110 protein-coding genes, 2 pseudogenes and 1 riboswitch (2 of these 113 running past the window's edge) are annotated in these 115,343 nt (G+C 60.5%); of the genes and pseudogenes, 21 read left to right on the forward strand and 91 right to left on the reverse strand.

What is annotated here, in order from left to right; translation table 11 throughout:
- The 4 genes from OIL88_08540 to OIL88_08555 form a co-directional block, all read right to left on the reverse strand.
- Positions 1-449, reverse strand: the 5' portion of a protein-coding gene (locus OIL88_08540; GenBank protein HJI72405.1) for an ABC transporter ATP-binding protein. Its footprint begins 292 nt before the window's first position; the window shows 449 of its 741 coding nt (coding positions 1-449); it begins with the start codon at positions 447-449; the stop codon falls past the left edge of the window.
- A gap of 5 nt (positions 450-454) precedes the next feature.
- A complete protein-coding gene (locus tag OIL88_08545; GenBank protein HJI72406.1) occupies positions 455-2,224 on the reverse strand; it encodes a hypothetical protein in 1,770 nt (589 codons plus the stop codon).
- A gap of 292 nt (positions 2,225-2,516) precedes the next feature.
- Positions 2,517-3,809: an IS30 family transposase gene (locus tag OIL88_08550; protein HJI72407.1), complete on the reverse strand. Its 1,293-nt coding sequence runs from the start codon at positions 3,807-3,809 to the stop codon at positions 2,517-2,519.
- A 38-nt stretch (positions 3,810-3,847) separates the two neighbouring features.
- Positions 3,848-4,327 carry a hypothetical protein gene (locus tag OIL88_08555; GenBank protein HJI72408.1) on the reverse strand — a complete coding sequence of 160 codons (480 nt, stop codon included), beginning with the start codon at positions 4,325-4,327 and terminating at the stop codon, positions 3,848-3,850.
- Positions 4,328-4,462: 135 nt separating this feature from the next.
- On the opposite strand from OIL88_08555, the gene OIL88_08560 reads away from it, so the two are divergent.
- The 6 genes from OIL88_08560 (at position 4,463) to OIL88_08585 (ending at position 9,073) form a co-directional block, all read left to right on the forward strand.
- Positions 4,463-4,975 carry a DUF2975 domain-containing protein gene (locus OIL88_08560; GenBank protein HJI72409.1) on the forward strand — a complete coding sequence of 171 codons (513 nt, stop codon included), beginning with the start codon at positions 4,463-4,465 and terminating at the stop codon, positions 4,973-4,975.
- Positions 4,976-4,984: 9 nt separating this feature from the next.
- Complete coding sequence (locus OIL88_08565; GenBank protein HJI72410.1) at positions 4,985-5,236, forward strand: helix-turn-helix transcriptional regulator; 252 nt, start codon at positions 4,985-4,987, stop codon at positions 5,234-5,236.
- An 18-nt stretch (positions 5,237-5,254) separates the two neighbouring features.
- Positions 5,255-5,962 (forward strand): site-specific integrase, encoded by a 708-nt coding sequence (locus tag OIL88_08570; GenBank protein ID HJI72411.1) that lies wholly within the window; start codon positions 5,255-5,257, stop codon positions 5,960-5,962.
- A gap of 397 nt (positions 5,963-6,359) precedes the next feature.
- On the forward strand, positions 6,360-6,647 hold the full coding sequence (locus tag OIL88_08575) for an ACT domain-containing protein (protein HJI72412.1): 288 nt from the start codon (positions 6,360-6,362) through the stop codon (positions 6,645-6,647).
- Between the two features lie 77 nt (positions 6,648-6,724).
- Positions 6,725-8,143 (forward strand): citrate synthase, encoded by a 1,419-nt coding sequence (locus OIL88_08580; GenBank protein ID HJI72413.1) that lies wholly within the window; start codon positions 6,725-6,727, stop codon positions 8,141-8,143.
- Positions 8,144-8,230: 87 nt separating this feature from the next.
- Entirely contained in the window at positions 8,231-9,073 is an 843-nt protein-coding gene (locus OIL88_08585) for a Cof-type HAD-IIB family hydrolase (GenBank protein HJI72414.1), read from the forward strand.
- Between the two features lie 107 nt (positions 9,074-9,180).
- Here the strand turns inward: OIL88_08585 and OIL88_08590 are convergent, their stop codons facing one another.
- The 4 genes from OIL88_08590 to OIL88_08605 form a co-directional block, all read right to left on the reverse strand.
- The gene (locus tag OIL88_08590; GenBank protein ID HJI72415.1) at positions 9,181-9,975 is read right to left on the reverse strand and encodes a Cof-type HAD-IIB family hydrolase; all 795 of its coding nucleotides are present in this window, start codon (positions 9,973-9,975) and stop codon (positions 9,181-9,183) included.
- Between the two features lie 206 nt (positions 9,976-10,181).
- On the reverse strand, positions 10,182-12,002 hold the full coding sequence (locus OIL88_08595; GenBank protein HJI72416.1) for an amidohydrolase family protein: 1,821 nt from the start codon (positions 12,000-12,002) through the stop codon (positions 10,182-10,184).
- A 355-nt stretch (positions 12,003-12,357) separates the two neighbouring features.
- On the reverse strand, positions 12,358-13,569 hold the full coding sequence (gene tyrS, locus OIL88_08600) for a tyrosine--tRNA ligase (protein ID HJI72417.1): 1,212 nt from the start codon (positions 13,567-13,569) through the stop codon (positions 12,358-12,360).
- Positions 13,570-13,665: 96 nt separating this feature from the next.
- The gene (locus tag OIL88_08605) at positions 13,666-15,624 is read right to left on the reverse strand and encodes a U32 family peptidase (protein HJI72418.1); all 1,959 of its coding nucleotides are present in this window, start codon (positions 15,622-15,624) and stop codon (positions 13,666-13,668) included.
- A gap of 162 nt (positions 15,625-15,786) precedes the next feature.
- Here OIL88_08605 and OIL88_08610 point away from each other — a divergent pair, with 162 nt between their 5' ends.
- Positions 15,787-17,979, forward strand: a complete 2,193-nt coding sequence (locus OIL88_08610; GenBank protein ID HJI72419.1) for a PBP1A family penicillin-binding protein — start codon at positions 15,787-15,789, stop codon at positions 17,977-17,979.
- A gap of 188 nt (positions 17,980-18,167) precedes the next feature.
- Here OIL88_08610 and OIL88_08615 read toward each other — a convergent pair whose 3' ends face one another.
- The 23 genes from OIL88_08615 to yqeB form a co-directional block, all read right to left on the reverse strand.
- Positions 18,168-18,605: an ArgR family transcriptional regulator gene (locus OIL88_08615; GenBank protein ID HJI72420.1), complete on the reverse strand. Its 438-nt coding sequence runs from the start codon at positions 18,603-18,605 to the stop codon at positions 18,168-18,170.
- 132 nt (positions 18,606-18,737) lie between these two features.
- Entirely contained in the window at positions 18,738-19,736 is a 999-nt protein-coding gene (locus OIL88_08620; GenBank protein HJI72421.1) for a glycosyltransferase, read from the reverse strand.
- A gap of 203 nt (positions 19,737-19,939) precedes the next feature.
- On the reverse strand, positions 19,940-20,764 hold the full coding sequence (gene truA / locus OIL88_08625) for a tRNA pseudouridine(38-40) synthase TruA (GenBank protein HJI72422.1): 825 nt from the start codon (positions 20,762-20,764) through the stop codon (positions 19,940-19,942).
- A gap of 92 nt (positions 20,765-20,856) precedes the next feature.
- The gene (rplQ, locus tag OIL88_08630; protein ID HJI72423.1) at positions 20,857-21,324 is read right to left on the reverse strand and encodes a 50S ribosomal protein L17; all 468 of its coding nucleotides are present in this window, start codon (positions 21,322-21,324) and stop codon (positions 20,857-20,859) included.
- A gap of 30 nt (positions 21,325-21,354) precedes the next feature.
- Positions 21,355-22,296, reverse strand: coding sequence for a DNA-directed RNA polymerase subunit alpha (locus tag OIL88_08635; protein ID HJI72424.1), 942 nt, complete (start codon positions 22,294-22,296; stop codon positions 21,355-21,357).
- Positions 22,297-22,328: 32 nt separating this feature from the next.
- Positions 22,329-22,925: a 30S ribosomal protein S4 gene (gene rpsD, locus OIL88_08640; GenBank protein HJI72425.1), complete on the reverse strand. Its 597-nt coding sequence runs from the start codon at positions 22,923-22,925 to the stop codon at positions 22,329-22,331.
- Between the two features lie 19 nt (positions 22,926-22,944).
- On the reverse strand, positions 22,945-23,349 hold the full coding sequence (rpsK, locus tag OIL88_08645; GenBank protein ID HJI72426.1) for a 30S ribosomal protein S11: 405 nt from the start codon (positions 23,347-23,349) through the stop codon (positions 22,945-22,947).
- A gap of 14 nt (positions 23,350-23,363) precedes the next feature.
- A complete protein-coding gene (gene rpsM, locus OIL88_08650) occupies positions 23,364-23,738 on the reverse strand; it encodes a 30S ribosomal protein S13 (protein ID HJI72427.1) in 375 nt (124 codons plus the stop codon).
- Positions 23,739-23,752: 14 nt separating this feature from the next.
- Positions 23,753-23,866 carry a 50S ribosomal protein L36 gene (gene rpmJ, locus OIL88_08655; GenBank protein ID HJI72428.1) on the reverse strand — a complete coding sequence of 38 codons (114 nt, stop codon included), beginning with the start codon at positions 23,864-23,866 and terminating at the stop codon, positions 23,753-23,755.
- Positions 23,867-24,016: 150 nt separating this feature from the next.
- Positions 24,017-24,235, reverse strand: coding sequence for a translation initiation factor IF-1 (gene infA / locus OIL88_08660; protein ID HJI72429.1), 219 nt, complete (start codon positions 24,233-24,235; stop codon positions 24,017-24,019).
- Positions 24,236-24,339: 104 nt separating this feature from the next.
- On the reverse strand, positions 24,340-25,128 hold the full coding sequence (gene map, locus OIL88_08665) for a type I methionyl aminopeptidase (GenBank protein ID HJI72430.1): 789 nt from the start codon (positions 25,126-25,128) through the stop codon (positions 24,340-24,342).
- The gene (locus OIL88_08670) at positions 25,125-25,751 is read right to left on the reverse strand and encodes an adenylate kinase (GenBank protein ID HJI72431.1); all 627 of its coding nucleotides are present in this window, start codon (positions 25,749-25,751) and stop codon (positions 25,125-25,127) included. Before OIL88_08670 ends, map begins: the two co-directional genes overlap by 4 nt.
- 18 nt (positions 25,752-25,769) lie before the next feature.
- Complete coding sequence (gene secY, locus OIL88_08675; protein ID HJI72432.1) at positions 25,770-27,056, reverse strand: preprotein translocase subunit SecY; 1,287 nt, start codon at positions 27,054-27,056, stop codon at positions 25,770-25,772.
- A complete protein-coding gene (gene rplO / locus OIL88_08680; protein HJI72433.1) occupies positions 27,050-27,499 on the reverse strand; it encodes a 50S ribosomal protein L15 in 450 nt (149 codons plus the stop codon). The genes secY and rplO overlap by 7 nt, the downstream gene beginning before the upstream one ends.
- 3 nt (positions 27,500-27,502) lie before the next feature.
- Positions 27,503-27,685, reverse strand: a complete 183-nt coding sequence (rpmD, locus tag OIL88_08685; GenBank protein HJI72434.1) for a 50S ribosomal protein L30 — start codon at positions 27,683-27,685, stop codon at positions 27,503-27,505.
- A gap of 2 nt (positions 27,686-27,687) precedes the next feature.
- The gene (gene rpsE / locus OIL88_08690; protein HJI72435.1) at positions 27,688-28,212 is read right to left on the reverse strand and encodes a 30S ribosomal protein S5; all 525 of its coding nucleotides are present in this window, start codon (positions 28,210-28,212) and stop codon (positions 27,688-27,690) included.
- Positions 28,213-28,226: 14 nt separating this feature from the next.
- Positions 28,227-28,595, reverse strand: a complete 369-nt coding sequence (gene rplR / locus OIL88_08695; GenBank protein HJI72436.1) for a 50S ribosomal protein L18 — start codon at positions 28,593-28,595, stop codon at positions 28,227-28,229.
- A gap of 75 nt (positions 28,596-28,670) precedes the next feature.
- Positions 28,671-29,207, reverse strand: a complete 537-nt coding sequence (rplF, locus tag OIL88_08700; GenBank protein ID HJI72437.1) for a 50S ribosomal protein L6 — start codon at positions 29,205-29,207, stop codon at positions 28,671-28,673.
- Positions 29,208-29,240: 33 nt separating this feature from the next.
- On the reverse strand, positions 29,241-29,639 hold the full coding sequence (gene rpsH, locus OIL88_08705) for a 30S ribosomal protein S8 (GenBank protein HJI72438.1): 399 nt from the start codon (positions 29,637-29,639) through the stop codon (positions 29,241-29,243).
- Positions 29,640-29,758: 119 nt separating this feature from the next.
- Entirely contained in the window at positions 29,759-29,944 is a 186-nt protein-coding gene (locus OIL88_08710) for a type Z 30S ribosomal protein S14 (GenBank protein ID HJI72439.1), read from the reverse strand.
- A gap of 79 nt (positions 29,945-30,023) precedes the next feature.
- A complete protein-coding gene (gene rplE, locus OIL88_08715) occupies positions 30,024-30,581 on the reverse strand; it encodes a 50S ribosomal protein L5 (protein ID HJI72440.1) in 558 nt (185 codons plus the stop codon).
- Positions 30,582-30,893: 312 nt separating this feature from the next.
- Positions 30,894-31,937, reverse strand: a complete 1,044-nt coding sequence (locus tag OIL88_08720) for an XdhC family protein (GenBank protein ID HJI72441.1) — start codon at positions 31,935-31,937, stop codon at positions 30,894-30,896.
- Positions 31,938-31,946: 9 nt separating this feature from the next.
- Positions 31,947-32,741: a selenium-dependent molybdenum cofactor biosynthesis protein YqeB gene (gene yqeB, locus OIL88_08725; protein HJI72442.1), complete on the reverse strand. Its 795-nt coding sequence runs from the start codon at positions 32,739-32,741 to the stop codon at positions 31,947-31,949.
- 102 nt (positions 32,742-32,843) lie between these two features.
- Between yqeB and yqeC the strand changes: the two genes are divergently transcribed.
- The gene (yqeC, locus tag OIL88_08730) at positions 32,844-33,578 is read left to right on the forward strand and encodes a selenium cofactor biosynthesis protein YqeC (GenBank protein HJI72443.1); all 735 of its coding nucleotides are present in this window, start codon (positions 32,844-32,846) and stop codon (positions 33,576-33,578) included.
- Between the two features lie 111 nt (positions 33,579-33,689).
- Here the strand turns inward: yqeC and hydA are convergent, their stop codons facing one another.
- From hydA to dpaL, 6 genes are all read right to left on the reverse strand, one after another.
- On the reverse strand, positions 33,690-35,057 hold the full coding sequence (gene hydA, locus OIL88_08735) for a dihydropyrimidinase (protein HJI72444.1): 1,368 nt from the start codon (positions 35,055-35,057) through the stop codon (positions 33,690-33,692).
- A gap of 8 nt (positions 35,058-35,065) precedes the next feature.
- Positions 35,066-35,680, reverse strand: a complete 615-nt coding sequence (locus OIL88_08740; GenBank protein HJI72445.1) for a nucleotidyltransferase family protein — start codon at positions 35,678-35,680, stop codon at positions 35,066-35,068.
- A gap of 177 nt (positions 35,681-35,857) precedes the next feature.
- Positions 35,858-36,808, reverse strand: coding sequence for a carbamate kinase (arcC, locus tag OIL88_08745; protein HJI72446.1), 951 nt, complete (start codon positions 36,806-36,808; stop codon positions 35,858-35,860).
- Positions 36,809-36,822: 14 nt separating this feature from the next.
- Entirely contained in the window at positions 36,823-38,025 is a 1,203-nt protein-coding gene (ygeW, locus tag OIL88_08750; protein ID HJI72447.1) for a knotted carbamoyltransferase YgeW, read from the reverse strand.
- A 202-nt stretch (positions 38,026-38,227) separates the two neighbouring features.
- Positions 38,228-39,613 (reverse strand): YgeY family selenium metabolism-linked hydrolase, encoded by a 1,386-nt coding sequence (locus OIL88_08755; GenBank protein HJI72448.1) that lies wholly within the window; start codon positions 39,611-39,613, stop codon positions 38,228-38,230.
- Positions 39,614-39,685: 72 nt separating this feature from the next.
- On the reverse strand, positions 39,686-40,900 hold the full coding sequence (dpaL, locus tag OIL88_08760; GenBank protein ID HJI72449.1) for a diaminopropionate ammonia-lyase: 1,215 nt from the start codon (positions 40,898-40,900) through the stop codon (positions 39,686-39,688).
- A 277-nt stretch (positions 40,901-41,177) separates the two neighbouring features.
- On the opposite strand from dpaL, the gene OIL88_08765 reads away from it, so the two are divergent.
- From OIL88_08765 to OIL88_08775, 3 genes are all read left to right on the forward strand, one after another.
- On the forward strand, positions 41,178-41,831 hold the full coding sequence (locus tag OIL88_08765) for a helix-turn-helix transcriptional regulator (GenBank protein ID HJI72450.1): 654 nt from the start codon (positions 41,178-41,180) through the stop codon (positions 41,829-41,831).
- 123 nt (positions 41,832-41,954) lie between these two features.
- On the forward strand, positions 41,955-42,941 hold the full coding sequence (locus OIL88_08770; protein ID HJI72451.1) for a hypothetical protein: 987 nt from the start codon (positions 41,955-41,957) through the stop codon (positions 42,939-42,941).
- A 117-nt stretch (positions 42,942-43,058) separates the two neighbouring features.
- Positions 43,059-43,149: riboswitch (SAM riboswitch) on the forward strand.
- Between the two features lie 8 nt (positions 43,150-43,157).
- Positions 43,158-43,580 carry a hypothetical protein gene (locus tag OIL88_08775; protein ID HJI72452.1) on the forward strand — a complete coding sequence of 141 codons (423 nt, stop codon included), beginning with the start codon at positions 43,158-43,160 and terminating at the stop codon, positions 43,578-43,580.
- Positions 43,581-43,602: 22 nt separating this feature from the next.
- Here the strand turns inward: OIL88_08775 and OIL88_08780 are convergent, their stop codons facing one another.
- The 3 genes from OIL88_08780 to OIL88_08790 are packed head-to-tail and all read right to left on the reverse strand — an operon-like array spanning position 43,603 to position 44,959.
- Entirely contained in the window at positions 43,603-44,043 is a 441-nt protein-coding gene (locus OIL88_08780; protein HJI72453.1) for a nucleotidyl transferase AbiEii/AbiGii toxin family protein, read from the reverse strand.
- Entirely contained in the window at positions 44,040-44,435 is a 396-nt protein-coding gene (locus OIL88_08785) for a nucleotidyl transferase AbiEii/AbiGii toxin family protein (GenBank protein ID HJI72454.1), read from the reverse strand. Before OIL88_08785 ends, OIL88_08780 begins: the two co-directional genes overlap by 4 nt.
- Positions 44,432-44,959, reverse strand: coding sequence for a type IV toxin-antitoxin system AbiEi family antitoxin domain-containing protein (locus OIL88_08790; GenBank protein HJI72455.1), 528 nt, complete (start codon positions 44,957-44,959; stop codon positions 44,432-44,434). Before OIL88_08790 ends, OIL88_08785 begins: the two co-directional genes overlap by 4 nt.
- A 638-nt stretch (positions 44,960-45,597) precedes the next feature.
- Here OIL88_08790 and OIL88_08795 point away from each other — a divergent pair.
- The 4 genes from OIL88_08795 to OIL88_08810 are packed head-to-tail and all read left to right on the forward strand — an operon-like array spanning position 45,598 to position 50,421.
- The gene (locus OIL88_08795; GenBank protein ID HJI72456.1) at positions 45,598-45,810 is read left to right on the forward strand and encodes a hypothetical protein; all 213 of its coding nucleotides are present in this window, start codon (positions 45,598-45,600) and stop codon (positions 45,808-45,810) included.
- A gap of 2 nt (positions 45,811-45,812) precedes the next feature.
- Positions 45,813-46,646, forward strand: a complete 834-nt coding sequence (locus OIL88_08800) for a GIY-YIG nuclease family protein (protein ID HJI72457.1) — start codon at positions 45,813-45,815, stop codon at positions 46,644-46,646.
- Positions 46,647-49,208: a type I restriction-modification system subunit M gene (locus OIL88_08805; GenBank protein ID HJI72458.1), complete on the forward strand. Its 2,562-nt coding sequence runs from the start codon at positions 46,647-46,649 to the stop codon at positions 49,206-49,208.
- A 1-nt stretch (position 49,209) separates the two neighbouring features.
- A complete protein-coding gene (locus tag OIL88_08810; GenBank protein HJI72459.1) occupies positions 49,210-50,421 on the forward strand; it encodes a restriction endonuclease subunit S in 1,212 nt (403 codons plus the stop codon).
- Positions 50,422-50,538: 117 nt separating this feature from the next.
- On the opposite strand, the gene OIL88_08815 is transcribed toward OIL88_08810, so the two are convergent.
- Entirely contained in the window at positions 50,539-51,051 is a 513-nt protein-coding gene (locus OIL88_08815; GenBank protein ID HJI72460.1) for a restriction endonuclease subunit S, read from the reverse strand.
- A gap of 33 nt (positions 51,052-51,084) precedes the next feature.
- Here OIL88_08815 and OIL88_08820 point away from each other — a divergent pair.
- Positions 51,085-52,134: pseudogene (locus tag OIL88_08820) on the forward strand (hypothetical protein).
- Here OIL88_08820 and OIL88_08825 read toward each other — a convergent pair.
- The 11 genes from OIL88_08825 to OIL88_08875 form a co-directional block, all read right to left on the reverse strand.
- On the reverse strand, positions 52,131-53,057 hold the full coding sequence (locus OIL88_08825; protein ID HJI72461.1) for a site-specific integrase: 927 nt from the start codon (positions 53,055-53,057) through the stop codon (positions 52,131-52,133). The pseudogene OIL88_08820 and the gene OIL88_08825 overlap by 4 nt on opposite strands.
- Positions 53,038-53,625, reverse strand: coding sequence for a restriction endonuclease subunit S (locus OIL88_08830; protein ID HJI72462.1), 588 nt, complete (start codon positions 53,623-53,625; stop codon positions 53,038-53,040). The genes OIL88_08825 and OIL88_08830 overlap by 20 nt, the downstream gene beginning before the upstream one ends.
- Before the next feature lie 59 nt (positions 53,626-53,684).
- Positions 53,685-56,885, reverse strand: coding sequence for an HsdR family type I site-specific deoxyribonuclease (locus OIL88_08835; protein HJI72463.1), 3,201 nt, complete (start codon positions 56,883-56,885; stop codon positions 53,685-53,687).
- Positions 56,886-57,096: 211 nt separating this feature from the next.
- Positions 57,097-57,831, reverse strand: coding sequence for an exonuclease domain-containing protein (locus OIL88_08840; protein ID HJI72464.1), 735 nt, complete (start codon positions 57,829-57,831; stop codon positions 57,097-57,099).
- 455 nt (positions 57,832-58,286) lie between these two features.
- Positions 58,287-59,492: a DUF4143 domain-containing protein gene (locus OIL88_08845; GenBank protein HJI72465.1), complete on the reverse strand. Its 1,206-nt coding sequence runs from the start codon at positions 59,490-59,492 to the stop codon at positions 58,287-58,289.
- Positions 59,493-59,767: 275 nt separating this feature from the next.
- A complete protein-coding gene (locus OIL88_08850) occupies positions 59,768-61,159 on the reverse strand; it encodes an ATP-binding protein (protein HJI72466.1) in 1,392 nt (463 codons plus the stop codon).
- A gap of 344 nt (positions 61,160-61,503) precedes the next feature.
- A complete protein-coding gene (gene xdh, locus OIL88_08855) occupies positions 61,504-64,281 on the reverse strand; it encodes a selenium-dependent xanthine dehydrogenase (protein ID HJI72467.1) in 2,778 nt (925 codons plus the stop codon).
- A gap of 12 nt (positions 64,282-64,293) precedes the next feature.
- Positions 64,294-64,773: a 4Fe-4S binding protein gene (locus tag OIL88_08860; GenBank protein ID HJI72468.1), complete on the reverse strand. Its 480-nt coding sequence runs from the start codon at positions 64,771-64,773 to the stop codon at positions 64,294-64,296.
- An 11-nt stretch (positions 64,774-64,784) separates the two neighbouring features.
- The gene (gene ygfK / locus OIL88_08865) at positions 64,785-67,784 is read right to left on the reverse strand and encodes a putative selenate reductase subunit YgfK (GenBank protein HJI72469.1); all 3,000 of its coding nucleotides are present in this window, start codon (positions 67,782-67,784) and stop codon (positions 64,785-64,787) included.
- Between the two features lie 149 nt (positions 67,785-67,933).
- The gene (gene ssnA, locus OIL88_08870; protein HJI72470.1) at positions 67,934-69,289 is read right to left on the reverse strand and encodes a putative aminohydrolase SsnA; all 1,356 of its coding nucleotides are present in this window, start codon (positions 69,287-69,289) and stop codon (positions 67,934-67,936) included.
- Between the two features lie 196 nt (positions 69,290-69,485).
- Positions 69,486-70,880, reverse strand: a complete 1,395-nt coding sequence (locus OIL88_08875) for a purine/pyrimidine permease (GenBank protein HJI72471.1) — start codon at positions 70,878-70,880, stop codon at positions 69,486-69,488.
- Positions 70,881-71,232: 352 nt separating this feature from the next.
- Between OIL88_08875 and OIL88_08880 the strand changes: the two genes are divergently transcribed.
- A complete protein-coding gene (locus OIL88_08880) occupies positions 71,233-71,889 on the forward strand; it encodes a PAS domain-containing protein (GenBank protein ID HJI72472.1) in 657 nt (218 codons plus the stop codon).
- A gap of 120 nt (positions 71,890-72,009) precedes the next feature.
- On the opposite strand, the gene OIL88_08885 is transcribed toward OIL88_08880, so the two are convergent.
- Positions 72,010-72,387: a RidA family protein gene (locus tag OIL88_08885; protein HJI72473.1), complete on the reverse strand. Its 378-nt coding sequence runs from the start codon at positions 72,385-72,387 to the stop codon at positions 72,010-72,012.
- 379 nt (positions 72,388-72,766) lie between these two features.
- Between OIL88_08885 and OIL88_08890 the strand changes: the two genes are divergently transcribed.
- Together OIL88_08890 and OIL88_08895 are read left to right on the forward strand one after the other, a co-directional pair.
- The gene (locus OIL88_08890) at positions 72,767-75,259 is read left to right on the forward strand and encodes a U32 family peptidase (GenBank protein ID HJI72474.1); all 2,493 of its coding nucleotides are present in this window, start codon (positions 72,767-72,769) and stop codon (positions 75,257-75,259) included.
- Between the two features lie 15 nt (positions 75,260-75,274).
- Complete coding sequence (locus OIL88_08895; GenBank protein HJI72475.1) at positions 75,275-75,934, forward strand: RluA family pseudouridine synthase; 660 nt, start codon at positions 75,275-75,277, stop codon at positions 75,932-75,934.
- A gap of 60 nt (positions 75,935-75,994) precedes the next feature.
- On the opposite strand, the gene OIL88_08900 is transcribed toward OIL88_08895, so the two are convergent.
- The 26 genes and pseudogenes from OIL88_08900 to OIL88_09025 form a co-directional block, all read right to left on the reverse strand.
- On the reverse strand, positions 75,995-76,741 hold the full coding sequence (locus OIL88_08900; GenBank protein ID HJI72476.1) for a DeoR/GlpR family DNA-binding transcription regulator: 747 nt from the start codon (positions 76,739-76,741) through the stop codon (positions 75,995-75,997).
- Between the two features lie 3 nt (positions 76,742-76,744).
- On the reverse strand, positions 76,745-77,824 hold the full coding sequence (locus OIL88_08905; protein ID HJI72477.1) for a Gfo/Idh/MocA family oxidoreductase: 1,080 nt from the start codon (positions 77,822-77,824) through the stop codon (positions 76,745-76,747).
- Between the two features lie 498 nt (positions 77,825-78,322).
- The gene (gene rplX / locus OIL88_08910; protein HJI72478.1) at positions 78,323-78,628 is read right to left on the reverse strand and encodes a 50S ribosomal protein L24; all 306 of its coding nucleotides are present in this window, start codon (positions 78,626-78,628) and stop codon (positions 78,323-78,325) included.
- Between the two features lie 13 nt (positions 78,629-78,641).
- Complete coding sequence (gene rplN, locus OIL88_08915; GenBank protein ID HJI72479.1) at positions 78,642-79,010, reverse strand: 50S ribosomal protein L14; 369 nt, start codon at positions 79,008-79,010, stop codon at positions 78,642-78,644.
- Between the two features lie 118 nt (positions 79,011-79,128).
- Positions 79,129-79,389 (reverse strand): 30S ribosomal protein S17, encoded by a 261-nt coding sequence (gene rpsQ, locus OIL88_08920; GenBank protein ID HJI72480.1) that lies wholly within the window; start codon positions 79,387-79,389, stop codon positions 79,129-79,131.
- Positions 79,390-79,405: 16 nt separating this feature from the next.
- On the reverse strand, positions 79,406-79,621 hold the full coding sequence (gene rpmC / locus OIL88_08925; protein ID HJI72481.1) for a 50S ribosomal protein L29: 216 nt from the start codon (positions 79,619-79,621) through the stop codon (positions 79,406-79,408).
- A gap of 89 nt (positions 79,622-79,710) precedes the next feature.
- Positions 79,711-80,124, reverse strand: a pseudogene (rplP, locus tag OIL88_08930) (50S ribosomal protein L16).
- Positions 80,124-80,834: a 30S ribosomal protein S3 gene (gene rpsC / locus OIL88_08935; protein ID HJI72482.1), complete on the reverse strand. Its 711-nt coding sequence runs from the start codon at positions 80,832-80,834 to the stop codon at positions 80,124-80,126. The pseudogene rplP and the gene rpsC overlap by 1 nt, the downstream one beginning before the upstream one ends.
- A 6-nt stretch (positions 80,835-80,840) precedes the next feature.
- Positions 80,841-81,212: a 50S ribosomal protein L22 gene (gene rplV / locus OIL88_08940; protein HJI72483.1), complete on the reverse strand. Its 372-nt coding sequence runs from the start codon at positions 81,210-81,212 to the stop codon at positions 80,841-80,843.
- 14 nt (positions 81,213-81,226) lie between these two features.
- On the reverse strand, positions 81,227-81,487 hold the full coding sequence (rpsS, locus tag OIL88_08945) for a 30S ribosomal protein S19 (protein HJI72484.1): 261 nt from the start codon (positions 81,485-81,487) through the stop codon (positions 81,227-81,229).
- 32 nt (positions 81,488-81,519) lie between these two features.
- On the reverse strand, positions 81,520-82,350 hold the full coding sequence (gene rplB / locus OIL88_08950) for a 50S ribosomal protein L2 (protein ID HJI72485.1): 831 nt from the start codon (positions 82,348-82,350) through the stop codon (positions 81,520-81,522).
- Between the two features lie 179 nt (positions 82,351-82,529).
- Positions 82,530-82,817, reverse strand: a complete 288-nt coding sequence (rplW, locus tag OIL88_08955) for a 50S ribosomal protein L23 (protein HJI72486.1) — start codon at positions 82,815-82,817, stop codon at positions 82,530-82,532.
- Positions 82,818-83,444, reverse strand: a complete 627-nt coding sequence (gene rplD / locus OIL88_08960; protein ID HJI72487.1) for a 50S ribosomal protein L4 — start codon at positions 83,442-83,444, stop codon at positions 82,818-82,820. It lies immediately after the preceding gene.
- A gap of 46 nt (positions 83,445-83,490) precedes the next feature.
- The gene (gene rplC, locus OIL88_08965) at positions 83,491-84,111 is read right to left on the reverse strand and encodes a 50S ribosomal protein L3 (protein HJI72488.1); all 621 of its coding nucleotides are present in this window, start codon (positions 84,109-84,111) and stop codon (positions 83,491-83,493) included.
- A 450-nt stretch (positions 84,112-84,561) separates the two neighbouring features.
- The gene (locus OIL88_08970) at positions 84,562-85,188 is read right to left on the reverse strand and encodes a histidine phosphatase family protein (GenBank protein ID HJI72489.1); all 627 of its coding nucleotides are present in this window, start codon (positions 85,186-85,188) and stop codon (positions 84,562-84,564) included.
- 39 nt (positions 85,189-85,227) lie between these two features.
- The gene (locus tag OIL88_08975; GenBank protein ID HJI72490.1) at positions 85,228-86,382 is read right to left on the reverse strand and encodes a cation diffusion facilitator family transporter; all 1,155 of its coding nucleotides are present in this window, start codon (positions 86,380-86,382) and stop codon (positions 85,228-85,230) included.
- A 140-nt stretch (positions 86,383-86,522) separates the two neighbouring features.
- The gene (gene accD / locus OIL88_08980) at positions 86,523-88,241 is read right to left on the reverse strand and encodes an acetyl-CoA carboxylase, carboxyltransferase subunit beta (protein HJI72491.1); all 1,719 of its coding nucleotides are present in this window, start codon (positions 88,239-88,241) and stop codon (positions 86,523-86,525) included.
- Entirely contained in the window at positions 88,234-89,577 is a 1,344-nt protein-coding gene (locus OIL88_08985; protein ID HJI72492.1) for an acetyl-CoA carboxylase biotin carboxylase subunit, read from the reverse strand. Before OIL88_08985 ends, accD begins: the two co-directional genes overlap by 8 nt.
- Before the next feature lie 10 nt (positions 89,578-89,587).
- Complete coding sequence (gene fabZ / locus OIL88_08990; GenBank protein ID HJI72493.1) at positions 89,588-90,010, reverse strand: 3-hydroxyacyl-ACP dehydratase FabZ; 423 nt, start codon at positions 90,008-90,010, stop codon at positions 89,588-89,590.
- 9 nt (positions 90,011-90,019) lie between these two features.
- Entirely contained in the window at positions 90,020-90,493 is a 474-nt protein-coding gene (gene accB, locus OIL88_08995) for an acetyl-CoA carboxylase biotin carboxyl carrier protein (GenBank protein HJI72494.1), read from the reverse strand.
- Positions 90,494-90,496: 3 nt separating this feature from the next.
- Positions 90,497-91,744: a beta-ketoacyl-ACP synthase II gene (fabF, locus tag OIL88_09000; GenBank protein ID HJI72495.1), complete on the reverse strand. Its 1,248-nt coding sequence runs from the start codon at positions 91,742-91,744 to the stop codon at positions 90,497-90,499.
- Between the two features lie 39 nt (positions 91,745-91,783).
- Entirely contained in the window at positions 91,784-92,557 is a 774-nt protein-coding gene (gene fabG, locus OIL88_09005; protein HJI72496.1) for a 3-oxoacyl-[acyl-carrier-protein] reductase, read from the reverse strand.
- Between the two features lie 30 nt (positions 92,558-92,587).
- Positions 92,588-93,514: an ACP S-malonyltransferase gene (locus OIL88_09010; GenBank protein HJI72497.1), complete on the reverse strand. Its 927-nt coding sequence runs from the start codon at positions 93,512-93,514 to the stop codon at positions 92,588-92,590.
- Positions 93,502-94,446 carry an enoyl-[acyl-carrier-protein] reductase FabK gene (gene fabK / locus OIL88_09015; protein HJI72498.1) on the reverse strand — a complete coding sequence of 315 codons (945 nt, stop codon included), beginning with the start codon at positions 94,444-94,446 and terminating at the stop codon, positions 93,502-93,504. The genes OIL88_09010 and fabK overlap by 13 nt, the downstream gene beginning before the upstream one ends.
- Before the next feature lie 2 nt (positions 94,447-94,448).
- Entirely contained in the window at positions 94,449-94,685 is a 237-nt protein-coding gene (locus OIL88_09020) for an acyl carrier protein (GenBank protein ID HJI72499.1), read from the reverse strand.
- A gap of 51 nt (positions 94,686-94,736) precedes the next feature.
- Positions 94,737-95,696, reverse strand: a complete 960-nt coding sequence (locus tag OIL88_09025) for a ketoacyl-ACP synthase III (protein HJI72500.1) — start codon at positions 95,694-95,696, stop codon at positions 94,737-94,739.
- 176 nt (positions 95,697-95,872) lie between these two features.
- Here OIL88_09025 and OIL88_09030 point away from each other — a divergent pair, with 176 nt between their 5' ends.
- Entirely contained in the window at positions 95,873-96,649 is a 777-nt protein-coding gene (locus OIL88_09030) for a biotin--[acetyl-CoA-carboxylase] ligase (GenBank protein ID HJI72501.1), read from the forward strand.
- Between the two features lie 115 nt (positions 96,650-96,764).
- Here OIL88_09030 and rpsJ read toward each other — a convergent pair whose 3' ends face one another.
- From rpsJ to OIL88_09090, 12 genes are all read right to left on the reverse strand, one after another.
- Positions 96,765-97,073: a 30S ribosomal protein S10 gene (rpsJ, locus tag OIL88_09035; protein HJI72502.1), complete on the reverse strand. Its 309-nt coding sequence runs from the start codon at positions 97,071-97,073 to the stop codon at positions 96,765-96,767.
- A gap of 60 nt (positions 97,074-97,133) precedes the next feature.
- Positions 97,134-99,233 (reverse strand): elongation factor G, encoded by a 2,100-nt coding sequence (gene fusA / locus OIL88_09040; protein HJI72503.1) that lies wholly within the window; start codon positions 99,231-99,233, stop codon positions 97,134-97,136.
- Between the two features lie 19 nt (positions 99,234-99,252).
- Entirely contained in the window at positions 99,253-99,726 is a 474-nt protein-coding gene (rpsG, locus tag OIL88_09045; protein HJI72504.1) for a 30S ribosomal protein S7, read from the reverse strand.
- Between the two features lie 73 nt (positions 99,727-99,799).
- Positions 99,800-100,177 carry a 30S ribosomal protein S12 gene (rpsL, locus tag OIL88_09050; GenBank protein ID HJI72505.1) on the reverse strand — a complete coding sequence of 126 codons (378 nt, stop codon included), beginning with the start codon at positions 100,175-100,177 and terminating at the stop codon, positions 99,800-99,802.
- Between the two features lie 524 nt (positions 100,178-100,701).
- Positions 100,702-101,778: a DUF4179 domain-containing protein gene (locus tag OIL88_09055; GenBank protein ID HJI72506.1), complete on the reverse strand. Its 1,077-nt coding sequence runs from the start codon at positions 101,776-101,778 to the stop codon at positions 100,702-100,704.
- A complete protein-coding gene (locus OIL88_09060) occupies positions 101,729-102,247 on the reverse strand; it encodes an RNA polymerase sigma factor (GenBank protein ID HJI72507.1) in 519 nt (172 codons plus the stop codon). The genes OIL88_09055 and OIL88_09060 overlap by 50 nt, the downstream gene beginning before the upstream one ends.
- A gap of 311 nt (positions 102,248-102,558) precedes the next feature.
- Positions 102,559-107,037, reverse strand: coding sequence for a DNA-directed RNA polymerase subunit beta' (locus tag OIL88_09065; protein ID HJI72508.1), 4,479 nt, complete (start codon positions 107,035-107,037; stop codon positions 102,559-102,561).
- A gap of 6 nt (positions 107,038-107,043) precedes the next feature.
- Complete coding sequence (locus OIL88_09070; GenBank protein ID HJI72509.1) at positions 107,044-110,535, reverse strand: DNA-directed RNA polymerase subunit beta; 3,492 nt, start codon at positions 110,533-110,535, stop codon at positions 107,044-107,046.
- Positions 110,536-111,043: 508 nt separating this feature from the next.
- Positions 111,044-111,952 carry a UTP--glucose-1-phosphate uridylyltransferase gene (locus tag OIL88_09075; GenBank protein ID HJI72510.1) on the reverse strand — a complete coding sequence of 303 codons (909 nt, stop codon included), beginning with the start codon at positions 111,950-111,952 and terminating at the stop codon, positions 111,044-111,046.
- A gap of 313 nt (positions 111,953-112,265) precedes the next feature.
- On the reverse strand, positions 112,266-112,643 hold the full coding sequence (gene rplL, locus OIL88_09080; GenBank protein ID HJI72511.1) for a 50S ribosomal protein L7/L12: 378 nt from the start codon (positions 112,641-112,643) through the stop codon (positions 112,266-112,268).
- A 102-nt stretch (positions 112,644-112,745) separates the two neighbouring features.
- On the reverse strand, positions 112,746-113,267 hold the full coding sequence (gene rplJ / locus OIL88_09085; protein ID HJI72512.1) for a 50S ribosomal protein L10: 522 nt from the start codon (positions 113,265-113,267) through the stop codon (positions 112,746-112,748).
- A 506-nt stretch (positions 113,268-113,773) separates the two neighbouring features.
- Positions 113,774-114,910, reverse strand: coding sequence for an aminotransferase class I/II-fold pyridoxal phosphate-dependent enzyme (locus OIL88_09090; GenBank protein HJI72513.1), 1,137 nt, complete (start codon positions 114,908-114,910; stop codon positions 113,774-113,776).
- Positions 114,911-115,003: 93 nt separating this feature from the next.
- On the opposite strand from OIL88_09090, the gene OIL88_09095 reads away from it, so the two are divergent.
- Positions 115,004-115,343, forward strand: partial view of a hypothetical protein gene (locus OIL88_09095; GenBank protein ID HJI72514.1) — the 5' portion only. 320 nt of this gene lie beyond the right edge of the window; the window shows 340 of its 660 coding nt (coding positions 1-340); the start codon lies at positions 115,004-115,006; its stop codon lies beyond the right edge, outside the window.

Consider the following 115,343-nt stretch of genomic DNA (forward strand, 5'->3'; position numbering starts at 1 on the left):
AGGTACCGCGCGCCCGTCGCATACGCAATCGCCAGGGTAAGCTGCTGCTTCATGCCCTGGCTCAGAGTGCGGATCCTCATCTTCGCGAACTCGCCTATCTGCGTTTGTTCCACTATCTCTTCGATATCGCGAGCATGCGGCCACATATCGCAAACCATCTTGAGGTGATCTTCCGCACGCAATCCGGGATACAGCAGCGTCCCCTCACCAGGTGCATAGAAGATCATAGAACGGACCTCTCTCGCACCCGTACCCTGCACCTCATCCAGAACGATGCTCCCGTCCACACGAGGACCCGGCAAACCTGCCATCGCACGCAGCAACGTCGTCTTTCCATGCCCGTTCGGAGCGACGAGACCGTAGACCGTACCCGGGGCAAACTCAGCGTTCACCGAATCTACGAGCACCTTCTTTCCATAAGAGATCGTCAGCGTTTGAAGGTCAATCATCGAGATCATCCCCTTTCGATCTTTGGAACACTCAGGCGCACCATCAACGGAGATACGGCGCCCAAGACCACCAGCAGAGCGCCCGATGCGCCGACGACCTCTCCAAAAGGCATCGCGTTCGTCCCTCGCCCAAGGAACCCAATCGTCCCCACCTGGGAAGCGGGATCAAACGAGGCGAATGGAGCCAGCAGCGCGACGCCCATGCCCACGCTTTCAACATGAGCGCTCAACGAACCCAACACCAAGAGAACCGCGCAAACCATTCCGGTGACAACGGGGTTGCGGCTAATCGCTGCTGTCAACGCAGCGACGACGGAAATCACGCCGTATGCCATGACCAGCAACGGAATACTGCACAACACCGCCTCCCCCACCATGGACGTTGTCGAAGCTCCCGCCCGAATGAGAGCGACGGGATACTCCGATCCACCCGCACCGTTCTTAATCACGGACACAACGACAGCGGGAACCATCGACACCAAAAGCAGCACCAAGCCAAGCAGGAGAGCCAGCGCAACAGCCGTCAGAAAACGCACATGCGCTGTTGCGGGGATCTGGAGAACCAGAAGGGAACGACACTGCAGGTGGGTGCACGCGAGCGATGTGACAACCACGGGCAACAGCAAAAATAAGGAGGGAAGCGCTGCCTGGAGATACGAAAGGAGGATTAATGGGGGCATCTTCGTACTTAACTCGTAAACCTTGGGGTCCGGCAAGCTCGCGATCGACTCAAGCAGAAGGGCGCGCGCCTCCGCACGAGAAGGAGTCTCCGGCTCGATTCCGATCGATTGCAGGAGAGTCGCATCTGCCGCGCCCAGCTCACCTCGAGCGCGCTCGTACGTCGCAAGGCTTCGAAACCCCTCCGCAGGCATAGGCGCGTACACGAAACCCGAAAGAGCATCCCGCATGTCTTCCAGGGCCGCTTTGCCCTCGACGTCCATATTCGCAGCGTTCTGCTCTAGATACCGATCTATTGAACGGAGCTCCCCATCCCTATACCGAACAGCGGAAACGTTATCAGCGTCAGGAAACATCTCGACCAGAGCCGGGGCCAGCATCGTCGTCGACATTGCAATCGCGCATACGGCGAGGGTAGGAGAACGCAGGAGCAGTTTCCCCATCGTTCTTACGTATGCAACGGCGGAGGCACAAGCGCTCGAACGAGTTGCCGTTCTCGATGCAGTGAAGGAACCTCTCTCAAGACAAATCGGGGATATCGGGCACGCGCAGCCGCTCTTTCCAGCAACGCAAAGCAGGCTAATTGCCAGCACCTCGATCCCGATTGCGCATACGAGGGCAATCGCGCCACGCTCGAAGCAAAGTCCAGGCAGATTCACTATCTGCGTTGTCGGGTACGGGCTATAGGCGCCGACGGTCAACTCAGTGTTCGCATACGTAAGGGGATTCAACAGGGCGAACTCACGTAAAGCGATGGATCTTCCGTAATACCCGGGAACCATCGTCACCCCCATCAGGGCACATACGAACACGATTCCAAGCGTAGGGTTATTGGCAATCTTCACGGCAAGGTGAACGACAAGCGAGATGAACGCTGCCACCAAGAATTGCAAGATGGCCGTCTGCGCGAACACCAGCCAAGCCGGTTTGATAACCGGAGTCGCATATTGAATGTAGCCTATCGGATAGAACGGCGAGCCCGGGCCATTCTTCACAAGCGCGGCGATTATCCCTGGAAGATTGATGGCGAGGACGGCAAGCATTGCAAAAACACTCGCCCATACGCTCGATGCAACAAGTCTACCCAGCTCGCCCATCGGTGCCTGGATGATGAGCTTTTCACGTTTGTTAAGACGCGCGGCAAGGAACGAGACGGCAACGGCGGTTGATTTCCGATCTCAGCCGAACACATTGAGCGGATAGGCCGTTCCCGCAGCTAGCCGAACGCCCCCGAGGCCCCTCACGGGCCCCGGGGGCGCCGTTTTCCCAGTTGAAGGAACGGTGGAGATGTGTTTCGATGGGTCCGGTGGCCATGCTCCGCCCTCCGCCCGGCACCTCTTCCCAGACTCAGCCGGACGGTCGGTCCGTCTATTCCGTTTTGCCTTCAGACTAGGCCAGCGGGGCATCGCCCCTCTCGGCGCGCGCCCTCTCGATGAGGCCCGGCGTCAGGTCGAGTTCGCCGATGGGCACCTCCTCCACGCCGTAGGCGTCCAGCAGCGCCGCCGCGTCGCCGCCGAGCATCGCCCTGAAGGCGCGGGCGGGCGTCGAGAAGCCGAGCGCGCCGCGGGGCTCGGAGTTCACGTGCGACATGGCCAGCGCCAGGTCCGCCGGGGCGAGCCGGTCGAACCTGAGGCACGCGCCCTTGGGAAGCAGCTTCCTTATCTCGACGTGGTTTCGCTCGCAGGCGCCCTTCTGGTCGCTGCGCCTGGGGTCGCAGTAGAACAGCCTCGTCTCGCCCGGCCCCTCGCCGAGGAGCGCCGCGATCGCGCCCTCGTCGGAGAACTCCGCGCCGTTGTCGGTGAGCACGGCGCGGAAGACCCTCCCCATGCCGTCGGCGCCCAGCACCGAGCGCACGCCCTCCAGCGCCGCCTCCACGCTCGCCGAGTCCTTCGCCTCGAGCAGGAGCGCCAGCTGGAGCCTGCTGGGGCGGTGGAGCAGCGTGAGCAGGCAGGCCGAGTCCTCCCTGGCGCCCTCGACGGTGTCCATCTCCCAGGCCGCGGCGCACGCGTCCTCCCCGAGGGCGAGGAACGCGGCGTGCGACCTGCGGGCGGAGTGGCGCGTGGCCGCCCGGCCGGCGGCGCGCTTGCGCGGCCTGTAGCCGACCTTGCGCCTGAGCTCCATGTTGGTCATGCCGTCGTAGCCCGCCGCGACCCAGCGGTAGATGGTCGACGGCGACAGGTCCACCGGCCCGCCGTTGCACGCCGCCATCTGCTCGGGGGACAGCCCCCGGCGCAGGCAGCCCCTTATGGCCTCCAGCCTGGCCGCCGCGGCCGGCTCGTCGGCATCGATCCCGCGCCTGGACGAGACGAGCACCGAGTCGGCGCACAGCTGCGCGGCGCGGGCCTCGTAGAAGACGTGCGGGCGGCGCTTGCAGCCCACCGCGCGGTAGCGGCCGCAGCCGTTGCAGCAGCGCGGCCACGCGGCCAGGCGCGGGCAGGCCGCCGACAGGTCGGCCGAGCCGTCCACGCGCTCGCCGCGCCTGGCCTTCGGCGCCGTCACGAACCTGTGCGACGCCACCTCGGCGCTCACCGTCGAGGGCGACCTGCCCAGCTCCCTCGCGATCTCCCTGCACGAGGCCCCGCGTTCCAGCATCCTCTGGACCGTGTCCCGCTCGTGCCTGGTGAGCCTGCCGTAGGCCCTCGGGGCCGCCTTCTCGGGACCCTTCTTCCTCTTTCCGGACATGCCGTCCTCCGATCTCCCGGGGCCGGCCGGTCCGGCCCTCAGGGTATCGGGTTCCCACATTCATCCGCACATGTACGGATGAATGTGGGAGGTGTTCGGATGAAGTTGATAATCAAGGAGACGGCAACGGCCGTTGCGACCCATAGCAAGTACTCCTTCGATCCGTCATAATAGGTGTACTCTCCATCCGATATCTGCAGAAACGGAAGTAGGGGAGAGAGCGGTGCCAAGATAAGACGTCCCGCGGCAAGAGGGTACAGAAGCGCGGGCATGCTTGATGAAGAGGTATAGACACCGTCCTCCCCCGCATTCACAAGCGCATCCGCATAGGATGCTGACAATTCCTGCTCAACACGGGTTATTCCCGACTCGAGGTATTCGACCCGTCCGTCGATGCCAGCCGCGCTCCTGAAGACGGGCAGAGCACAAAGAACCATCAACGCAACAACGACAACACAGAGCGACCTGGAGGAGAGAAGCGACCTAAAGATCGCCTTCGAGATTTTGAGCATATTCATCGCCAACCTTAACCTCATCCAGTCGGAACAGAGGGGCCGAACAAAATGCTCGGCCCTTATTACTTGCCGGCAAAGTCAATTTAACATAAACTGTTAAAAAGTAACCTGAGTTTTTTAAATTCTTCGGAGGTTATTATGAGTTCCGACAATCGCACTCCCCGGCTTCATTCCTTCCGCATCGCATGTGCGATAGCCTCTGCGACCCTTTGCGCCACCGCCATCGCACAAGTGGCGTTCTCCTTAAAGCCAGCAATCGAAGTGCTCGACAACCCTGTAATTGCAGACTCCCCCGCGTATCCAGCCCTTGCGATCTCGACATTGGTCCCTGCCGTCATCGGTATCGCTACGACCATCCTCAGCGCCGTTCTCGTGTGGACGATCAAGAGCGGAGACCCCTTCAAGAAAGGGTCTGCGACATGCTTGAAGGTGCTCGGCATTCTCTTCGTTGTTCAAGCTGCCACCAGCCTCTACGCCGGCTCACTCAAAACCTCCGTTTCGATGTTTGGCGGCGAGGGGGCCGTCGGCGCCCAAGAGATCGCTTCATCATTCGATTGGACCTCTCTGGTTCTCGGCATCGTCCTGTTCATGCTTTCCCAGCTCTTCTTGTACGCCCGAGAGCTGTACCTCGACTCCGACGAGATTGCGTAAGGAAACGCCATGCCCGTAATTGTTCGCCTCGACAAGATCATGGCCGAGCGAAAGATTTCCTCGAACGAACTTGCCGAAAGGATTGGAACCACGCCCGTGAACCTGTCCCGTATTAAAAAAGGGCATATTCGCGGCATTCGCTTCAACACACTCGAGCAGCTATGCCTCGCCCTTCGTTGCCAACCCGGAGACCTTCTCGAAGTCATGAGCGAAGAGGATGCCCGAAAGGAGTTCGGACTCGATTGGTCCGCCGAGGATTAGAGGGCGGTCGTACTCGCCCTGCACACGGGGATGCGAATCGGCGAGGTCTGCGGCCTTCGGTGGTGCGATGTGGATTTCGAGACGGGCCTGATCTCGATCAGACACTCGGTGGCGTACGCGAAGGGAATGGGTTCGTTCATCAAGGACACCAAGACCCATGACGCCAGGGGTATCCCCATCGACCCGGTCGGCCTACTCCCCTTCCTGAAGGAGACCCACGAGATCGACTGCGGAAAGCTGCGCTTGCGCGGCCTTACCGGGGCGGTCGAGATCGGGGACTGCTACATCCTGTCGGAGCCGGGCGCGACCTTCGCGACGACAAGCTATATCCGCAGGGCGTTCAAGACGTTCTCGGAGACCAACGGCCTCATGGGCACCAACGACGAGCTGATCACGTTCCACGGCCTTCGCCACACGTTCGCAACGCAGTGGATCCGCCAAGGCGGCGATATCAAGGCGCTCCAATCGATCCTCGGCCACAAGGACGCCATGGCGACGCTCAACGTCTACGCCGACATCGAGCCCATCTCCAAAATCCATAACATGCTGCGCGCCACGCCGTGCCTTTGGCGCGGGCACCTCGGGCCGAGAGTCGATCCGGGTCCCATGTTCCAGCAGAGGATCCAGGAGTCCATCGAGACGCTCCAGGCGTTCGGCTACGGCATCACCGAGCCGGACGACCGAAATATCGCCATACGCGACGTGAAGACGAACAGTTGGCTCTAGCTCACCGAGTACGCGGCAGTGCTGGGCCCATCCCAACTGAGGTCACGGTGGTCCGATAGGGGCGCCGCCCGCGGCATGCGCCGCGGAGCGGTATCCCCTACCGAAGGGCGGGGATGCCCTCCGCTTCCAGTTCGGAATCAGCCGTCGGAGGCGTTCGGCTGACTGCGGGAACGGCCTGTCCGCTCAATGTGTTCGGCTGAGATCGGAAATCAACCCAACACGAGCCGGACACGCGCCAGACGGCTCTTCCCCGTGCGGCCTTCCCCCTTACGCTCATGTTGCAGGCATGTAACGCCGCAGCGAGCGCGCCTTTTTTTGCGCCAGACAGGTACAATGATGAACACTGTACCGTAGCGGAGCGCCCCGCGCGCGCCGCAATCACGCGAAAGGGTTTCCCATGGCCGAGATCTCGTCCTCCCGTATCGTCATCACCGTCCTTGGCAAGAACCGCCCCGGCATCGTCGCCGGCGTCACCCGTGTCCTAGGCGAGGCCAACGTCGACATCCGCGACATCACGCAGTCCATTATCGAGGACATCTTCACCATGACCATGCTGGCCGATACCGCCGAGTCCAAGCTCGACTTCGCCGAGCTGCAGAAGGCCCTGGCCGAGGCCGGCGAGCTTTCGGGCGTCAACGTGTCCATCCAGCGCGAGGACGTCTTTAACTTTATGTACCGCCTGTAGCGAGCAAGCCGCTGGGGATAGCCTGACGCGCGCATGCCCATGCAAGTCACCCCGATGCGGCCCGGAGAGGAGCGCGCATGGCCTACGACGCCAAGAAAATCTATTACCGCTTCGATGACCACTTGAGCCGACTAGTCCTGGATTACGAAGCAAGCCGCCAGATTTCGTCTGAGAGCGAAAGCCTCTACCACGGCCTGCCGACCGACCCTTATGACGAGGGCCTGTTTGTCGAGCACAATGTCAAGCGCGGCCTGCGCAATGCCGACGGCTCGGGCGTGGTCGCGGGTCTCACTCGTATCTCGGATGTGCACGGCTACAACAAGGTCGACGGAAAGGTCGTGCCCGATCAGGGCAAGCTCACGCTTCGCGGCTACAGCATTGAGGATCTGGTCAACAATGCCCAGGCCGAGAATCGCTACGGCTACGAGGAAGTCGCCTATCTGCTTATCACGGGCTCGCTGCCCAACAAGGAAGAGCTCGACGGCTTTTGCGAGCGCCTGGGCGCCTTTAGACATCTGAGCGACGAGTACGTTAAAGAGTTCCCTATGACCACGGTGTCGTCGAGCATCATGAACGTGCTCCAGCGCGCCGTACTGCTGCTCTACGCCTTCGATGCCGAACCAGACGTGATCACGCCTGAGCACGAAATCGACGTCGCCATTTCCATGCTCGCACGTCTCCCGCGCATCGCCGCCTTCGCACACATGGCCTCGGTCGCCAAGCTTCGCGGCTCCGAGGTTCACGTGCCGCACCCCACGCCCGGCCTCTCCACCGCCGAGACCATCCTACAGGTCCTGCGCGGCGGCATGGCGTTCACCCGCGATGAGGCGATGCTGCTCGACGTTATGCTCATGCTGCATGCCGAGCACGGCGGCGGCAACAACTCCACCTTCGCTTGCCGCGTGCTGTCGTCTTCGGCCACCGACCCGTATTCCGCCTACGCCGCGGCTATCGGCTCGCTCAAGGGCCCGCGCCACGGCGGCGCCAATGCCAAGGTCGTGTCTATGCACGAGGACATCCGCGCGCATGTCTCCAACTGGGAGGACGAGGACGAGGTCGCGGCCTACCTGGGCAAGATCCTCGACAAGCAGGCCTTCGACGGCACGGGCCTCATCTACGGCATGGGCCACGCCGTCTATACGCTCAGCGACCCGCGCGCCGAGGTCTGCCGCCGTTACGCGCGCTCACTGGCAGCCAAGAAGGACTTGGGCGAAGAGTTCGCACTCATCGAGCGCATCGAGCGCCTGGCACCGCAGGTGATGCGCGACCACGGCATGACCAAGCCTATCTGCGCCAACATCGACCTGTACACGGGCTTTATCTACAAGATGCTCGGCGTGCCCGAGACGCTTTTTACGCCGCTTTTCGCCGTCGCCCGCATGGCCGGCTGGTCGGCACACCGCATGGAAGAGCTCTTCTGCGCGCATCGCATCATCCGCCCGGCATACCGTCCGGTGATCGAGCCGCTGGAATACAAGCCGCTCGCCGACCGCTAGGACGCGGACCGTTATAGAACCCGAGCGTGGCCAGGGCATCACCGCCCTCGGCCACGCTTTTTATGCCAGCAGAAAGGGCTGCATCAAATGATTGTGTTTTCCGATATGGATGGAACGCTGTTGACGAGCGATAAGCAGATGAGCGATGCCACCTGGGCGATGCTCGACGAGCTCGCTCGACGCGGGATTGAATTTGTGCCCTGCACGGGACGTCCGCTGTCGGGCATTTTTGAGCCCATCCTCGCCCATCCCGCCGTGCACTATGCCGTCTGCGCCAATGGCGCCAGCGTCTGGCAGCTCGACGACGATGTGCCCACCGACGCCTCGCGCGCCACGCGCATCTTGAGCCGACCGCTCGATTGCGGCATTGCCCATCGCATCCGCCGCATCGCCGCCGGCCACGATGTGACCTTCGATATCTTCGCGGACGGGCAGTGCTTCCTCCCCCGCTCGCTCTACACGCGCCTGGATGAGTTCTGCGGCGGCGACCCCCACATCGCAGCTTCGCTCAAGCGCACACGAACACCGATCGACATGGATATCGACAGCAAGATCGACGAGGTCGAGACGCTCGAACGCATCGCCATGTACTGGCACGACCCGGCCGATCGCGACGCCATCGCGGCGGAGCTCGACACGCTCGGAGGCATTGAGGTCACGCGTTCGTACGCCATGAATATCGAGGTCATGGGCGAGGGCGCCACCAAGGGAACGGCCCTCACGTGGCTATGCGAGCACCTGGGCGAGCGTCTCGCCGACGCCTGGGCGTTCGGCGACAACATCAACGACATCCCCATGCTGCAGGCAGCGGGCCATGGCATGGCCATGATCAACGCCGAGCCCGAAGATCGCGAGGCCGCCGACGCCATCACCGAATACGACAACGACCACGACGGCGTCGCCCGCACCATCATGGACGCCCTCGCCTAGTCATTGGGGACGTTCTTAAACGACTAGTCGTTGGGGACACTCTTCGCAAAAAGCCGCAAGGACTGTCCCCCACTGTCGGCAGAAAAGGAACGTCCCCATCTGCCGGATTAGGAGAGACTCTCCAGCACGCGACGGAGCTCATGCTGAACGGCGTGGTCGCGGTTGCAGCCTACGACGCGATCGGCCACCGCCTTGAGCGCGGGGCGCGCGTTTTCCATCGCGCAGCCCGTGCCGACAAAGCGAATGATCTCGTAGTCGTTCATCGAGTCGCCAAACGCCATGATCTCGTCGCGTCCAATGCCGTAATGCTCCGCAAGCTGTGCGATGCCCGAGGCCTTCGACACACCGGGCTGCATGGCATCGATCCACGCGTTTCCAGAAGGCGCAAAGGTAAAGAGCTGACCGAGTTCTCGCTGTAGCACGTACGCACTGTCCATAACGGCACAGTCATCGCAAAAGATACTCGCCTTGATGATATTTACGCTGGGATCGGGCAGTTCCCAAATGCGCTCGGCATTGGGAAGGTCCTTATCGACCTCGCGTACGAACTTGCACTCGTCATCGAGCAAGAAGGATTTGGTTCGGTCAAAGAGCGCAAGATGCAGATTGGGAAACGTCGCGACAGCCTGGGCGAGCCTTCGAATCGCCAGGTGCGAATACACCTCACGGTCTACCATTTTGCCGTCGGCGTAGACCTGGGCACCGTTAGCGGCGACAAAGTCCATCTTGTCGCGAACGGGCGCAAAGAACTCGCACAGGCGATCGTAGCGACGACCTGACGATGCGGCGAAATGCACGCCATGCTCGTGTAGCGCCAGAATCAGTTCGTAGGTCTCGGGAGGCACCTGGCTGTTTTCGTCAAGCAACGTGCCGTCCATATCGGATGCAATCAGTTTAAACATAGAAAAGCTCCCTTCGGGCTTGTTGGAATCGAACGTGTATCCAATTCCAACGTACCCAAAGGGAGCTCAGGTAAGACTCCGCGGGCGCAAACGTTACAAGGACCTGGCAAATAGCTCACGCGCACCAGGGGTCCCACATTCGCAGCGTCAGGCAACACGTCAAAGAGTGTCGCAGGCGACTAGACGTTTAAGAACGTCCCCGATGACTAGTCGGCGTAGGTGAAGGTTGTGACGTCGAACATGCCCTCGGGGCGGATGCGGAGCGTCGGGATAACCGGCAGGGGCAGGAAGATGATGCCCATGATGGGGTCGAGCGGCGGCTCGATGCCCATGGCGCGCGCCTTGACCATAAAGTCGTCGTGCTGCGCGGCGACATCCTCGGCCGTACCTTCGCTCATCAGACCGCCGAGCGCCAGCGGAATGCGCGCCACGACCTCGCCGTTGCGCACCAGCACGTGACCACCCTGGCCCACAGCCTCAACAGCAGCCATCATATCGGCAGCGTTATCGCCCACGACGCACACGTTGTGCGAATCGTGGCCGATCGTGGAGGCAATCGCACCACCGGTGATGGTGAAACCGCGCACCCAGCCGCGACCGATATGCTTGCCGACAAGACCCAGGCCCGCAGGACCATCACCGTCGGCGCCCTCGGCCTGCAGCGACACGCCGCGGCCATGGCGCTCGATCAGCATAATGCGGCGCAGGCCCTCGGCACTCTCGGGGCGAGCCATACCCGTGATGGCCTTACCCGGCACCACGTCAATCACGGCCTCGCCCGGCTTAAAGGCATAGTCGAATACGTCGAGCGAAAGCTTCGGCAGCTTAACGGACGCGCGCAGCTCGTCGGCAAGGGCTGCGACCTCGGCCATCTCGGGTGCGATCTCGCCCACAAAGGTGCCGTCCTGCGCCACCAGAGCACCGGCGGCGTATACGCGATGCGGAGCCGTGGTGAACGTCAGGTCATTGAGCACCAGCAGGTCGGCACGCTTGCCCGGGGCGATGGCGCCACGCAGTTCGTGCGGGTCGCGGCAGCCGTGATCCAGGCCAAACGCCTCAGCCGTGGAAAGGGACGCCATGGAGATAGCGACCACCGGGTCGATACCGGCCTCAATCGCCACGCGGCAGGCGTTGTCGATCATGCCGGACGCAAGCGCATCGGAAGGAGCGCGGTCGTCGGTCGCAAAGCAGCAACGGCGGGCACGGGCAGGATTCTCCAGCAGCATCGGCGACAGGTTGGCCAGGTCATGGCTGCACGTACCCTCGCGCAGCATCACATACATGCCGCGAGACAGCTTGTCGAGTGCCTCCTCGGGAATCGTCGACTCATGGTCAGCGATAATACCTGCTGCGGCATAGGCGTTGAGGTCCTTGCCGGCAACGAGCGGCGCGTGACCGTCAACCTGCTTGGACGGCGTCTGGTTGGCAGCGTCGATTCGAGCGCAGGTCTCGGGATCGGCCATAAAGACGCCCGGCAGGTTCATCATCTCGCCCAGGCCAAAGACATCGCCCGGATGCTCGGCAAAAAACGCCTGCATGTCAGCGGCGGTAATCACAGCGCCTGCTTGCTCATCGGGCAGCGCGGGCACGCACGAGGGCATCATGTACTTGATGGAAATGGGCGCGCGACGGCCGTCCTCGATCATAAAGCGCAGGCCGTCCAGGCCGGAAACGTTGGCGATCTCGTGGCTGTCGGCAATGGCAGTGGTGGTACCGCGCGTCGCCGCCATGCGCGCATACTCGGCAGGGCGGATGTTCGAAGACTCGATATGCAAGTGTCCGTCAATAAAACCGGGGGCAAGATAGCGGCCCTGGCAATCGATGACCTCGGCAGCCTCATACGTACCGGCGGCATCGTCGCGACCATCGTAGAGCACACCGACGATCACGCCATCCTTGACGGCAACGCTACCGGGCGCCACGCGCTGGCCGTACACGTCGACAATCTGAGCATTGGTAAACAGCGTGTCGACGGGCACGCGGCCCTCGGCTGCATCGATCACAGACCTCATGACCTCAACGGACATACATACTCCTTTAACCGTAGAAAAAAGCTGCGGAGCGGACGAGCCTTCACCGCAGCAAGCCAATAGCCATTGTATGCCCAAAAGAAGGCCCCGCTAACACCCCTTCCGCTTAACGGCGCCGCCAACTTGGTGCAGACTAACCTGACCCCATTGCACCAAACCCTTGACAAGGAGTGTCCCCAAGTGCCGGCACTAAAGGAACGTCCCCAAGTGCCAACCAACGAGAGTGAATAATCTCCCACTTTTGGCCGAGATACGGGCTCAAAACGGGAGATTATCCACTCTCAACTTAAAAGGCCGCAGTCGGGATCGTTCCGGCTGCGGCCCTTTTGCACTTGTGAGGTCAACTTGCTTGTTAGACCAACTTAAAGCCCTTGCGCTTGCCTACGGAGAGGGTGTCGCCCAGCTTGAGGGCGCTGGGGTCGATGTTGTAGCTCTTGGGAGCCACGGCCTCGCCGTTGATCTTGACACCGCCGCCGTCGATATCGCGACGGGCCTGACCGGCGCTCGCCGAAAGACCCAGGTCCTTAAGCAGGCCGGCGAGGTAAATCTGACCCTCGTCGTTGACGGACAGCTCGACGTGCTTCTCGGGGAAGTCGGCAAGCTGGCCCTCCTTGAACACGCGGTCGAACTCGGCCTGAGCCTCGTCGCCGGCGCCGGCGCCGTGGTAGGTGTCGCACAGGTCGCGGCCCAGAGCGCGCTTGAGCTCGTAGGGGTCGGCAGAACCATCGGCCAGGGCAGCGTCGATCTTGTCGACCTCGGCCGGGGTGAGCGAGCTGGCCAGACGATAGTACTTGCCGATCATCTCGTCGGGGATGGACATGGTCTTGCCGAACATGTCCTTGGGCGCGTCGGTCAGGCCGATGTAGTTGCCATAGGACTTGGACATCTTGCGTACGCCGTCGGTGCCCTCGAGCAGCGGCATGGTGAGCGCGATCTGGGGCTCCATGCCCATCTTCTCCATGAGCTCACGGCCGGCGAGCAGGTTGAAGAGCTGATCGGTGCCGCCCATCTCCACGTCGGCCTTGATCTGCACGGAGTCGAAAGCCTGCATCACGGGATACAGGAACTCATGCAGGGCGATCGGCGTCTGAGACTGGTAGCGCTTGGTAAAGTCATCGCGCTCAAGAATGCGGGCGACGGTGAACTTGGAGCACACCTGCAGCAGACCGGCCAGATCCATCGAAAGGATCCAGTCGCCGTTGTGCACGATGGTGGTCTTCTCGGGATCCAGGATCTTCATGGCCTGGCTCACATAGGTCTCGGCATTGGCCTCGATCTGCTCCTGCGAAAGCTGCGGACGGGTGGAATTCTTGCCCGAAGGGTCGCCGATCAGTGCGGTGCCGTTGCCGATGATGAGGGTGACGTTGTGGCCCAGGTCCTGGAACTGACGCATCTTGCGCAGGGGCACGGCGTGGCCCAGGTGCAGGTCGGGGCTGGTGGGGTCGACGCCGAGCTTGATGTTGAGGGGCTCGCCCTTCTCAAGCTTCTTGCGAAGGTCGGCCTCGGGGACGATTTGGGCAGCACCCGAGGTGATGATACGCATTTGCTCGTCAACAGACAGCATTGGGTATCCTCCTTTTGCTATAGCACCCTCGCCGAAAACGGCGGTGCTGGAAGTCGATAAACTCTCATATGATAACAAACTGACGCGACGCAGCACCTACGACAGGAAAATCCTCGTCCTGCCGCATGCGTCAATGGCAACTGGCAGGCGCGTGCCGTCGCGCTCGACCAAATATCGTGTTTGCCGACGACGCGAGCAGTCACGACAATGGACCTGTCCCGTCGCATCGGTGGCGCAGACGCCCTCGGCGGTCAGCAGGCAGTGCTCGCACACCATAAGCTCGGGACGGTCGGCGTCGACCGGACCCAAGACGCCGGGTTCAGCAGCCAGTTTGGCAATACGCTCCGCATCATTGCCGAGCAACTCGGCCGGCAAGTACACCCGCCCCGCGCCAAGTCCGCGCAGCCAGGTAAGCGTGGCCCGATTCGCGCAGAACACCGGCGCCGCCACGTCAAACGTCACGCCCAGCTCGCGAGCGATCACCACCTGTCCCAGGTTGCGGCAGACGACGCGCCCGGCACGCTGCATCAGTGAGCGGGTCCGGTCAGCGTCACCCGTGCGGCACACCTCGTCAAGCACCACAACGGCGTCGGACAAATCGAGTTCTCCGCGCGAGTCGGCATCCATCAGCTGCCAAGCAAAAACCATGCGAGCGGGAACCGCGCACTCCACCAACTCCGTCGACGCACCGCCATCCACCGCAACGTCCTCAAAGGGCAGCACCTCAACGGCACGCGCAACGGGCGCAATCGCATCCGCCTCGGCCCGCATGCGTTCCAACACCGCCGCCGTCTGATCCAACACGCCGGCGCTGCGAATCAGGTAAACCTCGCAGCCCGCGTCCACCTTACGCTTGCAATGCACGACGACGCGCTTCCCCGCTGTGGCATCCACCGGACAGGGCACCTGCGGCCAGCGCTTGGGCACATCGGGACGCGCGTCGACACCCGGATAGAACCGAATCTCGAGCGTGTCACCCGCCGCCACGGCGGCGTCGAGCTCAACGGTCACCTCTTCGTGGCCCACAGCGACCAAGCGCCCCACGCGCACGCCCTGGTTAATTGCGCGCTCAAAGCTCATCAGCTCGGCACCCGAACGCCCTCGCAGGTACGCATCGGTAAACCCACGGTTAAACGACCTTCCCAACTCGCGCTCAAGCTCTTCCACGGCACCGGGATCCCACGCGCCGTCACACAGCATATCGAGTGCCCGGCGCCACACCCGCACCACGTTGAATACGTAATCGGGGTTCTTCATGCGCCCCTCGATCTTGAGCGACGCCACGCCGGCATCTACAAGCTCGGGCAGATGCGCAATACCCAGATAGTCGCGCGGGCACAGCAGGCGATCTCCCTCGACGGCGACAACGCTCTGCCCCGCCTCGTCCACCAGGTCGTACGCCAGACGGCACGGCTGAGTGCAGTCGCCGCGCATCGCCGAGCGCCCACGCCGCAGGGCCGAGAACTCGCACGCCCCCGAATAGCCGGTGCAAATCGCACCGTGGCAGAATACCTCGATGGGCACGCCCGTGGCACATAGCGCCGCAATCTCGTCGACCGTCAGCTCGCGCGCCGTCGTCACGCGCTCGACCCCCAGCTCATCGGCGGCAAGTCGCACGGCGCCTTCGCTATGAACGCCCGCCTGCGTAGACAGGTGAATCTCGACCCCGGGAATCGCCGCGCGCAGCGCGCAGGCCAACCCGGCATCGGCGACAATCAGAGCATCGGCGCCCAGCTCCAGTGCATGAGCTCCCAACGCCACCGCGTCGGACAACTCATCGTCAAACACGAACACGTTGAGCGTTACGTACACACGCACGCCATGAGCATGCGCCACGGCACAACCGCGCGCAAACTCGTCATCCGTAAAGCCATGGGCGCTCACACGGGCGTTAAAGCCGCCCAACCCCGCATAGATGGCATCGGTACCCGCGGCGATGGCCGCAAGCATCTGGTCGATCCCGCCCGCCGGCGCCAGCAGCTCGGGCAGCGCCGCACCGGCATCATCCAATCCAGTCTCGTATTGTCCACTCGGCCCCATCGCCCGAATCGCCATCGGCAAACTCCTTACCAAGGTATGCATTCACTCTGAAAAATGCCGTCTTCCAGCATACACGAGGCCTCGCGCGCCCCGTTTGGTTTATCGTGTAATAACTTATGTCCATCCTGCCTCGACGGCACATCCACCGTCCGGCACGACATACCTGGAGGTCAATATATGGGTCCTCGCCAACGACAGGGACGCAGCCGTTCAAAGACGCATGCCCTGCCCATAATCCTGCTCTCGTTTTTGGGCTTTCTGCTGATTGCGGGCGTGGCGTTTGGCATCGGCATGGTCGGCAACGTCAACCGCTGGCTGTCCGATCTGCCCGACTACACCGACGCCAACGCGTATCTGGTGAGCGAGCCCACCGAGATCGTCGACTGCAACGGCAACAAGATCGCGAGCTTCTACACGCAAAACCGCAAGTCCATCACCAAGGACGAGGTCTCCCCCTACGTGCTGCAGGGCACCGTTGACGTCGAGGACGAGCGCTTCTACGAGCACGGCGGTATCGACCTGTGGGGTATCGCGCGTGCTGCGGTGGCAACCCTCGGCGGCGGGCACGAAGGCGCCTCGACTATCACCCAGCAGCTGGTGCGCAACACCATCCTGCAGGAGGAGCAGTTCGACTCGACCATCGAGCGTAAGGTGCGCGAGGCCTACATCGCCGTCAAGATGGAGGACATGTACTCCAAAGACGAGATCCTCATGATGTACCTCAACACCATCTATTACGGCCACGGCGCCTACGGCATCGAGGCCGCAGCCGAGACCTATCTGTCCAAGAGCGCCGCCGATCTCACCCTCAGCGAGGCCGCGCTGCTCATCGGCCTTCCCAACTCGCCCTCGCAGTACGACCCCACGGTCAACCCCGACCTAGCGCTGTCCCGTCGCAACAAGGTCCTCGACAACATGTTGCGCCTGGGCCACATCACGCAGGAGGAACACGATGCCGCACAGGCCGAGCCCATCACCCTCAACGTGACCGAGATTTCGGGCAGCGGCGTCGACGTATACTCGCAGCCCTACTTTGTCGCTTATGTTAAGCAGCTGCTGGAGCAGGAGTTCTCGACCGACGTGCTCTTTAAGGGCGGTCTGACCGTCAAGACCACCATCGACCCCACGATGCAGCAGGTGGCAGAGAATGCCGTCCGCCAGCAGCTCGACACGCTCTCACTCGACGGCCTGGACATGGGCATGGTCGTCGTCGACCCCAAGACCGGCTACATCAAGTGCATGGTGGGCGGCTATGACTACAACGCCGACGAGAACCACGTAAACCATGCCACGGCCAAGCGTCCCGTCGGCTCCACCTTTAAGGCCTTTACGCTGGCAACTGCCATCCAAAACGGCATGAACCCCAACGTCACCCTCAACTGCAACTCGCCGCTCAAGGCCAAGGGCACCACGACCGAGGTCCAAAACTACGCCAACCATAGCTATGGCAACATCACGCTTAAGCAGGCGACGGCATACTCCTCCAACACCGGCTACATCCAGGTGGCGGAAGCCGTCGGCAACAGCAAGATCATCTCGCTCGTCAAAAAGCTCGGCATCGATCCCGCCAAGGACAACATCGAGGACGTTCCCGTCATGACCCTCGGCACCGGCTCGATCTCGCCGCTCGAGATGGCCGCCGCCTACGCGACGTTTGCCAACGGCGGCTACTATCGCCAGCCGATCGCCATCACCGAGATTGACTCTCGTACCGGTTCGGTGCTGTACCAGCACACGGACAATCCCTCACAGGTGCTTACCGAGGGCGAGGCCGCCGCGGTCACCGATGTTCTGTCCGGCGTCATGCAGGGCAGCGGTACGGGTGCTGCCGGCGCCTTGAGCGTCAACCAGCCCTATGCCGGCAAAACGGGCACCACCGACAACACCACCAACCTGTGGTTCTGCGGCTATACCCCGCAGCTGGCGTGCGCCCTGTGGACCGGCTATTCCGCAGGTGAGATCCCCATCCAAAAATACGGCACGGACCTGCTGGGCGACAGCACCAACCTGCCTGTCTTTAAGCGGTTTATGAACACCGTTCTGACCGGTACCGAGCGCGAGGAGTTTGCGACCGGAACGGCGCCCACCTACAAGAACAACAGCGTCTGGAAGTTCTACGGCACCAACAACGCCAAGAAGACGGAGAACGACGACAAGGACGAGAACGAGGACGAAGAGGAAACTACCACAACGACTACCACGACGACCACGACCACCGAGACCACGGGTGGCGACACCACCGGCGGCACCGGTACGACCGGTGGCTCGACGGGCGGCTCAACTGGTGGTTCGACCGGCGGCGATGGCGGCACGCCTACGCCTACGCCCACTCCCGACCCCTCGCCCACGCCTGACGATACGGTCGGCTAGAAATCATCCGGCCATAAGCAACAAGGCCCCCGAGCAGCTTATTAAACTGCTCGGGGGCCTTTTAGTTTAAAGCGACCTGGTGGGCGGTCTTTATACCGGCAAACAAAAAAAGGGGGTACCGACCAACGTCGATACCCCTTACAAGCCACTATGTCACGCACACAGTGCCGAGCGCACGACCCGCACGCCTACTTGCGAGAATTGCTCAGCTTATTGATCAGCGCCTCAAGACGCTCGCCGTCCTCGGCCGTCTGGGCAATAACCAAAATCGTATCGTTGCCGGCAAGCGAGCCAAGCACATCGGGCAGCTCTGCCGCATCAACGGCGGCGGCGATGCCGGAAGCCGTGCCAGGCTGAGCCTTGATCATAACCAGATTATCGGTGCGCAGAACGCCCGTTACGAGCTCGGAAACCATACGCTGCAGGTGCAGGTCCTCTGCCAGAACATAGATGCCCTCAGGGAGCTTACGCAGCCCCATATCGGCAATATCGCGAGAGACAGTCGCCTGCGTGCAATCAAAGCCCATAGCGCGGAGCTCATCGACCAGCACGCGCTGCGTGCGGACGTCCTTATTGCGCACAATATCTCTAATGGCATCCTGGCGCCCATTGCGTTTTTTAGCCATACAAACCCTCTCTCCAAAAGATGGCGGAGACAATCAATCAGTGATTGAATAGTTTAACGCTATTTGAAGGCTTTTGTGTATAAGAACGCATTTCGAAACAATTCTATGCAAATTTGTTTCGAGATGAGCCGTTTAGGCGGTTTTTGCGCCCGTCCGGTTAAGAAAAGCTGCCAGATGCGTACACATCACGCAGCGCGCGGGCTTGGCGCTGGCGATCGGCCCAAACAACAGACCGAGCCCCCGATGGTTATCCTTGAGCGCGGCGACCATCTGACGGGTTCGAGGCGCCTCGAGCATATCACGCATGCGGGCGGAACGCTCGATTGACGACACCCCATGCGGGCTCAGACACAAATTCTCGATGCAGGCGACCAGTCCGGCAAAGTAGAACTTTTGGCTTGCCAGCTTGAGCCGACCACCGCTATCTGCCTCCGAGAGTGAGTCCGCAAGCTCGTCGAGCGCTCGGGTGTCATCGGATACCTTAGCATACATGGTGGGATCAAAGGCATCTGTAAGCTTAGGTGCCGCCGCGTGGAAACAAGCATCGCCGCAGCCGGACACGCATCGTGCCTGCGAGAGCGCATATGCCATAAACTCAACCGTACGGTACGCCTTGCCGTGCGACAGGCATGCCTCAAACAGCGGACGGCTATACATCACGCCAGAGACTTGAGCAACCAAGCCGCCTAAAATCAACTGGGGCAGCCCGGTCACCATCGAAGATTTGCTATCAATGGAAATATGAGTAGCATCCGAGACGCGCGAATGGCGCTCTCGATGTGCATCATAGCGGTCGAGCGACACCGTGGGAAACACTATGTCTGCCGCAGTATCGCACGCGATATCGACCATCTTGGGAAGGGACTGCGGAGCAAACCACTCATCGGCGTTCATAGCGATGATTTGAGAGCCGCGCGAGGCAGCAAAACCGGCACGAAGACAAGCACCGCGCTTCGCGTCCTCGACGTCAATCAAATCAATATGAATGTCCCTGTCGGCAGCAACTTGAAGCGAATGGCGTACACCAGGAGCAACGTCGCGACACACGACGACAATCTGCAGATCATAGAGGTCTTGGTTCTGGACGCTCTCGAGCGCACGCATCGCATAGCTGGGCGAACCTTCTACCACAAGGATCACCGAAAGTCGCGGATGCGAACCACGTCGAACCAAGTTTTCCGTCCTCTCGACAGCAATGAATCAAACCGTGGTTCATGGTACACCCCGGCAATAAAAGCAATGAGACACCGGTTGTATTGCACGCCAAGAACAGATGTTGCACACGCGCAGCTCACAGATGAAAGGTGTCTACGTACGGTGCGCCGAGCCCTCCCCTAGTCGAGCACGACGAGCTCGGCAGGATCGTAATCGACGCCCATAAACGTAAGGCCGCAGGCAGGCGCCGTGGGACCGGCGGCAGTACGGTCGCAGGCGTCAATAACCTCACGCATCCACTCAGGCTCACGGCGATGCATGCCGATCTCCACGAGCGTGCCGACGATCGTACGGACCATCGAATGCAGAAACGCGTTGCCCTCGATCGTGAAGGTCAAAATGTCCTCGCCAAAAGCGACCTCATGGCCAAACTCGGCGCGCATCACGCAACGGTGCGTAGGCTTACCCACGGCCGAGGCGACCTTGCAAAAGCTCTTGAAGTCCTGCTCGCCCAAGAGCGCGGGGCAAGCTGCCGCCATGGCATCGACATCGAGCGGATAGCGATGCCACCACACGGCACCGCGGGACAGCACGGGGCGCGCATCTCGATCGGCAATACGGTACGTATACGTACGGGAACGCGCGTCAAAACGCGCAGAAAAGCCTTTACGGGCCCTGTAGACCTCGTTTATGGCGATATCTTTGGGCAGCAGGGCATCCATAGCCCGCAGCCACCTACGGCGCGTACACGCGAGCTCAGCGTCCGTTACGGGCACGCTGATGTACTGGGCCACCGCGTGCACGCCGGCATCGGTACGACCCGCGCACGTCAGATCGATCGGACGGCGAAGCAGCGTCTCGATGGCTCGACGTAGCTCGCCCGCAACCGTCGTCTGTCCCGGCTGCTCGGCAAATCCGCTATACGACGAGCCATCATAGGCCACGCGAAATACGAGCGTGGCGTCAAGCTCGGAAATCGAATTGAAATCAGACGGCGCAGTCATGGGCGCTCCCAACAAACAAGTAAAGGTATCGCGACAAAAAAAGAGGGGTACGCGAACGTACCCCTCGAATATAGCCTATGCAGACGGAAAGTCTACTCAGCGGTCTCCTCAGCAGGAGCCTCCTCGACGGCCTCGACCTTCTTGGGAGCAGCGGCCTTCTTGGGGGCCGGAGCAGCCTTCTTGGCCTTAGGCGTGCAAGGCTCGGTAACGAGCTCCATGATAACGATGGGAGCGTTGTCGCCCTTGCGGTTGCCGAGCTTCATGATGCGGGTGTAACCGCCGTTGCGGTCCTGCCACATGCCCTGGGCAGCCTTGTCGAAGATCTCGGCAACGAGCTGCTTATCGCCGAGCTTGGCGATAGCCAGACGACGAGAGTGCAGGTCGCCCTTCTTGGCCCAAGTGATGATCGGGTCGACGACCGAACGCAGCGCCTTAGCGCGGGTCTCGGTGGTCTTGATGCGGTCGTTCTCGAAGAGGGCCTTAGCAAGGCTCTTCTTCATGGCCTTGGTGTGGCTCGCATCGGTGCCGAGCTTCAGGCCCTTCTTAACGTTGTGACGCATGGTCTAGTTTCTCCTCAAATATGCGAAGCATTAAGCCTTCAGGCTCAGGCCCATGGACTCAAGCTTGTCCTTCACTTCCTCGATCGACTTAACACCGAAGTTACGGATGTTGAGCAGATCGTTCTCCGAGAACTCAACGAGCTGACGGACCGAGTGAATGCTGGCGCGCTTAAGGCAGTTGTAGGAACGGACGGAAAGGTCCAGATCCTCGATCTGCTTGTCCAGCTCGGCGTTGTCGTTGGTGACCTCGGGAGCGAAGATCGAAGCCTCCTCCTCGACCTCGGGGGTCTCGGCAAGGTTCATAAAGGCGGCCATATGCTGGTTGATGATATTGGCAGCCTGGACCACGGCGTCGCGCGGGGCGATGGAGCCGTTGGTCTCGATCTCGAGGACAAGGCGGTCGTAGTCGGTGTGCTGACCGACACGGCAAGCCTCAACGAGCTTGGCGCAACGGGAAACCGGCGAGTACAGCGAGTCGACGTGGATCACACCGATGGGATCGTTGTCGCGCTTGTTGGCCTCGCCAGAAACATAGCCGCGGCCATAGCCGATGCGCATGCTCATGGTGAGATGGCCACCCTCGGTGAGCGTAGCGATGTGCTGCTCGGGGTTGACCAGCTCAAACTCGGACGGAATAAAGAAGTCCGCACCGGTGACCTCGCAGGGGCCGTCAACCGAGATGGTGGCGGTCGCCTCGTCGGTCGTGCCGAGAGCCCTGAAGACAAGACCCTTGACATTCAGGACGATGTCGGTGACATCCTCGACCATGTTAGGGATGGTCATGAACTCGTGCTGCGCACCATCGATCTGAATAGCCTCGACGGCGGCACCCTCGAGCGAGGACAGAAGAACGCGACGAAGGGAGTTACCCAGCGTATCGCCGTAACCACGCTCGAGCGGCTCGACGGAGACACGAGCAGACGTCTCGTTGATCTCTTCGACCTGAACCTGAGGCCTAATGAATTCTGACATGTATTACCTCCAGCCTCAGCAGCCCGGATGGACTACTTAGAGTAGAGCTCGACGATGAGCTGCTCGTTGATATCACCGCTGATCTGCTCACGCGTCGGCAGAGCGAGCACGTTACCAGACAGCTTCTCGATATCGACCTCGAGCCAGCCAGGGACCTCAAAGCGCTCGGAGGAAATCAGGGCCTCCTTGATGGGGAGGAGGTCACGGAACTTCTCGCCGACAGCGACGACGTCGCCGGCCTTGACGCGGTAGGACGGGATGTCCACGCGCTTGCCGTTCACGGTGAAGTGACCGTGACGGACGGACTGACGAGCCTCTTTGCGGGTGCGGGCGAAGCCAAGACGGAAGACGACGTTGTCGAGGCGAGACTCAAGGATGATCATGAGGTTCTCACCGGTGACGCCGTTCATCTTGCGGGCCTTGTTGAAGTAGCCGTGGAACTGCTTCTCCAGAACGCCATAGATGAACTTGACCTTCTGCTTCTCGCGCAGCTGCATGCCGTACTCAGATTCCTTGCGACGGCGCTTGGGCTGACGGATAGATTCCTTCTTGCTGCTGTAACCGAGCTCAGCGGGATCGATCCCGAGCTGACGGCAGCGCTTAAGAACAGGAGTCCTGTCGATTGCCATATTGATACGATCCTTTCAGTTACACGCGGCGACGCTTCTTGGGGCGGCAGCCGTTGTGCGGAATGGGGGTCTTGTCCTGGATGCTCGAGACCTCGAGGCCAGCAGCCTGGAGGGAGCGGATGGCGGTCTCACGACCGGAGCCGGGGCCCTTGACGAAGACGGAAACCTTCTTCATACCGTGCTCCATGGCCTGCTTGGCAGCAGCCTCGGCAGCCATCTGGGCAGCGAACGGCGTGGACTTACGGGAGCCCTTGAAGCCCACCTGGCCAGCCGACTTCCAGGAAATGACGTTGCCCTGGGGATCGGTGATCGAAACGATCGTGTTGTTGAACGTAGAACGAATGTGAGCCTGGCCCACGGAAATGTTCTTACGGTCCGCGCGCTTCAGACGGGCAGCGCGAACGTTCTTCTTAGCAGTAGCCATCTATCTAGCGCTCCTTATTTCTTCTTCTTAGCACCGATCTGACGCTTCGGGCCCTTGCGGGTACGAGCGTTAGTGTGGGTGCGCTGGCCGCGGACCGGGAGGCCCTTGCGGTGACGAAGGCCGCGGTTGCAGCCGATGTCCATAAGGCGCTTGACGTTCTGGTTGCGCTCACGGCGGAGGTCGCCCTCAACCATGATCTGGTTCTTATCGATATAATCGCGGATGGCGTTAACCTCATCCTCGGTGAGGTCCTTAACGCGCGTATCCACGTTAACGTTGCACTCGACGCAGATCTTCGTCGCAGTGGTGCGGCCGATGCCGTAAATGTAGGTCAGACCGATCTCAACGCGCTTCTCACGCGGGAGGTCGACACCATTAATACGGGCCAACGTAGTCTCCTCTCTTAACCCTGACGCTGCTTATGACGGGGGTTCTCGCAAATGACGAGGACCTTGCCATGGCGCCTAATGATTTTGCACTTATCGCACATCTTCTTGACCGAAGGACGTACCTTCATCGTTCTTCCTTTCGGTAGCGCTCAAACTACTTCCCTACTATCTACTCGCCCAGCCGCAGGCGTTTAAAACTATGGCTGGTCTTCACACACAATCCGACCGTAGGTTGAGCTAAGCCTGCAGCCGGAAATGGAGTGCGTGTATGCGTGCCGCTATTTGTAGCGATAGGTGATGCGGCCGCGGGTCAGGTCGTACGGGGAAAGCTCCACGACAACCCTGTCACCGGGGAGAATACGGATGTAATTCATTCGGATCTTACCGGAAATGTTGCACAGAACCGAATGACCGTTCTCGAGCTCGACCTTAAACATGGCGTTGGGCAGCGGCTCCTTTACCGTACCCTCGAGCTCAATTGCGTCTTCCTTCTTCACAAGCAATCATCTTTCTCTAGAAAACGACAGCGATTGAGTATTCTACAACACGTATGCACGCATCGTATTAACTTCGTAATGGCTCCACAACTAAGTGGAGCTTGTTACATTTCTCCGCCTTGGAGCGAACACCAAGCACCTTGGGCATCCGTGGTGAGAATCACCGGACCGTCATTGGTAATGGCGACGGTGTTCTCGTAGTGCGCGGCGGGCAGGTGGTCGTTGGTCGTAACAATCCAACCGTCGGAGCCCGTGCTCACATGGTTGGAACCCATCGTAACCATCGGCTCGATGGCAATGACCATGCCGGCCTGGAGGCGAACGCCCCTCCCCTTCTTTCCATAGTTAGGAACGTTGGGGTCCTCGTGCATCACGCGGCCAATGCCATGACCCACATAATCACGAAGCACGCCGTAACCGTGAGACTCGGCGAGGGACTGAACGGCATAACCGACGTCCCCGATATGGTTACCGGGAACAGCCTGCTCGATGGCAGCCTTAAGGCAATCGCGCGTGACCTCGCACAAAGCCTTGGCTTCGGGCGTGGGGGTGCCGACGAAAAACGTCCATGCGTTATCGCCGACCCAACCGTCGACAACGGCTCCCGTATCGATGGAGATGATATCGCCATCGCGCAGGATCATGTCGGGGTTGGGAATACCGTGGACCACGGCATCGTTGATCGATGCGCAAATGGTCCCCGGGAACCCGCCGTAACCCTTAAAGGCCGGGGTGCCGCCATGCATGCGGATAATCTGCTCCGCGAGCTGATCGAGCTCAAAAGTCGAAACGCCGGGACGCACCATGGCTCCAACGTGGCGGAGCGCCATCTTAGATAGCGCTCCTGCCTTCTTCATCTGCTCGATTTGCGTTGCAGACTTAATCTTGATCATAGACCGAGAGCCTCTTTGACATCCCCGTACACGGTCTCGCGAGCCTGGTCACCGTTGACCGACTTGAGCAGACCCTGGCCACGATAGTAGTCGACGAGCGGGCTCGTGGACTTCTCGTAGACGTCGAGACGGTTCTTGATGGTCTCGGGCTTGTCGTCGTCGCGCTGATACATCTCGCCGCCGCACTTGGGGCAGGTGGCATCGGCAGCGGTGCCGGTGTAACCGCAGGCGCGGCAGGTGCGACGCGAAGACAGACGGTCGATGATGACCTCGGGGGCCACGTCGACCAGAAGGGCGCAGTCGATCTCGCGACCCATAGCGGAGAGCTCGGAATCGAGCGTCACAGCCTGGGCGGTGTTGCGCGGGAAGCCGTCGAGGATGAAGCCCTGCTGGGCGTCATCGGCAGCAAGGCGCTCCTTGACAAGGTCGATCACGAGCTGGTCGGGAACGAGCTCGCCAGCGTCCATGTACTTCTTAGCCTGAATACCAAGCTCGGTGCCACCCTTGACGGCAGCACGCAGCAGGTCGCCCGTGGAAATGTGAGCGACGCCGAACTCGGCGACGAGCTCCTGTGCGACGGTGCCCTTACCGGCACCCGGAGCTCCGAGCAATACGAGGTTCATGAGCAATCCTCCTCTAGCCTATTTAAAGAATCCATCGTAATCATACATCTTGATCTGGCCTTCGAGCTTATCGACCGTGTCGAGCACGACGCCGACCATGATGAGGATGGACGTGCCACCAAATGCCTGAATCAGATGGTTACCCGTGAAGGAGAAGATGATCGAAGGCACGATGGCGATGAGCGCCAAAAAGACAGCGCTGGGAAGCGTGATCTTGTTGAGCGCGTTCTTGATGTAGGCCGCGGTAGCCCTACCCGGACGAACGCCCGGAATAAAGCCGCCCTGCTTCTTAAGGTTGTCGGCGGTGTCATCGGGGTTGAACACCATGGAGGTGTAGAAGTACGCGAAGAACACGATGAGGACAACATTAAGCACCCAGTTGAGCCAACCGGTCGAAAGCGCAGAGGCAACTGCCTGAATCCAGCCGATGCCGGGGAAGAACACGGCAATCTGAGCCGGGAAGTACAGCAGCGCCGAAGCGAAGATGATCGGCACGACACCCGCGGTGTTAACCTTGATGGGCAGGTAGGTGGTCTGGCCGCCCATCATGCGACGGCCCACGACGCGCTTAGCGTAGGAGACCGGAATGCGGCGCTGACCGCGCTCAAGGAAAACAATCAGCGGGATAACCAGCAGGATGATGGCGCAGATGATCACCATGGTGATGATGCCACCGGCATTGCCCTCGGTGCTGGAAAAGATCGCCTGCGGCAGACCGGCCATGATGTTCGCAAAGATGATCAGCGACATGCCATTGCCGATACCGCGCTGGGTGATGAGCTCACCAATCCACATGATCAGCATGGCGCCCGCGGTGAGCGTGCCGACGATCATGAGGTCGAAGATGATCTCGGGAGCGCCGGCGCCGTTAAAGCTGATGCCGAAGCTCTTAAAGAGGAAGAGGTAACCCACGGAGTTGAGGATTGCCAGAGCCAGGGTGAGGTAACGCGAATACTGCGTAATCTTGGTCTGACCGACCTCGCCCTCGCGGGCAAGCTCATGCAGGGAAGGCACAACGGCCTGGAGCATCTGGAGGATGATCGAGCTGGTGATGTAAGGCATGATGCCCAGCGAAAACACCGAAACATAGCTCAACGCGCCGCCAGAGAAAAGATTCAGGAGGGCCATAGCACCTGCGGCGACCGAATTGTTATCGGTCGAGAAAAGGCCCAGCATCCCCTGGAAGGGAATGCCGGGCACAGGAACGTGCGCACCAATGCGGTACACGACGAGCATAGCTATGGTAAAAAGAATCTTTTCGCGCAATTCTTTGATGCGGAAAGCATTCTTAAGACCATTTAGCACGGCAGCTCGACCTTTCCGCCGGCGGCCTCGATCTTGGCCTGCGCAGAAGCGCTGACCTTGTCGACCTTGACCGTGAACTTCTTGGTGAGCTCACCATTGCCGAGCACCTTGACGGGCTCGAACTCGCTCTTGGTGATGCGAGCGGCCTTAAGAGCGGCACCGTCGATCACAGCACCATCCTCGAACTTACGCTCGAGACGCTCAACGTTAACAGCGGTGTACTCGATACGACGGGGGTTGCGGAAGCCCGGAAGCTTGGGCAGGCGCATAGCCAGCGGAGTCTGGCCACCCTCGAAGCCGGCACCCTTGGTGCCGCCAGAGCGAGAGCCCTGGCCCTTCTGGCCGCGACCAGAAGTGGTGCCGTGACCCGAAGAATTGCCACGGCCGACGCGCTTGCGATTCTTGGTGGAACCGGGCGCGGGAGTAAGATCGTGAAGCTGCATTTGCTACTCCTCTACAATCTCGACAAGGTGCTTGACCTTGAAGATCATGCCGCGGACGGACTCGTTGTCAGCAATCTCGCGAACCTCGCGGATCCTGTGGAGACCGAGGGCACGGACAGTACGGACCTGGTCCTGCTTGCAACCGTTGGTGCTGCGGACCTGCTTGATCTTGATGGTGTCAGCCATGCTTAGTTCTCCTTACCGACGAACATCTCGGAGACCGTCAGGCCACGGCGAGCCGCGACGTCCTCAGGGCTGGAGAGCTCCTTGAGGCCCTCGACGGCAGCCTTGATGATGTTGAGGCCGTTGTCGGTACCGAGGGACTTGGACAGGACGTTCTTGATGCCAGCAAGCTCGAAGAGGGGACGCACAGCGCCGCCGGCGATAACGCCGGTACCCTCGACAGCGGGCTTGATGATGATGCGGCCGGCACCAAAGTGACCGAGAACCTCGTGCGGGATGGTGCCCTGCTCGGTCACCGGCACGTGGAACATGTTCTTCTTGGCATCGAGAGACGCCTTGGAGATGGCCAGGGGCACCTCGGCGGACTTGCCCATGCCAACGCCGACGTTGCCCTTGCCGTCGCCAACGACGACGAGAGCGACGAGGCTCATGCGACGACCACCCTTGACGGTCTTCGACACGCGGTTGATGTAAACGACGCGCTCCTCGAACTCGGAGGCCTCGCGCTGCTGCTTCTGATTACGAGCCATGTGCTACATACCTCCTAGAACTCGAGACCGGCGGCACGAGCACCGTCGGCGAGGGCCTTGACGCGGCCATGGTAGATACGGCCACCGCGATCGAAGGCGACCTTGGTGATGCCGGCCTCGATGGCGCGCTTGCCAACGAGCTGACCGACCTTCTCCGCAGCCTCCTTGTTCGAGGTGTGGGTGCCCTTGAACTCGGCCTCGAGGGTCGAGGCGGAGACGAGCGTCAGGCTGGAGCCCTTGCTGTCGTCGATGATCTGGGCATAGATGTTGGCGTTAGTACGGGTCACGCGAAGACGCGGACGCTCGGCGGTACCCGAGACCTTGCCGCGCACACGACGCTGACGACGCTTGAGGCCTTCCAGCTTCGCCTTATGCTTGTTCATACGTAAACTCCTAAAAAGGTTGATCTTGCCAGCACCTGACGGGGTGCTGGTCTTATGCGAGTGAGTCGGTTACGACTACTTGGCGGCCTTACCCAGCTTGCGGCGGATGTGCTCGCCAACGTAGTGGATACCCTTGCCCTTGTAAGGCTCGGGAGGACGATGGCCGCGGATCTCAGCGGCGATCTGACCGACCTGCTGCTTGTTGATACCCTTGACGTTCACGTGGGTGTTGTCGGGAACCTCGAAGGTGATGCCCTCGGGAGCCTCGACGATCACGGGGTGCGAGAAGCCCAGGGAGAACTCGAGGTTCTTGCCCTTCTGCTGCACGCGGTAACCGACGCCGGCGAGCTCGAGCTTCTTCTCGAAGCCCTCGGAAACGCCAACAACCATGTTGTGGATGAGGGCACGGGTGAGGCCGTGGCGGGCACGGGTCTCACGCTCGTCGTCGGGACGGGAAACGGTGAGGACGTTGTCCTCGACGTTGATAGCGAGCTTCTCATAGACATCGAGCTCGAGCTGGCCCTTGGGGCCCTTGACGACAACGTTGTTGCCGTTGACTGCCACTTCGACTCCGGCGGGAATCTGGACAGGCTTATTACCGATACGAGACACGGTGATCTCCTTTCCTTCTACCTACCGAGCGAATTACCAGACGTAAGCGATGATCTCGCCGCCGACGTTGTGCTTGCGAGCATCGCGGTCGGTCATGACGCCATGGCTGGTGGAAATAATGGCGGTACCGAGGCCACCACGGACGCGGGGCATGTCGGCAACGCCGGTGTACTTACGCAGGCCCGGCTTGGAAATGCGGCGGATGCCGTTGATGACCTTAGCCTTCTTGGGACCATACTTAAGCGTGATGTGCAGAGTCTTCTGGGGAACGGTGTCCTCGACATCGTAGCCCTCGATGTAGCCCTCCTCGTGCAGAACACGAGCGATCTCGACGAGCTTCTTGCTGCTCGGCATGGAGACCGTGGCCTTGTTCACAGAGTTAGCGTTACGGATGCGCGTAAGCATATCTGCGATCGGGTCTGTAAGGTTCATACAGATTCTCCTTCGTTCTTGATGAACACGTGCTCTTGGTTCTTCGCCGCCCTTAACGGCAAAGCCTAACTAGCGCGTTTTCCCTGTTCCAAACTGATGCTTGAAACGCTGGTAGTGACTTACCAGCTGGCCTTCTTAACGCCGGGAAGCTCGCCCTTGAGTGCAAGCTCACGGAAGCAGACACGGCACAGGCCGAACTTGCGGTACACAGAGTGCGGACGGCCGCAGCGCTGGCAGCGCGTGTACTCACGAGTAGAGAACTTCTGCTTGCGATTGCACTTGACGATCATCGATGTCTTAGCCACTTATATCCTCCTCACATAGAGTATTGTTCGCCCCAAACGCCGCCCCCTTGTGGGAACGGCGCTCATAGGGCAGGTGAACCTATTTCTTGAACGGGAAACCGAAGGCGTCCAGAAGGGCCTTGGCCTCCTCATCGGTGTTGGCGGTGGTCACGAAAGTGATGTCCATACCACGCTGGTGATCGACGGAATCGAAGTCGATCTCGGGGAAGATGAGCTGCTCGGTGACGCCCATGGAGAAGTTACCACGGCCGTCGAAGCTCTTGGCGGAGATGCCGCGGAAGTCGCGGATACGGGGGATCGCGACGGAGGTCAGACGATCGAAGAACTCCCACATACGGTCGCCACGCAGGGTAACCTTGCAGCCGATCGGCATACCAGCGCGCAGGCGGAAGGTAGCGATGGACTTGCGGGCACGGGTGATCATCGGCTGCTGGCCGGTGATGGCGCGCAGGTCGCGCACGGCACCGTCGATGGCCTTGGAATCGGTAGCGGCCTCGCCGACACCCATGTTCACGACGATCTTCTCAAACTTAGGGATCATCATGACGTTCTCGTACTGGAACTTGTCCTGAAGCTGCTGCTTGACCTCGTTGTTGTACTTGGTCTTCAGACGCGGCACATACTTCTCTTCTGCCATTGTTCACTCCTTCTTGGGGTTTTAAGCACGGGGCGTGGCCACGATGGGTTGTCCTCGTGCCTCCTGGCTGCATCCGCGCCGCTCATGGCATTTCGCGGTTTGGACTCGACGCAGCAGGAGCCGACAAAACAATCGGTACTATACGCGCATTAGGGGCGTATTTCCAGAAAAACCTCGTCTGCCTGCACAACTCCACAACTCCCCCGCACAAATCGATCCCCCAAAAGCAGTTGCGGTGAAATAGGGACTGTTTGGCGGCCTATCAGGCTTAAACAATCCCTATTTCACCGCAACTTATTAAATGGAATGAGGTTAGCGCTTGCGGGGGACGAGTTGGGTGCGGCGCAGGTGGATCATCTCGGCGGCGATGGAGATGGCAATCTCCTCGGGGTCTTCGGCCTCGATGGCGACGCCGATCGGCAGGTGCAGCTCATCGATCTGCTCCTGCGTAAAGCCCTCCTGCTCCAGGCGGGCGCGCACAAAGGCCGTCTTGCGGCGCGAGCCCAAGCAGCCCAGATAGGCGGGCTTGGCGCGCATGGCCTGAATCACCACGTCGATATCGGACTTATGACCCGCCGTGGCGACGACCACCAGGTCGCGCGGACCGATGGGGCACTGCTCGCCCAGGTTCTTGTAGTCGACCAGGCGTCGGTCGCAGACGCCGGGCACCCATTCGGGCGTCAACGTGTCGGGGCGATCGTCGCACGCCACGACGGTAAAGCCCGCCGCCGTGAGCACGCGCGCCGTCGCGGCACCCACGTGGCCGCAGCCAAAGATATAGGTCAGGCCCTCGGGGCAGAGCGTCTCGACGTGCGCCGCGGGGATCTCAGAGGCAGCATTGGTGTAGGTGACCTTGCTCCCCTCTTCCACCAGCGAAAGCTCGGGGCAGCCGGCAATGGTACGGCGCGATTCCTCGCCATGGCACTCGGCCACATCGCCCTCGAGCGCACTCGCGATAAACGGCTCAAAGTCGATGACAAAGTCGCCGATGCGTCGATAGGCCAAGACATCGGCAATCTCCTGGAACAACGGCGCCTGGGTCGCATCCAAATGCAGGTAGCACAGGCAGATGGCTCCGCCGCAGATCATGCCGGTGTCGGAATTCTCGCCGCCCATGGTGTAGCGGACCAGGCGCGACTGCCCCGCGCTCAGGAGGTCGCGCGCCTCATCCAACGCAAAGAGCTCAATCTTGCCGCCGCCGATAGTGCCCGCCTGGCCGCCATCGGCAAAGACGGTCATCCAGGCGCCCACACCGCGCGGCGACGACCCCGCCGTGCCGGCCACGACCACGAGCTCGCACGTCTCGCCAGCACGCAGGGCGGTAAGTGCCGCATTCACAACATCGAGCTTTTCCATTGCCGCTTCCTATCCCCTAAAAACGTCGGTGAGCATGGCGAGCGCCTCGAGCACGCCGCCGCCGACCGACGTCGCCTTGTCCGAAATATAGTTGATATAGCTGGCGTCGCCGCGCGGATCGACGTCGGCGCACTTAAAGCCCTCGGTCACCTGCACGCCGTTCGCCAAAAGCCCACGCAGACAGCCATCGATCTGCGTACACATGGGCGTATCGCCCGCGTAGCCAATCACGTCACCGGCGCTCACGATGTCGCCGATTGCGCAATCGGACCGAAACACGCCGGCGGCGGGGCTGTGGATAACGCGCTCTTTGCCATAGCCGGCGATAATGCCCGGCACGCCCGTGTTGGGCTGGGGCGAGCCTTGGGTAATGACACGGCCGAGGAAATGCCCGCGCATGGTCTCGACCACGGCGTCGCAATCGACTGGTGCGGTGAAGCCCGGCCCCACGGCGATGACGGCAGGCGCCATGTCGCGCGTGGTGCCCAGGTTGCGCTTGGCGAGAATCGCATCGACCACGGCGGCGGGCTTAAGCTCATCGAGCATCTTGGCATGGGGGTCCACCACGACGGCAACATCCCCCGCCTGGGCAATCGCAAGCGCCTCAGCCGGCGTCTGCGCCAGGCGAGCGCGAATGCCTTCAACCTGGACCTCGCCTAAGCGAATGGCCTCGCAAAAACTGATCGTGCGGCGGATGCACGTGGGAACCGCGATATCGGCCATGACAACCGACACGCCAGCGCGCACCAAGCGAGCGGCGACGCCCGTGGCGATATCGCCGGCGCCGCGAACATAAACGAGCATTCCCGGGGCACCTCCCTGTGCTACGGTTTGAGCAGAGCAAAAGCGGTTCGACCGCTACTCTGATGATTATTTATTATCACAGTATTATACGGCGGTGAACAGATGGAAACGGTTAGCGGCGACCTTGCCTCCGCGCTCAAAATCGAGCCGGGCATTACCGCGATTATCGGCAGTGGCGGCAAGTCGACCTTGCTGAGGACGCTGGGCCTTGAGCTCATGCGCGCCGGCGGCCGCGTGCTCCTCTGCACCACCACGCACATGTTTCCCGTCGCCGGCGTGCCGTGGGACGGGTCGAGCCGCCGCTTGGACGCCGCGCCCTGGAGACCGGGGGCTTTGCACGCGCCCGGCTGCACCTGCGAAGCTTGCGCGGGCCTTGTGCGCGGAAGCATCTGCCAGGCGGGTGTCTTGGATCCGGAGACTGGCAAGCTCTCCTCCCCCGCCGAGCCGCTCGACCAGCTGGCGCAGCGCTTTGACTACGTGCTGGCCGAGGCAGATGGCAGCAAGCGGCTCCCGCTCAAGGCGCACGCCGCCTGGGAGCCGGTGATTCCCCCCGGCACGGCCAACGTTATCTGGGTCGTCGGCGCCTCGGGGTTCGGCAAGCCCGTCGACGAGGTCGTCCACCGCCCCGAACTCTTCTGCGAGCGCTGCGGCTGCAAGCCCACCGACATCACTACCCCCGAGCGGGTCGCCCAGACGCTCGATGCCGAGCTGCGGATGCTGAACCTCAACAACGCCCGCATCATGCTCAACCAAGCCGACACGCTGGCCGACCCCACGACGGCAGATTGCTTCGAGGCAGCCCTCGACCGCCCCATCATCGCCACCAGCCTCAAGTAGCCAGCCCTACCCTCCGCAGTTGCGGTGAAATACGGACTGTTTGCGGCCGTCAGGCGGCCAAACAGTCCGTATTTCACCGCAACTGCGGAGGGGGACACAGCATCCTTGCTGCTAGCGGGGGACGTAGCGGCCGGGTTGGGCTCCGGTGGGCTCGCCGTTGCGCGCCGCCAGCACGCCGTTCACAAACACGGCCTTGGCGCGGCCATGCGCCTCAAAGCCCTCGAGCGGCGTGTAGTCCACGGCCTGATGCTGTGTCGCGGCGCTGATGGTCCAACGCGCGCTCGGATCCCACACGCACACATCGGCGTCGGCGCCCTCGGCAAGACAGCCCTTGCGTGGATACATGCCAAAGACGCGCGCCGGGTTCTCGCTCATCAGACGGCACAGATCCTCGGGGCCCAGCTGTCCCTCAAAGCTCGTGGCAATCGCGACGGGGCGATGCTCCACACCGGGCCCGCCGTTGGGAATCGCACGGAAGTCGTCGCGCCCGCGGTCCTTTTGCCCATGCAGGTTAAAGCTGCAGTGGTCGGTCGCGATAGTATCGATCTCGCCGGCCACAAGCGCCTCGCGCAGGGCCGCGCGGTCGCCGGCATGACGCAGCGGCGGGCTCATCACATACTTGGCGCCCGCAAAGCCGTCCTCACCCTGCTCCAGATAGCAGGTATCGTCAAGCATCAGATACTGAGGGCAGGTCTCGACATAGATATTCTTCTGCCCGCGCGCCTTGGCGGCACGGATGGCCTCGAGCCCCAGCTTGGTCGAGAGATGCACCACGTTAACCGGGGCGTCGCCGGCAAGATGCGCCAGATACAGCAGACGACTCACGGCCTCGGCCTCGCACACATCCGGGCGGCTGAGCGCATGGCCCTCGGGTCCATGAATCCCCTGCTCAAACACGCGCTTCTGAAGCGCGTTCACCAGCGTGCCGTTCTCGCAGTGCACGCACAGCATGCCGCCCACGCGTTTGAGCTCTTCGAGCACCTCGAGTGTCTCGGCATCGTCCAGGCGCAGATGGTCGTAGGCAAAGTAGGTCTTGAACGACGACACGCCCGCCTCGCGCATGGCAGAGAGGTCGGCGCGGTTGCGGCCGTTCCACTCGGCAAGCGCCATATGAAAGGCGTAGTTGGCCGTACAGGTTCCGTCGGCGCGGCGATGCCACTCGGCCAAGGCATCGGGCATGGTCACGCCGCGATCGGCCGTCGCGTAATCCACGATGGTCGTGGTGCCACCGCAGGCAGCCGCGCGCGTGCCGGTCTCAAAGCTATCGGCTGTCCAATCCATGCCGGTCCAGCACTGCATGTGCGTGTGGCCGTCGATAAAGCCGGGAAACACCCAGCAGCCCGCGGCATCCTCGACGGTATCGTCGGCGCCCGGCTCAATAGCCGCGGCAATCCGCACGATCTTATCGCCCTCCATGGCAAGATCGGCGCGGCGAAGTCCCTGTGGCGTCACGAGCGCGCCGTTTTTGATGATGATCATGTTGCTCCTTATTGATTAATACAGTTTGCCACGCGATCAAAATACGAGCAGGCAGCGATATGCTCCGTTATGCGTTGCTGTCCCTTGGCGGTATCGACGTCCCACAGCTCGTAGGCACGCGCCTCGACCAGCGCAATGTCGGTGCGACCCCCGAGAATCGAGCCTCCGCCGTCTTTGCCTTCGAGAAGCATAAGCGCGTCGAACAGCTGCGCCGGAAAGAGCACCGGACTCGAGGGCTCGCCATTGCACGCCAAGCGCACCGGATGTTTGCAGTCGCGCTCGTCAAATGCACGAACCATGGCCTTAAAAGAATCCGAGCTCACGAGTGGCTGGTCGCCCGGCAAAAAGAGGCAGCCTTTCCAGTTGCGCCCGGCTCCCCAGGAAAGACCCGCACGAATGCTCTCGCTCCTGAGCGAACCGTCATGCAGCACGCACGGGCAATGCTTGTCCTCGCAAATCTGAGCGACCTCGGGCCAACGCGTCGAAACCACGACGTCAAAGCCTCTGGGAACCGAGTCGATGGTCCAGGCAATCAGCGGCTTGCCATAGATATCGGCGAGCATCTTGTTGGAACCAAACCGCTTGCCCTCGCCCGAGGCCATAATCACGCAACCGAGCTTCATCTCCGCAAACCTCCCCTGGCCGCCTTGGACACCATAGTTGCTATACCCACCATACCAAGCTCACACTCCGTCGGAACAGGCACGCGCCAGTTTTCCAGCAAGCGCTCCCCAGCTCTCCATAGCACAAAGGAGGGCACCCCGCGACGCAGGGCACCCTCCTCAATGGTGCAGATATGCCTACTCAGCGTCGCCGGTAAACGTGGTACCGGTCTTGCCGGCAAGACCGTCACGCGCCTTCTCGAGCAGCGTGATGAGCGCCGTACGGCCCGGCTTGCTCTCGGCAAACGTCGAGGCAGCCTGAACCTTGGGCAGCATGGAGCCGCGACCGAACTCGTTGGCCTCGGACAGACGCTTTACGTCAGCCGCGGTCAGCGTGTCGAGCCACTGCTCGTGGTCGGTGCCAAAGCCAATGGCAACCTTCTCCACGGCCGTCAGGATAATCAGGGCATCGGCATCGAGCTGCTCGGCGAGCTTCTCGGCCGCAAAGTCCTTATCGATGACGGCGGCAGCGCCCTTAAGGTGGTTGCCCTGGGCCTTGGTGACGGGGATACCGCCACCGCCGCAGGAGATCACCACGTGGTTGGTCTCGACGAGCGACTTGATGGTGTCGAGCTCGACAATGTTCACGGGCTTAGGCGAAGCCACCACGCGACGGAAGCCCTGCTTCTCGTCGTGGATGAACTGGTAGCCGCGGTCGGCTTCCAGCTCCTTGGCCTCGGCCTCGCTCATCCACGGGCCAATCGGCTTAACGGGATCGGCGAAGGCCGGGTCGTCCGCCGCAACCTCGACCTGGGTGAGCACGGTGGCGACACCCTTGTCGATATTGCGGTCGAGCATTTCCTCGCGCAGGCCGTTCTGCAGGTCATAGCCAATGTAGCCCTGGCTCATGGCGCCGCAGACGGACAGCGGGCAGGGAATGTACTTCTGAGGGTTAGAGCGCGTGAGCTCGGCCATCGCGTTGGCGATCATACCCACCTGGGGACCGTTGCCATGCACGATGACGACCTCGTTGCCCTCCTCGATCAGGTCGACGATGGCCTTGGAAGTCGTCTTGACGGCCTCCATCTGCTCGGGAAGGTTGGCACCGAGGGCGTTTCCGCCCAAGGCGACAACAATACGCTTAGCCATTTCTCAGCCCAGCTTTAGGCCTGGAACCAACGGGCGGTGTTGCGCTCGTCGAGGGCCTTGAGGGCGGCAGCGGGATCGGCAACCTTCTGCAGGAACATCATGGCTGCGATGGCGTACGGCTTGTAGCTGGCCTCCTTGTACATGCCCACACGGTGCATGTCGAAGACGTCGGCATTGACCTCGCCGTGCTCGCAGGAGACACCGGAGATGTCGGCGGGCAGCGGGTGCATAAAGATGGTGTCCTGGCCGTTGGCGGTCTTCTCCATGAGCTCGGTCGTGGAGCACCAATCCTGATGCGTAGCGTTCTGAGCGAGCAGTTCCTTCTCGAGCGCAGCGATGCCGGCGTCGTCGCCCTCGGCGTACAGGTTGGTGCGCTTCTCCATGGCGGCAAACGGAGCCCAGCTCTTGGGGATCACGATGTCGGCGCCCTCGAAGGCCTCGGCCATGGTGTTGACCTGCTTAAAGGAGGTGCCGGACTCGGCGGCGTAGCCCTTGGCGCGCTCGACGACCTCGGGCATGAGGTCGTAGCCCTCGGGGTGAGCCAGGGTGACGTCCATGCCAAAGCGGGGCAGCAGGCTGATCAGCGACTGCGGGCAGGACAGCGGCTTGCCGTAAGAGGGCGAATAGGCCCAGGTGACGGCAACCTTCTTGCCCTTGAGGTTCTCGAGACCGCCAAACTCGTTGATGAGGTAGAGCATGTCGGCAGAGGACTGCGTGGGGTGATCGGAGTCGGACTGCAGGGAGATGAGCGTGGGACGGTGGTCCAGAACGCCGTCCTCGTAGGCCTGCTGGACAGACTCGGAGACCTCGGCCATGTAGGCGTCGCCCTTGCCGATGTACATGTCGTCGCGGATGCCGATGACGTCGGCCATGAAGGAGATCATGGTAGCGGTCTCGCGGACGGTCTCGCCGTGAGCGATCTGGGACTTCTTCTCGTCCAGGTCCTGCAGCTCAAGGCCGAGCAGGTTGGCGGCCTTAGAGAAGGAGAAGCGCGTACGGGTGGAGTTGTCGCGGAACAGGGAGACGGCAAGGCCCGAGTCGAAGATCTTGGGCGAGACGTTGTTCTCGCGCAGCTGACGCAGGGCGTCGGCGACGATGTAGAGAGCCTTGAGCTCATCGGTGGTCTTGTCCCAGGTGTGCAGGAAGTCGCTGCCGTACATACCCTTAAAATCGAGACCGTTCAGCTGCTCGACGAGCTCGGTAAACTTAGCGTCCATGTATGTGTCCTTTCCAAAGATGCGAATGATGGTAATGGGTAGATGCGCTCCGGCATGCGCGTGTGGCTAGAACATGCAGAGCACTATGACGAGGACCCGCCACCGTCGAGGAAGCATGGGAGATAACGACCGCGGGCCCCAAGTCAACAGGGGGTACCGGGGGCACAAGCGGCCCCCGGCTCAACAAAATCGAAGAATGGGACTAATCGATCTTGTTGTTGGTCAGACCGGCGCGGAACACGGTGGCGTCGCCATCGGCCTGGCTCGGATCGTAGAGGTTCAGGGCAGCCACATACATGGCGGCAGCGGTGACCAGGTCGTCCTTGTAGGTGACCTCGTTGGGAGCGTGAGCCTGAGACTCGGCACCCGGGCCGAAGCCGACGCAGGGGATGCCATAGCGGCCCTGGATGGAAACGCAGTTCGTGGAGAAGGTCCACTTGTCGCACAGCGGGCGACCGGTGCGCTTGTCCATGCTGGGCTCGCAGCCGATGCGCTCGTCACCGAACATAGCCTTGTGGGCGTCGACGAGGGCCTTGACGTGCGGAGCGGTCTCCTTGTTGATCCACGTGGGGAAGTAAGCCTCGGTCTCATAGACCTCGCCGGTCCAGGACGGACGGTCGTACATGTACATGGAGACCTTCACGTCGTCGCCGTACTTCTTGGCGGCCGGCAGGTTGCGAATCTCGTCCAGGCAGGACTCCCAGGTCTCGCCGGCGGTCATGCGGCGGTCGATGGAGATGGCGCAGGAGTCAGCGACAGCGCAGCGGCTGGGGCTGGTGTAGAAGATCTGGCTGACGGTGCAGGTGCCGCGGCCCAGGAAGCGGGCGTCCTCGAAGTGCTCGGGGTTGTACTTGGGGTCGAGCATCTTGACGAGGCCCTTGATGTCGGTCGACTCGTCGCAGCCGTTGTTGTTGAGGGCGCGGACGTCGGCGATGATGTCGGCCATCTTGTAGATGGCGTTGTCGCCGCGGTCGGGAGCGGAGCCGTGGCAGGAGGTGCCGTGAACGTCGACGCGGATCTCCATGCGGCCGCGGTGACCGCGATAGATGCCGCCGTCGGTGGGCTCGGTGGAAATGACGAACTCGGGCTTAATGCCGTCCTTGTTGTAGATGTACTGCCAGCACATGCCGTCGCAGTCCTCTTCCTGGACAGTGCCGACGACCATGATCTTGTAGCCCTCGGGGATGAGGCCCATGTCCTTCATCATCTTGGCAGCGTAGGTAGCAGAAGCCATGCCACCCTCCTGGTCGGAGCCGCCGCGGCCGTAGATGATCTCGTCGGTCTCGTAGCCCTCATAGGGATCGGCATCCCAGTTCTCGATGTTGCCGATGCCGACGGTGTCGATGTGGGAGTCGATGGCGATGATCTTGTCGCCCTCGCCCATAAAGCCCATAACGTTGCCCAGGCCGTCGACCTTGACCTCGTCATAGCCAAGGCTCTCCATCTCGGCCTTGATGCAGGCGACAACCTCACCCTCCTCGCAAGACTCAGAGGGATGGGAGATCATAGCGCGCAGGAAGCGAGTCATGTCAGCACGATGAGACTCAGCAGCAGCCTTGATAGCGTCGAAATCGAGTTCTTTAGCCATTGTTCATAACCTTTCAAACGAAGGAATCTACCTGTGAGGTGGCGGAGCGATACCTATTTACTCCGCCCAGTATTAGCAAGTGGGGTATTCGCCTTCCCAGACGATGCGACGGTACTGCTCCGGATCGGTGTCGCCCTCGGTGGAGAAGCAGAGCACGGAGCTCGTCTTGTCCAGGCCGATGAGCTCCTTGAGCTCGGCGTACTCGGGATCGAGCATGAGGGTCTCGACCAGGCCGGTGGTCACTGCGCCGGACTCGCCGGAGATGACGCGCGGGTCGCCCTTCTCGGGAGCGCCCAGGGTGCGCATGCCGCGAGCGGTGACCCAGTCGGGGCAGGACACGAAGGCGGTGGTGTGGTTGCGCAGGATATCCCAGCCCAGAATGTTGGGCTCGCCGCAGCACAGGCCGGCCATGATGGAGGGCATGTCGCCGTCCACGATGCGCGGGTCGCCGTCGCCGGCGGCAGCGCCCTTGTACAGGCAGGCGGCAGGCGCGCACTCGACCACGACGAAGGTGGGCGGATTATCGGGATACAGGTTGGTGAAATAGCCCACCACGGCGCCGGCCAGCGAGCCTACACCGGCCTGAACAAAGACGTGCGTCGGGCGGTTGATGGCCATCTCGCGCAGCTGCTCGGCAGCCTCGGAAGCCATGGTGCCGTAGCCCTCCATGATCCAGGACGGAATCTTCTCGTAGCCCTCCCAGGCGGTGTCCTGAACGATGACGCCGCGCTCGCAGGCATCGGCCTCCGCGGCGGCCATGCGCACGCACTCGTCGTAGTTGACCTCTTCGATGGTCACCGTGGCGCCCTCGGCGGCGATGTTATCGAAGCGGGGCTTGGTGGAACCCTTGGGCATGTGCACGACGGCCTTCTGGCCCAGCTTGTTGGCAGCCCATGCCACGCCGCGGCCATGGTTGCCGTCGGTGGCGGTAAAGAAGGTAGCCTGGCCAAAGTCCTTGGCAAGCTGATCGGAGGTCAGGTAATCGAAGGTGCACTCGGCAACGTCCTTGCCGGTCTCGTCGGCAATGTAGTTGGCCATGGCAAACGAACCGCCCAGAACCTTAAAGGCGTTGAGGCCAAAGCGATAGCTCTCGTCCTTAACGCACAGGTTGGACAGACCCAGGCGCGCGGCCTGGCCGTCCAGGCGGGCAAGCGGAGTGACGGTGTACTGGGGGAACGACTGGTGGAAGGCGCGGGCCTTCTTCACGTGGTCGAGGCTCATGATTCCCAAGTGCTTGTCATCGCTCTTGGGCATCGTGTTGCCCGCCCACTGGATCTTATCGGCCATACGGTGAACTCCTTAAGTTCTCTCTTGCCGGCCCCCGCATACGCGTTTCAGCCCATTCCCATTCATGCGACTGAACTTTTATGTGGATGCCAAACAAAAAGTTTGTTAGCACTGTTCTATCACACTTTTTGATTGGAAAACCTAACAAATTGTTTGTTGCCGTAATCGGTACCTTTTCGCCGACGAACGGTTACATAACGCAGCGACGCTTTCGTTATTTGCGAACAAGTGGGGTTTATGGCAAAGTGAGCCCAAACTAATTTTTAGGAAGGCACCTATGACCCCCGCACAGATTGAGTTTTATAAGCGCCTTGCACACGGCCTGGCGCTCCAATTTGGCCCCAACTGCGAAGTCGTCGTCCACGACTTGGAGACCGAGGACGTGGACCACTCCATCGTAGTGATCGAAAACGGCCACGTCAGCGGGCGCAAACTGGGTGACGGCCCCAGCCATATTGTGCTTGAGTCCATGCACGAGGGCACCGCCGACGTGCACGACCGCGAGCCATACCTCACCAAAACCGCCGATGGCAAGCTGCTCAAGTCCTCGACCATCTTTATCCGCAACGACGAGGGCAAGCCCGTCGGCATTTTGGGCATTAACTTTGACATTACGCTCATGAAGGCTTTTGAGCGCTCGCTCGATGCCTTTACCGGCACCGGCGGCACGGGCTACACCGAGCCCGAGCCCATTACCAAAAACATCGGCGACCTGCTCGAGGACCTGTTGCACGAGTGCGAGCAGTTTGTGGGCAAGCCCGCGGCGCTCATGACCAAAGATGAGCGCATTCGCGCCATTGGCTACCTCGACCGTCGCGGCGCCTTCCTCATTTCCAAGTCGAGCGAGCGCGCCTGCGAGTTCTTTGGCATCTCCAAGTACAGCTTCTATAGCTACCTCAATGAGGCCAAGGCGGCGGCCGACGACAAGTAGGCACTTGCCTAGATTGCCCCTCCCCTTTTGGGCGCGAGTTCTGGAAAGCATGAATCCAAGACCGAGCCGCTTGGAAAGTTCCATATAATCGATGTCATTAGTATTTCGAAAGGGTGGAACAGAATGGCGTTGAGCAAGGCATCATGCACCGGTCGCGGATTGATTCCGGCAATTGGTGGACATGTGCACCGCATGTTCGATGAGGGCGAAGACGACCTGTTTTCGCTGAGCCTTGACGACGTGATGGATGATCGCCCGTGGACCGCCGACGAACTCATGGGCGGTGGGGCTCGCCCGTCAAGCCCCAATCCCGCACTTGCGCCTAAGCCCGCATCTGCGCCGACTCCTGCGCAGCCGCCTGTTTCGACGCCCGCGTCTACGCCCGCACCCATTTCGGCGCCCACGCCCACTCCCCGCCCCGCAAGCGACCCGTCCGAGACGGCGGCATTTCTCGCTGCGGCGACGCGGAGCAAATCGGCCGACAGCACCGTTATGTACAGCTCCCAGCAGTTGCCTGTTCCTGCGGCACGCAAGTCTCCGGTCACAAGGCTCGATGAGCCCGTTGCCCATCAGGTTGCCTACGATTCCTGGGCTGCAGCCGATCTGGATGAGACCTCTACCGGCATGCCGGCGCTCGACGTTCCAGTTAACCCGCTTTTTGCCGCCAACACGAGCGCCGCGGACTATGAGGGCGGTGCGGCATATTCCGATTATTCCGATGGCTATGCTGGCACCGATCGCATCGAGACCGAGGATTATGGCACCGCATCGAGCGATTATCTCAACGATCCGTACGCTGCCACACCTGCACCGGAATATGACCCGGAGGCCGCGTCCGCACCGGCGTATACCAAAAGCACGGGCGAAGAGCGCTTCGCCGATTATTACGCCGAGGAAAAGGCGCTGCGTTTTTCGGAATTTCCGCAGGCAGTCAAGGTTGCCTTTATCGCCATTGTCATTGCCCTGCTCGGTGTCATTGCGTTTGAGGGATTCCGGCTGTTCTCCGGCCCCACCCAAGCGGAGTCGGAGACCCAGCAAAAAGAGGACGATAACGAGTATCTGGACATCAACATCCTCAAGGGCGACCCCAACGACAGGGACGACGAATAACAAATGCCAAAAATGAGGGTCGTAGACCAAATCAACCCCGTGCGCTCATTGCCGCACGGGGTTGATTTTTGTCCGCGCGCGCCGATAGACTCCATCGTGCCCGCAAGGAGTGGGCGCGTTTTATCCAGAGTCGGGGTAGAGAGTTGGCTCCACGATCCCGACGCCAACCGGCCAAGAGGCACGGTGGCCCTGCCAACATCGATGAAAGGAGTCCGTATGGACAATTTCTCCGTGCGCAGTGAGCGCAACTTCCACAATCTGGTCGTCAAACCGAATCACATTCATCTTCTGGATAAGCCAAATGGCTACGCCTCGGCCATGACCAAGAGCAGCCTCTCCCGCCAGATGCGCTTTACGGTGCAGAAACTCGAGGAAGAGCTTTGCGCTGCCGACAATCCACACGTACTGCAGATTCAGCTGCTCGGAGACGACTCGCGCGAGCCGTCTAGCTGGAAGCTGTTTGCAGACGACACGTGCATCGCGAACGGCTCGGGTGACTTTGCCCGCAAGTGTTTCTGCGAGGGCGCCGAGGTGTTCCTGGATCTATGCCGCGATGCCGTCGAGGCTGTCGAGCTGCGCCAGTGGAGTCAGAGGGAGTATGAGCTGCTGAGTGCTGCGCGTGGGGTTGCTATGGCGTAAGCGAGAGATCTCAGCAGTGTCACTAACGAGCAGAATCGATTTTTGCAATCAAGTCGTTCGCCCATGCCACGGCATCATCGACAGTCGGCAAAACGTTTAGTCCTTCCACCTGGGAGAAATACAGTGAGTCCCAGCCCACTCCCCTCGAGATCATTGGAGGCCACTCCTGCTCCGCACGATACACAAAGAGTCTGATACAGACCTCTCGAGTTTTTAGGTAATCAATTTCCCCGTTGGAAATTGCAATCTGGAGATCTATCAGATCATGGGCGCGCTCGCTGCCGGGGCTGCTCGCAGCATGAAGTTTTTGGGCAATCTGATGCTCGAGCCTCATGCACGGAACCGGCCCCGGTTCGGGAAACCCGAGACCTTTCAATATTGCCGCAGCTTCAGGCGAGGAAACCATATCGGGATCGTCGGCGTCGCCGATTTCGTTATGACCGACCTCAAGCGGCAGCGTCATCCACGATTTACCATTGTAGGCAATCTTGATTTCGAACGGACGCATGACGTAGGAGTTGGAATTCCCTTCGGAGATGCGGGCTCCCTCGGAACAATGGCACCCGAGAATCCGTTCCAGCCTATAGTGAGCGAATCTTCAAGCTTCGTCATGTAATCGTTCAGTGAGGATGCCCTGGCGGTATCAAGGTCGCGCGAGAACCGCGTGACATCCTTCCCAAAGCGAATCTTCAGGGCATTTCCACCCTTTGCGGCTCCATCGGGTAGCATTTGCCCAACAACAACGGCCGCAATGAGCCTTTTAACGCGGCCCGGTTCTTCGCCCAAATCAGTGCAGAGTCGGTCTATCGCTATGTCAAGGTTACGTCTGCTGGTTGGCTTCTTGACTTCCTTCACGACAGCTCCTTCATCAGTCTCTCATGCTCATTGGAGGTAATAAGGCCCTCGGCTTGAGCGTGCTTGGTTGCCTCGATGAGGCGTTCGGTCATAACGGACCCCTTACAAGCCTCAATCGCATCTGCAACGCATTGAGAAGGGATTCCTTCATAGAACGTCGTTTTCGCATTCTCTGGAGCGGACACTGTTTTTATCCAAGCTGGCAGTTTGCGGCGAACACGCTTTGGTGTTGCCACGGTCACGGCACGAGGATCAACAAGTGCAAGTGCGTGCATAGACAGCACTGATTCGCCCCACAGGAAACCCTCGTCACCAACAAGAGCCACTGCCTCCGCAAAGACGTCACGGGGCGTCGGAACCCATTGGGTGAGCTTGTACACCCCATGTCCTCGGCGCATCAATTTCCCAGTGGCACACCATCGGCTCAGTTCTCCGGTGGTTACGCCAATCTCGCGTGCCTGCGCAGCAGTCACGATGCCGTAGCCATCTGCCGCCAGTTCGAATATTTCATCAAAGTGTTTCATGTCAAAAGACTAACACTTTTGTATGTCTTTTGACATAGACATGGTCTTAATCAAGCATTAGAGATCTATTTAAATTCGTATAGCATTGCAATCGCCCTCTCTGAATTCGAAGCCCGCGCCGACAGCATGCGGAACTAAAAAGTGCCGGCAAGAACGATATCGAATAAAATCGCTCCCGCTGGCATATATCTTACCATATAAACGAACATGTGTTCGTTCTCATCAATTATCGATTTATCACACGTCCGCTTTAGCCGCTGTCCGCGCGAATCGTCTAGCCGATAGCTCTTCGCCGGCAGCGCGTGCATCGCAAGCGGCTCGGGCACCTTTGCCCGCGAGTGCTTCTGCGAGGGAGCCGAGGTGTTTTTGGACCTGTGCCGCGACGCCGCGCGCGGCCGAGCTGCACCAGTGGAGCCAGAGGGAGTACGAGCTGCTGAGCGTGGCACGTGGAATCGCGGGTGCGTAGACGAACGCACCCGCCACGCGAGACCGCAACAGCGTTGTTGGCAGGATTATCCCTGCCTGACTCCTTGATTCCATGCCTGACCGTTCACCCGTTCGCCTCAACAGTCACCAGCAATGCAACGCTATAATTCTATAAACGCATTTGTATTGCATTTCGAGCGATGGGAGCGCAGATGCCTGACAGCTATAAGGAGCTCATCAAGAGCAATCCCGACGAGACGGAGATCAGGAGCTTCCTGGTGAACGGCGACCAGGTCTCCGTGACCCTGCGCATCCCCGACACCCTGCGCGACGCGGCGAAAGAGGAAGCGGCCCTGCGGGGCATGAGCTTTTCCGCCTTCGTGCGCACCTGCATGATCGAAGAGCTCGCGAAGAAGGGGGCGTGAGCATGATCCGGGTCAAGACTCTCACCGTCCAGCTCATAGACGCGCAGCCGGACCGCATCCGCATCTGCCGCATCGACGGCGAGTCGCTTGTGACCGTCGTCGTTCCGAGGGAGGACCTCGCCGAGGCGAAGTCGCTGCCGAGCATCCCGCAGCGCGGCGTATACTACCTGCTCGACGAGGACCACGGCAACGTGAGCCGCGTCTACGCGGGGCAGACGACCCAGGGCATCGCCCGGCTCGACGCGCACAAGGCGAAGAAGGAGTTCTGGAACAAGGCCGTCATGTTCCTCGATGACGATCAGAACATCAGCAGGGACGCACTGGACGTTCTCGAGGCGAAGGCCATCGACTACGTGCGCACCCACGGCTCGTACGAGACCGACAACTCGGCGACGCCCAAGCCCTACGTCGACCCGTACAAGGAAGAGGCCGTCGAACGTCTGCACGAGAGGATCCTCTTCAGGATGGCAGCTCTGGGGTACGACCTCGACAGAGTCGACCAGGGTCCGGCGGGTGCGGCGGCGGTCTTCCACACGAAGAAGAACGGTATACGCGGGGCGGGGCGCTACAACAAGGCCACCGGGCACTTCACTGTGCTCGCTGGCTCGAAAGTGAACCTCTCGAGGCCCGTGTTGAAAAACGCGGGCGTCGCGGCCGCGCGCAGGGAAATCTTCGGCGATTCGAGCGGCATCGCAGAGCTCGCCGAAGATCTCGAGTGCCCGACGCCCAGCGCCGCGGCGGTGTTCGTGCTCGGCGGCAGCCAGAACGGCTGGACCGAATGGGTAAGCGACGACGGAAAAACACTCAACCAAGTCTATCGAAGCGAGGGAAACTAGATGAACAAGCAGCAATTGGCATCAAAGATATGGGAATCCGCCAACAAGATGCGCTCGAAAATCGAGGCAAATGAATACAAGGATTACATCCTGGGCTTCATCTTCTACAAGTTCCTCTCCGAGACCGAAGTCGCCCGCCTGAAGGCACGTGATTTCGCCGAGGAGGATTTGCCGAGCCTCGTGGAAGACGACGAAGAAACGGTCGAGTTCGTCAAGGGCGAGTGCGGATACTTCATCGCCTACGAGAACCTCTTCTCCACCTGGGTCGCCAAAGGCGGCGACTTCGAGATTTCGAACGTTCGCGACGCCCTCTCTGCCTTTAGCCGCAACATCGACCCTGCCCGCAAGCGCGTCTTCGACGGCATCTTCGACACGTTGCAGACCGGTCTTTCCAAGCTCGGCACCGACGCACGAAGCCAGTCCAAGGCCGCGCGCGACCTCATCTATCTCATCAAGGACATCCCGATGGACGGTCGCCAGGACTACGACGTGCTTGGCTTCATCTATGAGTACTTGATCAGCAACTTCGCCGCCAACGCCGGTAAGAAAGCCGGCGAGTTCTATACGCCGCACGAAGTCTCCATGCTCATGAGCGAGATAGTCTCGTGGCACCTGGCCAGACGCGAGAACATCACCATCTACGACCCCACGAGCGGATCGGGCTCGCTGCTTATCAACATCGGCAAAGCCGTGGCACGACGCAACGGCGACCCGGACTCCATCAAGTATTATGCGCAGGAGCTCAAGGAAAACACCTACAACCTCACGCGCATGAATCTAGTCATGCGTGGAATTCTTCCCGACAACATCGTGGCACGCAATGGCGACACGCTCGAAGACGACTGGCCCTGGTTCGACACCGTCGAGAACAAGGATGAGACCTACGACCCGCTGTTCGTCGATGCCGTGGTGTCGAATCCGCCGTACTCCCAGAACTGGGATTCGGAAGACAAGGAGCTCGACCCGCGCTTCAAGTTCGGCGTGGCGCCGAAGTCCAAAGCCGACTATGCCTTTTTGCTGCACGACCTATACCACCTGCGCCCCGACGGCATCATGTGCATCGTCCTGCCCCACGGCGTGCTGTTCCGCGGCGGCGAGGAGGGCGCCATTCGCAAGAACCTGGTGGAGAACCGCCATATTCAGGCAATCATCGGGCTTCCTGCCAATATCTTCTTTGGCACGGGCATCCCCACCATCATCATGGTGCTGCGCAAGCAGCGCGAGACGAGCGACGTCTTGGTGGTGGACGCCTCCAAGCACTTCGTGAAAGAGGGCAAGAACAACAAGCTGCGAGCAAGTGACATCAAGCGTATCGTTGACGCCGTGACAACGAACGCGACCGTCGACAAGTTCAGCCGCCTGGTTCCCATCGACGAGATCCGCGCCAACGACTATAACCTCAACATCCCGCGCTACGTGGACTCGAGCGCGGCCGCCGAAAGCTGGGACGTGTACGCCACCATGTTCGGCGGCGTGCCGAAGGCCGAGGTCGACGCGCTCGAACGCTACTGGAAAGTATGGCCGAGCCTCAAAGGGCAACTCTACCGCGACGCCGATGGTTCGTGTCTTGCGCCCGCGACCGACGACGTTGCGCAAGTGGCGAAGGAAAACGCCGACGTCCGCACCTTCTTGGGCGGCTATCGTGATGCAATAAGCCATTTGCCGGCCACGCTGCGAAGCCGCTTGGTAGACGCTGCCGCCGAAGTCGATACCGTGGCGGAGGAAGAGGCCATCGCGGCGCTTTTGAAAGACGCGCTGGCGGGCACAGCCCTGATCGACGGCTACGACGCCTACCAGGCGCTCGACGATGCCTGGGTGGGAATTTCCGGCGACCTGGAGGTCATCCAGACCGAGGGGAAAGGCGCTGTGCGCAAGGTGGACCCGAATTTGGTGGTCAAGAAGAAGAACGGCAAAGACGTCGAGGTGCAGGACGGCTGGGCTGGCCGCATCCTGCCGTTTGCGCTTGTGCAAGAGCACCTGCTTGCCGAAGACGTCAAGGAGATCACTTCCCGTGATTCCCGCCTAAGCGAGATATCGCAGGAGATAGACGAGATTCTCGAAAGCTTCGACGAGGAGGACAAGGGATCCTCTGCTGCCGTCAACGACGAAGGTTCGTTTGTGGCGGCTGAGCTCAAGAAGGCTGTGAAGGCTATCGGAAAGCACCCTGAAAACGATTTCGAGCAAGGTCTGGTTCGTGCGCAGGCGCTACTCGATGAGGAGAAAAGTCTCAAGAAGGCGAACAAGGAAGCGAGAGTGGCTCTTGAGGAGACTACCAAGAAGGTCATCGAAGGCCTGACCGACGCCCAGTGCGACGATCTGCTGACCGCCAAGTGGATAGAGCCGCTGCAGGTTGAGCTTCTGGCCCTTCCCGAAGCCATTGTGAGCGACTTCATCGCGAAGGTTTCTGCGCTCAACGCCAAATACGCGACAACCTACTCGGACGTGTGCAACCAGATAGATGATGCAGAAAACCAGCTGGCAGACATGCTGGGGCAGCTTAGGGGCAACGAGTACGACATGGCGGGCATCGCCGAGCTGCGCAAGCTGTTGGGCGGTGAGTAGCATGGCAGAGAAACAAAATACCCCAGAAATCCGCTTCGAAGGTTTCACTGACCCTTGGGAACAGCGTAAGTTGGGGGAATTTGGTTCTGTTGCCATGTGTAAGCGCATCTACAAAGAGCAAACCTCGGAGCAGGGCGATGTTCCGTTCTTTAAGATTGGAACTTTCGGTGCGGATCCAGATGCCTTCATCTCCGATGAGCTGTTTGAAGACTTCAAGCGTACCTATCCGTATCCAGCCCCGGGTACGTTATTGATATCGGCTGCAGGAAGTATTGGGCGGGTTGTTGAATACCAAGGTGAAAAGGCATATTTTCAAGACTCAAACATTGTTTGGCTCGAACATGATCACAGATTGAACGATGCGTTTCTCAAGCCTTTATACTCTCAAATTGAATGGGGCTTAGAGGGCAGCACGATTAAGCGACTTTACAACAAAGACTTATTGAGCGCAGAAGTCACTATTCCAGACGGTAGAGAACAAAAAGAAATTGGCCAGTTCTTTGCCAAGCTCGACTCCCTCATCACCCTTCATCAGCGTAAGTACGACAAACTGTGCACGGTGAAGAAATCGATGCTCGACAAGATGTTTCCGAAACCCGGCGAGACCGAACCCGAAATCCGCTTCGAGGGTTTCACTGACCCTTGGGAACAGCGTAAGCTGAGTGAAGTAGCGACGTTTGGCGGCGGGCATACTCCGCCAATGGCAGATCCCGATAACTATGAAGATGGATACGTGCTGTGGGTTACGTCCCAGGACGTGAAATCTAATTATCTTGATAGAACTACGACCCAAATAACTGAGAAGGGCGCAAAAGAGTTGACTCTTTACCCTGCTGGATCTTTAGTAATGGTAACGAGGAGCGGGATTCTTCGCCATACCCTTCCGGTGGCTGAACTGCGCAAACCTTCAACCGTTAACCAGGATATTCGCGTCATTCTGCCCCAGTCCGAGTGCTGTGGAGAATGGCTACTTCAGTTCTTTATTTCGCATAACAAGGAATTGCTGCTTGAGTTTGGCAAGACTGGAACAACCGTAGAAAGTGTTGACTTTGGCAAGATCAAGGACATGCTTTTGCATATGCCAAGCACCGTCGAGCAACAGCAAATTGGCGACTACTTTGCTAAGCTTGACCGTCTCATCACCCTTCATCAGCGTAAGCTTGAGCTGTTAAGGAATATCAAGAAATCGCTGTTGGATAGGATGTTCGTTTAATAACTTTCGTGAGTTGCCTCTAGTTTCGAGCCCCAGAACCGCCGATTTCGCTATGTCGAGTTGGCGGTTTTTCGTTCTACTGAGAATAATAATGTTGTGCGCCTTGCCATTAGACTGTCACTGATGAAGGGTGATGAGGGAGTCGAGTTGGTTAAACATAGACCCTATTGCAGTCTGCTCATCCTTTGAAGGGAAGGCGAATTCTCCGGCCGCCAGACCCTTTCCAGATATCTCCAGGAAGGTTGATCCAGAAGCCTTCTGTTCAGCGAACTTCTTGATTTGGTCGGTCATGGAGTAGACGAAGTACACATCGGTATCATCGTTCACGACTAAAGACTGGAAGCCTTGATTTGTGCATGCTGACCTGCGAAGAATCGCTGTATTGCCAATGCCCGCACGACTTGTGAAGAGAATTGTTTTACCAGCTGGAAGCAATGTTGCCGAGCAGCTATCGTAACCAGCCTGGGTTATCCTTCGAACACTTCTGTCGGCGTATACTTGCTCACCTAATTCGGCGGGCGAATACCAGTCTATAGCGCCATCCCAGTACGCATCGTTATTGGTGCTCGGCGTGCCGCCGCCCACAATAGTGGCGACATCTCCCAACTTACGCTGTTCCCAAGCGGTTATCCAGATTGAACGACTCCATCTTGGGAACAGCGTAAGTTGGGGGAGCTCTTCAATGAAAGTGATGCGCGCTCGGCTATAGAAGAGATTCTTTCTGTAAGTGTTTCAAATGGCATTTATCCTGCATCTGAATCTGATAGGGATACAAATCCTGGGGCGAGTATTGCCAATTACAAGGTGGTTCGAAAAGGCGATATTGTCTATAACAGCATGCGCATGTGGCAAGGTGCGGTTGGATCGAGTCGCTACAACGGCATCGTAAGCCCCGCTTATGTCGTTGCTAGACCTTGTGTGGAGCTCGATTCCGCATGTTTTGGTTATCTGCTGAAACAGCCTGCGATGTTGTATAAATATCTTTGCGATTCGCAAGGCAACTCGAAAGATACGCAAACGTTGCGCTACGAACGATTTGCGGAAATCGAAGCTACTGTGCCTCCTTCAGTCGAAGAACAGCGCATCATCTCGGCATGCTTGGGCAGCATCGACACTCTCATCACCCTTCATCAGCGTAAGTGCCAATACCGTGGCTTATACGGGTATCTTTCTTGGGAACAGCGTAAGTTGGGGGAAATTGCGCGGCGAATTACCCGTAAGAACGACGGCAACGAATCCGACCTGCCTTTAACCATTTCGGCACAGTATGGGTTGGTTGACCAAAGGACGTTCTTTAACAATCAGGTAGCGAGCAAGGATATGAGCGGCTACTACCTTCTGAAAAAAGGTGAATTCGCTTACAACAAGAGTACCTCAAACGATAGCCCTTGGGGCGCAATAAAACGCCTGGTCAATTACGATAAAGGCTGCGTCTCGACGCTCTATATTTGCTTCGATTTAATCAATGCTGATCCGGATTTTTTGGTGACTTATTACGAAACAAATCGTTGGTATAAATCGGTGCAATTGATTGCAGCTGAGGGTGCTCGCAATCATGGGCTTTTGAATATTGCTCCCGATGATTTCTTTGACACAGTTTTGTCCATTCCTGATCAGCAACAAGAGCAAAAGCTGATTGGCAATTACTTTGCCATTCTTGACAACCTCATCACCCTTCATCAGCGTGAGCCACGGTTTGCTGATACAGGTTAAATTAGAGTCGAAAGAGCCCTCATGACGATATCAATGTCCTTGTTCTCGAGCTCTTGAATGACGTGCAGATAGGTTTCCTGAGTGGTGGTCATGCTTGCATGGCCGAGCCTTCGGGATACGCTGGCGATAGAGACACCGGCGAACAGCAAAAGTGACGCATGCGTATGCCGCAGCCCATGGACGGATATGACAGGCACGCCAACATTCTTGCAGTGGCGCGTCAAAACGCTGTTAGCTGTCGAGTTATAGACCTTTCCCTTCGCAAATATGGGCTCGGTTGGCGGAAGGTCTTTGAGCAGCCCAGAAAGTTGCATGATGAGTTGCCAGTCAAGTTGAACCTTCCGCACTGATGAAGCGTTTTTCGTGGGAACGAATCCGCCGCCGTTCTTGTAATCCCAGGTCTTGTTCACCGAGAGCGTTTGATGAGCAAAGTCGAAGTCTTCGGGAGTAAGCCCAAGGGCCTCGGAAAAGCGCAGGCCCGTTTTAGCGACTATGAGAATGAGCCAATCCCAACTCGGCCCGCCTGATAAGTCAAGGTCGCCGAGCATGGCATGAAGCTCAAACTGGTTGAGGTACTTGATCTTTTTCGCACGCGGCTGTTTTCCTTTGATGATAGCCTTGCGCGTAGGATCGCGGGGGATGAGCCCTTCGTCAACTGCGTCAAGGATCGCCCCCTTAAGCTGATGGTGAAAGTCCATGGTTGTCTGCCGCTCATGATGCTCTGCGTAAGCATTGATGAGCTGCTGGTACGAAGTCCGGTCGAGATCTTTTATCTTGAGGTCTGGAATCAGCTTGGCGAGCCAAGACTGCGTGAGCCGATACTTTCCCATGGTGACCTCACGGATGGCCCCTTCTTTATAGACATTAATCCATTGGGAGTAGTAATCGCAGAAAAGAGATTCTTCATTGATGCCGATTAGCATTTTTACCCTCTTTCATCGTGTGAGGTGGCTCACGCTGATGAAGGGTGATAAGAGAATCAAGCTTGGCGAAGTATTGGCCAATCTGCTTTTGCTCTACCGCAGAAGGAACAGGAACGCTCAATTCCATCACCTTGCTTTTGGAGATGTTAAACCTAGAGATTCCCTGAGCCAGTAGAGTAAGATTGGAACGCATCGAACATGACCTGAGCATATAGGCAAGGTAATGCGGGTCGAACGTTGAATCTTGCCTGTAACCAAAACAGAAGCTGTTGAGGTAAACATCTTCCTGGTCAGAGAGCCAAACAGAGGACATTCCGACTTCATCCGGCGTTTCAGATGACACAGTGAAGAACACGTCACCGTACGAAACTTTGTTTTGGCTCGAATCAATTTCGACTGCCTCAAGTCGCTTCGTGTCAGTCAGTGGGTTATCGAAGACGTTGGTATACGGGATGAACCTTGCGTTGCCGTGACCGAAATCCTCTTTGGTTTTACCGCTCAAACCGCCATAGGTTGTCCCGCAGTCTCCCAACTTACGCTGTTCCCAAGATGAAACGAGGGGACGCATGGTCACATACGCCCCCTCGGATTGACAAACTCTCGATTTCGCCTGCTCAAAATCGCCGCTCATTCGTCGATGTCGAAGCCGCCTTCCAGGATGAACTTCTTCAACAGCGCCGCCGCACGGGTGTTCACCTTGAACAGAGGGAGCGTCTTGCCTTCCTTCTGCTCGAAGAAGGCCTTGGCGCGCACCTTGTCCACCGAGTCCTTCAAATCGTCGAAGCGCCCGAACTCGTTAATGTTCGATTCCGACAGGTCAAGCGCAGCCATGGTGGCAAGAAGCTCGCCGTCTATGCCGAGCGCCCCGACGACTCGCTCGACCTGAGCGTTTTTCGCCTTGCGGGCATAGGACGTGATGTAATCCCTCAGCGTCATGCCGTCTTCCAAGGCGGCGTCCCCTCGCTCGACGTCGTGAAGGAACAGCTCGGCGAAGCGCTGGTCGTCCTGGCTTAGGGACGCGAACGATCGGTGGAGCTCCTCGCGCGCGGCGGCGAGCCCCTCGTCATCTCGCTCAAGACATTTCAGCCACTTCACGAAGTTCGCGTTCATGTAGTCGCTGTCTATGAGCCCCGTGTCAATCTCGGTTATATGACCATCGAGCTCGTAAGGCGCCTCCGGGGCGCCTCCGGGGCCGATTCCTCCCGCAAACAGCTCTTTGTAGCGTTGCACGAGGATGAGATAGGTCCGTTCGTCGATGACCGGCTGCACGAAGTGAGTTTCGCCGCGTCGCCCTCCCTTATCCGGTTCCTCCTCGAACTCGTAGGTATCCTGGTCCCACGTGAAGCCCTGCACCTTCGCGGCCTCGAGGAACTCGTTGAGCTCGACAAATTCCTTGGCGAACTTGCGCCTGGCCTCTTGCGATGCGGGAAGTTTCGAGAGGTCGGCAACGCCCGCGGCCTCGAACACCATAAGTATCTCCTGTAGCCGCGCGTCCATCAGCGCGATATTGTCCGGGAGCTTCTGGACAAACATGTCGAGTGGGCGGTCTCCCGAATACAGCTTCACTGCCGCTTCGATATAGCCCTTCATGGTGTGGGGACGACGGTAATAGCGGATCGTGCCGAAGGGCTTGTCGGGGCCGAACAGACGGTTCGTGCGGCTGAACGCCTGGATGATGCTCTCGTAGTCGATGACCTTGTCGAGGTAAAGCGTGTTGAGCCATTTGGAGTCGAAACCCGTGAGCATCTGGTCCACCACGATGAGCAGGTCGATGCGGGAGTTGCGATTGGAGTCGACGTTGACGTAGGGCTTCTTGTGGGACAGACGCGCCGAGATGTCCTTCTTCATGGCGGGCCACGTGGGGATGGTGAACTCCTGGCCATATGCCTTGTTGTAGTCCTCTATGAGCTCGACCAGAGCATCTTCCTTCACCGTGGAGCCGGCGTTATTGTCGATGCTCGGGTCGAAAAGGGCGGTCACCTTCATCTGCGGGGCGCATTCCTTGAAGGCTCGGTAGTAGTCGATCGCCTCCGGGATGGAGCTCGTCGCCAAGATTGCATGGAATTTGTTGCCGTGGGAAAGCACTGGAAAACGGCGCAGGATGTCTTCTACGACCTTTCCGTGGTGCGGGGTGTCGGGCCAGTATTGGGCTCGGGTGAGAAAATCCTCGATGCCCTTGATGCGGTTGCCGGCGCTGTCGACCATCGGTCCCATGGGGACCTTTGCCTGGTCCATGTAGTGGTAGAAGACTTTGCTCTTGCGCTCGTCGGAGATGGCTTCGCCGACGCTTGAGGCCTTAGCCTGTTCGAGGGCAACGGCCTCGCGCACGTCGTGGTCGTCGAAGGTCGTCACCATATATGGGTCGAAGCCCAGGACGTTACCGTCGCGGATGCCGTCTGCGATGCTGTAGCGGTGCAGGCACTCGCCGAACACCATGGCGGTGGTGGAGCCCTTCTTCTGGTTCTCGTCGAGAATCGGCGTACCTGTGAAGCCGAAGAATAGCGCGTTGGGGAACGCACGGCGTATGTCCTGGAGCATGTCGCCGAAGGTGGATCGGTGACACTCGTCAATGATAAATACGATGCGCTTGCCGGCCAGGCGGTCGAGCTCCGCCTGGGTGATTCTACCCTCGCCGGCTTTCACGTTGCTCATCTTCTGGATAGAGGTCACGATGAGGCGGTTCTTGGGGTCGTCGCTCGCGAGCTTCGACTTCAGCACCTGCGTGTTCTCGGTCCCTTGCACGTCGTCAGCGTCGTCGGCGAACGCGCGGTACTCAGAGAGCGACTGCGTGCCCAGCTCGATGCGGTCCATGAGAAAAAGTACCTTGTCGGCGTCGCGCGAGTCGGCTATGAGCTGGGCAGATTTGAAGCTCGTCATGGTCTTGCCGGAGCCGGTGGTGTGCCAAATGTAGCCGCCTGGGCGACCTGGCGTGCTGCTGTGACGCGGCTCATCCCATTTGCACCTGCGGACCTTGTCCGAGATGGCCGCGGCGGCGTAGTACTGGTAGCTGCGCATAACCTTCAGGCAGCCGTCCGCGCTGTCAGCTACGGTGTAGAAGCCGATAAGCTGGTGCGCCATGGGAATGGAGAGCAGCGTGGAGGTGAAGCGCTTCCACTCGTCAGTACCAGGCTTGTCACCTGCGCAGACGGGCTCGTTGTTGAAGTCCTCCCAGTGGAAGAAGAAGTTCGGGTTGAACGCGCCCGTGCCAGGGTTGGCGAAATAGCGCGCCTCGTCTGGGGTCATCCCCACGAAGATCTGCGTTAGGCGAAAGAGCCCCGTGAACACGCCTTCGTGGGCATACTTCTCAATCTGACCGGTGGCCTGGCTTACGGGCACGCCACTGCGTTTGAGTTCGATATGGATGACCGGCATGCCGTTGATGAGCAGGCACAAGTCTCCGCGACGGTCGTTCAAGATCTTGCTCTTCGCAGGATAGACAGGCTGCTGAGCTATCTGGTAGCGGCTCTGGCCAGCTGCGATTTCCTGACGATCATAGATCTTCAGGCTCACCTCCTTGCCCAGGTGAAGCACATCGTCGGGGTTGTCGCGTGTGACGGCGACGGTCTTTCCGTTGATGAACCCGTTGAGCGCGAGCGGGGTCTTGAGCGTTTCGATTTGTTCGATGACTTGCGCCATCTCGCCCTGGGTGAGCGGGCAGCCGTTCAGGCGGTCTATGTCGGCGTTGTTCTGGAACAGAATCTTCGCCCAGTTGTCGATGAGGTCCTGCTCGGTGGGATAGCGAAGCACACCTCCCGCGTCGTCCCAGCCGTGCTGCTTCAGCACGGTTATGACCGCTTCTTCGAACGAAGCCTCTTTATCGAAAACCATAGCAAAACCTATCTGCACAATTGCAAAAAGCGCATTTAACTGTTGCAAACATTATAGGTCACACGGCAATTTCCCCGGGATGGCTCAAGCCCATTACAGTCTGTAATAGGCCATCGATTAATTTCGATGGCGAGCATTCGGCGCATTGCCTACGATACGGGCAAGCCCCGAGGGGCCGCCGATCAGACGCCTTCGGATGGCCGTCTGCCCCCTACCTTCCCGCCGCCTTCAGCTTCAGCAGCAGGTCGCCCAGCTCGGGGCACTTGCTAGAAAGGCGCGTCTGAGCTCGCTCGCCCATCCCCCACCGCTGGCGGACTTCCTGGGCGCGCGGGCTCACGCGGTAGTCCCCGTCCATCACCTGCTTGAGCAGCTTGGCGGTCACGCGCGCATCGGCAAGGGCGCTGTGGGCGTGACCCGTCGACTCGTCAAACTCGATGCCAAACCACGTCGCCGCGTCACTCAAAGAGACGCACCCGTGGCTGCCCACGTCCATGATCGAGGTGTAAAACGCCTGCAGGTCGGCCCAGTCCGTAGGAAATGCGGAAAGATCGATGTGCTTTGCCTGGCACTCGGTCAAAAGCTGTCGACGGTCCGCCCCGCTCCAGCAAACTACCTGTGCGGAGTAGCGACCGATCCAATCGCTGAGCCTTTTGATTACCATGTAGAGCGGATCGGCCATCGCAGTGTCCACGGCCGATATCCCCGTAAGCTCGCGGACGGAAAACGCAACGCCTTCGGTAAATTCCGTCTGCACAAACTGCGAGAACTCGCCCATAACGTTGCCGTGGTAATCGAGCTTGACGGCGCCGACCTCGATAATCTCATTGCGCAGCCCACGTCGCTGGCGCTGCTTTGGCACCGGCGCAAACTCAAAGTCCAGCACAATCTGGCGCGCAAAGTTTGTCGTATCGATAGCCGAGATACCCGGCGTCTTTTCAGCTGACACGGTTATGGCCTTTCTCCATTGCCTGCCGCTTACTATATAGGCGGCTACATTGCCGTAAGGATAGGCGCCCGCGCGGACATGAAAGTGGGGCGCAATACCATGCGCCAGGCACACGCCATGCAGACGGCCCCAAGAGAGTTGCCCGCTCTATTCAAATGCATGAAAAAGATTTAGGCCCGGTGACTTGAATCAGCGGTCATCCCGGGCCCATCAGAGCTCGTAGAGCTCTTGGTTGCTTTGGTCTCGCTCTTCACGGCGCTTATCGAACTTTCCGAGGCACTCAAGCAGCATTCGAAGCATAACAAGTCGCTGCCATTAAGGCACTGACCTCTTGACCAAGCAACGGCGCTGCCCAGCTATCACCCTTGGGCTGCCGTCGACTTTATTCTATCCGCGAGCATCTGGTTTACCAAATGGATTTTCGGTAAAGGAAGCACGGCACGCCCGCAAAACCACTACGCCCCAAGTGCCGCCATGGGAATCACCGCCACGCCGTCGTCGCGTGTGTAGGCAATGCTCCCCTTTCCAACCACGACCGCCAAAAACGCCGGCGCGGCATTCTGGGCGGCAGGATTGGAGAGCACTTTCCTCTCCAGCGCCTTGAGATTTCTCGCTCCATCGTCTGCTTTCGCATCACTCAGCTTGACCTCGATGGCTCCCCAGCGCCCGTCGTGCTCAACGATCAGATCGACCTCAAGGCCCTTCTCATCTCGGAAATAATGGACACTGTTGTCGACACCGCCGTAGGTGGAAAGGAACACGCGCACGTCGCGCAGGACGAGATTCTCAAAGAGCATCCCCAGCGTTTGCATATCGCCAAGCAGCCGCTCAGGGGTAGCCCCCAGCAACGCCGCCGCAAGTGACGGGTCACAGAAGTAGCGCTTGGGGCGCACGCGAACGCGGGCCTTCGAGCGCATGGGCGGCTCCCATCCGCACAGGTCCTCGGTCAGCTTGAGCCTGTTGAAGAGGTCCAAGTACGCAGCGATGGTCCTCTCGTCGGGGCCCGCCTCACCGTACGAGGCGTCCTTTACGAGCGTCTTGTACGTGACAGCCTGGCTCTCGTTCATGGCAAGAGCTCGCAAAAGGCCGTGTGCAAGCTCGGGCGACATGCCCTCGTCCAGCACGTTGACGTCGAGCACCGAGTGCACGTACTGGCTTGCCGTCTCTCGCGCAAGATCTTCCGAAAGCCCAAGATTTGCAGGCCAACCGCCCCTGCAGCACCAGCGGGCGACGTCATCCACCGTGCTCTCGCGACGCTGAGGGGCAAAATCCTCGCCCTTAAAGAGGCTTGCCAGTGACACGAGCGGCTCGCCGTCGCCCGACTCACACAGGGCCATGGGGCGCATTGACAGACGGGCGATCCTACCCGTGCCGGAATGACGAACATGGCTGCGCTCCTCGCTTTTGAGCGCGGTCGAGCCCGTGAGCAAAAGTGTCCCCCGTTCGTTGCCGCTCGCGTCCACGAAACGCCGGGCGGCATCCCAAACCTCGGGCACCTCCTGCCATTCATCGACCAGGTGTGGCGCATCGCCGATGAGCGCCAGGCTTGGGTCGACCTCTGCCGCCGCACGCTGCGCAGGCTCATCGAGCCTGGAGACGCTCGCCGAGCGAGAGAGCGCCGTCCAGGTCTTGCCGCACCATTTGGGGCCGTTGATCTCCACACAGCCAAACGCCCGCATAAGGGTGTCGAGGCGCTCCTCTATGAGCCGGGGCCTATATCCCTTTTGGGTCAATCTCTTTGGTGCATCCATAGACGGCCGTCCCTCTCTATCACGCGATATGCGAAATTACGCCATTCTCAATGCTGATTTTACGCTACTTTCAATGTAGTTTTTACGCCATGACAGATGTAGTTTTTACGCCATTTTCATTGAAGGTTTTACGCTTGGCATCCTTAGCGCGACCCATTCCGAGCATCACATCAGAGCGCGCTTGGTTATCTCCGCTCGCACATCTCGGCAAACGAGATCAGCTTGACGTCTCCCCTGCTCTCCGCGGCATCCCGGCATCCCTGCGTAAAGCCGCTTTTTGAGAATAGTGCATAGCTTTTTCGTTGCCGTCTAAAGAGCTCGCTTCGGTGCACGAGCTTTTGCAGCACGTCTTCGCCCACCGGTTCATTGCGCCATTTGCACTCCGCAAACAGAGCAGTGCTCTCGCCATCGTCAACAATCAAGTCGATTTCTTCCTGCGTATGCGTGCGATTATCCGTCCCCCACCAGCGCCCGACGCTCGCCGGAACCACATCGAGCTGGCCCGCGCGCGCGAGTTCGTACACATATTGTCTGCATATGAGCTCAAAGACCGTACCCATGTAATCCGATACGTGCGGCTCAATGCGCTTATACGCCATCTCGGCCATATCGTTTTGAATCAGCCCAATGTTCTGCGGCACAAACTTGTACCAGAACCTAAACATCTGATCGCTCAGCAGATACACGGCTCGCTTATTACTCGTCTCGTTTAGGGGCAGCTCGCGCTCGACAATCCCAAGCGACGCCAGCTTATCCACATAGCTCTTTACGTTGCTCGCAGGGATTCCCGTAGAGCTCGCAATCTCCGAGATCTTCGAGCGCCCCTGAGCAATTGCTTGCACGATCGCATCATATTGCTCGGGATTGCGGCACTCCTGCAATAGCAGGTTACTCGGCTCCTCAAAGAGATAGCCCGTAGGAGTAAGAAAAAGACGTTTGATGTTGTCCTTGAGCGGTGCGGCAGGATCGACTTTCTCGATATATGCAGGAATGCCACCCGTCATGCCATAGCAAACTGCAGCGTCTTCGCGACCCATGCTCTGCCACAACCCGAGGGTCGTCGTAAAATCGAGCGGCATGATCTTAAACTGGGCCGTACGCCTACCGTATAGTGGGCTCTCGTAGCCCAACACCTGTTCCTCCATAAACGAAAGCGACGACCCGCACAGGATAAGCATGAGCTTGGTCTCTTTGTATAAGTGGTCGATCTTGTCTTGCAGCAACGAGCTGATTTCGGGATTCGATTGGGCGAGATAGGGATACTCGTCAATCACGACAACCAAACGTTCCGTGCGAGCCATGGTGGCCAATGCATCGAACGCTTCGTCAAAACTACGAAACGACACGCCTGCAGCACCAACCGAGTCTGCAAGTATCGCCTGGCTAAAGCCGTGCAGGTTTGCCTCCGCATTGGTACGACGGGCTTGAAAGTAAATAGCCTTCTTGCCTTGGATGAACTCTGTGATAAGGCGCGTTTTACCCACACGACGGCGGCCGTAAATCACAGGCATTTCAAAGGAGCCCGTGCCATACAGTCGATTGAGCTCGGACATTTCCACTGTTCTTCCGATAAACATAGGGCCATCCTTCCTTTACGTTATAGCTAGCTATATTATACCTTCCTATAATATAGCTAGCTATAACGTAATTCGACAAGCGGCGCACACGAAAGGGGCGGTACACCACCGCACGTGGACCGTTCCGGAAAATGCATCCCGTTCTGGAGCCAAAAACTGGGCCGTAGTTTCCGCCAAGCATCCCATCCGGAAAGCGTGTCCCGTTCTGAGCGCCAAATCCGGGACGCAGTTTCCACTCCAAACAAAGGGCCCCGGTTCGCGATGGAGCCGAGGCCAAAGGCACAGCATATGCAGTTGGTGTTAAGCGCAAACAGCCCATCAGCAATGGCCGTCCACGCTCTACCCTACCCGCGGCGACGGGCGCGGCTGTAGGGCGTATCCACCATGGGCAGATCCGGACGCAGCTTGCCGTCAAATGCGCGATAGGCGTTCTGTACGGCGGGCGCCGTGGGAATCGTTGCGATCTCGCCGATGCCCTTGCCGCCGTATGCCACGGGCAGTAGCTCGTCCTTCTCCACGTAGATGGCGTGGATATCCGGAATCTCGGGCGCACGGAACAGCCCGAGCGTGCCGTACCTTGCCTGGGGCACGCAGTCCTTGAGCGGCCAGTCCTCGGTAAGCGCATAGCCCATACCCATAAGCACACCGCCTTCGATCTGACCCTGGATGGAGATGGGGTTGACCACCTTGCCGGAATCGTGCGCGGCATAGACCTCGCTCACGTGGCCGTTGTCGTCCAGGATGACCACATGCGTGGCAAAGCCGTAGCAGATGTGGCTCTTGGGATTGGGAGCGTCGGCGCCCAGCTTGTCGGTCGGCTCCAGGTACACGTAGCCAAACTCGCATCCCTCGAGCGCCTTGATGGCGGCCGCGGGATCCTGAGGATGCATACCCTGGCCGGCGACGAGCTCCTGCGTGTGCAGCTGATAGGCGCGACCGTCGTCGTACTCGATCTTGACGCCGTCGCCATGCGCATTCACGGGAGCGGCGGGCGCAGACTTGCCGGCCTCGATATCAAGCATGGCATCGCGCAGCAGGAAGGCGGCACCGCGCACGGCCTCGCCGGTCACAACCGTCTGACGTGAACCAGACGTGGTGCCGGAGTCGGGAGCGTTCTCGGTGGAGCACTCGCCGTTGGCAATGCAGCGAAGCGGCAGGCCGCATGCCTCGGCAACGTCCTGCAAAAAGACGGTGTTGCAGCCCTGGCCGATGTCGGACGTGGCGGCATAGACCACAGCCACGCCGTCCTCGATGCGAATCTTGCAGCGGCCGGCATCGGGCAGGCCCACGCCCACGCCGGCGTTCTTCATGGCGCAGGCGATACCGGCGTGTCCGGGATGCGCATAGTAGGCATCCTTGACCTCGAGCAGCGTCTCTTTAAGCGCCGTGGAGCAGTCGGCAATCTGGCCGTTGGGCAAAACCTCGCCCGGCTCGATGGCGTTACGGTAGCGGATCTCCCACGGATCCAGGCCGACCTTCTCTGCCAGCAAGTCGATCAGGCTCTCGAGCGCAAACTCGGACTGGCAAACGCCAAAGCCGCGGTACGCGCCGGCGGGCGGGTTGTTGGTGTAGTAGCCATAACCGCGAATGTCGGTGTTCTGGTACTTGTAGGGGCCGACGGCATGCGTGCAGGCGCGCTCGAGCACCGGGCCGCACAGCGACGCGTAGGCGCCGGTGTCAAAGTTGATCTCGCAATCTAGGCCGGTAAAGTTGCCCTCGGCGTCGCAACCCAGCGTAAAGGTGCCGTCCATGGCGTGGCGCTTGGGATGGAACGCGAGCGACTCGGCGCGCGTGAGTTTGCACTTCACGGGACGCTGGAACTTATATGCGGCGAGCGCGGCCAGGTGCTGGATGGACACGTCCTCCTTGCCGCCAAAGCCGCCACCCACGAGCATGGTCTCGACGACCACGCGCTCGGGCTCGTTGTCCCAGCCAAACATGTGGGCACACTCTTTGCGCGTGTCGTAGGCACCCTGGTCGGTCGACTGCACCTTGACGCCGTTCTTATACGGGAACGCCACGGCGCACTCGGGCTCCAAGAAGGCATGCTCGGTAAAGGGCGTGGTAAAGCGCTGCGTCACGGTGAATGCGCTCTCCGCCAGCGCCTTGGCGGCGTCGCCGCGCGTCACGTGACGGCTCTGACACACATTGTCCTTGAGCTCCACCGTGTTGCCAAAGGCAAAGAAGCTGTCGTGCAGGCGTGGGGCGTCGGCAGTCCTGGCCTCGACAATGTTGCGCACGGGCTCCAGCGGCTCGTAATCGATCTTTACGAGCTTCTTGGCCTTTTCGAGCGTCGCTTCGTCCTCGGCAACCACCAGCACGATAGCGTCACCCACGCAGCGGGTGATATCGCCCTGGGCGATCATGACGTCCCAGTCCTGGATAAGGTGGCCGACCTGGTTGACCGGCACGTCCTCGGCGCGCAGGATGCCCACCACGCCGGGCAGGGCCTCGGCCTTGGAAGTATCGATGGAGAGCACACGGGCGCGCGGGTACTTGGAGCGCACGGCGCTGGCATAGGTCAGACCCGGCTGATCGAGCTCGTCGATGTCGTCGGGATACTTGCCCTCGCCGAGCACCTTCTTGCGCACGTCGATGCGGAAGGCGCGCTTGCCCACGCCGTAGTCGTCGCCGCGCTCCAAATCCTCGTCGATCTGCTTTTCGCCACGGAGCACCGCAGCTGCCAGCGAAATGCCCTCGATAATCTTTTTGTAGCCGGTGCAGCGGCAGACATTGCCACGGATGGCATACTTGATCTGCTCCTCGGTGGGCTCGGGGTCCTCGGCGATCAGCGCTGCACCCGCCATGACCATGCCGGGGATGCAAAAACCGCACTGCACGGCGCCCACGGCGCCAAAGGCGTACACAAAGGCCTCGCGCACGTCCTCGGGCAGGCCCTCGACGGTCACGATGTTACGGCCGGCGGCAAGAGCAGTGGTCAGTACGCACGCCTTGACGGCCGCACCGTCCACATGGATGGTGCAGGTGCCGCAGGCGCCCTCGGAGCAGCCGTCCTTGGCGGAGTGAATGTGCAGGTCGTCGCGCAGATAGCGCAGCAGTGGTTTACTCTCCGTCGTCGTGTGCTCGACACCGTTAACGGTAAAAGTGAATTCCTGTGCCATGGTGATTCCCTTCTACACGCCGGCGGCGATGCCGGTGCGGTCGTGGATGGCGCCATGCGGGCAGACGACGGCGCACATGCCGCACGACAGGCAGTCCACGCCGTCGATATGGGCGCAGTTGTCCTCGATGCGGATAGCGCCGGCAGGGCACTTTTTGGCGCACATACCGCAACCGATACAGCTCGTGTCGCAGACCTTGCGCGCAATGGCACCCTTATCGGTGTTGTTGCAGCGCACCAGAATGTTCTGGTAGCCGGGGACGAAGGCAATCACGCGCTGCGGGCACGCCACGCCGCACAGGCCACAGCCTGTGCACTTGGAGCGGTCCACGCGGGCGATGCCATCGACCAGCGCAATGGCGCCGTGGGGGCAGGCCGTGACGCAGGCGCCACAGCCAATGCAGCCTTCGCTGCAGCGGGCATCGCCGCCTGCGGAGGCGCAACCGCTTCCGCAGGCAACGTAGGCCACGTTATGTTGAATGGATTTGGCCATAAGAGACTCGCCTATTTCTTAAGAAGGTACGAATAGTTGTCGCGCACAGCCCTGATGGTCAGGCGGACGGCCTCGGGAAGACCGGTGTTGACGGCATCGACCGAGACGGTGCGGACCGTGCCGGCGACGCGAACCTTAAAGTGGTCCTCGTCCACGGCCAGGAAGCCCTCGTTCTCGGAGTTCTCCATGTCCTCCTCGCTCCAGAACAGGGTGAGCTTGTCCTTGTAGGGACGGCCCTCCTGGTAGGGGCAGAACACGGCGCAGTTGCCGCACTCGTTGCACATGCCATCGACATGGACGACCTGATGCTTGGCCAGGCCCGGCACCTTAATGGCTACGTTGGCGCGGTTGGGGCACACGTCGCAGCAGACCTCGCACACCGAGCCGCAGCCCAGGCAGCGGGTCTTGGTGCAGTTGCGCTTGTCGCGGCACAGCGACCCCTTGCGCTCGTAGCAGGTGTCCTCGCGGCCAGCCTGCTCGTTGCAATCGGCGTACTTGTTAAAGTCCACGCCGGCGATGGCACGGGCGACCTCGGCGGCGTCGGCAATAGCCTCAACCACGGTGGCAGGACCGCGGCGGCAGTCGCCCGCAGCCCAGACGCCCTCAACGCCGGTGGAGGTGGCGGCAAGGCGGCCGCGACGGTCGTGCTCGACGCCCGCGGCATCGTACAGACTGGCATCGATGCCCTCGCCCACGGCGCAGATCACCGTGGTGGCGGGAAGCTCGACGGTCTCGCCCGTGGCAACGGGGCTGCGACGGCCGCTTGCATCCGGCTCGCCAAGCTCCATAACGTCGCAGGTCAGCACGGCGCCGTTGAGTGCCTTGGGCGCCAGCAGCTCGCAGAACTCAACGCCGTCGGCAAGAGCAAGATCAAGCTCTTCCTCGTCGGCGGGCATCTGCTTCTTGGTGCGGCGATACACCAGGCGCACGTTCTTCACACCAGCCAGGCGCTTGGCCACGCGGGCAGCATCCATGGCGGTGTTGCCGGCGCCGATGACCACGACGTCCTCGCCCAGCTCGAGCTTCTCGCCCTTCTTGGCGGCCTCGAGGAACTCCAGTACATCGAGCTCGGCACCCTCGCCCAGGCCCGCAGAGCCGGGCATCCAGGCACCGGTGGCCACGACCACGTCGGTAAAGCCCTGGGCCTTGAGCTCGTCAATGGAATCCACGCGAGCGTTAAGCTGCACCTTGGCACCAAAGGCCAGGCAGAGCTCGGCATCGTGGGAGATATCGTCGCTCGCAATGCGGAACTCGGGAATCACGTGACGGACCACGCCGCCGAGCGAATCGCGAGCCTCGAAGATGGTGACGGGCACGCCGGCGCGCGTCAGGAAAAACGCCGTCGCCAGGCCGGCCGGGCCGCCGCCGATAACGGCTACGTTGCGCTCGCCGTCGTTGGCGATGGCCTGGGCGCGCAGCTTGGGCAGCACGGCGGTCATGGCCTCGCGGGCGGCCTTGAGCTTGCTGGCGCGAATCTGGGCGCCCTCGGGCTCGTAGAACGCACGCTCGCAGGCACGGCCGCAGGGATGCGGGCAGATGGTGCCGGTAATGAACGGCAGGGCGTTGCGCTCGATGATGATGTTGAGTGCGTCCTCGTAGCGGCCCTCGTCAACGGCCGCCAGATAGGCGGGAATATCCTGCTGGATGGGGCAGCTCGTGCGGCACGGCGTGGTAAAGCAATCGGAAAGCGGGCTCTTGCCGGCGACCTTGCGGTCGGGCAGCGGACGCAGCGGCTTCTTGTAGAGCGGGTTGGTGAGCGAGTCGGTCTGGATCGCAGTCACGGCCTCGAGCGAAATGCCCTCAAACGGCTTGCCGTCCAGGTCGGTAAACTCACCGGCCATCTGGCTAAAGCGCTCGTAGCCACCGGGCTTGAGAACGTCGGTCGCCAGGGTGACGGGCCAAATACCGGCGTCATACAGGGCGCGGATGTTGTAGACCGTGGCGCCACCGGAGTAGCTGATGCGCAGCTTGCCATCGAACTGCTCGGTAATGCGGCGGGCAGCCTCGATGGTCAGCGAGAACAGCGAACGACCGGACATGTACATCTCGGTGGAGGGCAGCTCGTTCCTCGTCACGTCGACGGGGAACGTGTTGGTCAGCTTGACGCCAAACTCCAGGCCGCGCTCGGCGCACAGGGCAATCAGGCGCTCGAACATGGGCACGGCGTCGGCCCACTGCAGGTCCTCGCGGAAGTGCGTGTCATCGAAGACGATGTAGTCAAAGCCCAGCTCGTTGAGGCGCTGACGTGCAAACTCATAGCCCAGCAGCGTGGGGTTGCACTTGATGTAGGTATTGAGGCCCTTCTCGGTGATGAGGTAGGTCGCGATGCGCTCGATCTCCGCCGGCGGGCAGCCGTGCAGGGTGGACTCGGTGATGGAGTTGGAGACGCGTGCCGGGATGGACTCGACAAACGCGGCGTCGACATGCTCAAACTTGTCCAGGTTGGCAAGCGCCCATGCGCGGCACTCGTTCCAGACGTCGGAGCCGCTGGCATCCTTCATGCCCTCGATGTAGGCATCGACCTTGGGGCTCTTGATGCCCTCCAGGTCATAACCCACGGACATGTTGAAGACAAATCCGTCCGGGCTTCCCAGGCCGTACTCGCGAGCGATCAGGTGGCAGGCGAACCATGCCTTCACGTACTCGGCAAAGGCCTGCGGAACCTCGAGCTCGGTCGACCACTCGCAGTTGTAGCACTCGTCCTGCGCCACGATGCAGGGCTTGTTCACACACTTGGAGAGCTCCTCGCCGTCCATAACCTGAACGGTCTTGAGCTCAAAGAAGCGGGAACCGGCCACATAGGATGCCACGATGTTCTGGGCAAGCTGCGTGTTGGGGCCGGCGGCCGGGCCAAACGGGGTCTCGATGCGCTCGTCAAAAATGGGAAGCGCGCCCTCCTGGTTGGTCGTGACCATCTTGCGCACGCCAAAGACGGCGCCCTGAGTCTTGTGCTCCTCGATGATCCAGTTCATCAGCTGCGAAAACGGGATCGGCCTCATGATGTCGCTCATAATGAGCTCCTCTCTGTAACGCCCGGCGAGACCGCGCGGCGGGCGCAAATACGGTGTAGCGCTAGCACAGCGCCGGCGACCCCGCGGAGGCCGCCTATACGCGCGTCAGATGCGGCGAAACATCCGACGCGCGTGAATCTACTTGTGAATTAGTAGGTGCGATTGTTAAGCGCGCTCCAGAGCTTCTTGGACTCAGCCATGGTCCACGCGTTAATCTTTTCCTCATCGATACCGACAAACTCGCGATCCTTGTACAGGACGCGGCCGTTGATGATGGTGGTACGGCAGTTTTTGCCCATCATGCCAAAGAGCATGTGGCCGTCGATGTTCTCCTCGCTCAGCGGCGTAAAGGGCTTGTAGTCCATAACGATGACGTCGGCAGCGGCGCCGGCCTCGAGCACACCGAGCTTGCGATCGAAGTACTTGCTGGCCATCTTGGCGTTATTCTCGAACAGCATGGTCATGGCCTCGCACCAGCCCACGTTGGGCATGGCGGCGTTGTGGCGCTGGATGATCAGGAAGACCTTGAGGCTCTCGAGCATATCGTGGGTGTAGGCGTCGGTGCCCATGCACACGGGGATGCCGCGACGGAAGAATTCGAGCACGGGGGCGCAGCCCACGGCGTTTCCCATATTGGATTCGGGGTTGTTGACGAGCCAGGTGCCGGACTCCTTGACGATATCCATCTCGGCAGGCGTCACGTGGATGCAGTGGCCGAGCATGGTGTCGGGACCCAGCAGGTTGTGCTGCAGTAGGCGCTCGACGGGGCTGATGCCGCCGCGGTTGAGGCGGGAATCCCACACATCGTTCATGCCCTCGCACACGTGGATGTGGAAGCCGGTCAGACCGTTGTTGGCCTCGGCCATCTTATCCATGGTCTCATCCGACAGCGTAAAGGTGGCGTGACCGCCAAACATTGCGGCGATCATGTGGTTGTCGTTATCGCGACGCTCCTTGGCGGCCCACTGGGCAAACTCGGCGTTCTCGGCAATAGCCTGATCGCACTTTTCCTGGCCACGGCGGTCGGAAACCTCGTAGCACAGGCACGAACGCATGCCCAGCTCCTGAGCGGCGTCCTTAATGGTAAAGAGGCTGCCCGGAATCTCGCAGAAGCTCGCGTGGTGATCGAAGATCGTGGTGACGCCGTCGCGGATGGAATCCAGAATCGTGGCATAGGCGCTGGCCTTGGTGCCGTCGAGCGTCAGGTTGTCGTCAATCTTCCACCACTGCTGCTCAAGATTCTCCAGGAAGTTGGTGGGGTTGCAGCCCTTAATGGCAAGGCCGCGGGCCAGACCCGAGTAGATGTGGGTGTGGCAGTTGATAAGTCCGGGCATGATGAGGTTGCCCTGGGCGTCGACGTACTCGGCATCCGGGTACTTGGCCTTGAGCTCGCGCTCGGGGCCCACTTCGACGATCGTATCTCCGTCAATGGCGACCGCACCGTTGGGAATAAACGGAGTCTGAGCGTTGCGGGTAAAGACGGAACCGTTAGCGACCAGAAGCATAAATGCTCCCTTCAACATCAGGGGCGGGGTTTGACACCTCTGACATGGCGGAAGTGCGAAGCGCCGGCCTACACCGGAAACGGGCCCTCTCCCGTCAACGCTTCACCAAAGGGACAAGCCCTTTGAAGTGCGGCTTGGCGCCGCATGGCGCCGGCGGACGAGGCGATGCGTCCGCCGGCGAATAGCACCGAATTGGTTACTTCTTGCTCTCGGGCAGGACCAGATCCACAGCGGCATCCTTGGCGGCATCGATGTGCTGAGCCACGACCGGCGTCTGCGGAAGGATCAGGTTAAGGACAATGGCCATGATGGCGGTGGGGGTCACGGCGTTGGAGCCGATGACGGTGGACACCCAGGTGGGCATGCCCTCGCCGGCGAGGCAGCCGCTGGCCATCCAAATGCCCAGGCCAAAGACGACCGAGGTGCCGACGATGGTGGTGGTGCGCTGCGTGAGGCCCTCGCGGGTGAACATGCGCACACCGTTCATGGTGATGGTGCCAAAGACGCCGACGGTCGCGCCGCCGATGACAGGCTGCGGGATGGCGGAGAGCACGGCAGAGAGCTGCGGGAACAGACCGGCGATGGCAAAGACGGCCGCGATGATCACAAAGACCCACTTGTTGACGACCTTGTTGGAGCAGATGATGCCCACGTTCTGGCCAAGGGCGCTGGTGGGAAGACCGCCCAGCAGGCCGCCGACCATAGAGGTGAGGCCCTGGGACACAATAGCGCCGGAGAGCTCGCGCTCGGTGGGCATACGGTCGATGGAGCCCAGGCAGGCGGCGGAAACGTCACCGATAACCTGGATGGCGACCATGGGGAACACGACAGCGAGGGTAATGCAGACCTCGGGATCAAACTCGAGCGCGTAGGGCATGAGCTTGGGAAGGGCGAAGACCTGAGCGGTGGCGACGCTGGAGAAGTCGATCATGCCAAAGGGGATCGAAACGATCATGCCAACGATCATGCCAAAGAACACGGATCCCAGCTTGAGCGTGCCCTTGCCAAAGTTGGCGAGCGCAAAGACCACGGCGAAGGTGATAAGAGCGACGCACCAGGCCTGCGGGGTGCCCCACAGCGGCGTACCCATACCGCCGGCCATATACTTGACAGCCGTGGGATAGAGAGAGACGCCAATGGAGAAGATGACCGTACCGGTCACGACGGGCGGGAATAGCCACTTAATCTTGCTGTAAGCCAAACCAAAGAGGACCGCGACGGCGCCGCCGACGATCTCGCCGCCCAGCAGCGCACCAAAGCTAAAGCCCGAGGCACCCATGGCCTGGAGGGCCGGGAGGAACGCGAACGAAACGCCCATGACGATGGGCAGGCCGCCGCCGATGCGACGGAAGGGAGCGAAGGCCTGAAGGGCCGTGTCGATTGCCGAAAGAATGAGCGCGACCTGGATGATGTCGGTGCTCTGCTGGCTATTAAAGCCGTAGACGCCGGCCATGATGACAGCCGGGGTGATGATACCGGCAAACGAAGCCAGTACGTGCTGAAGGGCACACGGGATCATTTCCTTAACGGGAGGCATGCCTTCACGAGTGAACAGGGCTTCAGTGCCGTTCTTAACCGTCTCCTGGGTCATTTGACCACCAATCCTCGAAATAGTTGTTTTCGCATCTAACGCTCTATTGTGACGCAGTGCGGGGTTGAGGTTGTGCCTTCGTTCCATATCGTATTAAAGATGATTCTCATTCTCAATAATAATTTTTTGTTATCAGACTATTCTTGAGCTGAAACAATGTATTTTCGCAGGTCAGGAAAGTGTCTGGTCAAAATAACATCTTACTTTTCTTTTGGTCAACCGTTTACCGCTAAATTCCTACCGTTCGTCTGTATTACGCAATATACCTGCGAATATACGAGATGAGGAATGGCGTGTTACCATGAGAAAAAATTGTTATGAACATTTCCGATTTCACCCCAAGGAGTTGCCCGTGAACGAGACCGTACGTCGCTTTTTGCCGATGGTCGATTTCCTGGAGCAGATACTCGGCAAAAACAGCGAAATCGTGCTGCACGATTTCTCGGATCCCGACCACGCCATCGTCGATATTCGCAACGGCATCGTGAGCGGTCGCAAGGTCGGCGGTCCCGCCACCGACCTGGCGCTCAAGATCATGCACGACGCCAAGTATCGCGACCTGCCGTTTATTACGGGCTACGAGGGCCGCGGTGCCGGTGGCAAGACATTGGAGTCAGCGACGTACTTTATCCGCGAGAATGACGAGATCGTCGGCATGCTCTGCGTCAACACCGACCTCTCGACCGTGCGCTCCATCAACGCCATGGCACAGCAGCTCATGGCGTGCTTCGACGCGGCGCCGACGCGCACGGAGCCCGCCTCTATCGAGGTCGAAAGCCTTTCGGAGTCCACACAGGAGCTCATCGACCGCAGCATTGCCGAGCTGCTGAGCGCTCGCGGGCTGGATGTGGCGTCGCTTGGTCAAAGCGACCGCGTGGACGTCATTCGCCACCTCAACGGCAACGGAGTGTTCATGCTCAAGGGCGCCGTAGCCTGCGCCGCCACCGCGCTGGGCATCTCGGAGCCCAGCGTCTACCGCTACCTGCAAAAAGTCCGCAAGGAAGGCTAACCCGCTGATTCCTTGGGAGCGGAGGAAAACGGATCATTTTTGTCGCATCGCTTGACAAAAGACCCTGCAGCTCGCACTGCAGGGTCTTTTTGCATGTCATGTTTAGTTGTTGCCAACGCCTTAGAGAGCGGCGACGACCTCGATCTCGACCAGACCGCCGGCCGGAAGGGCGGCAACCTGGAAAGCGCTGCGCGCGGGGAACGGAGCCTCGAACTTGGAAGCGTAGATCTCGTTCACGGCAGCGAAGTCGGCGATGTCGGCCAGGTAGACCGTGGTCTTGACGACATCGGCAAAGGTGGCGCCGGCAGCGGTCAGCAGTGCCTCGACGTTAGCAAGGGACTGCTTAGCCTGGGCCTCGACGCCCTCGGGCATCTTGCCGGTTGCGGGGTCGATGCCCAGCTGGCCGGACAGGAACACCATGTTGCCGGTCTGGATGCCGGGGGAATACGGGCCGATGGCTGCGGGTGCGTTATCGGAAGACACGACGGTCTTGCTCATGTTTTTCTCCTTACGATCAGATAGAGAGCGTGAGCGCGGCGTTCGCACCGGGAGGCACAATTCGGTCTGAACACCGCGCTTGATTTGGGATAGTACTCAAGGTTTCCGCGCGATGCAAGATTATTATCACGTTGCGAGAATAATTTATCGCCCAACGGCGCCTGTCGGCCGCTGAACGGCACGACCGGACGGTGAAGCTCAAAATGATCCGTTTCCCTCCGTCCCCCATGGATCACCTGATCCGCTGGGGACGGAGGGAAACGGATCATTTTTTGCTGCAAGGGCTGCTGAAGACTTTATCCTGCTTAGGCTGCGGGCATCGCCCATCGCGACGGCGCCACTATACTTTTGAGTATCTGAGCATTTTGAAAGGCAGGATATGACCGCAACCGCCAGTCGAACCACCAACCGCAGACCCGAGCTTTTGGCCCCCGCCGGAGGCCCGGAGCCCTTTGCCGCCGCACTCGCCGCCGGGGCAGACGCCATCTACTGTGGCATGGGCAGCTTCAACGCCCGTCGCAAGGCCACCAACTTTACCGACGAGGCCTTTGAGCAAGCCTGCCGCGCCGCACACCTAGCCGGGTCGCGCGTCTACGTCACGGTCAACATCGTCATCAAGCAGTCCGAGATGGGCGATGCGCTGCAACTCATCCATCGCTGCTCCACGCTGGGCGCCGATGCCTTCATCATCCAGGACTGGGGCCTGTTCTTTGAGGTCAAGCGCACGATGCCCGGCATCGAGACGCACATCTCAACCCAAGCAAACATCCACGACGACCGCGGAACCCTTTGGTGCCGCGAGCAGGGCGCCGACCGTGTGACCCTCTCGCGCGAGCTTTCCATCGCCGAGATTGCCGCCATTCATGATGCCGCGCCCGATGTGGACCTTGAGGTCTTTAGCCATGGCGCCATCTGCTTTTGCTACTCGGGCCTGTGCCTGCTTTCGAGCTTTGCCATGGCGGGCCGCTCGGCCAACCGCGGCATGTGCGCCCAGCCCTGCCGCCTGCCCTACGAGCTAATCGACGAGAACGGTCGCGCGCTCTCCCCCGCCGGCCGCGAGCGTGCGTTATGCCCGCGTGACACCAACACCTCACAGCTTGTTCGCCGTCTGTATGACGCCGGTGCCGCGTCGCTCAAGCTCGAGGGCCGCATGAAGGCGCCCGATTACGTGTACTCCATCGTTGATGTGTATCGTCACGAAATTGACGACATGCTATCCGGAGCCACCGTTGCCAAGGACGAGGAAGCCGCCCGCCAGCGCCAGCTCAAGCGCTGCTTCAACCGCGACTTTACGCACGCCTATCAGGACGGCACCTCGGGCGACGAGATGATGAGCTATGAGCGTTCCAACAACCGCGGCCAGATCGTGGGCACGGTGCTGGGCAGCCGTCTGGCCAACCGCGATGTACGCGGACTCAAGCCCGACGATCGCCGTCGCCGCGCCGCCATCGCCCGCATTGAGCTGTTTGAGCCCGTGGACAAGGGCGACCTGCTGGAGCTTCGCCACAATAACGAGTTTGACCAGTTCCTAACCACCATTGCCGCCGATGATGCCGCCGCCGGTGACATCATCGAGTGCCGCGTGCCCCGCAGCATGCCCGAGGGCTGCCGCGTGCGCGTCATCCGCAGCCAGCGCGCCATCGACGCCGCCGGCGCCGCGCTCAAGCGCGACGTGCTGCGCCGCCGCGCCGTAGATGTGTCCGTCGTGGCGCGTCTGGGCAAGCCGTTTACCGTTACGCTCACCTGCTGCGACGACCCCGCGCTCACTGCCACCGCCATCGGCTTTACCGTCGAGGCTGCCAAGACCCGCGCCGTCGAGGCATCCGATCTGGTAGAGCACGTCGGGCGCATGGGCTCCTCTCCCTTTGAGGCTGCGAGCTTTGATGTGGCGCTCGATGAGGGCTGCGGCATGGGCTTCTCCGCTGTGCACAAGGTGCGCGCCGCCGCCTGCAAGGCGCTGGAAGAGGCCATTCTGGCGCCGTACGAGGAGCGCGCGAAAACGCTCGAGATTCCGGTGCTCGACAAATGTACGCGCGCCATGCCCACGCATTACCGCGACGAGTCGCAGATCTGCGCCGCCGTCACCACGCTCGAAGCCGCCGAGGCAGCTCGCGCCGAGGGCGCCACGCGCATCTACATGACCACCGATGCGCTCGATGCGGCCGAGCTCTCCCCCGCCGATGCGTTTGAGCAGGGCATCGTACCCGTACTCGACGAGGTCTGCCGCGCTGTTGACCACGAGCGCGTCGATCCCTGGATCAATGCCGGAGCTACCGTCGCCGTCGGTAATATCTCCGAGCTCGCCGTAGCCGCGCAGGCCGGCGCCACGGCCGAAATTCGCTCTTGCCTGCCGGTGCACAACACGCCCTGCATGGAGGCGCTTGCCGAGCGCGGAGCCGGTGCGTTTTGGCTCTCGCCCGAGATTACGCTCGACGAGATTGTCTCGCTCGGCGCCGCGGCGCCCGCGGCTCTGGGCATCACCGTCTTTGGCCGCCCGCGCGTCATGACAAGCGAGCATTGCATTCTGCAGGTTGCCAACGGCTGCATCCACGATTGTGCCAACTGCCGCCTGCGTGCCCGCAAGCTCTCGCTCAAGAATATCGACGGAAAGGTCATGCCCGTCCGCACCGATATCCACGGCCGCTCTCGCCTGTACGATGCCTATCCCATCGACCTCACGCCGCAGGTCCCTCAGCTGCTCGATGCCGGCGTGCGTCGTCTCATGGTGGACGGAACGCTGCTCGAAACGGATGAGGTGGGCCGTGCCGTCGCCCGCGTCCGTCGTGCCGTCGAAGCAGCGCAGGCCGGCCGCAAGCCCGCCGCCCGCCTACGCGGGGCGACCTCGGGCTGCATGTTTGTGGGAATCAGCTAACCGAAAGGCTTACACGTGAACGAAGAACCTCAAGTCCTCTACTGCGACGCCTGGCTCATGGCCATCGACAAGCCCGCCGGCATGATCGTCCACGGCGACGGCACCGGCGAGCGCACGCTCACCGACTACGCCAGCGACCTGCTGCTGGCGATGGGCGACGGCTTTGCCGCGACCGACATGCAGCCGCTTAACCGCCTGGACCGCGACACCACCGGCGTAGTGCTGTTTTCGCTCGACAAGCAGACGCAGCCCGCCTTTGACCAGATGGTCATCGACCACGCTTTCGAAAAGCACTACCTGGCGCTCGCCGAGGGCAAGATCGACTGGAACGAGAAGCTCATCGACAAGCCCATCGCCCGCGACCGTCACGACAGCCGAAAGATGCGCGTCGGTGCCAGCGGCAAGCCGTCTCAAACGCGCGTGAAGGTGCTCAAGCGCCTTAAGAGCCGTCGTGGCCTGCCCACGCGCTCGTATATCGATGTCGAGCTGCTCACCGGCCGCAAACACCAGATCCGCGTGCACCTGGCAAGCGAGCGTCATCCCCTGGTTGGCGACGACCTGTACGGAACGCCGCACCCCTGCGGCCTGATGCTCCATGCCCACAGCGTGTCCTTTACGCATCCCATAACCGGTGAGCACATCCACATCGAAGCCCCTTGCCCCTGGGAGCCCTAAACCACCACAATGGGGACAGGCACCTTCGCGGTGGTTTTGGCCTTAGCCCGTCCCCTGCTGCTAGACCGTGATGACGTTGTCCATTGCCCGGTACTTGGCGGGGACCTCGCCTGCGGTAATAATCGTTGCGTCGCGGAAGTCCGCGAACTTGACGGGCGCCACCATGCCAAATTTACTGGCGTCCGAGATTACGAAGCGTTTGGCGGTATGGCGCATCGAGATACGCTTGACCTGTGCTTCCTCGATATCCGGTGTGGTGAGACCTTGCTCGGCCGCGATGCCGTTGGATCCCCAAAAGCCGCAGTTGAAGTTATAGCGGTCCAGGGTTGCCAAGGCATCGGGGCCAACGAGCGCCTCGGTCTCGGGTTTGAGCTCGCCGCCCAGCACCACGGTACGCATGCCGCGCAAAGCAAGGTGCTGAGCATGGAGCACGGAATCGGTCACATAGGTGACGCCGTCGAGACGCGGAAGATGCTCGATGAGCTTGAGGGTCGTTGAGCCCGAATCGATATACACAAAGCTATCGGGCTCCACCAGGGCCGCGGCACGAGCACAGATGCGCTCCTTGTCATCGTTATGGAGATCACTGCGTTCGCTGATCGTCAAGTCGCGCGTCACGTGCGCGCGCTCCAGACTCGTCGCACCTCCGTGCACCTTGGCGATACGGTGCGCGCGGTCGAGCGTTTGCAAGTCACGGCGAATGGTGGACGGTGTCACGCCCAGGGCCTCGGCAAGTTCCGGCACGGTAACCGAGCCGGCCTGCTGCACCATCGACACGATCGCATTGAGCCTATCTTCCGCAAGCATCGCTTACTCCTCCTCGGGGTAGACGACTCCCCAATCGGCGCGGAGCTTGGTCATGAGCTCCATCACATCAGAAGCATAATCCAGAAGCTCACGCTTGGAATCGTCGCCGGCGACGGCCTGCTCGAGGTCAGCCATCTCGTAGCACAGGGCATAAGCCTCGGTGCCAGCGTGGACCTCCTCACGGCGACCGTCCGCAGTCCACACGATGGTCGCATGGTCGGCGCGCGGATACTCGTTGACCTCGATATAGCACTTGTCGAAGCTAATGACCGAACGCTTGGGCTGCTTGGAGTGGAGCGTGAGGCTCACCACGCCCAGCTGCTGTTCGGCATTACGGCAGACGATGCCGCCTGCAACGTCAACACCGGTCTCGCAGGTGTTGCCCAGCGAAACGACCTCAGCGGGCTGGCTTGCCATAAAGAGACGCATGACGGACAGGGCATACACGCCAATATCGAGCATGGCACCGCCAGCAAGGTTGCGGTTGTAGAAGCGGTTGGTCAGGTCGCCGTACTCCTTATAGCTGCCAAAGTTGAGCTGGGCGAGGTTCATGCGGCCAAAGTCGCCCGCATCCATGCGACGGCGCAGCTCCTGATACAGCGGCATGTGGAGCACCGTGGTAGCATCCATAAGGACCACGTTGTGCTCGTCGGCGATGGTACGGGCCTCGTCGAGCTCGGCAGAGTTGAGGGTAATGGCCTTCTCGCAGAGCACGTGCTTGCCGGCGGCCAGCGCGGCACGCAGATAGGTGATATGCGTGTTGTGCGGCGTGGTGATATAGACGGCGTCGATGTCCGGATCGGCGTAGAGGTCCTCGACCGTTTCATAGACCTTCTCGATGCCATACTGCTCAGCAAAAGCCTGGGCCTTGGACAGCGTGCGGTTGGCGACACCCGCAAGCTTGCGGCCGGCAAGAGCGAGAGATTGGGCCATCTGGTTGGCGATAACGCCACAACCGATCACAGCCCAGCGAAGCTCGGGAGCCGTAAAGATGTCGTTAGGGAACGGCTTATCCTGGACCGAAGCGAACGCTGCTTTTGCGGCTGCCGCGGAGTCGAGTGGAGCCTGCTTGGAATCTGCCATATGTGCCTCCTGAGTCATCGGAAGTTCTTCATTTCCAACAGCCTTATATTCGCACAAATGCGCGCGCATTTGCTTGTATTTGCGTGTTTATTTGTTTATCGGTCATTATTTAGCCATTTTTTGCACATTTTTACGCGGTCATACGCATTAACACGCAATGCTATGCGCGATAATGCGCATGCGAGGATCCTTACGAAACATAAAGAGACGGAACACCAAAGCCCCAAAAGACAGAGTAGTCCGTGATACTCGACACCTCCGGGGGCATCGGACATCAAAGGACCACCCCGAACTACCGGCACATAGGGAACGTCCCCATGTGCCGCTTTCGTTGCAAGGCTGTCCCCATCGACCACTCATTTTAGTCTGTCCCCAATGAGCGCAATCACTCATGTAAGTCTGTCCCCAATGAGTATCCCCAATGAGTGGGGATAGAAAAAGGCCCGGATGCCGTGGGGGCATCCGGGCCTTTGCTAGCAACTTGATGTTGCGGGCAGCTTAGAACTTGTGGCCGCACTTCTTGCAGACGCGCAGCTTGTTCTTGCCGTCCTTCTCGTGACCGACGCGGGTAACCTTACCGCACTCGGGGCAGACGAGATTGACGTTGGAGGCATCGATGGGAGCCTCCTGCGAAACGATGCCGCCCTGCTGGTTGGCAGCGTTGGGCTTGACGGCCTTCTTGACGACCGAAACGCCCTCGACAACGACCTTGTTCTCGGCGGGGAGAGCACGCAGGATAACGCCCTGCTTGCCGCGATCCTTACCAGAGAGAACCTGGACCTTATCGCCCTTCTTGATATACATATATCTCCCCTAACTACAGGGTCTCGGGAGCGAGCGAGACGATCTTCATGTACTTCTTGTCACGAAGCTCGCGAGCGACGGGCCCGAAGATACGGGTGCCGACGGGCGAACCATCGTTGTTGATGACAACGCAGGCGTTCTCATCAAAGCGAATGTAGGAGCCATCCTTGCGGCGGATCTCCTTAACGGTGCGAACGACGACGCAACGGACAACGTCCTTCTTCTTGACGTTGGCGCCAGGGGTAGCCTCCTGGACAGCACCGATGAACACATCGCCGATGCCTGCATAACGACGCTTGGAACCGCCAAGCACCTTGATGCAGCGAATCTTGCGAGCGCCGGAGTTGTCGGCGACGTTCAGCATGGTTTGCATCTGAATCATGGTAGATGTTCCTCCGAACTAAGAACCGAAGAGAGGTGCGCAGCCTTTAGGCGGCCTGTGGTATGCAAACCAGGCATACGCACATCTTCGGAAACGTACAAGTCGTAAGAGCGGCTGCTTATTTAGCGCGCTCGACGACCTCGATGAGGCGCCAACGCTTCATCTTGGACATAGGACGGGTCTCCATAACGCGGACGGTATCGCCCACGCCAGCCGTGCACTCCTCGTCGTGAGCGTGCAGCTTCTTGGAGCTGGTCATCATCTTGCCGTACTTGGGGTGACGCTTGCGCTCGGTGATGGTGACAACAATGGTCTTGGCACCGGAGACGGAGGTAACGACACCCGTACGGACCTTACGCGAGTTACGCGAATCAGTCATGTTCTCTCCTTAGGTCCTACTCGGCGACAGCGGACTTCTCCGCTGCGATCTCGCGGGCGCGCTGCTCCGTGAGGACGCGAGCAATGTCCTTCTTCACGGTGTTGACGCGAGCGGTGTTGTCCAGCTGGCTGGTGGCCATCTGGAAACGAAGGTTAAAGAGCTCGGCGCGCATTTCCTTCAGCTTCTCAACGAGCTGAGCGTCCGAGAGCTCACGAATCTCTGCGGGCTTCATTAGTTCTCCTCCTTGGCGGCGGCGGCGTCCTCAGCAGCCCACTTGGCCTCGAGAGCGGCCTCCTCAGCCATCTCCTTCTCGATGCGCTGCTCAGCGTTCTTAGCAGCAACAATCTTGGTCTTGATGGGAAGCTTGTGCTGTGCAAGACGCAGAGCCTCGCGAGCGACCTCCTCGGGCACGCCCTTGACCTCGAACATGATGCGGCCGGGCTTGACGACGGCCACCCACTCCTCGGGGTTACCCTTACCAGAACCCATGCGAGTCTCGGCAGGCTTCTTGGTGATGGGCTTATCGGGGAAGATCGTGATGTAGACACGACCGCCACGCTTCATGTAGCGGGTCATAGCAATACGAGCGGCCTCGATCTGACGGTTGGTGATCCAATGGGCCTCGAGAGCCTGGATACCAAACTCGCCGAAATGCAGCTCGGTATTACCCTTGGCCTGGCCCTTCATGGAGCCACGCTGCACCTTGCGGTGAAGAATACGCTTAGGGGCAAGCACTACTGACCCCTCCTCTCGGAGTTACGACGACGAGGACGGGAAGAGCCCTCGAGTGCAGGGTTGGGAACAGGCTGGCCCGGGAGCTTCTCGCCCAGGTAGATCCAGACCTTCACGCCGCAAGCGCCCATGGTGGTGCTGGCGACAGCCGTGCCGTAGTCGATCTTGGCACGGAGGGTGTGCAGAGGCACGCGACCCTCGCGGTACCACTCACGACGGCCCATCTCGGCACCGCCGAGACGACCGGAGCACTGGATACGGATGCCCTTAGCGCCGGCCTTGCGGGCGGACTGGACAGCCTTGCGCATAGCGCGACGGAAGGCAACGCGGCCCTCGAGCTGCTCGGCGATAGACTGAGCAACGAGGTTGGCGTCGAGCTCGGGGCGCTTGATCTCGACAACGTCGACGGAGAGCTGGCCCTTGGAGACGCCAGCGACCTTCTCGAGCTCGGTGCGGAGGGTATCGATCTCGGCACCCTTCTTACCGATGACAACGCCGGGGCGAGCGGTGAGGATGATGACCTTCACCTTGTCGCCAGCGCGCTCGATCTCGACGCGGGAGACAGCTGCGCGGGAAAGACGCTTCTCGAGGTACTTGCGGATCTCGAGATCGTTACCGAGGGTCTTAGCGTAATCCTTCTCTGCGAACCAGCGGGAGCGCCAGTTCTCGGTAATGCCAAGACGGAAGCCGGTGGGGTAGACTTTCTGACCCATACAGCTTTACGCCTCCTTTCGAGGAGCAACGACGACGGTGATGTGGGAAGTACGCTTCAGAATGCGAGAAGCGGAACCCTTGGCGCGGGGACGGATGCGCTTAAGCGTCGGACCCTCGTCAACATAGGCAGCGGCGACAACCAGGTTGTCGGCACGCAGACCGTTGTTGTTCTCGGCGTTCGCAACGGCGGAACGGAGAACCTTCTCGACATCCACGGCGACGGCGCGGTCGCAGAAGTGGAGGATGTCGAAGGCCTGAGCGACAGGCTTGCGGCGGATCAGATCGACCACCAGGCGGGCCTTGCTGGGGGAAACACGCACGTACTTAGCGACGGCGCGAACCTCGGTGGCCTCAGTTTCAATAGACTTAGTTGCCATTTACGGTTAACCCCCTATTTGGCCTTGTGGCCACGGAACGTACGAGTCGGCGCGAACTCGCCGAGCTTGTGACCAACCATGGACTCGGTAACATACACGGGCACATGCTTGCGGCCGTCGTGGACGGCGATGGTGTGACCAACCATCTCGGGGAAGATGGTGGACGCGCGGGACCAGGTCTTCACGACGTCCTTCTTGCCAGCCTCGTTCATCGCGGTGATACGCGAGAGAAGGCGAGTCTCCACGAACGGGCCCTTTTTGAGACTTCTGCTCATAAGTGCTTTCTCCTAAAACTCGGTATCCGAAATTACTTCTTACGGCGACGAATGATGTGCTGGTTCGAGACCTTCTTCTTCTTGCGCGTACGAAGGCCCTTCGTCGGCTTACCCCAGGGGGTAACAGAGGGACGACCAGAGGTGTGGTTCTTGCCCTCGCCACCGCCGTGCGGGTGGTCGACAGGGTTCATGACGGTACCGCGGACGGTCGGGCGCACGTTCATGTGACGCTTACGGCCGGCCTTGCCGATGACGATGTTGGAGTGATCGGCGTTGCCGACCTCACCGACGGTAGCGCGGCAGGTAACGAGGATGCGGCGCATCTCGGAGGAAGGCATACGGACGATAGCGTACTTGCCCTCCTTACCCATCAGCTGGCAGGAGTTACCGGCGGAACGGGCGATAGCAGCGCCCTTGCCCGGCTGGAACTCGACGGCGTGAATGAGCGTACCGACGGGGATGTCGGCGAGGGGCAGAGCGTTGCCCGGCTTGATGTCGGCGTCAGAACCGGACATGATGGTCTGACCGACCTCGAGGCCCTTGGGGGCCAGGATGTAGCGCTTCTCACCGTCAGCGTAGTGCAGCAGAGCGATGCGAGCGGAACGGTTCGGATCGTACTCGATCGTGGCAACCTTGGCGGGCACGCCGTCCTTGTTGCGCTTGAAGTCGATCACGCGGTAACGACGCTTCACGCCGCCGCCCTGGTGGCGGGTGGTGATGCGGCCGTTGTTGTTACGACCGGCCTTCTTGGGCAGGGGCTCGAGAAGAGACTTCTCGGGCTTGGTGCAGGTGATCTCGGAGAAGTCGGAGATCGTCTGCCAACGCCTACCAGCGGAGGTCGGCTTAAGGTGCTTTACAGCCATTACAATCCCTTTCAATAGGAATCCGTTAGCCATCGCAGACAGGGATTCGAGGTTCTGCCTCGGGTGCGATGACACCGGACGTATACACGGTTCCGGGCGTGTCCATTTAATACGCCCAAAACCTTGAGCTCTCGCCTCCCCTATTTGGGAGGCATGAGCTCACTCAACAGCAGCGAGTCTTAGGCCTGGTTGCCAAAGACCTCGATGGTGTCGCCCTCGGCCAGCGTGACGATGGCCTTCTTCCAAGAACGGGTCTTGCCGGCGACATAGCGCACGCGCTTGGTCTTGGGCTTGACCGTCAGGGTGTTCACGCGAACGACCTTGACGCCGAAGATCTCCTCGACAGCGTCCTTGATCTGATACTTGTTAGCATCCTTGGCGACCTCGAACGTGTACTTGTTCAGCTCCATGCCGGAGAAGGAACGCTCGGACACGATCGGACGGATGATGATCTCGTGGGCGGTCATTTATGCAAGCACCTCCCCGAAGTGAGCGGCGATGTCGGCGGGCATCAGCACAGCATTGTTGTTGACGAGATCGTAGGTGTTGGCCTCGTCGGCAGTGATGATGAACGTCTTGGGAATGTTGCGGAACGACAGGTAGGCGTTGACGTCCTCATCGCGAACGATGATGGTCAGACGCTTGCCCTCAAGGCCGAGAGCCTTGAGCATGGCGACGGCAGCCTTGGTGGAAGGCTTCTCGAAGCCGTAGTCGTCGACGAGCACGAGCTCGCCATCGGCCAGCTTGGCGGACAGCGCGGAGCGCATAGCCAGCTTGACCTCCTTGTTGTTCATACGCTTAGCGTAGGAACGGGGCTTGGGGGCGAAGACAACGCCACCGTGACGCCACTGGGCAGCACGGATGGAACCCTGGCGGGCACGGCCGGTGCCCTTCTGACGCCAAGGCTTCTTGCCGCCACCGGAAACCTCAGAGCGGCCCTTAGCGGACTGGGTGCCCTGACGCCAAGAGGCCATCTGGCACTTGACGATGTGGTGCATAACGTGGATGTTCGGCTCGATGCCGTACACCTCAGCGGCGAGCTCGGCCTCGGCGACCTTCTTGCCCTCGCTGTTCTTTACTTCAAACTTTGCCATTTAAGTGTTCTCCTTGGTATGACGCTGGGCTAAATGGGCTGGGCCCTTAGGCCATACGGATGGCGACGAGACCATTCTTGGCACCCGGGACAGCGCCCTTGACCAAGATGAGGTTCTGCTCGGCATCGATGCGGACAACGGAAAGGTTCTTGACGGTAACGCGCTCGTTACCCATGTGACCGGCCATCTTGACGCCCTTGAGGACGCGCGCAGGATAGGCGCACTGACCGATAGAACCGGGGTGACGCTGGAAGTGAGAACCATGCGTCATAGGACCGCGGCGCTGACCCCAGCGCTTGATGCGACCCTGGAAGCCCTTACCCTTGGAGGTACCGATGACGTCGACCTTCTCGACATCAGCGAAATCAGCGACGGTGACGACCTCGCCGACCTTATGCTCCTCGCCGTTCTCGACGCGGACCTCACGAAGGAAACGGACAGGCTCGACGCCAGCCTTGGCGAAGTGACCAGCCATGGGCTTGTTCACGTTCTTGGCCTTGATGTCGCCGAAACCGATCTGGACGGCGTCATAGCCGTCGGTTGCCTGAGTTTTAACCTGCGAGACAGCGCAGGGGCCAGCCTGGATGACCGTGACGGGAACGACGTTGTCGTCCTCGTCCCAAACCTGGGTCATGCCAATCTTGCGGCCGAGAATCATGCTGATCAAGATATGATCCCAACTCTCGCGTGGTCTTGGGACAATGCGTACACCACCGAGCGTACGCCCCTAGAGGACCACTACTTACACGACGTGCTCCCCAGCCTTGTATTGCGTCCGGACTACCTGACAACCCTATTAAGCAGGCATTTTGTCCAGCCAGAATACTCCCCTGGTTACACACAGCTGTTTAGTATACACGGCTGCGGGCGTATCCATCGAGATTCATATTTCACTCACATTGTTTACGCAGGTAAAGTGCGTGGATGGCTCCCGAGCACGGCGGAGGGCCGGAGAAATATATTAAGGTCCCTGCTCTACAGTCCTGCGCAAGACGGAGAGCACATTAAGTGCTCTCCTTTGCGTGCGGAACTCGCGATGACCTTAATATATTTCTCCGGCCCTCCGCCGTGCTCGGGAGACGACACGTTGATGCCTGCTTAACTCTGCTCGCTCAGGCTAATGACTTTGTTGAGGATCGATGATTTGCTGCAAGATGAACTTGGATTGGGGCGCGTCGCCTTCTTCTCCCGACTTTGCCTCGTCAAAAACGAAGATCATGATGGCGCAGTTGGGGAGTTTTGTTGGGAGCTCGAAGCCCTCTGGGGCTGTAGCCTTGATGAATTGGCGGCTGGCGCTGCCGTGGCTTACTGCTAGGAGGGTTTCGATGCCCTCGGCGCCTATGAGATTGGTGAGGGTGCCTACCATGCGCTCCTGCAGGGCATGGCTTCCTTCTCCGCCAAATGGGATCAGGTCCTCGCCGGGGTCCCAGACGTCGGTGGGTAGGGCATCGTGGGGGCCCTCTTCGAAGGAGCCGTAGCTGCGCTCGATGATGCCTTCGCAGGGCTCGACTGCTGTGTCCGGGCCGAGGAGCTCGCATGCGACGAGCTGAGCCGTGTCCATGGCTCGGCCTAAGGGCGAAGAGACCACTTTGTCGGGGACGACGCCGTGGGCTTTGAGCCATGCGGCTGCCATTCCCGCTTGCTTGCGGCCCAGATCGGTCAACGGAGAATCGCAGCGGCCCTGGACGAGCTTTTTAACGTTGAATTCTGTCTGACCGTGGCGGAGTAGATATAGGCGCTTCATGCTCTCCCCTTCTGTATAACTTGCTTTGCCGGCACAGCCCTACTCGTGGGTATGGCCTACGTAGTCTTCGTCGATCGTGATCTTGGCGACCGACTTGGGATATTCCGATTCGACCCGTTTCGCCAGCGCGCGCTTTAGGTCCTCGGCGCTCATCGCCAAATCCGAGGGACGTACGCAGTCAAAGATCACGTTGGTATGCGTGGGGCCCGGAACACAGCGTAGGTCGTGGATCGAGAGGCGGCTATCGACCTCTTGAGCCATAGCGTTGATGCGCAGACGCATGCTCGCTACCTTTGGATCGTCGGTCACGATGGGGTCGTAATGGAGCGTGACGATCATGCCGTCTTCGTTCCTAAACGACTGCTCGATGTTATCGAGCGTGTCGTGACTTTCCAGCGGGCTGGCCTCGGCCGCCATCTCGGCATGCGCACTTGCAAACTTCCTGCCCGGGCCGTAGTCGTGAACCATCAAATCGTGAACGCCCAAAACGCCGGGGTAGCTCATGATTTTGTCTCGAATGTGCTTGACCAGCTTAGGATCGGGTGCCTGGCCCAAAAGCGGGCTCACCGTATCCTGGATGAGTTCAAAACCGCTCCAGCCAATATAGGCGCCAACGGCAAGGCCGACCCATGCGTCAAGATTGATGTGCGTCACCTGCGAAACAATTGCGCACGCTAACACGGCGCCTGTGGCAAGGACATCGTTCTTAGAATCTTGCGCGGTCGCATGCAGCGTCTCGGACTCAATGCGATCGCCGAGCTTTTGGTTGAGGGCCGCCATCCACAGCTTTACAACCATCGAAAGTGCCAGGACTGCCACCAGGGCAAGCGAGAACTCGACAGGCTCTGGGTTGACGATACGCTCCACCGAGGACTTCACCAGTTCGATGCCAATAAGCAGCACGAGCGCCGCCACAACCAGACCCGAGAGATACTCGTAGCGGCCATGACCGTAAGGATGCTCGGGGTCTGCTGGCTTGCCCGCCAGCTTAAAGCCAAGCACGCTCACGATGTTCGAGCTAGCATCGGACAGATTATTCATGGCGTCCGCCACAATCGAAACCGATCCCGACAGCACGCCAATTACGCCCTTCGCAGCGCATAGTGCCACATTGGCGAGAATACACACCACGCCCGTCAACGTGCCCACGCGCGCACGGTCGCCCTGCGCACGCTTAACAATCCACTCGACCATCTACATCCGCCCCCACGGTACTACCTATATATCTATTGCTCAAACGGATTGTAGTGTAGCCACTTTGCCCCACAGATACAAAAAGGCCGCAACCCACACGGGCCACGACCTTGGAATGTGACATGCGGACTGTCCCTTTGTCACATCGTGCGGTACCGACCGATTGCGCGGTACTTTTCGTAGCGGAGGTTTGTGAGGGTCGCGTCGTCGAGCTGCCCAAGCGTATCGAAGGCATCAAATGCCGAGGACATGACGGCACCGGCGATCTCCTCATGCGACAGGCCCCTATCGTCAACAATGCCGTCGATGATGCCGAGCGCCAACAGATCGGGGGCCGTGAGCTTAAGCGCCTCGGCGGCCTCATTCGCGCGCTCGGTATCCTTCCACAGGATCGATGCACAGGCCTCGGGGCTCACGACCGAATAGGCCGAGCTCGAGAGCATCAGGATGCGGTCGGCCACGGACAGCGCCAGCGCGCCACCAGAGCCGCCCTCGCCTGTCACCACCGAGACAATCGGCGTCTTAAGGCCGCTCATCTCCATGAGATTCTGGGCAATCGCCTCGCCCTGGCCGCGCTCCTCGGCACCGATACCGCAAAACGCGCCCGAAGTATCAACCAGGCACAGAACCGGTCGACCAAATTTCTCGGCTTGGCGCATAAGGCGACGTGCCTTGCGGTAGCCCTCGGGATGTGCCATACCAAAGTTGCGACGCATGCGCTCTTTGGTCGTGGTACCGCGCTCGATGGCGATAACCGTCACGGGTCGCCCGTCTTTCCAGCCGATGCCGCCCACCACGGCAGCATCGTCGCCAAAGTAGCGGTCGCCGTGCAGCTCTACGAATCCGTCGAGACCCAACGAGATCATCTCGCCTGCCGTGGCGCGGTTCGCCGAGCGAGTCTGTTTGACGATTTCGAGCGCGCTTTTTGGTGCGGCCGAGCGCTTAAACAAGTGTCCCAGCTTTTTGTCGCGACGACCCGTATGCACGATCTCATGCGGTGCCCCCAGGCCGGGCGCGTGCCCTTCGTGCAGCGCCAGCAGCTCGCCTACCGTGAGCGCAATCTCACCACGCGGAACAACGGCATCGCAAAAGCCGTGCTCCAGCAAAAACTCGGAACGCTGGAATCCCTTGGGCAGACGCTTGTGCATGTTCTGCTCGATCACGCGCGGGCCGGCAAATGCTGTCAGGGCATCGGGCTCGGCCAGGATAATGTCGCCCTCCATGGCAAAGCTCGCGGTTACGCCTCCGGTCGTGGGGTCGGTGAGTACCGTGATGTACAGGCCGCCCGCCTCGCTGTGGCGCCTAACCGCCGCAGAAATCTTGGCCATCTGCATAAGCGAGGTCACGCCCTCCTGCATGCGGGCGCCGCCCGATACGGTAAAGCCAACGACCGGCAGCCCCAACTCGGCCGCGCGCTCAAAGACACGACAGATCTTCTCGCCCACCACGGAGCCCATCGAGCCCATCATAAAGTTGGCGTCCATAAAGAAGAGCGCGGTATCGCAGCCGCGGATTTTACCCCTGCCGCACACGACGGCATCGCGCTCGCCCGAACGCTCGCTCACGCTCTTAAGCTTGTCGGCATAGCCGGGAAACGAGAGGAAGTCCTCTGACGCCAGTTCGGCATCCCACTCCTCAAAGGTACCCGCGTCGACCGTCATGCGCATACGGTCGCGCCCTCTCACGCGAAAATGCTTGCCGCAACGGGGGCACACCTCGAGGTTGTCGTGCAGGCGTGCCTCATCGATCACACGGCGGCACTCCGGGCACTTGATAAACACGTGGCGCGCGGGAAACTCGGCGCATGACTCGGTCATCGGCCCCTCGAGGACGTTGACCGTCTTCGCTTTCCTATTCATCAGCATAGAGATGCCCCATCAGATCGGTGTGATACATGCCCGACAAGAACTCGTCGTTTGCCAGCACGTCGAGCTGAAGCTCGCTGTTTTCGCTCACGCCCTCAATCACGAGCTCGCCTAGGGCCGAGCGCATCTTGCGAATGGCACCGTCACGCGTGGGCGCACACACGATGAGCTTGCCGAGCATGGAGTCGTAGTACGGCGGAACTTTCGCACCGGTAAACATGGCGGAATCCCAGCGCACGCGCGGGCCACCCGGCACACGCAACGCGGTGACCGTTCCGCACGACGGCAGAAAGTCCGGCGTTTCGGCATTGATGCGGCACTCCATGGCGTGGTTGCGCACCGGCATGTCCTCCTGCTCAAAGGGCAGAGGCTGGCCGGCTGCCACGCGCAGCTGCCACTTGACCAAGTCGGTATCGGTCACAAACTCTGTAACCGGATGCTCCACCTGCAAGCGCGTGTTCATTTCCATAAAGTAGAAATTGCCGTCGTCCGAGTACAGAAACTCGATGGTGCCAGCGCCCTCATAACCGACGGCACGAGCCAAGTCGCGCGCCGCCTTGTGCATGCGCGCGCGAATATCATCGCGTCCGTCGAGGCACGGCGCGGGGCTCTCCTCGATCAGCTTTTGGTTGCGGCGCTGCACCGAGCACTCGCGCTCGCCGAGCGAAAACACATGGCCCTGCTTATCGGCCATAATCTGCACCTCGACGTGGTGCGCCGGCGCGACGAACTTCTCCATGTAGCACTCGCCGTCGCCAAAAACGGCCTCGCCCTCGGCACGCGCCTCGATGAACGCCTTTGCCGCATCTTCCACGCGCTCGACCTTGCGAATGCCGCGACCGCCACCGCCCGCACGCGCCTTGATGAGCACGGGGCAGCCAATGCGCTCGGCCTCGGCCGTCGCCTCCTCGGGGCTTTTGAGCAAATCGCAGCCCGGCACGATGGGCACGCCCGCCGCGGCAGCCGTTCTACGTGCGGCATCCTTGTCGCCCATGCTGTCGATGACCTCGGCCGAGGGACCAACAAACGCCAGACCGTACTTGTCGCAGTCGCGCACGAAGCTCGCCTTCTCGGAGAAAAAGCCATAGCCGGGATGAATTGCCTTAGCTCCCGACTTTACGGCACAGGTGAGCACGGCATCGTCGTTGAGGTAGCTCTCGGCAAGACGCGGGCCGCCGATGCAATACGCCTCGTCGGCAAGCTGCACGTGCAGCGCGTCCGCATCGGCCGTGGAATAAACGGCGACGGTCTTGATGCCCATATCGCGGCACGCGCGGATAACACGGACCGCGACTTCGCCGCGGTTGGCGATGAGCACTTTGTCGAACATGAAGCCTTCCTTAACTTTCGTGCATGAGTGCAAAAGACATATCGGCGCGGCAGCAAACCTCACCGTTGACGCTCGCAGTACCCGTCGCAAAGCGGAACGGCCCGCGCGCACGCGTGATGGTGCACACCAGATCAACCGTGTCGCCCGGGCGCACCGGACGCTTAAAGCGCACCTTGTCCAGACTCGTGTAGAACGGCGTCGCGCCGCGCGCCTCCTCATCGCCCATCAGCAGCACGCAACAGTTTTGGGCGAGCATCTCGCACTGAATCACGCCGGGGACCACCGGGTTTCCCGGAAAATGCCCCTGCAAAAAGTACTCGTCGCCCGTGATCGTGATCTTGCCGTGGGCCTCGTCGCCCACCAGCTCGGCCTCGTCGAGCAAAAGCATCGGTTCGCGATGCGGCAACAGTTCCTTAAGCTCTTCTTTGTTCATGGATATCACCTATCCGATCCTCATGAGGCAGCTGCCAAACTCCACGAGGTCGCCGTCGGCCACGCAGATCTCGAGCACCTCGCCGTCTGCCTCTGCCGTTACCTCGTTGAGAACCTTCATGGCCTCGATGATGCAGAGCGTCTCGCCGGCCTTGACCTTAGAGCCCACGTGCACAAACGGCTCGTCGCCCGGCGCCGGGGCAGCATAGAAAACGCCGACCATGGGAGCGGTCACCTCGGTGCCCTTGGGCTCTGGTGCGGCGGCAGGTGTCTGCGCGGCGGGCTCCGGTGCGGCAGGCGCGACTGTGGGAGCTGCAACTGGAGCGGCCATAGCGCTCGGCATGGGCATGGGCACGGCAACCGGCTGTGCGGCGCTCGCGCGCTCGAGTTCGACCGCGGTGCCATCGGGCTCCTCAACGCGCACGCGCGTGAGGCCGCGGTCCTCCATCACATCGGCTATCTCGGCAAGTCTTTTGGAATCCATGCTCTAGCTCCTCGTATATCTACGCAGCGCGATGGCGGCGTTGTGCCCGCCAAAGCCTAGGTTGGTCGAAAGCGCCCAGGTAAGGTCGGCGCGAACTGCGCGATTGGGCGTGTAGTCAAGATCGCAGGCGGGATCGGGCGTGCGGTAGTTAATGGTCGGCGGCACCACGCCCTGCTCGAGCGCCATGGCGCAGGCCATGACCTCGATGGCGCCCGTGGCACCGATCATGTGGCCGGTCATCGACTTAGTCGACGAGACGTGCGCGGCGCGCGCCGCGTCCTCGCCGAGCGCACGCTTAATGCCCGCCGTCTCGGACGAATCGTTGAGCTTGGTCGATGTGCCGTGGGCATTGATGTAGAGGCCCTCGGAAGGCCTGACGTCGCCCTCGGTCACCGCCAGCGATATCGCGCGGGCAATGCCGGCAGCCTCGGGATCAGGGCTCGTGATGTGATAGGCATCATCGGTGTTGCCGTAGCCCACGACCTCGGCATAAATGTGCGCACCGCGCGCCTGCGCATGTTCCATGCTCTCGAGCACGAGCACGCAGGCGCCCTCGCCCATCACAAAGCCATCGCGGTCTGCATCGAACGGGCGGCAAGCCGTCGCGGGATCAGGGTTGGTGGTCAATGCGCGGCAGGACGTAAAGCCCGCAACGGCATCGGGGATAATTGCGGCCTCGGCGCCGCCCGCGAGGATCGCGTCGGCATAGCCGTGCTTTATGGCGCGGAACGCCTCGCCCACCGCATGGGCCGAGGTTGCGCACGCGGTCACCACGGGCAGGGTCGGGCCCTTTGCCTTGTGGCGGATTGCGATATTGCCCGATGCCATGTTGGGGATCATCATCGCGATCATATAGGGCGATGCGCGGCGGGGCCCACGTTCGGCAATCGTATGGACGTTGTCGACGAGCGTCGTCATGCCGCCCACGCCCGAGCCCACGTAGACGCCCAGGCGCTCGCGATCGATGGCGCCTTCGACATCAAAGCCCGCATCGTGCATGGCTTCGTCCGAAGCCGCCATCGCAAACTGAACGCAGGGGTCGAGATGCTTGGCGTCACGCTTGCCAAAGTACTCGTTGCCGTCAAAGCCCTTGACCTCGGCTGCCACCTTGACGGCAAACGCATCGGTATCGAAGTGCGTGATCGGGCCGATGCCGCACGTGCCAGCACACATTGCCGCCCAGGTGGCAAGCGCGGTGTTGCCGAGCGGCGACACGGCACCGATACCGGTGATTGCAACTCTCTGTTCCATCATGGTCTCCTCATCCAAGCCGTTCTTCGGCCCTGGTTTCTACATCGCCATTCCGCCGTCGACGCGCACGACCTCACCCGTAATGTAGGCAGCCGCATCACTCGCCAGAAAGCGCACTACGCCGGCCACCTCCTCGGGGCGCGCCATACGCTTAAGGGGAATCTGCTCCTCGGTTACCGTACGCACCTTCTCCGAGAGCTTTGCCGTCATATCCGTCTCGACAAACCCGGGGGCAACCGCGTTCACTCGTACGCCGCGGGGCGCAAGCTCGCGCGCCACCGCCTTGGTCAGGCCGATCACGCCCGCCTTGGAGGCAGCGTAGTTGGCTTGCCCGGCATTGCCCATCAGGCCCACGACCGAGCTCATGTTGACGACGCAGCCGCCGCGCTGGCGCATAAAGGTCTTGGTGAGCGCGCGCGTCGTGTTAAACGTTCCTTTAAGATTGACATCGAGCACGCGATCGAAGGCGTCATCGCCCATGCGCATGAGCAGGCCATCGCGGGTGATGCCAGCGTTGTTGACGAGCGCCCAAATGGAGCCAAAGTCGTTGAGGACCGCTTCCACGCACGCGTTGACGGCAGCGGGGTCGGCCACGTCGCATTGATATGAGCGCGCCGTGGCGCCAGCCGCCTCGCAGGCGTCGCACGTCTCGCGCGCCGCATCGACGCTGCCGGCATAGACGACGGCGATATCGTAGCCATCCTCCGCCAGACCGATAGCGCAGGCGCGGCCGATACCCCGCGAGCCGCCCGTGACCAGTGCCACGCGACGTGAGTCGTTGCGCTCGAGCGCGCCATTGTTCAAGTTGCCCATGTCATTCCTTTCGGGTTACAGCCCTGTGGACTATGCGAGCTCGTCGGCAATAGCTGCGACCTGCTCGGCCGTCTCGCACGAATACACACGAACGTCGCTCAGCGTACGCTTGACCAGGCCGGACAGCGTTTTGCCGGGGCCGACCTCAATAAATGTGTCGATGCCTTGATCCTGCAGAGCATGCAGCGTATCGACCCAGCGTACGGCATGGCTCACCTGATTGGCCAAGACATCCGATGCCGTCTGGGGATCCGCCGGATAGGGCGCCGCTGTCATATTTGCCAAAACAGGAATGAGCAACGGGGACGGCGCGTGACCGGCCTCAATATATGCGGCAAGGCCACAGGTCGCCTCGGCCATATAGGGGCTATGAAATGCACCCGACACCGCGACCTTCATGGCGCGGCCGCCAGCCTCTTTTACTAGGACGTCGAGCTCCTGCAGCGCCTCGGGCGCTCCGGCCACAACCGTCTGCTGTGGGCTGTTGTAGTTGACTGGCCAGCAGTCCTCGCCGGCATGTTTTGCCAGGCCCTCGACTTGCGCCGCATCGAGCTTGATGACGGCGCGCATGCCGCCCGGATGGCGCTCGGCAGCCGCGGCCATCAGCGCCGCGCGCTCGCACACGAGCTCAAAGCCCGCTCGCGTATCGAACGCCCCCGCAAAGGTGAGCGCGGCGACCTCGCCCAGCGAGAATCCCGCACAGGCGGCAGGTACCACGCCACGCTCACGCAGGGCGGCAGCCGCTGCCAGGTCGTGAACGAACACGCACGGCTGCGTGTTCTCGGTCTGCGAGAGCTCCTCCTTGGAGGCACTCCGGCATTGCTCGCTGGTCCCCGGGCGCACCTCGTCGGCAATGGCGAACACCTCGGCGGCCGCCGGCGATGTCTCGATCAAGTCGACGCCCATCGCGGGGTGCTGGGCACCCTGGCCGGCAAACAAAAACGCTACGCCACCCATGCGCACGCACCCTTCAGGACGTGCTCGGCGCCATCGACCAGGTCGTCAACGATTTCGCGTGCGCTCTGGCGCTCGTTGACCATGCCGGCAATCTGTCCACACAAAAACGAACCCTCTTCGTAGTTGCCGTCCTTGGCGGCCTTACGCAGCGCACCGGTTCCCATAGCACCGAGCTCCTCGGCACTCGCGCCGGAACCCTCGCTCTTGGCATAGGCGTTGGTGAAGGGGCTCTTGAGGGCGCGCACTGGATGTCCCGTCGAGCGACCGGTCGCACGCGTTGAAGTGTCGTTGGCCTTCAGGACCATCTCTTTGTACTGCTCCGAGACGGTGCACTCGTCTGCGACCAGAAAGCGCGTACCCACTTGCACGCCTTCGGCGCCCAGCATAAAGGCGGCCGCCACGCCGCGGCCGTCGGCAATACCGCCGGCGGCCACGACGGGAATGTCAACCGCATCGACGACCTGCGGCACCAGTGCCATCGTCGAGGTCTCGCCAATATGGCCGCCCGATTCGGTACCCTCGGCAACAACCGCCGTGGCTCCACGACGTGCCACGAGGCGCGCCAGCGCCACCGAGGCAACGACCGGGATGACCTTGATGCCCGCCTCGTTCCACGCCTTCATGTACTTGGCGGGATTGCCGGCGCCCGTCACGACGACCGGCACTCGCTCGTCAATCACGACCTGTGCAACCTCGTCGGCAAACGGGCTCATGAGCATGACGTTCACGCCAAAGGGCTTATCCGTCTTGGCGCGCAGCTCATGAATCTGGTCGCGAAGCCAGTTGGCGTCGGCGTTCATGGCCGCGATGATGCCTAAGCCACCCGCCTCGGACACTGCGGACGCCAGCGAGGCATCGGCAATCCAGGCCATACCGCCCTGGAACACGGGCTTTTCGATGCCGAGCAGATCGCAGAGAGGAGTCTTGAGCATCTCTACTTCTCCAATGCCGCCTCGACCGTATCGGCGAACTCGCCGACCGTCTTGGGGTTCTCCTCGGTATCGAGCTGGATGCCAAACTCGTCCTCGACGGCAACGAGGATCTCGACGGTGCCCAGGCTGTCGAGACCAATCTCCTCGAGCGTGGACTCGGGCTTCATCTCGACATCGTCAAGACCGGCGGTCTCGCGGATAACGTCGCAAACGCGCTCGAAGGTCTTCTGATCTGCCATGGTAGTTCTCCTTTGGTTGTGCCCTAGGGCGTTTTTATTTCCTATGTGCGACTACTTCCAACGAAGCAGATAGCCACCTATATCCAGACCGGCGCCAAATCCAACCAAGGCGATGGTGTCGCCTGTGTGAAGTGCACCGGCGTTTGCCAGCCGGTCGAGGGCAAGCGGAATGCATGCGCTCGAAATGTTGCCGGTCTCGCGCAACGTGCGAACCACGCGCTCGTCCGGCACGCCCAGGCGCTTGACCGCCTGGCTCAGGATTCGTTCGTTAGCCTGATGGAATACAAAATGATCGATGTCTTCGACCAAAATGCCCGCATCGATCGCAAGCTTATGGACCGTGTCGCAGATGGCGTTGACGCCGAACTTGAACACGCGGCGGCCATTCATGGACAGCACGCTCGCGCTATCTGCGGAAGCCTTAAACGGCGAGGTACCGACCAGACCGGGAACGCGCAACGTCTCGACGTCGGGCGCCGTCGAAAGCTCAACGGCAAGGGGACTGTCTCCCCCAGCTTCAATCACTGCGGCGCCTGCCCCATCGCCAAAAAGCACGCAGGTGGCACGGTCGGTCCAGTCGAGCGCGCGCGTCATCTGCTCGGCAGCAACAACAAGCACGCGCTCGGCACGGCTGCGGGCGATATAGCCCTCGGCGACATCGAGCGCAAATACGAAGCCGGCACAAGCCGCCGAGACATCGAAGGCAGGGCACGTCGCGCCTAGTCGCTCAGCAACGGCACACGCCTCAGCGGGAACAAGGTGGTCACCCGTCGTCGTCGAGCAGACGATCAGATCCAGCTGGCTCGCGTCGATTCCGGACACCTGGAGTGCCCGCTCGCTCGCCGCTACGGCAAGGTCGTCAAGTGACTCGGTGGTGCAGACGTGGCGGCTCTTGATACCGGTGCGAGTAAAAATCCACTCATCCGAGGTATCGAGGAACTCAGACAGCTCGTCATTGGAAACACTGCGCTCAGGAAGTGCCGAACCTGTTCCAAGAATCGTGAAACCCATCACTAACCTCCTTTGAGTTGTTGACGTGTTTACATCGACCAAGAGAGGATAACGCATTTCAGTCTTTGTTGACGTGTTAACATTAAATTGTCCAAATGCGACAAAGGCTTCACATTGTGTCTATCTCTCGACACCATTACGCGATTGCCTTATTACCTTAGGAGGTACCAGCTGTTATGGATTTACGTTTAACAGTGGTCGACGTAACCGGATCGACCAACGATGACCTGCTCGAAGCAGGAAAACAGGGGGCGCCGCACGGCACAGGACTTGCCGCCCGGGCTCAAACAGCAGGACGCGGTCGGCGCGGGCACAAGTGGGACTCAACCGCCGGCAACCTATTGCTTTCGATTGTCCTGCGTCCATGCGTTAATCCCGCAAAGTACTCTGGTCTTGCCGCTGTCAGCGGCCTAGCGGTGCTCGAAGCACTCGAAAAGCAGGGTCTTGCAAACGAGATTGGCCTCAAATGGCCCAACGACCTGGTCGCGAGTGGACGCAAACTCGGCGGCATTCTGGTCGAGGCCGCACGCGATAACGAAGGCAGCCCCTTTGCGGTCTGTGGCATCGGCGTCAACGTGAACTATGTGCCCGCGGAGGTTCCCGATGGCGGCCTGCCCGCAATCGGTCTCTCGTATCTCAACGAGAACGTTCCCGCCGTCGATGTGCTACTCAAACAGGTCTATCACGCAGTCGTGAACGCTGTAGATGCGTGGGCAGAACGCCTCAACGCCATGGAAGAAGACGCCGGACCGCTCGCGCCCGTCCACGATGATTATGTAGCTCACCTCAATTGGATAGGGGAAACCGTTATCGCCCGTTCCCCTGTCGGTGACGAGCTGGCGCGTGGCATCTTTAAAACGGTCGATGGCTTTGGTCGCGCGTGCATCGAAACGGAAGACGGCTTTCGATCTTTCCATTTTGAGGAGGCATCGCTGCGTCCCATGAGCGAATAGGGCGCCGCAACCACCTACTCGGCAGCATTACCCCGCAGTCCAAACCATCATTCAAAACAAAAGGGCCCCACTGCCGTTACGGCAGCGGGGCCCTTTAAGCTATGAGCGATATCGCTTAGAGCTTGATGTCGATGTCGACGCCAGCGGGGAGGTCGAGACGCATGAGCGAATCAACGGTGCCCGAGGTGGGGTCGAGGATGTCGATGAGGCGCTTGTGGGTGCGCATCTCGAACTGCTCACGGGAGTCCTTGTTCACGTGCGGCGAGCGGATAACCGTGTACAGGTTGCGCTCGGTGGGCAGGGGGACAGGACCGGAAACGCGAGCGCCGGTCTTCTGAGCGGTCTCGACGATGAGCTTCGCGGACTGATCGACGACCTCGTGATCATAGCCCTTGAGGCGAATGCGGATCTTCTGGGTAGCCAACTTAAACCTCCAAAGAGTGCGAGAGATGTTCTCGCGGATTACGTAACAGGGAGCTCGAACTTAGGCGTTCTTGCTCATGACCTCGTCCACGATGGACTTGGGCGCGGGCTCATAAGAGTCGAACTGCATCGTGTAGGATGCACGGCCCTGGGTCTGGGAGCGAAGGTCGGTAGCGTAACCGAACATCTCGCCCAGCGGCACCTTGGCACGGATGAGCTTGCTGTTCTTGCGATCCTCCATGCCCTCGATCTTGCCGCGGCGACCGGAGAGGTTGCCCATAACGTCGCCCATGTACTGCTCGGGGGTCTCAACCTCGACAGCCATGATCGGCTCGAGCAGCTGCGGATCGGACTTCTTGAGGGCGTCCTTGATAGCCATGGAACCGGCGATCTTGAAGGCGGCCTCGGAGGAGTCGACCTCGTGGTAAGAACCGTCGAACAGGGTGACCTTAACGTCGAGGACCGGGAAGCCGGCGATAACACCGGTGTTCAGGGCCTCCTGGATGCCCTTGTCGATGGACGGGATGTACTCTTTGGGCACGACGCCGCCGACGATAGCGTTGACGAACTCGTAGCCGAAGCCCTCCTCCATCTTCTCGAGCTTGATGACGGCGTGGCCGTACTGACCGCGACCACCGGACTGACGGACGAACTTGCCCTCAGCCTTCTCGACGTCGTGACCAGCGGTCTCGCGGTAGGCAACCTGGGGCTTACCAACGTTAGCGTCAACCTTGAACTCGCGGAGCAGACGGTCGACGATGATCTCGAGGTGCAGCTCGCCCATGCCGGCGATAATGGTCTGGCCGGTCTCGTGGTTGGTGGACACCTGGAAGGTCGGGTCCTCCTCGGCGAGCTTGGTCAGAGCCAGGGACATCTTGTCCTGCTCGGCCTTGGTCTTGGGCTCGATGGCAACGTCGATAACGGGCTTAGCGAACTCGATCTTCTCGAGGACGATCTCCTTGCCCTCGGCGCACAGGGTGTCACCGGTGGTGGAGTTCTTGAAGCCGACGCAAGCGACGATGTCGCCAGCGGCAGCGTCGTCACGGTCGATACGCTCGGCGGCGTTCATCTCGAGGATGCGGCCGAGGCGCTCGCGCTGACCGTTGGAAGCGTTGACCACGTAGGAGCCGGACTCGGCGCGGCCGGAGTAAACGCGGACATAGGTGAGCTTACCGACGAACGGGTCGGTCATGATCTTGAAGACCAGGCCGGAGAAGGGCTCGTCGAAGGAAGGATGACGCTGAATCTCCTCGCCGGTGTCCGGATCGGTACCGGTGACGGCCTCGACGTCGAGCGGGCTGGGCAGGTAGTCGACGACAGCGTCGAGCAGCTCCTGAACGCCCTTGTTCTTGTAGGCGGAACCCACGAAGACGAGGTTGAGCTCGTTGGCCAGAACGCCCTTGCGCAGAGCAGCCTTGAGCTCCTCGACGGTGAAGTCCTCCTCCATGAGGATCTTCTCCATGAGCTCGTCGTCAAAGCTGGCAGCAGCGTCAAGGAGCTCCTCGCGCTTGGTGGCAGCGATGTCGGCAAACTCAGCCGGGATCTCGTCCATCGGCTCGGGGTAGGTCATACCCTTCTCGTCGGCCTTGAAGTCCCATGCAGTCATGGTGACCAGGTCGATGACGCCCCAGAAGTTGTCCTCGGCGCCCATCGGGACCTGAGCGGCCACGGCGTTAGCATCGAGACGATCCTTCATGGTCTCGATAGCGTTGAAGAAGTCAGCGCCCACGCGGTCATACTTGTTGATGAAGGCGATGCGGGGGACGTTGAAGGTAGAAGCCTGACGCCAAACGGTCTCAGACTGGGGCTGAACGCCGGCAACGGCGTCGAAGACGGCGACAGCGCCATCGAGGACGCGCAGGCAGCGCTCGACCTCGGCGGTGAAGTCAACGTGGCCCGGGGTGTCGATGATCTGGATGCGGTAGTCCTTACCGTCCTTGTTCCAGAAGCAGGTGGTAGCAGCGGAGGTAATGGTTACGCCGCGCTCCTGCTCCTGAACCATCCAGTCCATGGTGGCAGCGCCCTCATGGACCTCACCGATCTTGTGGGTCTTACCGGTGTAGTAAAGAATACGCTCGGTCGTGGTGGTCTTACCGGCATCGATGTGAGCCATGATGCCGATGTTACGGGTATCGGAAAGCTTGTACTTAGGCTTAGCCATGTTAGTTCCTTACCTTAACTTACCAACGATAGTGAGAGAACGCGCGGTTGGCCTCGGCCATCTTGAAGACGTCCTCACGCTTCTTGACGGAAGCGCCCAGGCCGTTGGAAGCGTCGAGGATCTCGTTGGCGAGACGCTCGGCCATGGTCTTCTCCTTGCGAGCGCGGGAGAAGTTGACGATCCAGCGGATGCCCAGAGCGGTGGAACGACGGGAGTTGACCTCCATCGGGACCTGATAGGTAGCGCCACCGACACGCTTGGGCTTAACCTCGAGCGTGGGCTTGACGTTGTCCATAGCCTTCTTGAAGGTAGCGAGAGCGTCGCCACCCTCGGACTTCTCGGCAACGATCTCGAAAGCGGTGTAAACGATGCGCTCAGCGGTGGCCTTCTTGCCGTCAAGAAGGACCTTGTTGATGAGCTGAGTCACCAGGCGGTTGTTGTAAACGGCGTCAGGCTGAACCTCACGACGATTAGCTGCTGCACGACGCGGCATGTGAAATCTCCTTAAGTGTCTACCGTGCGGCCCTTAGGCGGCACACGGCGAAAGTATCAAAACGTTATCTGGCTTATTTAGCCTTGGGGCGCTTAGCACCGTACTTGGAACGGGCCTGCATACGGTTCTGGACCGGAGCAGCGTCGTAGGCGCCACGGATGACGTGATAACGGACACCAGGGAGGTCACGGACACGACCGCCGCGGACGAGCACGATGGAGTGCTCCTGCAGGTTGTGGCCCTCACCCGGGATGTAAGCAGTAACTTCGATGCCGTTGACGAGGCGAACACGGGCAACCTTACGAAGAGCCGAGTTCGGCTTCTTGGGGCTCGTGGTGAAGACGCGGGTGCACACGCCGCGCTTCTGGGAGTTGTGCTGCAGAGCAGCGTTCTTGGACTTCTTGGGCACGGAACGACGGCCCTGGCGAACCAGCTGGTTAATAGTAGGCAAAGCGTACTCCTTCTCGAATGATTCCAGCTTTCTGTAAAGTGCAACGGCTTGAATCGAGGGGTCAGCATCCCCCTACGAAACACGCAGTTCGATAGGATACGTGGCGTTAGCTGTGCCGTCAACAGACCACGCCGCCGGGCGTATCCCAAAATAGCCATATTTCCGCAAAGCCTACACAAAAGGAATCCCCTCCTGTGCGCGGGGGCGGATTCCCGGCCCGGGCGGCCCGCTGTTTAAGTTTGCTGCTCTACAGTCCTGCGCAAGACGGAAAGCACATTAAGTGCTTTCCTTTGCGTGCGGAACTCGCGACAAACTTAAACAGCGGGCCGCCCGGACCGGGAATCCGACGTGCTTGTCGGGGCAACGTTCCCTTCCAAATAGGGACAGGTTTATTTTGGTCGGTTTTATCTGGGGAAACGTCGCGCTCCAGCGGTGATCTGCTCTCATCTGTCGCATGGAAATCGGCGGCGTTTCCATTTAACGCAAAAGAGGCCGCTTCCCCTAGTAGGAAGCGACCCCAAATCTTACGAATAGACGATGGTAAAGGGCTCTTTCGTTTCGGTCTCCCCTGTTGATGTATACCTCACAATTTCAAGGGTTACCGAGACAACTTGATCGACATCAATCAACTTCGTTGGCACCCAGATGTTCTCTCCGCTATTGCGCCCATAAGAAAAATATAAGTTGAACACCCCTGCGTCGTCATCTTCGATAATCTGCTCCGATCCATCCTTGTAGCTGACGGTCAGCTTATTATCAACTGCTTCATAGCCCAAATCATCGATGTGCGTCTGGATGGAAAACGGGCTAATCTCAAGAGGCGAGTCACCGGAGCGGAGTTCCTTTGTATCGACGTACGCTCCAATATTGAACTCGGGTGTCGACGCCTCAAACCGCCTCGCACTCTCACCTTCACCCTCGGTCCAATGGATATTCCAGGTGACAGCATGTTGCAAATCTCGCTCGCGATCCATAGCGGCAAAGTACATCGTGCCATTAATGACAGTATCGCTTGATGTGTCCTTATCAATTGTGCTGCGTGTGTCAGGCCATTCCTCGCCGAACTTCATATCGGGCGTGCCGATGCCCTGCTCTTCTTCACCATAGAGAACAAGTTCGCCAATCTCTGCTGCTGGCTTGTAGTAGTTAACTCCATTTGGATTGGACAACGTAAACGTCACGGCTCCGCAGCCGTTTTGGTCGATTGCCATCTCATGGATATCGAGCGTATAACCGTTACCCTCGACGGACAGATTAACCTTCTGGACTGCACCCTCCAGGCTTTGGGGCGCGATGCCATCACCAAACTCTCTGGTGTAGGTGTATTTAGTCCCCGATGAGCCACCGTTGGTCCAGGTAATGGAATCCCCATTGCCGTGGTTTCCCCAGGCTGAGGCAAAATAGCCGGAATTGACAACGGCGTAGGCGACCCCTCCGGTCGCCAGCACTCCGGCAAGGCATCCGATCACGGCAACATACAGAGGCTTCGCGTGACCCTTTCGGCGAAGCGGCTCACCAGCAGCGGCATAAAGAACACGGTCAGCAAGATCGCTATCGGCTTGGACGGACTCGAAGGCCTGCTTGATTTGGTTGGATTTCACGGTCGCCCTCCTCTAGGATGAACTTGAGTTTCGATCTGCCGCGAGCTAAACGCGTTCGAACTGTCGCGGCTGGTACGTGCAGCAACTCGGCAATCTCTGAAGTCGAGAAGCCCAGATAGTAATAGAGCACGATGGGGATACGGAATCGTTCCGGAAGCCGCATGACATCTGACAGGACGGCCTTGGTCTCATCCTGCGCTGTCGAAAGCGACTCGGCCAGGTTCTCAATATCCTCCACACGCCTCCATGGCTTTCGAAAGAGCGATTTGCATTCATTGATCGTGACCCGGATAAGCCATCGACGAAGATGTTCCCAGCTCTCAAATTGCACATCGCTTTTGAACAGCTTAAGAAAGACGTCTTGTGCAACATCGTCGGCATCGGCGCGATCGCGCAGGTACGTCAATGCGATCCGAAACACGACATCCCGGTGGTCCTCGACCGCCTGTCTAAATGCTTGTTCTTCCATAATCACCTCCCGGTGACGTTAATGGTTCTCGATGAGGCCCTCACCTTAGATACGCTCTTGTCGGACGAAATGTTTCAAATTCAAACAGGAAAAACCGACCAAAATAAAACCTGTCCCTTTTTGGCAAGGGATCAACGGAACGCAACAGGTTGAGCATACGCAAGCGAGCGGCCCCCAGAGCGTACAAGGTGGCACGAAAAAGGCAGGGCATTGACCTTTTGGTCATGCCCTGCCTTTTGAATGACAGATTGTAGCTCTGGGGGCCGCGCAGCGACGGAGGTCGCCGCCGTTCGTTAGAACGGCGGAACTAGTTACTCCTCGTCGTTGTCCTTGGCCTCTTCGGCGTCGTCGGTGTCCACGAGCTGGTTGAGCAGCTCGTCGAGGGAAGCCATGTCCTCGTTGATGGCACCGTTGGCGGGAGCCTTCTTGTCGTCGATCGGGGCGCCCAGGAGCTCCTCGTCGGCGTCGGCGTGATGCGTCGGCGCAGCGGAGGTGCCCAGCAGGATGTCGTCCGGACCGTCGGGGCTAAAGACCATCTGCAGCAGCTGCGAGAGGTCTTCCTCGTCGGCAACGTCGTCGTTGTTCTCGAGGATGTAGAGCAGGTCGTGGGCCTCAAGGCCGTCACGGAGCTCCTCGATCGCCTTGGCACCGATGCCGTCGATGCGCAGCAGATCCTCCTCGGACTTACCAACCAGGTCGCCGACCGTCTCGATGCCGACCTCGCTGAACTTGTTGGTCCAGCGCTGCGACACGCCCAGGTCGTCGAACAGGTACAGGCGAGCCTTCTCGGCGGAGATGGTGTGGCCGTTGCGGGTGAACGAACCATCAGCACCACCAAACTCGTCGTAGCCGGCCCAGTCGAGCTGCTGCGGGAGCTGCTCGTCCAGGTCCTTGAGCTCAACCGGAGCCCACTCGGGCAGCGACTTGGCGTTGGGCGAAGCCGGGCCGTCGATGTCCACGTAGCCGTCGGCCGTGCGATACGTCAGCTTGGCGTTGGCGTACGGCTTGAGGCCGGTACCAGCCGGGATCTTCTTACCGACGATGACGTTGGACTTAAGGTCGAGCAGGTGGTCGACCTTGCCCTCGATGGCAGCCTCGGTAAGGACGCCGGCGGTACGGATGAACGAAGCGCTCGACAGCCAGGAGTCGATGTTGGACGCGACCTTGAGCGTACCCAGGATGACGGGCTCGGCCACAGGAGCCTGGCCGCCCAGACGGGCAACGCGCTCGACCTCGTCGGCGAACTCGTAGCGGTCGACGTACTGACCAAGCAGGTACTTGGAGTCGCCGGGGTTGGTGATCTGAACGCGACGCAGCATCTGACGTGCGAGCACCTCGATGTGCTTGTCGTTCAGGTCGACGCCCTGGCTGGTGTAGACGTCCTTGACGCTCTCGACGAAGGTGTGCATCGTCGACTCGATATCGGTCAGCTTGCGCAGGTTGCGGAAGTTGACGAAGCCCTTGGTGATCTGGTCGCCGGCGCGGACCTCGCAGCCGTCCTCGATCTCGGGCATAAAGCGCACCGAAGCGGGGACGCGACGCTCGTCGAGGACACGGGTGTGATCCTCGGAGTCGGTGAGCGTCAGCACGTACTCGGACTTCTCGGGCTTAATCGAGAGGTGGCCGGAGTACGGAGCCAGCTCGGCCTCGCGACCCAGGATCTTCTCGTTGACGTTGCCGACGATATCGAACATACGGCTGACCGTAGGCAGACCCTGCGTAATATCGTCGACGCCAGCGACGCCGCCGGAGTGAATGGTACGCATCGTAAGCTGCGTACCGGGCTCGCCGATGGACTGGGCGGCAATAATACCGACCGCGGTACCGATGGCGACCGGACGACGGGTGGAAAGATCCCAGCCGTAGCACTTCTGGCACACGCCGTACTTGGAGCGGCAGGTGAGCAGCGCGCGGAGCTTGACCTTCTTAAGGCCAGCATCGACCATCTTCTGGATGTCGGCGACCTTCTCGATGTAGCCGTCCTGCTCAAAGAGCACGGTGCCATCGGGAGCCACGACGTCCTCGATGAAGCAACGGCCGACGAGGTCGGTGTTGAGGTCGGTGGTGCCGGGGATGATGAGGTTGTAGGTAACGCCCTCGTGCGTACCGCAGTCCTCCTCGCGGACGATGACGTCCTGGGCCACGTCGACCAGACGACGGGTCAGGTAACCAGAGTCCGAGGTGTGGGATGCGGTATCGACCAGGCCCTTACGGGCGCCGTAAGTCGAAATGAAGTACTCGAGCGGCAGCAGGCCCTCGCGGAAGTTCGCCTTAATGGGAAGGTCGATCGTCTCGCCGGACATGTCTGCCATCAGGCCACGCATGCCGCCGAGCTGACGCAGCTGGGTCTTAGAACCACGGGCGCCGGAGTCGGCCATCATGTAGAGCGGGTTCTCCTCGTCGAACATGTCGAGCATGAGCGCTGCAACCTTATCGGTACAAGCGGTCCACTCGTTAACGACTTCGATGTGGCGCTCCGTCTCGTTAATGAAGCCCTCCTCGAAGTACTCGTTGATCTGGTCGACGTTGGCCTGGGCGCGGTCGAGCAGCTCCTGCTTCTCGGCAGGGATGAGAGCGTCCCACACCGAGATGGTGAGGCCGGCGCGGGTAGCGTAGTGGAAGCCGGAGTACTTGATGGCGTCGAGGATCGGGCCGACCTTGGCCTCGGGGTAACGATCGCAGCAGTCTGCAACCAGCTTGGCAACGTCGCCCTTGACCATCTTGTAGTTCATGAACTCGTAGTCTTCGGGCAGGCACTGGCGGTTGAAGATGATGCGGCCGATAGAGGTCTCGAAGCGCGCGGTCTTGTTGCCGGTGACGTCGTAGTCGACAAACTCGTTCTTGCCGTTCTTGACGCGGAAGATACGGGTGCCGTCCTCGTTGATGACGTTGGCGTTCTCGGCGGACACGCGGACCTGGATCTTGGCCTGCATGTCGACCTCGGAGCGGCAGTCATAGGCGTGCAGCGCGTCGTCGAAGCTCGAGAACACGTGGTTCTCGCCCGGCAGACCGTCGCGGACCTGGGTCAGGTAGTACACACCGATGATCATGTCCTGCGAAGGGATGTTGACCGGCTTGCCGGATGCCGGCGAGCGCAGGTTGTTCGCAGAGAGCATGAGCACGCGGGCCTCGGCCTGAGCCTGGCTGGACAGCGGCACGTGGACAGACATCTGGTCGCCGTCGAAGTCGGCGTTGAAGGGCGAGCAGACCAGCGGGTGCAGGTGGATGGCCTTGCCCTCGACCAGCACGGGCTCAAAGGCCTGGATGGACAGACGGTGCAGGGTCGGTGCACGGTTGAGCAGCACGACGCGGCCGTCGATGACCTCTTCGAGGATGTCCCACACAAAGGTGGCACCGCGGTCGATAGCGCGCTTGGCGCCCTTGATGTTCTCGACCTTGCCGAGCTCGACCAGGCGCTTCATGACGAAGGGCTTGAAGAGCTCCAGCGCCATGGTCTTGGGCAGACCGCACTGGTGCAGCAGCAGCTTGGGGTCGGTAACGATTACCGAACGGCCCGAGTAGTCGACACGCTTGCCCAGCAGGTTCTGACGGAAACGACCCTGCTTGCCCTTGAGGGCCTCGGCGAGCGACTTGAGCGGGCGACCGCCACGGCCAGAGACCGGGCGACCACGACGGCCGTTGTCGAACAGGGCGTCCACGGACTCCTGGAGCATGCGCTTCTCGTTGTTCACGATGATCGCAGGGGCGTCCAGGTCGAGCAGGCGCTTGAGTCGGTTGTTACGGTTGATCACGCGACGGTACAGGTCGTTGAGGTCGGACGCGGCGAAGCGGCCGCCGTCGAGCTGGACCATCGGGCGCAGATCGGGCGGAATGACCGGGATGACGTCCAGGATCATGTTCGCGGGGCTGTTGCCGCCCTTCAGGAAGGCGTCAACGACCTCAAGGCGCTTGACGGCCTTCTCGCGCTTCTGCTTCTGGGAGTCCTCGTCGGCGATGATGGCCTTGAGCTTCTCGGCCTCGGAAGGCAGGTCGATGGCAGCGAGCAGGTCGCGGACGGCCTCGGCACCCATGCCACCCTTGAAGTACATGGAGTAGTAGCGGGTCATCTCGCGGAACAGCGGCTCATCGGAGATGAGGTCGCGCTCGGTGAGCTTCATGAAGGCGTTGAAGGCGTCCGTGCGGAGCTGCTTCTCGTCCTTGCACTCTTCCTCGATGTCGACGATGCCGGAGGCGATCTCCTCGGGGGTCAGCGGCTCCTCGTCGGAGAACTCGTCAAAGTTCTCGGGGTCGCCCTGCTCCTTGAGGGACTCGATCTGGCGGGCGCACTCGGCATCGATCTCTTCCAGATCGGCGGCGAGCTCCTCGCGCAGGTCGTCGGCGTCGGCCTCGCGAGCCTCGTAGTCAACCTCGGTGATGATGTAGCTGGCAAAGTACAGAACCTTCTCGAGGTCCTTGGACTTGATGTCGAGCATACGGCTCATCGGGAAGCTCGTGGGGCTCTTGAAGTACCAGATGTGGGACACGGGAGCGGCGAGCTCGATGTGGCCCATGCGGTCGCGACGCACCTTGGCCGAGGTGACCTCGACGCCGCAGCGCTCGCAGACGATGCCCTTAAAGCGGATGCCCTTGTACTTGCCGCAGGAGCACTCCCAGTCCTTGGCGGGACCGAAGATCTTCTCGCAGAACAGGCCGTCCTTCTCGGGCTTGAGGGTACGGTAATTGATGGTCTCCGGCTTCTTGACCTCACCGTGCGACCAGGAACGGATCTGGTCGGCGGAGGCAAGGGAGATCTTTACCGAGTCAAAATCAGTAGCTTCGAAATCTGCCACAGTCAACTACTCCTTATCAGTGGTCGTGGCGGCGACAGCCTCGGGTGCCTCGGCGGTCTCGGCATCCTCGGCCTCAACGTCGGCGTCAACGCCGGCAAGCGCAGCCAGGTCGTCGAGAGCAGAGGTCTCCTCGGCGGTCACAGGGGCGGAGGCGTCCTCGTCGGCATCGTGCATGGGCTCGATGTCCAGAGCGAGGGAGCGGATCTCCTTGACGAGAACCTTGAAGGACTCGGGGATACCCGGGACCGGGACGTTCTCGCCCTTGACGATGGACTCGTAGGTCTTAACGCGGCCCACGGTATCGTCGGACTTGACGGTCAGGATCTCCTGCAGGACGTTGGAAGCACCGTAAGCGTACAGTGCCCAAACTTCCATCTCGCCGAAGCGCTGGCCGCCGAACTGGGCCTTGCCGCCCAGAGGCTGCTGGGTAACCAGGCTGTAAGGGCCGGTCGAACGGGCGTGGATCTTGTCGTCGACCATGTGGCCGAGCTTGAGGATGTAGGACGTACCCACGGTAATGGGCTCGCGGAACTCCTCGCCGGTGCGGCCGTCGAACAGACGGGTCTTGCCGCGCTCGTCAAGCTGGGTGACGAACTCGGGACGCATGTGATCGCCAAAGGCAGCGGTGGCCTTGTTGAGCATGTTCTTGTTGGCGCGACGGATGACCTCGGCGATCTCGTCCTCCTTGGCGCCGTCGAAGACGGGCGTCGCGGTGAAGAACGGACCGGGGATGTACTTGTCGGAATCGGCCTGCTCGGTATCCCAACCGCAGGCAGCAGCCCAGCCAAGGTGGCACTCGAGCAGCTGGCCGACGTTCATACGCGAAGGAACGCCCAGCGGGTTGAGGATAACGTCGATCGGGGTACCGTCAGCCATGTAGGGCATGTCCTCGACCGGCAGAACGTTACAGATAACACCCTTGTTGCCGTGGCGGCCGGCGATCTTATCGCCCTGCTGGATCTTACGACGCTGGGCGACGTAGACGCGCACCTGCTCGTTAACGCCGGGGGCCAGGTCGTCGCCGTTCTCGCGGCTAAAGCGGACGACGTCGATGACGCGGCCGTAAGCGCCGTGAGGCATCTTAAGGGAGGTGTCGCGGACGTCGTGGGCCTTGGCACCGAAGATAGCGCGCAGCAAGCGCTCCTCGGCGGTCAGAGCGCTCTCGCCCTTAGGCGTGACCTTACCGACCAGGATGTCGCCAGGGCCGACCTCGGCGCCGATGCGGATGATGCCGTCCTCGTCGAGGTTGGCAAGCATGTCCTCGGACAGGTTCGGGATCTCGCGGGTGATCTCCTCGGGGCCGAGCTTGGTGTCGCGGGCGTCGATCTCGTGACGGGTGATGTTGATGGTCGTCAGCAGGTCCTCGGCCACCAGGCGCTCGGACACGACGATACCGTCCTCGTAGTTAAAGCCTTCCCACGGCATGTAGGCCACGGTGAGGTTCTGGCCCAGTGCGAGCTCGCCATGATCGGTCGAAGGACCGTCGGCCAGAGGCTCGCCCTGCTCAACGGTGTCACCGACGCGCACGAGCGGACGGTGGTTGATGCAGGTGGACTGGTTGGAGCGCTGGTACTTGGCCAGGTGATACTCGTCCATGCCGCCGGCATGCTTGACGATGATCTTGGCGGCGTCGGCAAAGATGACCTCGCCGGCGTTCTTGGCCAGGGTGACCTCGCCGGAGTCCAGGGCGGCGCGACGCTCCATGCCGGTACCGACATAGGGAGCGGCGGGGTGAACCAGCGGCACGGCCTGACGCTGCATGTTGGCGCCCATGAGCGTACGCTTGGCGTCGTCGTGCTCCAGGAACGGAATCAGCGTGGCTGCGACGGAGAGCATCTGACGCGGCGAGACGTCCATGTAGTCGACGTCCTCGACGGGCACGTCGGCGGGAGCGCCGAAGGAGCCGTCGAAGTCGCGGGTACGGGCGATCACGGCGTGCGGACGGACGATCTTGCCCTCGGCATCGGTCGTGATGAACTCGTTGGTCTTGGGATCGAGCGGCGTGTTGGCCGGCGCGATGACGTGCTTCTCTTCCTCGTCAGCGGTCATCCAGTCGATCTGATCGGTGGCAACGCCGTTCTCGACGCGACGGAACGGGGCCTCGATGAAGCCGTACTCGTTCACGCGGGCGTAGAGGGCGAGCGAGCCGATCAGGCCGATGTTGGGGCCTTCGGGGGTCTCGATCGGGCACATGCGGCTGTAGTGCGAGTTGTGAACGTCGCGGACGGCCGTAGGCACGTTGGTGCGGCGGCTGGAGCCGGACTTGTGGCCGGCAAGACCGCCAGGGCCGAGTGCGGACAGACGGCGCTTGTGGGTCAGACCGGTCAGGGGGTTCGCCTGGTCCATGAACTGCGAGAGCTGCGAGGAACCGAAGAACTCCTTGATGGAGGCCACGATCGGGCGGATGTTGATGAGCGACTGCGGGGTGATCTCGTCGATGTCCTGGGAGCTCATACGCTCACGGACGACGCGCTCCATACGGCTCATGCCGATACGGAACTGGTTGGCGACGAGCTCGCCGACGGTACGGATGCGGCGGTTGCCGAAGTGGTCGATGTCGTCGACCTTGAAGCCCTGCTCGCCGGCAGCGAGGGACAGGAGGTAGCGCAGCGTCGCGACGATATCCTCGTCGGTGAGCACCGTGACCTCTTCCTCGGTGGTGAGGTTGAGCTTCTTGTTGACCTTGTAGCGACCGACGCGGGCCAGATCGTAGCGCTGCGGGTTAAAGAGCAGGCCCTCGAGCAGGCTGCGGGAAGCGTCCACGGTGGGAGGCTCGCCCGGGCGCAGACGACGGTAGATCTCGATGAGGGCGTCCTCGCGAGTGAGGGCGGTGTCGCGCTCCAGGGTGCGTTTGATCACATCGGAGTTGCCGAGCAGCTCGATGATGTCGTCGTTGGTGACGGCGATGCCAAGGGCACGCAGGAACATCGTGGCGCTCTGCTTGCGCTTACGGTCGATGGAGACCATGAGCTGGTCACGCTTGTCGACCTCGAACTCAAGCCAGGCACCGCGGGACGGGATGATCTGGGCCTTGTAGATCTGCTTGCCCGAATCCATCTCGGAGCTGTAGTACACGCCCGGGGAGCGGACGAGCTGCGAGACGACGATGCGCTCGGTACCGTTGATGATGAAGGTGCCCTGATCGGTCATCATGGGGAAGTCGCCCATGAAGACGAGCTGCTCCTTGATCTCGCCGGTCTCCTTGTTGGTGAGACGGACGTCGGTCAGAAGCGGAGCCTGATAGGTCATATCCTTCTCGCGGCACTCCTCGACGGTGTGCGCGGGGTCGCCGAACTGATGCTCGCCGAAGGTAACCTCGAGAACATGGTTCTGGCTCTGGATGGGGCTGGATTCCTTGAACGCCTCACGAAGGCCCTCGTCCTTAAAACGCTCAAAGGATTCCCTTTGAACAGAGATAAGGTTGGGGAGCTCCATGGCCTCCGGGATTTTCCCGAAGCTGACGCGCTTGCGCTCAGTGGCAGTGTATGCGTAGGTCACCAGGTTTTTCCTCCTTCACGGAAATGCTCGGTGGGTTGGCGAGGCATAGCTTCGCCAGTTATCGCAACCTAATAGTTTATCAGGTACCGACCGTTGGGCAAGAAAAGCCTTGACGCGATTGAGTTTTTGGAGTAGCAAAGTTTTTCGACAGAAAATGCGCAGGTAGATAGGTGTGCATCGAACATCTGTTCATATATTTTCTGTGAACGAGACTGCTGGTGCCGACCACTGAATGGCGGAATGGCGGCGGGGGTTAACCAGGCGGAAACTGCGACCCGTTTTGAGGCCTCAAACTGGGACGCAGTTTCCGGTTGAGTCCTGTTTGGGAAACTGCATCCCGTTCTGAGTCGGTATTCCGGGTCGTAGTTTCCGCTAGGGGCTCCAACCGGAAAGTGCATCCCAGAATTCGACCAAATAGTGGGGCGCGCTTTCCGGAGCTAAGCTGCAGCTCGCATAAAAAACGGGCGCGAACCGAGGTCCGCACCCGTAAATGTCGATGCCCGAAGGCTTATTTGCGCATCAAACCGCCGCGCTCGTCGATGGCGTCCCAGAAGGCGCCGGCAAAGCGAGGATCGCTTGCAGCCATGAGAGCGTTGGTGGCCATCCAGCCAGACGGGGTACCGGTATCGTAGCCCGAGAGCGGGTCGATGACGACGGCGTACATGGCCTCGCGGTCGAGCGAGCGAGCCATGGCGTCGGTCAGCTGGATCTCGCCGCCCTTACCGGCCTGCTGATCGGCCAGCAGGTCCATAACCAGCGGGCTCAGCAGGTAGCGACCGACGATGTACAGGTTGGACGGAGCCGCCTCGGGAGCAGGCTTCTCGACCAGACCGCCGATGCGCCAGACTGCGCCAGGCTCGGCATCGGCAACGCCCTCGGCGCCCTCGAGCGAACCGACGCGCTCGCCGGCGATAACGCCGTAGCGGCTGACTTCCTCGGGCGAGCAAGCAGCGACGGCAATAACCGAAGCGCCACCGTGCTCTTTGGAAACGGCGAGCATCTTGTCGCAGATGTCGCGGTTAGGCACAACGTAGTCGCCCAGAAGAACCAGGAAGTTCTCCCCTGCCACGGCGTCGGCGGCAGAGCGGATAGCATGACCGAGGCCCTTGGGCTCGTACTGATAACGGAAGTCGACCGGCATACCGCCCGCATGGGCGACGGCGTCGGCGTAGGCGTCCTTACCGCGCTCGCGCAGCAGGTTCTCGAGCGAACGATCGGGCTGGAAGTAGCTCAGCAGCTCGGGCTTACCGGGAGAGGTAACGATGATGGCGTCGTCGACCTCCTCGGGGTCGAGTGCCTCCTCAACGACATACTGAATGACCGGCTTGTCGAGCACCGGCAGCATCTCTTTGGGCGTGCACTTAGTGCCAGGCAGAAAACGCGTGCCAAGACCGGCGGCGGGGATGATTGCCTTCATGTTATTCAAGGATCCTTTCGCAGGCGCAGAATGCGCCCTGTGCGTGCGGCGCGACGGCCGCAGACCAAATTGCGATACCGAATTATCTTACCGCCGGAGACATACGTCGCCGTAAGGCAAACGCAATTCTTCAGCATGTCAACGCAAATTAATGCTCGAATGGTGCAATTTTACGCCCCAGCGGTAACAGGATTGGCACGGCGAAGACAACGGTGTTCTGCGTGCCGAGCAATGGGAATGAGGGGCCAACACAAAAAAGACGGGGCTCGCATAGCGAGCCCCGTCTGCAAAGAAATCTGGCGAGAGAGCCTGATTACTTGAGGGTGACAGCAGCGCCAGCAGCCTCGAGCTTCTCCTTGGCAGCCTCGGCGTCCTCCTTCTTGGCACCCTCGAGAACAGCCTTGGGAGCGCCCTCGACGACCTCCTTGGCCTCCTTCAGGCCAAGGTTGGTGAGCTCACGGACGGCCTTGATGACCTGGATCTTGTTGTCGCCGAAGCCCTCGAGCACGACGTCAAACTCGGTCTTCTCCTCGGCCTCAGCAGCGCCAGCAGCAGGAGCGGCGACAACAGCGGCAGGAGCAGCGGCGGAAACGCCGAAGGTGTCCTCGATAGCCTTGACGAGCTCGGAAGCCTCGAGAAGGGTCATTTCCTTAAGAGCATCGATGATCTCATCGGTGGTAAGCTTAGCCATTTCTAAGTCCTTTCGGTTTCCGTGCGGATGCACGGAGATCAGTTAAAACACGGCGCGAATGCGCCAGGGGTGCGGCGTTGCCGCCGCGGGTGAAAACAGCAACTAGGCTGCCTTCTGCTCGGAGACCTGCTGGATCGAACGAGCGAGACCAGAGGAAACGCCGTTGACGCAGACAGCGATGTCGCGAGCGAAACCGGAGATGAGACCGGCGATCTGGCCGAGAAGCTGATCCTTGGTGGGCAGCTCGGCGATAGCCTTAACATCATCAGCGGAAACGGCCTTGCCGTCGGAGATACCGCCCTTGATCTCAAGGACGCCCTTGGACTTAGCGGAGAAGTCCTTAAGGGCCTTAGCGGCCTCGACCGGCTCGGTCTCGTAGAACACATAAGCGACGGGGCCGGCGAGGATCTCGTCGAGCTCGGGCTGCTCCTGGTTCTTGAGAGCGATCTTGACCAGGTTGTTCTTGTAGACCTTCATCTCGGCGCCGCACTCGCGAAGCTGATGACGCAGCTCCTGAGCCTGCTTAACCGTCAGACCGTTGTAGTTGACGACGAACAGACCGGCGTTCTCGGCGATACGGGACTCGATCTCTGCAACCTTGTCGATTTTGTACTGCTGGGGCATGAATTACACCTCCTCGAATTCTTTCCGGGCACGGTCCGCCACAAGGACGTGACGGGGGCATGTCCAAAAAGAAAGCCCCCGCGCTGCATGAGCGACGGGGGCGAGAAGACATATCTACTCGACCACCTCGGCTGGCGGGATATCCCATTAAGCTTGCGGGCGAAGCCCGTTTGCGCCGGCTGTCTCTGGCAGCGGATTCGTGCGTGAACCGAAAGTATTATGGCGGGGACCCCGGCGTCGGTCAACGGGAAACTGGGCTGCACACAATTCCACCATCCGGCCGCGCTGCCAAAGGCCAGGCGCAAGGTTTTCGCTCGGTCAGGTCCTGGGCTCGCTCGGAAAGCACATTAAGTGCTTTCCGGCTCGTGCGGAATCTACGAAAACCTTGCGCCTGGCCTTCGGCGGCGCGTGCCTGCGTTGACTTTGGACAGCCCGGGTTTTCGTTGAGCGACGCGCCCCACGCATAACCCTTGTGTCGGTGGGCTGATGTGTTGCATCCCTGAGGATTACAAAGTCGAAATGAAGGTGGACAGGCGGCGGAGACCTTCGTCCAGGTTTTCGTCGGAGACGCAGTAGCTTAGGCGGATGTGGCCTTCGGTGCCGAAACAGTCGCCCGGGACTAGGGCTACGTTCGCCTCTTTGATGGCTTTGATGCAGAAGGCTTCGCTTGTTAGGCCGAATTGTTTGATGCTCGGGAAAGTGTAGAAGGCTCCTGCGGGCTCTACTGCGTCGAGGCCCATAGCGTTTAAGGCTGCGAGCACGCGTTTGCGGCGGGCTCGGTAGACTTTGAGCATGGGGGTTGGGTCGACGGTGAGGGCTCGGGCTGCGGCGTCCATTTCGAAGGAGACGGCACTCGATACTAGGTATTGGTGTGCTTTTGCGATCTCGGCGATGACGGGGGCTGCCGCTGCGAGCCAACCCAAGCGCCAGCCGGTCATGGCCCAGGGCTTGGAGAAACTCTCGATGATCACTGTCTGCTCGCGCAGCTCCGGGTGTCGCTGGGCGAAGCGCTCGTAGCCATCCACATAGACCAGACGGTTGTATACGTCGTCGCAGACTACGTAGATGCCCGCCTGCTCCGCTACGCGCGCCACGGTGTCGAGCGATGCCGCGTCGAGGATGCAGCCCGTAGGATTGTTGGGCGAGCAGATAACGATAGCCTTGGTCGCCGGGGTCACGCAGGCGCGAAGCGCTTCCTCGTCAATCTGAAATTGCGCGGGCTCCGTATCCAAAAAGACCGCTTTGGCGTGGTTGGCAACGACGATGCTCTCGTACAGGCCAAAGGCCGGCGTGGGGATGATGACCTCGTCGCCTGGATTGAGCATAGCCATAAACGTAGCCGACAGGGCCTCAGTCGCACCATCGGTCAGGATGACCTCGTCGGCAGAATACGTAAGGCCCGCATCCCCCATGTAGGCAGACAGCGCCTTGCGCAGGGCGGGGCGACCGTTGTTGGGCGGATAATGCGTGTCACCGCGGTCCAGCGCGGCGGTCACCTCGGCGCTAATCACGTCGGGCGTGGGAAAATCAGGCTCGCCGAGCGCAAGCGCAATGCATCCCGGATGCTGGGCGGCGAGCGCGTTGATTCGGCGGATGCCGGAGGGCTTGAGCGTGGCAAGCGAAGTATTCATGGGCAGGCGCATGGCGTTCCTTTCGTAAGGGTTGCACTAGGATAGCGCGGCTAGGCGCCGCCAGACGGTGTAACCTAAACGGAAACCAACTGGAAAGGAGGCGGCATGGAGACGATCGCGCGCGGCGATGTACCAAAAACGCTGCAAACCATTGCGTATATCAGCATTCCCAATAGCTCCGATCTTGAGTTTTTGCTCTGGGACCTGCAAGATGCCATCGCGGCCTATGCCCGGCTTTCCGACACCGTACTTCCCCACCCGGTTGACTTGAAGGCGGATGATGCCGGTGCAGTCGATGGCATGGTGCTCGCTGTTGATGATGCATTTGACGATGAGGCTATGATCGCTGTCGAGCAGATACTCGATCGCCTTGGAAATACAGAGACACGCATCTATGTCGTCGTCCAGGCCACGTCCAAAAACAACAAGCAGGCGGACGAAGTTC

It is taken from the genome of Coriobacteriaceae bacterium (assembly GCA_025992855.1).
GTDB lineage: Bacteria > Actinomycetota > Coriobacteriia > Coriobacteriales > Coriobacteriaceae > Collinsella.

What these genes read in the sequence shown, in the direction of transcription:
- OIL88_08860 (HJI72468.1), bottom strand. Translation starts at nt 64,773, where the DNA reads ATGGCCAAATCCATTCAACATAACGTGGCCTACGTTGCCTGCGGAAGC.
- rplX (HJI72478.1), bottom strand. Translation starts at nt 78,628, where the DNA reads ATGTATATCAAGAAGGGCGATAAGGTCCAGGTTCTCTCTGGTAAGGAT.
- OIL88_09075 (HJI72510.1), bottom strand. Translation starts at nt 111,952, where the DNA reads ATGAAGGCAATCATCCCCGCCGCCGGTCTTGGCACGCGTTTTCTGCCT.
- OIL88_09010 (HJI72497.1), bottom strand. Translation starts at nt 93,514, where the DNA reads ATGGGTGGCGTAGCGTTTTTGTTTGCCGGCCAGGGTGCCCAGCACCCC.
- rplV (HJI72483.1), bottom strand. Translation starts at nt 81,212, where the DNA reads ATGGCAACTAAGTCTATTGAAACTGAGGCCACCGAGGTTCGCGCCGTC.
- OIL88_08975 (HJI72490.1), bottom strand. Translation starts at nt 86,382, where the DNA reads ATGGTCGAGTGGATTGTTAAGCGTGCGCAGGGCGACCGTGCGCGCGTG.
- OIL88_09060 (HJI72507.1), bottom strand. Translation starts at nt 102,247, where the DNA reads ATGGAAGAACAAGCATTTAGACAGGCGGTCGAGGACCACCGGGATGTC.
- OIL88_08605 (HJI72418.1), bottom strand. Translation starts at nt 15,624, where the DNA reads ATGGCGATTCGGGCGATGGGGCCGAGTGGACAATACGAGACTGGATTG.
- rpsC (HJI72482.1), bottom strand. Translation starts at nt 80,834, where the DNA reads ATGGGTCAGAAAGTCTACCCCACCGGCTTCCGTCTTGGCATTACCGAG.
- OIL88_09025 (HJI72500.1), bottom strand. Translation starts at nt 95,696, where the DNA reads ATGGGTTTCACGATTCTTGGAACAGGTTCGGCACTTCCTGAGCGCAGT.
- OIL88_08740 (HJI72445.1), bottom strand. Translation starts at nt 35,680, where the DNA reads ATGAAGCTCGGTTGCGTGATTATGGCCTCGGGCGAGGGCAAGCGGTTT.
- OIL88_08595 (HJI72416.1), bottom strand. Translation starts at nt 12,002, where the DNA reads ATGTCCGTTGAGGTCATGAGGTCTGTGATCGATGCAGCCGAGGGCCGC.
- rplL (HJI72511.1), bottom strand. Translation starts at nt 112,643, where the DNA reads ATGGCTAAGCTTACCACCGATGAGATCATCGATGCTCTTAAGGAAATG.
- OIL88_08545 (HJI72406.1), bottom strand. Translation starts at nt 2,224, where the DNA reads ATGGGCGAGCTGGGTAGACTTGTTGCATCGAGCGTATGGGCGAGTGTT.
- OIL88_08875 (HJI72471.1), bottom strand. Translation starts at nt 70,880, where the DNA reads ATGACCCAGGAGACGGTTAAGAACGGCACTGAAGCCCTGTTCACTCGT.
- OIL88_08800 (HJI72457.1), top strand. Translation starts at nt 45,813, where the DNA reads ATGATCCGGGTCAAGACTCTCACCGTCCAGCTCATAGACGCGCAGCCG.
- OIL88_08575 (HJI72412.1), top strand. Translation starts at nt 6,360, where the DNA reads ATGGCCGAGATCTCGTCCTCCCGTATCGTCATCACCGTCCTTGGCAAG.
- OIL88_08905 (HJI72477.1), bottom strand. Translation starts at nt 77,824, where the DNA reads ATGGCAGATTCCAAGCAGGCTCCACTCGACTCCGCGGCAGCCGCAAAA.
- rpsS (HJI72484.1), bottom strand. Translation starts at nt 81,487, where the DNA reads ATGAGCAGAAGTCTCAAAAAGGGCCCGTTCGTGGAGACTCGCCTTCTC.
- OIL88_08890 (HJI72474.1), top strand. Translation starts at nt 72,767, where the DNA reads ATGACCGCAACCGCCAGTCGAACCACCAACCGCAGACCCGAGCTTTTG.
- accD (HJI72491.1), bottom strand. Translation starts at nt 88,241, where the DNA reads ATGAATAGGAAAGCGAAGACGGTCAACGTCCTCGAGGGGCCGATGACC.
- rplO (HJI72433.1), bottom strand. Translation starts at nt 27,499, where the DNA reads ATGCAGCTTCACGATCTTACTCCCGCGCCCGGTTCCACCAAGAATCGC.
- OIL88_08615 (HJI72420.1), bottom strand. Translation starts at nt 18,605, where the DNA reads ATGGCTAAAAAACGCAATGGGCGCCAGGATGCCATTAGAGATATTGTG.
- OIL88_08850 (HJI72466.1), bottom strand. Translation starts at nt 61,159, where the DNA reads ATGTTTATCGGAAGAACAGTGGAAATGTCCGAGCTCAATCGACTGTAT.
- truA (HJI72422.1), bottom strand. Translation starts at nt 20,764, where the DNA reads ATGACTGCGCCGTCTGATTTCAATTCGATTTCCGAGCTTGACGCCACG.
- OIL88_08790 (HJI72455.1), bottom strand. Translation starts at nt 44,959, where the DNA reads ATGAAACACTTTGATGAAATATTCGAACTGGCGGCAGATGGCTACGGC.
- OIL88_08795 (HJI72456.1), top strand. Translation starts at nt 45,598, where the DNA reads ATGCCTGACAGCTATAAGGAGCTCATCAAGAGCAATCCCGACGAGACG.
- OIL88_08670 (HJI72431.1), bottom strand. Translation starts at nt 25,751, where the DNA reads ATGAACCTCGTATTGCTCGGAGCTCCGGGTGCCGGTAAGGGCACCGTC.
- OIL88_08720 (HJI72441.1), bottom strand. Translation starts at nt 31,937, where the DNA reads ATGGAAAAGCTCGATGTTGTGAATGCGGCACTTACCGCCCTGCGTGCT.
- rplN (HJI72479.1), bottom strand. Translation starts at nt 79,010, where the DNA reads ATGATTCAGATGCAAACCATGCTGAACGTCGCCGACAACTCCGGCGCT.
- OIL88_08775 (HJI72452.1), top strand. Translation starts at nt 43,158, where the DNA reads ATGGACAATTTCTCCGTGCGCAGTGAGCGCAACTTCCACAATCTGGTC.
- xdh (HJI72467.1), bottom strand. Translation starts at nt 64,281, where the DNA reads ATGGCACAGGAATTCACTTTTACCGTTAACGGTGTCGAGCACACGACG.
- OIL88_08565 (HJI72410.1), top strand. Translation starts at nt 4,985, where the DNA reads ATGCCCGTAATTGTTCGCCTCGACAAGATCATGGCCGAGCGAAAGATT.
- hydA (HJI72444.1), bottom strand. Translation starts at nt 35,057, where the DNA reads ATGATCATCATCAAAAACGGCGCGCTCGTGACGCCACAGGGACTTCGC.
- fabG (HJI72496.1), bottom strand. Translation starts at nt 92,557, where the DNA reads ATGGGCAACTTGAACAATGGCGCGCTCGAGCGCAACGACTCACGTCGC.
- rplW (HJI72486.1), bottom strand. Translation starts at nt 82,817, where the DNA reads ATGACCGCCCACGAGATCATCATCCGTCCGATCGTGTCCGAGCGTTCC.
- accB (HJI72494.1), bottom strand. Translation starts at nt 90,493, where the DNA reads ATGGATTCCAAAAGACTTGCCGAGATAGCCGATGTGATGGAGGACCGC.
- OIL88_08770 (HJI72451.1), top strand. Translation starts at nt 41,955, where the DNA reads ATGGCGTTGAGCAAGGCATCATGCACCGGTCGCGGATTGATTCCGGCA.
- rpsD (HJI72425.1), bottom strand. Translation starts at nt 22,925, where the DNA reads ATGGCAATCGACAGGACTCCTGTTCTTAAGCGCTGCCGTCAGCTCGGG.
- OIL88_08765 (HJI72450.1), top strand. Translation starts at nt 41,178, where the DNA reads ATGACCCCCGCACAGATTGAGTTTTATAAGCGCCTTGCACACGGCCTG.
- OIL88_08585 (HJI72414.1), top strand. Translation starts at nt 8,231, where the DNA reads ATGATTGTGTTTTCCGATATGGATGGAACGCTGTTGACGAGCGATAAG.
- OIL88_08755 (HJI72448.1), bottom strand. Translation starts at nt 39,613, where the DNA reads ATGGCTAAAGAACTCGATTTCGACGCTATCAAGGCTGCTGCTGAGTCT.
- OIL88_08590 (HJI72415.1), bottom strand. Translation starts at nt 9,975, where the DNA reads ATGTTTAAACTGATTGCATCCGATATGGACGGCACGTTGCTTGACGAA.
- OIL88_08835 (HJI72463.1), bottom strand. Translation starts at nt 56,885, where the DNA reads ATGGTTTTCGATAAAGAGGCTTCGTTCGAAGAAGCGGTCATAACCGTG.
- OIL88_09030 (HJI72501.1), top strand. Translation starts at nt 95,873, where the DNA reads ATGGATTTACGTTTAACAGTGGTCGACGTAACCGGATCGACCAACGAT.
- rpmJ (HJI72428.1), bottom strand. Translation starts at nt 23,866, where the DNA reads ATGAAGGTACGTCCTTCGGTCAAGAAGATGTGCGATAAGTGCAAAATC.
- rplD (HJI72487.1), bottom strand. Translation starts at nt 83,444, where the DNA reads ATGGCAAAGTTTGAAGTAAAGAACAGCGAGGGCAAGAAGGTCGCCGAG.
- OIL88_09090 (HJI72513.1), bottom strand. Translation starts at nt 114,910, where the DNA reads ATGCGCCTGCCCATGAATACTTCGCTTGCCACGCTCAAGCCCTCCGGC.
- OIL88_08985 (HJI72492.1), bottom strand. Translation starts at nt 89,577, where the DNA reads ATGTTCGACAAAGTGCTCATCGCCAACCGCGGCGAAGTCGCGGTCCGT.
- OIL88_08555 (HJI72408.1), bottom strand. Translation starts at nt 4,327, where the DNA reads ATGAATATGCTCAAAATCTCGAAGGCGATCTTTAGGTCGCTTCTCTCC.
- rplR (HJI72436.1), bottom strand. Translation starts at nt 28,595, where the DNA reads ATGAACAAGCATAAGGCGAAGCTGGAAGGCCTCAAGCGTCGTCAGCGT.
- fabF (HJI72495.1), bottom strand. Translation starts at nt 91,744, where the DNA reads ATGGAACAGAGAGTTGCAATCACCGGTATCGGTGCCGTGTCGCCGCTC.
- rpsK (HJI72426.1), bottom strand. Translation starts at nt 23,349, where the DNA reads ATGGCTACTGCTAAGAAGAACGTTCGCGCTGCCCGTCTGAAGCGCGCG.
- OIL88_08900 (HJI72476.1), bottom strand. Translation starts at nt 76,741, where the DNA reads ATGCTTGCGGAAGATAGGCTCAATGCGATCGTGTCGATGGTGCAGCAG.
- OIL88_08805 (HJI72458.1), top strand. Translation starts at nt 46,647, where the DNA reads ATGAACAAGCAGCAATTGGCATCAAAGATATGGGAATCCGCCAACAAG.
- fabZ (HJI72493.1), bottom strand. Translation starts at nt 90,010, where the DNA reads ATGAACAAAGAAGAGCTTAAGGAACTGTTGCCGCATCGCGAACCGATG.
- OIL88_08550 (HJI72407.1), bottom strand. Translation starts at nt 3,809, where the DNA reads ATGTCCGGAAAGAGGAAGAAGGGTCCCGAGAAGGCGGCCCCGAGGGCC.
- rpsQ (HJI72480.1), bottom strand. Translation starts at nt 79,389, where the DNA reads ATGACTGATTCGCGTAACTCGCGTAAGGTCCGTACGGGTGTCGTTACC.
- OIL88_08635 (HJI72424.1), bottom strand. Translation starts at nt 22,296, where the DNA reads ATGTCAGAATTCATTAGGCCTCAGGTTCAGGTCGAAGAGATCAACGAG.
- OIL88_08560 (HJI72409.1), top strand. Translation starts at nt 4,463, where the DNA reads ATGAGTTCCGACAATCGCACTCCCCGGCTTCATTCCTTCCGCATCGCA.
- OIL88_09020 (HJI72499.1), bottom strand. Translation starts at nt 94,685, where the DNA reads ATGGCAGATCAGAAGACCTTCGAGCGCGTTTGCGACGTTATCCGCGAG.
- OIL88_08830 (HJI72462.1), bottom strand. Translation starts at nt 53,625, where the DNA reads ATGCGTCCCCTCGTTTCATCTTGGGAACAGCGTAAGTTGGGAGACTGC.
- map (HJI72430.1), bottom strand. Translation starts at nt 25,128, where the DNA reads ATGATCAAGATTAAGTCTGCAACGCAAATCGAGCAGATGAAGAAGGCA.
- fabK (HJI72498.1), bottom strand. Translation starts at nt 94,446, where the DNA reads ATGCTCAAGACTCCTCTCTGCGATCTGCTCGGCATCGAAAAGCCCGTG.
- ygfK (HJI72469.1), bottom strand. Translation starts at nt 67,784, where the DNA reads ATGAGCGACATCATGAGGCCGATCCCGTTTTCGCAGCTGATGAACTGG.
- arcC (HJI72446.1), bottom strand. Translation starts at nt 36,808, where the DNA reads ATGGCTAAGCGTATTGTTGTCGCCTTGGGCGGAAACGCCCTCGGTGCC.
- ssnA (HJI72470.1), bottom strand. Translation starts at nt 69,289, where the DNA reads ATGCTTCTGGTCGCTAACGGTTCCGTCTTTACCCGCAACGCTCAGACT.
- OIL88_08780 (HJI72453.1), bottom strand. Translation starts at nt 44,043, where the DNA reads ATGACGCTGCCGCTTGAGGTCGGTCATAACGAAATCGGCGACGCCGAC.
- OIL88_08580 (HJI72413.1), top strand. Translation starts at nt 6,725, where the DNA reads ATGGCCTACGACGCCAAGAAAATCTATTACCGCTTCGATGACCACTTG.
- rpmD (HJI72434.1), bottom strand. Translation starts at nt 27,685, where the DNA reads ATGGCTGACACCATCAAGATCAAGCAGGTCCGCAGCACCAACGGTTGC.
- tyrS (HJI72417.1), bottom strand. Translation starts at nt 13,569, where the DNA reads ATGCTGTCTGTTGACGAGCAAATGCGTATCATCACCTCGGGTGCTGCC.
- OIL88_08885 (HJI72473.1), bottom strand. Translation starts at nt 72,387, where the DNA reads ATGAGCAAGACCGTCGTGTCTTCCGATAACGCACCCGCAGCCATCGGC.
- rpsE (HJI72435.1), bottom strand. Translation starts at nt 28,212, where the DNA reads ATGGCTCGTAATCAGAAGCAGCAGCGCGAGGCCTCCGAGTTCGAGGAG.
- rplJ (HJI72512.1), bottom strand. Translation starts at nt 113,267, where the DNA reads ATGCCCCAGCAGTACAAAATCGACAAGGTTGCAGAGATCGAGTCCCGT.
- fusA (HJI72503.1), bottom strand. Translation starts at nt 99,233, where the DNA reads ATGGCTAAGCCTAAGTACAAGCTTTCCGATACCCGTAACATCGGCATC.
- OIL88_08810 (HJI72459.1), top strand. Translation starts at nt 49,210, where the DNA reads ATGGCAGAGAAACAAAATACCCCAGAAATCCGCTTCGAAGGTTTCACT.
- dpaL (HJI72449.1), bottom strand. Translation starts at nt 40,900, where the DNA reads ATGGCCGATAAGATCCAGTGGGCGGGCAACACGATGCCCAAGAGCGAT.
- OIL88_08610 (HJI72419.1), top strand. Translation starts at nt 15,787, where the DNA reads ATGGGTCCTCGCCAACGACAGGGACGCAGCCGTTCAAAGACGCATGCC.
- rplE (HJI72440.1), bottom strand. Translation starts at nt 30,581, where the DNA reads ATGGCAGAAGAGAAGTATGTGCCGCGTCTGAAGACCAAGTACAACAAC.
- rpsG (HJI72504.1), bottom strand. Translation starts at nt 99,726, where the DNA reads ATGCCGCGTCGTGCAGCAGCTAATCGTCGTGAGGTTCAGCCTGACGCC.
- rpsH (HJI72438.1), bottom strand. Translation starts at nt 29,639, where the DNA reads ATGAACCTTACAGACCCGATCGCAGATATGCTTACGCGCATCCGTAAC.
- ygeW (HJI72447.1), bottom strand. Translation starts at nt 38,025, where the DNA reads ATGGACGCTAAGTTTACCGAGCTCGTCGAGCAGCTGAACGGTCTCGAT.
- rplB (HJI72485.1), bottom strand. Translation starts at nt 82,350, where the DNA reads ATGGCTGTAAAGCACCTTAAGCCGACCTCCGCTGGTAGGCGTTGGCAG.
- rpmC (HJI72481.1), bottom strand. Translation starts at nt 79,621, where the DNA reads ATGAAGCCCGCAGAGATTCGTGAGCTCTCGGACGCTCAGCTCGTTGAG.
- OIL88_08970 (HJI72489.1), bottom strand. Translation starts at nt 85,188, where the DNA reads ATGAAGCGCCTATATCTACTCCGCCACGGTCAGACAGAATTCAACGTT.
- yqeC (HJI72443.1), top strand. Translation starts at nt 32,844, where the DNA reads ATGGAAACGGTTAGCGGCGACCTTGCCTCCGCGCTCAAAATCGAGCCG.
- rplQ (HJI72423.1), bottom strand. Translation starts at nt 21,324, where the DNA reads ATGCGTCACAACGTTAAGAAGGGCCTGAAGCTCGGCACCGATGCGAGC.
- OIL88_08825 (HJI72461.1), bottom strand. Translation starts at nt 53,057, where the DNA reads ATGCTAATCGGCATCAATGAAGAATCTCTTTTCTGCGATTACTACTCC.
- yqeB (HJI72442.1), bottom strand. Translation starts at nt 32,741, where the DNA reads ATGCTCGTTTATGTTCGCGGCGCCGGCGATATCGCCACGGGCGTCGCC.